Raw genomic sequence first — 113,126 nt, 5'->3', positions numbered from 1 at the left:
CCGCGCCTTCGTCCACCACGTCCGATGGCTCAAGAGCTCCTGAGCCTTCGCGACCGGCCCGCGGCACCGCTGCCCACCTGCCCCGTCGCCGGTCGCCCGCGTCTTGGAGCGGGTGCGGTGGGCGGATCCGTCGACGCCAAGCCGTATCCGGTCGCCCCTCAACCTTTGACAAAGCATCAGCACCCGCAGATTGGCGTGCACATCGCGGTGGAATGATGCCGAATGCACCTTTTGGGCAGCCGACATCCAGGAGGCCGTCCGGCACGTCCAGGCCACCACCGCGGTCCGGTAGCGGCGACGCGGTCTCACACCAAGGTCCGCACGCGAACGAGCTCCCGCCCGAGTCCCGCGTCCCGCCCGCCCGCCCGCGGTACCGGCGGGAATGGCGGCCTCCGGCGACGTCGGCGCTGCCTGCGGCCTGATCACGATCCGACCGATCACGGAGGGCTCGACGTGCGCGAGTGGAACGCGATATTCCGGGGCGGGCCGCGGGTGTTCCTGGCCGCGTGCCTGCTGCTGGCGTGCGGGGCCTGCTCCTCGGGGCGCGGTCCCGAGCAGTGGGACCGCGGGGGGCTGGTGGACGGGCAGGTCGGCATGCTGCGGCTGGTCCACGTGCACATCCTGGCCCCGCCCATGGACAAGCAGAAGGCGGGCGACGACCTCGGCCTCTACCTGACCCTGGTCAACAACGGCGACAGGGAGCAGGTGCTCGACGGAGCCAGCACGGTGCACGCCGACAAGGTCGTCTACCGGGAGGGGGCCGCGCCCGCTGATCAGGCCATCCACGTGGCGGTCCCGCCCCGCGGCACGATCAGTCTCCAACAGGGACACGACAGGCCGCACCTCGAGCTGGTCGGCATTCACCGCCCGATGGGGGCCACCCCCGTCGACGTCACCTTCCGCTCCCCGACCGCGGGCACACTGACGCTCCGCATCCCCGTCCTCCCGCTGTCGCGGGGAGCGGGCAACCCATCTCCTTCACGGTGACGACCCGGATTGGGGGCGTTGTGAGCATGAGATACGGAGTCCACTCCGAGGTGGGCACGCTTCGACAGGTGATCGTGCACCGGCCCGATCTCAGCCTGAAGCGGCTCACGCCGACGAACAAGGATGACCTGCTGTACGACGACGTGCTGTGGGTCGGCCGCGCCCAGATCGAGCACGACGCGTTCGTGGAGATGATGCGTGGCCGCGGCATCGAGGTGTTCTACCACCAGAAGTTGCTCGCGGAGGCGCTGGAGGCCGCCCCCGACGCCAAGAGGCACATCGTGGAGCGCATGGTCACCCACCTGACCGTGGGGCCGGTGCTGGTCGACGAGGTCCGTGACGAACTGGCCTCCTGGAGCGGGGACAAGCTTGCCGAGCATCTGATCGGCGGGCTGACCAAGGAGGAGTTCCTGGCCGACGTCCAGGCAGGCAGGGAAGGCTTCGACGTCCGCTCGCTGGTGACCGCGATGGCCGCCACGGGGTCGTTCATCCTGCCGCCGCTGCCGAACTCGCTGTACCAGCGCGACCCGTCGGCCTGGCTGTACGGCGGGGTGTCGCTCAACCCGCTCTTCTACCACGCCCGCCGACTGGAGACGGTCAACCAGAGCATCGTCTACCACTTCCATCCGATGTTCGCCGATGAAGGCTTCGCCTACTGGTACCCGCCGATGGGTGACGACGGCGGGTTTGACGAGGAGGACTTCGGCCGTGCTTCGCTGGAGGGCGGCGACATGATGCCCATCGGCAAGGGCACGGTGGCCATCGGGGTGAGCGAGCGCACCAGCCCGATCATGGTCGAGCATCTGGCGCTGGAGTTGTTCGCCGCCGGGGCGGCGACCAGGGTACTGGCGGTCGGCATTCCGCCGCATCGCTCCTACATGCATCTCGACACCGTGTTCACGCTGCTGGATGTCGACAAGGCCACCGGCTATCCGCCGGTGGTGGAGAACGCGGCGGTGTACTCGCTGCGGCCGGGCGACAAGGAAGGGACGCTCGACGTGCACAGGGAGCCGAACCTGGCCGCGGCCTTCGAGGACGCCCTGGGGATCGGCAAGCTCGACATCATCCCGACCGGCGGGGACGACTACCAGCGCGCCAGGGAGCAGTGGGACAGCGGCAGCAACTTCGTCGCTCTGGAGCCGGGGGTCGTGGTCGGCTACCACAAGAACGAGTTCACCAACAGGAAGCTGCGCGAGCATGGCGTGGACGTCATCGAGATCGAGGGATTCGAGCTGGGCAAGGGCCGCGGTGGAGGGCACTGCATGACCTGCCCCATCCTGCGCGACCCGATCTGACCCGGTCGTCGCCCTTTGCCTCGCCCGCCTCGACCAGTGATGGGAGGGGCCGGGCGGTCGTGCTCAGGTGAAGTAGCGCAGCCAGATGTAGATCCACGCCATGAACGTGCTCAGTACGGTCACCACGATCCCGTACTTGGTGAACTGCCAGAAGCCGATGCTGTGGCCGGTTCGCGAGGCGATGCCGATGGCGACGACGTTGGCGCTGGCCGCCACCGCGGTGCCGTTGCCGCCGAAGTCCGCCCCGAGGGCGAAGGCCCACCACAGCGCCTGGCCGGTCCGCGGATCCGGGGTCGTCGCGACCACGCCCTCCACGACGGGCGCCATGGTGGCGACGTAGGGGATGTTGTCGAAGAAGGCGCCCAGCACGCTGGAGCCGAACAGCAGCGCCGTCGCCGCGAGGAAGTAGTCATCGCCGAACGCGGCCACCGTCCACGCGCCGACCGTGGAGATGACGCCGGTGTGCACCAGTCCGGCGACCATGACGAACAGACCCATGAAGAAGACCAGAGTCGGCCACTCGACCTCGTGCAGGATCTCCGAGACGTCGGCGCGGGAGACCAGGAGCATGACACCCGCACCCACCATGGCGACGATCGAGGGCTCGACGTGCAGCACGGCGTGCAGGCCGAAGCCGGCGACGACGCAGGCGAGCACGGCCATGCACCGCGCCAGCAGCCGGGGGTCGGTGATGGCGCGCCGTTCCTGCAATGCCGTCACGGCGGCGACGTGTTCGGGCTCGTACCGGAACGAGCCGCGGAACAGGACCCGCGTGAACAGCACGAACACCGCGAAGATGACCACCACCACCGGAGCCATGTGCGCGAGGAAGTCGTTGAAGGTCAGCCCTGCGCGGCTGCCGATGATGATGTTGGGCGGGTCGCCGATGAGTGTCGCCGCCCCGCCGATGTTGGAGGCGAGGACCTCGGCGATCAGGTACGGCTGCGCGGGGATGCGCAGCCGGTTGCACACCACCACGGTGACGGGCGCGACGAGCATGATCGTGGTGACGTTGTCCAAGAACGGCGAGGCGATGGCGGTGATGACCATCAACATCACCATGAGCCGGTACGGCTCGCCCTTCGACCTCTTGGCCGCCCAGATGGCGAGATAGTCGAAGACTCCCGTCTGCTTGACCACACCGACGATGATCATCATGCCCAGCAGGAGGAAGATGACGTTCCAGTCGATGCCCTCGTGCTCGGAGAAGAACACCCGGGCGCCGGGTACCAGGCCGAGCACGGCCATGGCGCCCGCGGCGACGAGCACGACCCTGACCTTGTTCGCCTTCTCCGTGGCGATGAGCGCGATCGTCGAGGTCCCGCGCCCATGGCCGGCACCGGCCGGTCGCCGTGCCCCGGGGCGTCGACGGCCGTCCCCTGCGGGCGCCCCTTCGGCCGGATCAGGCGAGCGTCTCCACGTACGCGGCGGCCTCCTCCATGAGAGCGCGCCAGGTGTCCTCGTCGAGCTCGGGTATCTCCACCCACTCCCGCATGCGCCTGGTGCCCATCTCCACCGCGTGCGCGGTGCCGACGGCCACGAGAGCGGCGGCCCGCTCCTGCGGCAGCTTGACCACCAGCCGTTCGCGCATGGAGATGAAGGCGAACGTCCTGCCGTTGATCTTCAGGCCGTCGTTGCGCAGCATGCGCCCGATGCTCACCTCAGGCCTGGTCAGATGCTCGGCGACGAGGTCCGCGTACAGTGCCTTTCCCTCGGTCATCCGAGGCCCCTTCCTCCATCCGGAAACGCCGGCCCTCAGAGTCGCACACGGCACCGACAGTTCCTCGCCCTCCGCCTGGCCGGCGGACCACCGCGCCGAACATCGCCAAGCCGACCGGCGAGATTCGGCCGCCGGATCTCCCGGCGGCCGCGACGCGCCCCGCTCGACGTCCGGGCGAGCAGGACGCGCGGGCGCCGGTCAGAGCCGCATCATGCCGTGGAAGCCCGGAGGGCGCTCTCGCGCCTGCCTCTTGCCGCCTCCGCGCAGGGGATCGCCTGCTGGTCGAGAACGCTCGCCTCGATCCGGGTCGGGCTGCTGGAGGTCAGGTGGGACCGCCCCTTCTCGTTACGGCCAGCGCGGGTCGGTGCCGGTACACCATCTGACGCCGGGGATCGGCTCGTAGTCGCCGCCGTAGGACACCGAAGTCGCCGGGATCCAGCCCCATCCGTTGTACTCGTGCTCCGTGGTGTCCCCCTGCGTGTACAGCCAGATGTCGTTCCTGCCGCCGCCGAGTTGGTCGTTCTCGTCTCCCTTGCGCTGGCAGACCACCCAGTTGTTCCCGGGGAAGAGGTAGCCGGTCGTGTCCCCGTTTCTCGCGGGCAACTCCCTGACCCGGGTCTGCACCCAGGTGGGGCAGACACTGGTCGAGTAGGTCCTGCCGTTCGGGATGGTGACGGTGGGGCCACCCCAGCAGCTCGCGCTCCGGGCGGCGGCAGGGGCCGTTGCGACGGCTCCGAGGGCGGCCACCAGGCCGATGACGGTGAGCGGTACGCGCAGGGCGTTGCTTCCTTTGAAGATCACGTCGTGAAACGCTAGGGAGGCGTGTTGGGCCGGCGTTGGGGCGCGGTTGGCCCACGAGGGCGCGTTTCTCGTGAAGCGGCGGGCGGAGGCCGGAGAAACCGGCGCTCTGGTCTCAGGTGGGACCCAAGGCGATCCGGATCCTCGAAGAGGAGCTCGCGGCCAGGGGTCTCGCCTTCGCCGGTTCATGAAGCCCGGACACCGTGCCAAGGCCGTGACCTGGATCAGTCGAGGACTTTGATCTTCTTCATGGTCGGCTGGGAGATCACCCTGGCCACACCGGGAATGCCGATGATCTTCCCGGTCTGGAACGCCTCGTAGGCGGCGTAGTCGGCGACGAGGACGCGCAGGTGGTAGTCGGGGGTGGCGAACAGGCGGCGGAACTCGACGACCTCGTCGTAGGCGGCGATCGTCCTCTCCAACTCCTCCAAGGTCTTCAGATCGCTCACACTGACCTCGATGGAGACGATGACCTCCAGCCCGCCGCCGAGGGCCTCGTGGTCGACGGTCGCCCGGTAGCCGGTGATGATCCCCGCCTCCTCCAGACGCTTCACCCGGCGCAGGCACGGCGGCGGGGTGAGCCCCACGCGCCTGGCGAGTTCGACGTTGGTCAACCGGCCGTCCTGCTGCAGATGAAACAAAATTTCCATGTCGAGGGCATCAAGTGCATGTTCATTGCTCACCTGGCGATTCTAGCGTCAGAATTGGAAACCAAATAAGGACAATTCCGGCCTAGAATTACTCCGACTCAACCCGCGCCCCGACTCCGAGCGGCCAGCCGGAACGTGGCATCGTCCGATGAGAGGGTGAAGCTCGTGACGAACCGTGCCGCGCAGGTCGAGGCCTGGCTGGACGAACGCGCAGAGGAGATGGCGCAGCTCCTCGAACGTCTTGTGGCCGTCGACTCCGAGAACCCGCCAGGGCGCGCGCTCGGCCGCTGCGCGCAGGTCCTGCGCGAGGCGATGGACCGCCTCGGCCTGTCTCCGGAGATCATCGACATCGTCGACGCACCTGGTGAGCTCGACGACCCGTGCGTCGTCCGCGGCACCGCAGGCGACGGTGACAAGCTCGTCTACTTCCACGGTCACTTCGACGTGGTGCCCGCCCAGAACCGCGGGCAGTTCACGGCCGTTCGCCGCGACGGAAAGATCATCGGCAGGGGCGCGGCGGACATGAAGGGCGGGATCGTCAGCATGCTCTACGGAGCCGCCGCCGCCCACCAGCTCGGACTGCTCGGCGACGGACGGATCGTCGTGCACCTGGTGTGCGACGAGGAGACCGGCAGCGTCGTCGGCGCGGGGCACCTGCGCGCCGCACAGCTGATCGATCCGGCCGCGCTGGCCATGGTCACCGCGGAACCCAGCGGTGGCGGCATCTGGCACGCCGCCCGCGGCGCCGTCTCCGTCCGTGTCGACATCCGGGGCCGCGAGGCCCACGTCGGCCAGGCGAACCTCGGCGTGAACGCCTTCCAGCACATGCTGCACATCGCCCGCCCCGTCGAGCGGTACGCCGCCGAGATGGCGGAGCGGCACACCGGGTTCCCGATGGCCGCCGACGACGCCCGCGGCACCATGGTCGTCGTCGGCGGACTGTCCGGCGGCGGCTCCAACTTCAACGTCGTGCCAGGCTCGGCCTTCTTCACCGTCGACGGCCGCTACAACCCAGAAGAGGATCTCGAGGGCGAGCTCAAGCGCCTGACCGGCCTCATCGAGGACGCCGCCCGCGAGATCGGCGCCGACGTGTCGGTCCAGACGACGCAGCTGCAGCCGTCCGCCGGCACCGAGCAGGACCACCCGGCGGCCGTCGCGCTCGCCCGGGTCGTCGGCGACGTCCACGGCGCACCGGCCCGGTTCGAGATGTGCGCAGGCATTCTCGAGATCCGCTGGTACGCACAGCTCGGCATCCCTTCCTTCGGGTACGGCGCGGGCCGCCTGGACGTCTCACACGGCCCCGACGAGTACGTCGACGAGGCCGCCATGCGCCGCTGCGCCGCCGTGTACGCCCTCTACGCGAGCGACATGCTGTCGTGACCCATGTGGTCGGCGCGGCCGTACCGCCCACCCGGGGAGGACGGCCGTCCACGAACCGAATCCTTCCGGTCATGGCCGGGTCGCCGATCCGCACCGCTCCTTCCTTGACCTTCACATGGATGTGACCCCTTAGCGTCCCAGTGTCGCTGATGTCGCAAGAGAGGAGACAGCAGTGTCCGGACCATTGATCATCGGGGCGGGCGCGGTGATCCGACAGGCTGTGGCCCGCCGGTTCGGCCGAGAGGGGCTGCCGGTCGCTCTGATCGCGCGTCACATCCGGAGGTTGCGCGCTGCCGTCGAGGCGATCTCGCCCAGCGGCGTGGACGTTGTCATGGTGGCGGCCGACAGCGCCGACGAGGCCGAGTCGCATGCCGCAGACGACATGGCCGAGCACGACCGGCGGCCGCACACGGAGCCGCCCCAGCAGCGGGAGCGGGAGGCTCTGCACGCGGGCGGGCCCCGATGACCGGCCCCGACGCCACAGGCGTCCTCACCGGCTTGCTCCATGCCTGGCAGCGGGCCTTCAACGCACACCACCCGACCGAGATCGTCCTGCTGTTCAGCCAGGACGCGCTCTTCCAGGGCATCAGTCCACGGCTGCGGCGCGGCCGAGAGGAAATCTTCGAGTACTACGACAGGATCGCCCACGGCACGACCGCGGAAGCCAAGCTGTTGTCCGCCGCCCTGCTGGGCCAGGCGATCGTGCACGGGTTCGCGGAGGTGACCTTCACCGCGCCCACCGATGACATCCACCGGATACGCCTGTCCATCGTGGCCGAACAGGCAGAGGAGGCCTGGCTCATCCACCAGTACCACGCCGCCACCCACCATGACTCAGGGTCATCACCGCCTGGCGACACGGGTTCGCCCGCGAAGGTTCAGTGACGACCGGACCGCGATCATCGTCCCTGGAACCCAGGGATCCCGCCCACCCCGGCAGCGCGGACGACCACGTCGAAAGCCCCGTGGTCGCATGCCGATCGGGGCTGTGACGAGACCTCTACCGGCATCCGACTGCTCGGGCCGGAGGGGACGGGCTGCGAACCGCTGGGAGATCCGCGACGACATGACCGCCTCGTCGTCGGCGAGGTCAACCAGCAGGCGCTGTTCCGCAGGGTGGCCGCCGTCGTCCACCACGGCGGCGCGGGCACCACGACGACGGCCGCCCTGGCCGGCGCGCCGCAGGTCGTGGTCCCCCAGATGGCGGACCAGCCGTACTGGGCCTGCCGGGTGGCCGAGCTGGGCATCGGCGCGGCACACGACGGTCCGACTCCGAGCGCCGAGTCCCTGTCGGGCGCGCTCAGGACGGCCCTGACCCCCGCGACCCGCGCACGAGCGGCCGCCGTGGCCGGCACGATCCGCGTCGACGGAGCCACGGTGGCCGCGACGCTGCTGGTCGACGCGATCAGCCGCACGGGCGTCGACGTCGGCCGCGTCGCCCCGGCCGTACGGGTGCCGCCCGGCCGCGATCGTCCGGCCGCGAGCAGGAGCGGCGTTCGATCACGCCGAAATAGGCTGGGAGTATGATCGCCGACTTCTGGTTCGACCCGTCGTGCCCCTACACGTGGAACGCCTCCCGCTGGCTGCTCGAGGTGACCCAGGTCCGCCCGGTCACCGTGCGGTGGCAGATCCTCAGCCTGTCCGCCCTCAACGAGCACCTCGACGAGGATCCGGAAGGCGACACCGAGGGCTACCTGTGGTTTCCTGCCAGGGTCTGCGCGGCCGTCGAGAGTCGGTACGGCAAGGCCGCGCTCGGTGAGTTCTACAGCGCGTACGGCAGGCGGGAGGACTGGGACTTCGCCGCAGCTCTGAAGGAGGCGGGGCTGGCTCCCGAGCTGGCCGAGGTGGTGACCGGCGAAGACTACGACGACGAGTTGCGCGCTTCGACCGCTCGGGGCGTCGCGCTGGTGGGGGGCCGCGTCGGCACGCCGATCGTCGCGGCGGGCGGTATCGCGTTCTTCGGGCCGGTGATCTCGCAGGTGCCTCGTGGCGAGCGGGCCGGCTTGTTGTGGGACGGGCTGCTGGCGGTGGCCGGCACGCCGGGGTTCCACGAGGTGAAAGGACCACCCGCTCCCGAGATCGTGAACTGAACCGTCACACCGCGACCTCATCGGGGGCGAACGCCTGCACGGGGGGCTCGTCCTCGTCGAACACGATGACCTGCCGTACGGCCTTGCCGTCGGCGAGCTGGTCCATCGCCTCGTTCACCGCGGAGAGCCCGATCCTGGACGTCACCAGCGCGTCGACAGGCAGCCTGCCTTCGCGCCACATCTGGGCGAAGACGGGGATGTCACGGGCGGGGACCGCTGAACCGAGATAGCTCCCGACGATGGTTCGTCCTTCCGCCACGAGCGCGAGCGGCGAGATCGACGATCGGGCGTCGGGCGCCGGAAGGCCCACGGTGATCGTGCGGCCACCGGGAGCGGTCGCGGTGACCGCGCTCTCGAAGGCGCGAGCGTTCCCGGCGGCTTCGATGACGACCGGCGCCTTGATCTTGAGCTCGGTGACCTCGGCGGGGGTGTAGGCGGCGTGGGCGCCCAGCTCCCGCGCGGTGACGAGCTTGTCCGGGTTGCCGTCGACGCCGATGACCGTGACGCCCTTCAGGGCAAGGGCGGTGATGAGCGCGGCCATGCCGACTCCGCCGAGCCCGACGACCATCACCGTCTGGCCTGCGGCGGGTTCGCCGACGTTGATCACCGCGCCGCCGCCGGTGAGCACGGCGCAGCCGAGGACCGCGGCGACCTCGGGAGGGACATCGTCGCCCACCGGGACGACCGAGTGCCGGTCCACGACCGCGTGGGTGGCGAAGGCCGAGACCCCGAGATGGTGCAGCACCCTGACACCGTCGCGGCGCAGGCGAACGCCGCCGGTCAGCAGCGTTCCCTCGTTGTTGCTGGCGCTCCCTCGGACGCAGGGCGTCACACCGTCGGTGGCGCAGCCGTCGCACGTGCCGCAGCGGGGTAGGAAGGCCATGACGACCCGCTGCCCGACCGCGATGTCATCGACACCGACGCCGACCTGCTGCACCACGCCGGCCGCCTCGTGTCCCAGGAGCATGGGCAGGGGCCGCACCCTGTTCCCGTCGACGACCGACAGGTCGGAGTGGCACACACCGGCGGCCTCGACCCTGATGAGGAGCTCGCCCGGGCCGGGCGGGTCCAGTTCGAGCTCGCAGATCGACAGCGGACGGGATTCGGCGTACGGGCGTGCCCGGCCGATCTCATCGAGGACGGCTCCGCGGATTCTCATCACATCACCTCTCTGGATCCCAGGTTGTCTTCGCGATCGGTTCGGCGGGCGGGTACCGGTACGGCCGGAGCCGCGGCCGGACGTCGGGCGACCGGCCGCCCCACAGAGCACCGGCCGATCCGCTGCTCACGCCGTGGCGGCCCGGTGATTGGCGAGCAGGACACCGGCGCCGCCGAGGACGAGCCCGGTGACGGCGAGCGGATGCAGCGACTGGCCGATGAGGACCCAGGCCAGCACCGCCGTCACCGAGGGCGTCAGGAAGAACACCGTACTCACCCGGCTTGCTGACGAGCGGAGCAGCATCTTGTTGAGCAGGATGAACGCCGCGATGGAGTTGACCAGCACCATCCAGGCCACGGACGCGCCGAAAGCCGCCCAGTCCGACACCCGTGGGGTCTCGACCGCCAGGCAGACCAGCCCGACCGCGGGGGCGCTGACGAGAAGCTGCACCGCGGTCCCGGTACGCACGTCCATGCCGGGGACGAACCGCTTCTGGTAGAGGGTGCCGGCGCTCAACCCGAGCAACCCGACCAGGCACAGCACCACACCCCAGGCGGACAGGCTCACCCGGTCGGCCACCGCGAGGACGACACCGGTCGCGCCGAGGGCGAAGCCGAGCCCCTGCCGCCGGGTGACCGTCTCGCCGAGCAGCCGCATGGCCAGCACGATGACGACGGGGCTGAGCCCCTGGACGAGGGAGACGACCGCGGCGGGAAAGCCCATGCCGAGCGCGGTGTAGAAGCTGCCGAACTGCACGGCCTGGATCAGCAGGCCGGAGACGGCGATGTGCGCCGCCGCCCGGCCGCGCGGCCAGGGCGCGCGGGTGATCAGGGCGTAGCCGGCGAGCAGTACCCCAGCCAGGGCGAAGCGCGCGAACATCAGCAGCAGCGGGGGAGCGGCCGCGACCCCGGGGATCCCGGCGATGAAGGCGCTGCTCCACAGCACGACGAACACGGCGGGCGCGACCGGCGTCAGCCGCTCTTTCGCGCCCCTCCTGCCCGTCGGGCCGCGGCCCGACGGGCGAGCCGCAGCCGACGGTGGCCCAGACGGCCCAGACGGCCCAGACGGCTCAGATGGCCCAGAGGGCTCAGATGGCCCAGACGGCCCAGGCTGCCCAGGTGGCCCAGGCTGCCCCGCCGGTCCGGGACGCTCAGAGAGCCCAGGTGGCGCACCGGACGGCGGCCCGGGTGAAGGTCCGGACAGGCCCGGGGTGACCGGCGTCAAGGAGTCGTCCTTCCATGAGACCCACCCGTGAGGACACACGCGGCGGCTGAGGGTTGGCTGGCCGGCGCCTGGCATCCAGGCACGTCGAAGCAGACGTGTGGCGCGGTGGCACAGCGACAGATGGTTCAGGAGGCGCGCAGGGCCGACCGGCGCAACTCCCACAGGTCCTTGTCCGAGGTGCAGACCCCGGCGGCGCCGTGGCGGAGCGCCTCGACCACGTCCGCCTCACCCTGGACGAACCCTGCGGCCAGGTACGGCACCCCCAGGTCCCTGGCCTGCTGCTCCACGTAGCGCAGCACGACCGCGGGCATGAGCTGGACCAGGTCAGGACGGGATCGGGTGATGGCCTGGATGCTCCGGTGCAGGTTGGAGCGGTCGGTCACGAACACCTTCTGCATGGCGAGCAGGCCGAGGCTGCCGGCCCGCTCGATGATCGCCGCCCGGGTGGAGCAGATCCCGATCGCCCCGATCCCCTTGAGGTAGGTCAGGGCGCCGGGGTCGTGGCCCAGACCGGGGGTCGAGTCCATGTTGACGAACACGATCTTGCCCGCGGCGAGGGTCCGCTGGACGGTCGCCTCCAGATCGCCGAGCGGGACCGAGGCGAGGATGCCGAGCGGCGTGGAGGTGGAGGTGAACCTGTCCGCCATCTCCACGCCGACCAGCGACGCCATCACGGGGTGTTCCGCGAGCGAGGTCAGCAGGCGCCGGTCAACAGGACGTTTCGGACGAGAGTTCACCGGTCCACCTTATGCGTCAGCCCTGCTCGGATGTGTCGGCCTGGAATCGGCTGGGCAGCCCCAGCTTCCCCGGGTTCATGATTCCCTCGGGGTCGAGGGCCTGCTTGAGCGCCAACAGGGTGCCGAAGCCGCTGCCCAGCGAGCGTTCGACGTACGGCGAGCGCAGCAGTCCGACGCCGTGGTGGTGGCTGATCGCGGCGCCGTGCCGGATGAGCACGTCGTTGGCGGCGTCCCATGCGGCCTGGTACCACTCGCGACGGCGAGCCCGTTCCACGTCGCCGCGCAGGGAGAAGTACAGGCAGGCGCCGTCGGTGTAGGCGTGGGACTGGTGCGCGGAGGCGCGCAGCGTGCCGGGGACCGCCTCGATGGCCGTCACCACCTCGTCGTAGATCACCGGCAGCGACGACCACGGCGCGGCGATCTCGCAGGTGTCGGCGACGAAGCCGGGGCCCTTGGCGAAGCCGTCGCCGGACTTGCCCACGATCATCCGCTCGTCCAGCCAGCGGGCGAGGATCGCGTCGCCGTCGAGCGTCACCGCCGCCCGCTCCGCGCAGACCTTCTCGACCACCGCCATGGTCGCATCCACCAGCGCGGGGTCTCCCTCGTCGGCGATGAGCAGCAGGTTGGTGTCCCGCTCGCCGAAGTGGGTGCCGCTCTCGTGGGCGTCGTACAGGCGCAGCACCGCCGGGGTGGCGCCCCGCTGGAGGATCTCCCTGCAGGCGTCGAGCCCCGCGGCGAACGTGTCGAAGCCGTACGCGAGCCCCACCGCGTAGTCGGGCAGCCGGTGGGTGCGCAGCCGCAGCCTGGTGATCACGCCGAGCGTGCCCTCGGAGCCGATGAACAGCTGGCGCAGGTCCGGGCCGACGGCGGCCCGTGGGTAGGTGCCGTAGGTGGCGGTGCTCCCGTCGGGCAGCACCACGTCCAGCCCGACGACCATGTCCTCGATCTTCCCGTACCGGGTGGACAGCTGGCCGGCCCCCCGGCAGGCGGCCCAGCCGCCGACGGTCGAGATGGCGAAGGCGGACGGCCAGTGCCCGGTGGTGGCGCCGTACGTCTCCTGCAGCTCCCTTTCGAAAAGGTCGCCGAACATGCCGGCCTGCACCTCGACGATCATCGACTCGTCGTCGAAGGAGATGATCCGATTGAGCCGGCAGACGTCCAGCACGACCCCGCCGAACACCGGCAGGGCGGCGCCTAGGACGTTGCTGCGGCCGGCCGAGACCGTCAGCGGGATGCCGTGCGCGTGGCAGAGCCTGACGACCGCGGCCACCTGCTCCTCGTCCGCCGCCTCGACGATCACGGCGTCGGGGGTGGCGGGGTGGCCGTCCGTCTCGCCGATGGACGTGCCCGCCCACCAGTCGCGGGTGCGCACGATCACCTCGTCCCGCTCGGTGTGCACGGCGGCGGCGATCGCGCGCAGTTCGGCGACGACCGTCCCCGGAACCTCGACCACGGCGGTCTGCAGGCTGGCCCTCCCCGCGCCGGGCGGGCAGTCGGCGGCCCAGCGCGGAGGGGTGGGCGCGCCGACGACGTAGTCGCCCCGGTTGAACGGATGGGTGATGGTCTGCCTGCTGATCATGTAAGTGCCTCCATCAGTACGTTCTTCTCGCGGTCGATGTCAGAGAGGTACTCGTCGACCTGCCTGGCGACCTCCTCGTCGGACAGCCCGAGCTCCCTCTGGAGCAGCAGGCCGACCTCAGGGGCCGCCTTGACCGACAGGTCACGGGCGAACACCCGCATGCGGGTGCGGCGCGACAGCACGTCGTCGACGGTCCGCGCCAGCTCGCACCTGGCCGCGTAGACCACCTCGGCCCGCAGGTGGGCGGTGCCCTCGACGATCGGCTCGGCCAGCGAGGGGTCTTCGCTGAGGAGGTCGGTGACGAAGCGGGCCTCGGTTCCGTACCGCTGTCCCAGGTGGGCGCCGAGCCCTCCGGTGGCCGAGGTGGCCTCCGCGTCAAAGCCGGCGCCTCCCAGCAGGGGCAGGCGTGCCGTACGGCATCGGGCCCTGCGGCCGAGCACCTTCAGGGCCGCGTCGACGACCAGCTCGCCCATGTGACGGCTGGTGGTGAGCTTTCCGCCGGTGACGGTGACGAGCCCGTGCGCGTCGGTCGAGATGCGATGGTCGCGGCTCATGTCGAGCGTGGCCCCCTCCTTGCCGCCGACAAGGGGACGGAGCCCGGCGATCGAGCCGACCACGTCGTCGGGGCCGAGACCGGCGTCGAAGGCGGTGTTGGCCCCGTCGAGGAGGTACTGCATCTCCTCCCTGGTGCACAGCACGTCCTCCAGAGAGCCGTCGTAGTCGGTGTCGGTCGTCCCGACCACGACCACGTCCCCCCAGCGGGTGCAGGTCGCGCGGCGGGCCCGGCCGGGGATGGGCACGGTCACGGTGCCGTCGACGGGCAGCCGGGTCCACGGCACCACGATGTGCACCCCCTTGGCGGGACGGATCCGGGGCCGGTGGCCGGGATCCGACAGGGCGTCGAGCGTGTCCGACCAGACGCCGGTGGCGTTGATCACGACGCCCGCCCGCACGTCGATCTCCCTGCCGTCGACCTCGACGGTCGCGCCGCGCACCTTGCCGCCCTCGCGCACGAGGCCTCGGCAGGCGGCGCCGTTGAGGACGGTGGCCCCGAAGTGCGCCGCGGTACGGGCGATCGTCAGGGTCAGGCGCGCGTCGTCGGTGCGGCTGTCGTAGTAGAGCAGCCCGCCCTTGAGCTGCTCGGCGCGCAGCCGGGGGGCGCGGGCGAGGACTTCGGGAACGCTGAGCCGCTGGTGCAGCCTGCCGATGCGCCAGCCTCCCGCGAGGTCGTACGTCCACAGCAGGCCCTCGAAGGCCTTGGCGATGCGCGCGTCGAAGACGCCGTCCTGGGCGAGCACGGGGAAGACGAACGGCAGCCGCTGCACCAGGTGTGGCGCGTTGTGACGGAACCGCTGCCGCTCCAGCAGCGAACGCCGGACCAGTGGCAGGTTCCCCTGCTCGATGTACCGCAGGCCGCCGTGCACCATCTTCGACGACTTCGACGACGTGCCTGACGCGAAGTCGTCTCGTTCCACCAGCGCCACGGTCAGGCCGCGGGTGACGGCGTCGAGCGCGGTGTAGCAGCCGGTGATGCCACCGCCGACGACCAGCACGTCCACGGGCCGGGAGGCGAGCCGTTCGATCTGCTCCCTGCGGTCGAGTGCGAGCGCGGTACGGCGGATGGCGCTCTTCGCCTCTGACCTCGCCTTGCGTTCGGGAAGCCGGATCACGACGTTGATTCCTCCTGTGCGTCGGGTTTGGGCCCTCGCGAGCCCGGTCCTGGTGGCCGGGCGCCGGGCCCGGCGGTGATGATGTGGCGGGCCAGCAGGTCGCGCCATGCGGCGCGGGCCTCCAGGCGCTCGGCCTCGGAAAGGGTGGGTTCGAACACGGGGGCCGCCTGGAGTCCGGCGACGGCCGCCGAAACACTCGGCCACAGACCGGCCCGTACGCCACCGAGGTAGGCGACTCCGCGGAGGCTGGCGGTCTCGTGGCCGAGGGCACGCCGTACCGGCCGGCCGATCAGATCCGCCTGGGCGGACATCAGCACGTCGCTGCTGGCCAGCCCGCCTCCGCAGAACAGGTCGGTGACCTGCCTGCCCATGACCTCCTCCACGCCTTCCAGCAGGTCGCACACCGAGTGCGCGAAGCCGTCGAGGACGCCGCGGGCCAGTTCCGCCCGGGTCGTGGACAGGCTGAGCCCGGCGAGCACCCCGGTGGCCTCCGGCGACCAGGCCGGTGTCCGCAGTCCCGCCAGGGCGGGCAGGAACATCACCCGGCTCGGGCCGGTGTGCTCGCGGGCGAGTGCGGCCAGCTGAGCCGGCGAGTCGAACAGCCCGATCTCCTCGCACAGCCACCGCATCGCCGACCCGGTCGTCGAGGCGTAGCCCTCCAAGCTGAACACGGACGTGCCCCGCGATCGCCAGCCGACGAGCGTGAGCACTCCTGGCACCTGGCGCCGGTGGACGGGCGGCCGGTCGCCCGCGACGGCGTCGAGGAACGTGCCGGTCCCGTGGACGGTCGTGGCCTGGCCCGGCCGGTGAGCACCGAGCGCGATCATCGCCGCGTGCTGGTCACCCATGACGGACAGGATGGGCAGCCGCACGCCGAGAACGGCCGGGTCGGTGGCGCCGAAGTCGCCGTCGTCGTCGACGATCTCCGGCAGCACGTCGCGCGGGCAGCCGAGAAATTCGACCCACGGCTCGTGCCAGTCGCCCGTCCGCAGATCGTAGGCGCCCGCGGCCACGGCGTTCGTGGCCGACATGACATGCCGGGCACCACCGGTGAGCTTCCAGACCAGCCAGGTGTCGACCGAGCCGAAGGCCAGCCTGCCCTCGTCGCGAGCCCTGCGGGCGGCCGCGTTGCCGGCGACCTCCTCAGCCGCCCAGAGCAGCGGCGCCCGGGAGCCGACCGGCCGGCCGGTGTGCTCCACCAGGCGCGCGTCCCACTCCGGCTCCCACTCCCGCAGCCGGGCGGCGTACCGGCGGTCCTGCCACACCACGGCCTGGCTCAGGGGGCATCCGGTCACCGTGTCCCACAGCAGCACCGTCGCGCGCTGGGTGGAGATCGACACTCCGGTGATCTCCACCCGGTGCGCGGCCGCCCAGTCCAGCGCCTGACGGCAGACCTCGACGGTGTTCGCCCAGATCTCCGTAGCGTCCTGCTCGACCCGCAGATGGTCGGGCGAGCGGACGGACAGGGGCAGGTACGCGGGTGGTGCGGCGCCGCCGTCGTCGAGGACGACGGCGGCCCGGGTGCCCGTGGTGCCCTCATCGATGCTGAGTACGCCTCGGCGGCGTTCCCTTGTCATCCGCGAAGGTCCTTTCATCGTGTCCGAGCCGGACACCGTTCAGGCCGACACCATCGTGCGCCGCTGGAGGCTGATCGCCTCTTCCTCCAGGTTCACCGCGGCGCGGGTCGGGTCCCACTTGATCGCCATGCAGGTGAGCAGGCCCACCAGCGGCACCACCGACAGGACCATCAGGCTGCTGCCCACTCCGATACCCGCCTGGAGCTGCGGGAACAGGTACAGGCCCGCAACCGATCCGAGGCTGCCGAGCATGCCGGTCACGCCGGTGCCCAGCGTGCGGATGTCGCTGCGGTACGACAGCGCCGCGATCGACTTGCCGTTGGGGCCAGGGCCGGCGGAGTGGAAGAAGATGAACAGCACCGGCAGCAGCGCGGCCAGCCCGATGGGCAGCTGCTTGAACGTCGCGCCCATCACCAGCAGGGCGACGAACACCATGGCGTAGCCGGCCATCGAACTGACCCGCAGGCCCAGCCGGCGGCCCGCGTAGGCCGACAGGCAGCCGCCGACGATGCCGACCGCGTTGAAGGCCATGGAACCGACCGTCGCCTTCTCGAACTCCCTGCCGAACAACTCGAGACTGATCACCGGCAGGTACCAGCCCACGGCGAAGTACTGCATGGCCTGGGTGAGGGAGATGACGGTCGACAGCACGGTCCTGGGCAGGTAGGGCTTGCGGAACAGGACGCCCGCGTCGCGCAACCCGACCTGGTGGGTGGCGCCCTGTGCGAGCCCGGCCTCCTGCGGCCCTTCCTGCGCGGCGAAGCCGTACATCCTGCGCAGGTTCGCCGCGGACTCCCGCAGCCTGCCCTTGGCGGCCAGCCAGGTGGGGCTCTCGACGAGGAAGACCAGTTGCAGGACGAACAGCGCGAGCGCGAAGGCGGCCGAGGAGCCGACGGACCAGCGCCAGATGTCGGCGCCGACGTCGAACTTGTAGAACAGCAGGGTCAGCAGCAGGTTGGTGGTCGTCGCGGTGTACCAGACGCCCTGCCAGAAGTTGAGCCTGCCCTTGAGGGAGGCGGGGGTGTACTCGGCGAGCAGCGCCATCGCCACGGCGAAGTCGATGCCGTAGGCGATGCCCACCAGGGCCCGCCCGGCGAAGACGGTCTGGAAGTCCGAGCCGGCCGCGGTCAGCAGCGCGCCGACCGCGAAGACGACCTTCGTCATCAGCAGCGGCCTGACCCGGCCGATCCGCGCGGCGAGCCAGCCGCCGAAGGGATTGGACAGGATGGCGATCGCCGGAGCCATCGCGGTGAGCACGCCGACCTGCGTGGGTGACAGGTCCAGCTGCTTCACCATGGGGGACAGGCCGGCTCCCAGCGCCGCGTTGGAGTAGGCGTCAAGGAACAGGCCCGCCAGGGCGAGGAACCAGATCCAGTTCGCCCTGCCGTTCAGGCTCTTGAGGGTGTCGATGAGGTTGGCCGCGTCGCCGGCGTCGCGGATGACCGCTGTTCTCGTGTGAGCGGAGCCTTCGTTCATGCCCAGCCGCCTTTCGGGGGGTGAATCCCTGCCAGCGGTCCAGAACGACAAAAAGCACAGACGAAGACCACTGACAGGAATGTCTTCGTCTGTGCCTGTCGGTTGCCGGGACGTTATTAGCGAACTGTCCGATTTGTCAAGTGTCGCGGGCTGGTTGTGAGCTGCCGCGGCATCCGCCCTAAAGTCACCTGGCATGGCCTATGTCGTGCAAGCTGTGTGGACCGCCCGCGCCGGTGAGGAGAACGCCGTCGCGGACATCATCCGGATCATCACCCCGTTGTCGCGCCAGGAACCGGGCAACCTCGGCTACCAGGCTCACGTCTGCGTCGACGACCCCCGAAGGTTCATGATCTACGAGCGGTACGTCGACGCCGCGGCCTTCGAGGCGCACCGCGCCTCCGCCCACTTCCAGAAATATGTCGTCGGCGACTGCCTGGCCCGGCTCGCCTCCCGGGAGGTCGTCGCCTACGAGCCACTCGACCCCTGACCCGCCCACCGGTGGACGGTGTCACCCCCAGGGAGCGGCGCTCACTGCCTGAAACGCCAAAGAAAGGTATGCGTCTGTCCCTTCATTGGAAATCAGCGCGATGGGCGGAATGGGGAACGGGCCCGGCAGGTTGCAGCACAACATAGCCGGATTTATCACATGATTCCGGGAAGCCAGTCCAGGGTGTAACCGATTCGACGTGGAGTGATCGCAATGATCGTGTTGAAGAACGTTCTCGCGTTCGGGGCAGCGGCGGCTTTCATCTTCGTGGGGCCGGCGACCCTGCCTCCCGAGATCACCGGCGCCGACACCGTGGCCGCGGTGCACTACACCGTATCCACCGCCGATCCCGGCCCTGGGAACGGTATCGGCCTGGGCGGCACCAATGCGGGCGGTGGCGGCAGCAACAGGAACAATTAATGAAATTTGTGAAATGCCATGAAAACAAGATGAAGGGGCGCCGGAAGTCATTCTTCTGGCGCCCCTTCATCGTTGCTGAAGACCTGTCGAGGTCGTCCAGGTCGAGCCCTGGCTTGCCGAGCGTCCATCGGCTCGCCTCAAGCGAGACCGCCTCTTAAAAATCTTGCATGTCAATGTCCGTTATCATGAAAGAGGCCCATCCGAAACGCAGAACCATGGCCCAGGAAGCGAGTCCCCCTCATGTCCGACTTCCCTCCGGCGGACGAAGACTCCCGCAGCTTCACCTTCCCCGGCGACCACGCCGGCACCGTCCCGTCGCTGCACCTGCTCGCCCTGACGGGCGCCCCCGACACCTCGTACGAGACAATCCGCCCGCAGTTGCGCGACACCGACACCCTGGCCTTCTGGCCGATGGTCGTGAACGGTGCCGACGTGGTCGCGGTCGGGATGAACGAGAAGGCCTTCCCGCTCGACCGCGAGAACGTCACCTGGCTCGCCCACCTGCTGGGCCTCGCGGACGACGCCCCGCACCAGTTCGTGGTGTCGATCGACCGCGACCTCGCCAACCCGGACTTCCTGAGCGTCGAGGTCGGCCTCGGCTGGGTCGAGCTCCGGCTGTACCAGGAGCGTGTGTACACCGGCGTCCGCGTGATCATCCCCGCCGACCACTGTGACGAGGTGCGCGAGGCGCTGACCGCGCTGACCGCGCTGCTCCCGCAGGCCCCGCACACCCTGGTCGGGCAGTCGGCCCGATGAGCGAGCTTCCGCAGCTCGTCGAGCGCGCCGCTCCGGCATCCCCGCGCCTCGGTCCGCGACGCGATCGCCACGGGAGTGCTCCGCTGATCCTCGCGGTCGTCGCGGACGGCTAGATCGCTCGCGCGTCGAGGCTCGCGAAGAACTTCTGGATGTCGGCCACCAGCGGATCGGGGGCCGCCATCGCCAGCATGTGGCTGGGGTGCTCGTGGTCTTCCCAGTGCACGATGTCGTTGGCGCGTTCGGCGATCCGGCGGAAGGCCGAAGGGCCGCCGTGGGAGACGCCTGTCGGCACCACGTTCTGGTCGATCGGCATGCCCGCCGCGCCCTCGTAGTAGGTCCACGACGACGACCCGCCGGTGCCCGTCAGCCAGTACAGGCTCGCGTTGGTGAGCACCAGGTCGCGGTCGATGGGCTCCTGCGGCGCCGACCCGTCGGGCCAGCCGTCGAACTCCTTGAACCTCTCCACCAGGTAGGCCAGCTGGGCGACCGGCGAATCAGCCCAGCCGTAGCTGAGCGTCTGCGGCCGGGCGGCGAGGTAGGGCGCGTAGCCGCTTCCTCCCGCGCCGCTCAGCATGTCGGCCAGCCATTCCACGCTGGCCCGCTCCTCCTCCGACAGCCCCTCGAGGTCGGCCGGGTCGCCGGTCGGCATGCCGAGGCCGCCGGTGATGTGCACTCCGACCACGTGTTCCGGGGCCAGCGCGCCGAGCTGCGGTGAGACCAGCGCGCCTGCGTCGTTGCCGTGGACTCCGTAGCGCTGGTAGCCCAGCCGGCTCATCAGTTCCGCCCACGTGCGGGCGACCCGCTCGATGTTCCAGGGCCGCTCGTCGGCGGGCTCGGGAAACGGGGAGAACCCGAACCCGGGCAGCGAGGGGGCGACCACGTGGAAGGTCCGAGACAGTGGGCCGAGCAGATGGGTGAACTCGGCGATCGAGTTCGGCCAGCTGTGCGTGATGATCAGCGGGAGCGCGTCGGGGTCGGCGGACCGAACGTGGAAGAAGTGCACGCTCTGCCCGTCGATGTCGGTGGTGAACTGCGGGAACCTGTTCAGCCGCGCTTCCTGGGCGCGCCAGTCGTAGTCGTCCGCCCAGTACCGCACCAGCTCCTTGAGGTACGAGACGGGGACCCCGCGGCTCCACTCGGCGCCCGGCAGGCGGCTGGGCCAGCGGGTGCGGGCCAGCCGGTCGCGCAGGTCGTCCAGGTCGGCCTGAGGGATCTCGATGCGGAAGGGCCGGATGTCAGTCACGTCGTGCGTCATGAAACCCACGCTAGACAGTAATGCGGAAAGGTTCTTTCCTCATTTGCCCGGCTGGTTCGTGATCTCGATTACCCAGCTGATCAGGGACGGCCGTAAGGGCTTCGAGCCGAGACGGCCGGCCATGCGTCGCGGGTGTCAGCGGTGCTCGGGGTCGCGGATCAGAAGGCGGTCAGCTCGCCGTACCTCCGCAGGATCGTGGCGAGGTCGCCCGGCTTGTCGCGGAGCGTGCCGTCCAGGAAGGCGACCGTGGTCTCCACGGTGACGCGCGGGCCGCCGGCGCGCCCGAAAGAGCCGACGAGCGCGGGCAGGGGCGGCAGGTACAGCGGGGAGTCGGTGAAGGTGAGGTGCGCCGAGCCGGGGACGGTGAGCCGGTAGCTCGGCGCCGTGCTCAACTGGAGCACCTGCGTGAGGCGGGAGAGGTAGTCCGCCTCCTCGCCCGGCGCGATCTCGTGGGTGAGCGCGAGCACGGGCTGGTCGAACGGGCGCGGAGCGGGGTCGCGGGGGAAACCGTCCAGGACGATGACGGCGGCGAAACGCGAGTCCTGGCGCGCGGCCTGCAGGGCGGCGGCGCCGCCGAGAGAGTGGCCGGTCGCCGCGGCCCGCCGGGTGTCCAGCCGTCCGGTCAGCGGGCCCTGGATCTCGCCGCGGTGCAGCCGGCCCAGCTGGGTGAGGGCGAAGCTGAGGTCGGCGGCCCTGACCGCCGTCCACCCGGCGGCCCGCCTCGTGTCCTCCGCGTCGTCGCCGGTCGCCTTGACCCGGGTGCGGACCGTCCGGCCGTCGGCCAGGGTGACGACGGCCGAGTCGTAGGGGTGGTCGATGGCCGCGACGACGTACCCGCGGCTGGCCAGTTCCTCGGCCCAGGCGGTGTTCTGGGTGCGTACGCCGCCCAGCCCGGGGGAGAACAGCACGATGGGGAACCGTCCGCCCTTGTCGGCCACCGGGGCGTCGGGCGTCGAGCGCGCGTACGCGCGCACCGCCTCGTCCAGCATGAAGCCGGGCACACCGAGGTAGTCCGCCGTGCCGTGGGCGACGAGCCGCGCCTCCTGCTCGGTGCGGCCGAGGTATCGCGCGGGCCGGGCTCCCTCGGGATTGCCGCGCGCGGGATACCAGAGCTGCACCACGACGGTGCGCGGGTCGTCGGGCTGGGCCGTGGCGGTCTCGTCGCGATCGGGATCGGTCCACTGGACGACGGTGGTGCCGACCCCGTACGCCCCCGACGGTTCGGGGAACACGGGCAGGGGAAGCGCCCACGCCGCCCCCGCCCCGGCGACGATCAGGGCCAGGCAGGCCGCCGACCCCGGCAGTGCCACCCACCACCGGGCCCGCCACCCGGGCCGCTCGGCACGCCGTCTCAGCACAGGGAGCGCAGCCAACGCGAGCGCCATGGCCCCGCCGGCGAGGACGGGGAGAAGCTGCCAGCGGATCCCGAGCACCGCCAGGACCGCCGCGGACAGCGCGAGCGCCCCGCCGGCGACCGTTCTGACGGGCCGGCGCGCGCCGGGCGGCAGCCAGCGGGCCAGCACCAGCATGACGGCGGCCACCAGGGCCAGGAGTTCCACGAGCGACAGCCCGAGTATCGTCACATCCATGTGATCATTCTTGGCGCGCCGCCCCTGCCTGGCATCGGCTCGAAGGTCCAGACCCGCGTGCCACCCTGGTATGACCTCCGAACGGCGGGTGCGATCAGGGTCGCATGGGGTCAGGTGACACGTCCCGTGGTCGGCGTCAGGGCACGCGCCAGTACTGTCGCTTGTCCCTGTCGCGCACGACGACGCCGATTCTGGTCAGTTCCTTGCGCAACTCCCTGGCGTCGTCGCCCTTGTCCCCCTTCAGCGCCTGGGCGCGGGCGGCGAAGACGGCGTCGGCGCCGTCGGGGAGGCCGGAGGCGCCGGGCACCCAGAGCCGGTAGGCGTCGTCGTGCGGGTCCGTCTCCGCCCAGCCGTACCCGTGCTTGGTGAAGGCTCTGGACAGGCGTTTCGCGCTCAGGTCGGTCTCCTCCCTCGCGGCCTCCCGGCCGTGATGGCCGAGCAGAACGAGCTGCTTGCCGTCCTTGAACGCCAGGGCGATCTCACCCCCGTCGACGACCTGGGTCTCGTCCCTGGTGGAGAGCGTCACCTGCGCGTCGGAGACGGCGACGGTCAGGGCTTCGTGCAGGGCGGTGAGACCCAGCAGCAGGCCCGCGACGGCGCCCACGGCGACGGCGCCGATGGTGAGCCCCGGCTCGGGGAACGAGCTGAGCAGCTTGGCCGGGCCCTGGAACGGCGCCCACGGCAGGGTCACGAGCCATCGCGCCAGCAGCTTCACCAGCCAGCCGACCAGGGCGCCGCCCGCGACGCAGACCAGCATCACGAGCAGGGCGGAGTCGGCGACGACGGTGGCCTCAGGATGTCTACCGGCTTTCACGTCATTCGAACATACCGTCACCGAAGGCCGGCCGGCGGGCGCGCGCCTCGACGGCGACCAAAGTCGGAAGACCGTCGACTTTGGGAGGGGGTGGTCAGGATCAGGCGACGCACACACGCGCGGGTCCGGGCGAGCCGCCGGGGTCCCGGCGGGTCAGTGCGAGCGTTCGGTCCCGACGAGGAGGACGCGGGAGCGCGCGTCCAGCGCGAGTGCGGCGCGCGTGTCGGCGTCCATGGACAGCAGCCCCGCCGCGCCCGCCGCCCCGCACGGCGAGAGCCGTACTCCCTGGCCGGCCAGGGAGCGTGCGGCGTCCTCGGCCTGCTCGTCGGTGATGGTCACGAACGCGTCGGCCAGGCGTGCGAGCAGCCGCCAGGCCAGCAGGGACGGCTCGCGGCAGTCGAGCCGCCCCAGCGTCGTCCGCCCGCCGCCGACCCTGGAAGGCCGGCCCTCCATCGCGCTGACCATCAGGCAGGGGGCGGCCTCCGGTTCCACGACGACGATCCTGGTCTCCTCGCCCCAGCGGTCGCGCACGTAGCTGGCGGCGGCGCCGGCCAGCCCGCCCACGCCCGCCTGGACGAACACGTGGGTGGGTGCCGTGCCGATCTCGGCGAACAACGTGGTGTAGCCGCGCATGATGTCGAGCGGGACGTCGGTGTAGCCCTCCCACGAGCTGTCGGCCACCAGCGGCGCTCGGTCAGGCCATGACATTCGTCGTGGAGGTCGAGATGGAGCGCGAACGGTCGGAGGTGCTCGACTCGTTCCGCTATCAGGTGGACGCCGACCCGAACGTGCAGCAGTGCTACTACGTGACGGGCGCCTACGACTTCGTGCTGATCGTGATCGCGCGGGACATGGAGGACTTCGAGGAGTTCACGCAGCGGACGTTCTTCGACAACACCAACGTCCGCCGCTTCACCACCAGCATCGTGATGCGTCCGGTCAAGGTCGGCCTGACACTGCCCCTGCCCATGCCGCGGACGTGACCGCCCGCGGCACGAGTCCGCCGGGAACGGCCACCAGGACTCCGGCCGGGCACTCACCCGGCCACGATCGCCGGGCGGGCCAGTTCGCGGTAGCGGCCGGAGTGGAAGACCAGTGGGTCCCCTCCGGCGCGCTGGTAGCGTTCCACCTCGCCGACGAAGATGTGATGGTCACCGCCGCCGAAGGTCGAGACCGTACGGCAGGCGAAGCCGGCCAGGGCGCCGGCCAGCATCGGCAACGGGTGGTCGAGCAGCTCCACCCCGGCGAACTTGTCCGGCGCGGGCGTGGCGAAGCGCCTGGACAACTCGCCCTGCCCCGCGGCCAGCACGTTGACCGCGAAGCGCCCTGCCCGCAGGAACAGCGGCGCGCTGGGGGCCCGGTCCGACAGGCACCAGAGCACCAGCGGAGGGTCGAGCGAGACCGAGGTGAAGGAGTTGACCGTCACCCCGGCCCGCTCGCCGTCGGCCACCGTGGTGACGACCGCCACCCCGGTGGCGAACTGCCCGAAGGCGTCACGCAGCGACCTCATGCCGCGACCCGGTCGAGATAGGCCTGGGCCAGGGCGCCGTCCATGAACCATTCGGCGTAGTCGGCCGGGTCGTCGAAGCCGTTGACGAAGCGGGAGGCGATGTCCTGGAACCGGCCTGCCGCGCCCAGAAGCGCCAGATGGTGCGGTTCGGCCGGGGCGAGCAGGGCGTTGGTCCAGCTCGTGACATGCCGGGCCTGCGCCCAGAACCGGTCGAAGGTCTGCTGCATCCACACGGCGTCGAACGGCCGGCCGCCGCGCTCCAGGATCGCCTGGAGGTAGATCGCCGCGCACTTGGCGGCGTTGTTGCTGCCCTGCCCGGTGATGGGGTCGTTGAGCACCACCACGTCGGCGACGCCCAGCACGGGCGCGCCCGAGGGCAGGACGGCGACGGGGTGACGCACCGTGGGAGCGAAGCGGCCGGTCAGCACGGCGTTGGCGTCGGTGAGCTCGATCCCGGCGCAGCGTTCGGCCTCCCAGGGGAGGAAGTCCGCCAGGATCCTGCGGGCCTGATCCAGATGCGCGCCGGGGCCGTCCAGGCCGCCCCAGCAGTCCATCGGGCCGCCCGGCGTACCCTCGAACACCATGATCTCGCAGGGGCCGGTGTGGGTCAGCGCGGGGAAGACGAAGTACTCGCCGAGGCCGGGCAGGAGGTTGAAGCAGACGGCCGAGTGTTCCGGGCGCGGCCGCAGTCCGTTGACGTAGAGGAGCGCGAGCGCGCGCTGCGGGCTGCCGTACGGCGAGCGGGCCGCGTCCCGCTGGAAGAGCGAGGCGACCTGTCCCTTGCCTGCCGCGACCAGGACCAGGTCGTACCGGGCGGCGTAGCGCTCGAGATCCTCGGCCGTCGCGTCATGGATGACGACCTTGCCGCCGAGTCGTTCGACCTCGGCCAGCCAGGCCGGCATCTTCATCCGCTGGTCGACCGAGACCGCGGGGGTGTGCAGCCGGGCGGACCAGCCGATCGCCTTGCCGCCCTCGGGGCCGGGCACCGACAGTTCGATGCCCTCGATGGGCGGGCAGGCACCGGCCCACCAGTCCAGGCCGAGGGCGCGCTCGTGCGCCTGGGCGGTGCCGAACATGGCCTGGCCGGACATCACCCGGCCGTCCCTGAGGGACTCGGCGGTGCGGTTGGACACGACGGTGACGTCGTAGCCGTTCTGGAGGAGGCCGATGGCCAGGTGCAGTCCGGCCTGACCGGCGCCGACGACGAGAATGCTGCGCATGGTGGGTGTTCCTTCTGTCAGATGGTGGTGTTCGATCGGCGCCTGATTCGAAGGTATGGCAGGCCCGCCGGCCGAGCCATCCGCTGAGCGCGGATGTCATCCACCTGGCGCGAACCGCAGCGTCTCCGAAGGGCTCTGGCCGAATCGGCGGCGGTACAGCGCGGCGAACCGCCCCTGGTGCAGGAAGCCCCAGCGGGCCGCCACCGTCGTGACCGTGGCCCGTGCGGGGTCCCCGGCCGCGAGTTCCTCGTGCACGCGCGTCAGCCGTACCTGCCTGAGGTAGGCCATCGGGGTGAGCCCGAGATGCGCGCGGAAGCCCTCCTGGAGCGAGCGGCCGCTGACCGCCACGGCCCTGGCGACGTCGTCCGTGGTGAGCGGGAGATGGGCGTGTCCCTCGATGAACTCCATGGCCCGGCGCACCACCTTCGGCAGCGCGGGCGGGCGGGGCGCGCTCAGCCGCTCCAGGTAGTTGGACGGCTGCATGGTGAGCAGCGAGGTGATCAGCGCGTTCTCCAGATGCGCGACGGCCAGCGGCTGGACGGCCAGCCCGTCGTCGTGCTCGGCCTCCCGGACGATCAGGTCGACCATGCCTCGCCAGGCCCTGGCCCAGCCCGCGGCCATGTCCACACCGAGATCGAAGATGATCGGCCGGTCGAGCGGCTCGCCCAGCATCTGCTCCAGCGAGCGCTCCATCGCGGTGCGCTCGAACTTGACCAGCAGCTGGGGGCAGCCCGCCGCCCAGCGCATGTCGAGGTGGCGCTCTGGTGAGGGCAGCGCGGCCGTGGACGGCGTGGAGACGATCTCCTTGTCGCCACCCCTGATCAGGCTGCGGCCGGCGAGGGGGAGCATGAAGAGGAAGAACGTGCCCAGGTCGCCCGGCTCGATGCGGACATCGGACCCGTAGTCGAGGTAGCTGACGCGGACCGATCCGAACTGGACGGAGTTGAACCGGGCCGACAGCGGGACGTCGTCTCCTGCCAGGTCCAGCCGGTGCGGGCAGAACACCTTGGCCACCTCGTCGCGGACCTCGTCGAGGTCGGTGCTGGCGAAGATCGGTCGGTTGCTGAGAAGCACAGCAGATGATCCCCGGTCCGTGCCCCGGCGTTCCAGGTAAAACGACGCACACCGACCGGCTTCATCAGGGCCGCGCGCCTCAAGAAGGGAGCCTGCTCTTCGCTTGATCGCCATCTCGTGTCAATGGTCCGGATCTCTACCTTTGTCACGCTGTCGGCCATGTCTCATGGCCTCTCACGACGTTCCCTCCTCGCCCTCGGCGCTGGAGTGGTCGCAGGTTCGCTCCTGCCCCCCTCTGTTCACCGCGCGCTGGCGATGCCCGTCCCCCAGGGCGGACTGTCCGCCATCAAGCACGTGGTCTTCCTCATGCAGGAGAACCGCTCCTTCGACCACTACTACGGCGGCCTGCGAGGCGTGCGCGGCTTCGGCGACCGCAACGCCGTACGGCTGAAGACCGGCAAGCCGGTCTTCGAGCAGCCCAACGGGGCGGGCAGCGTGCTGCCGTTCCCCGTCCGTGAGGCCGCCGACCTGGTCGGCAAGGACCTGCAGTGGATCAACGCACTCGCCCACGGCTGGAACGACGGCCAGCGGGCCGCGGCCCAGGGCTGGCACGACGGCTGGATCCCGGCCAAGAGCCCCGCCACCATGACCTTCTACCGCCGCGAGGACATCCCGCTCCAGTACGAGCTGGCCGACACCTTCACCATCTGCGACAACTACCACTGCTCCGTGCTGTCGTCGACGAGCCCGAACCGCAACTACCACGTCTCCGGCCACACCGGCTACGAGCCAGGCACCACGAAGCGCGCCATCGACAACGCCGCCTACTCCGAGGACACCCACAAGGGCTACACCTGGGCGAACGCCGGCGAGATCCTGCAGGCGGCGGGACGCTCGTGGAAGGTCTACCACGAGTGGGACAACTACCAGGACAACAACCTGGAGTTCTTCGCCCGCTTCCGGCAGATCGCCCGCAAGGCGCTGCGGGGCGACTACAAGAGCATGGATTCCTTCTACTCCGCGGTGCTCGGCGCGCCGGAGGCCGAACGGCAGCGACTGCTCGCCCGCCTGGACGAGGGCGTGGCCACGCTGGACGCCGAGGAGCGCGTCCTGTTCGACCGGGCGCTGCGCCGCGTGCCCGCCGAGCAGCTCGCGGCCGCCTTCCGTGCCGACGTCGAGGCCGGCACGCTGCCCGAGGTCAGCTACATCGTCCCCTCGGCCGCCGACTCCGAGCACCCCAGCGCCTCCTCGCCGATCCAGAGCGCCCGCATCACCTACGACATCCTCGACGCCATCGCCTCCCACCCGGAGACCTGGCAGTCGACCGCGGTGTTCATCACCTACGACGAGAACGACGGCTTCTTCGACCACGTGCCACCGCCGCTGCCGCCCGCCGAGCAGACCGACGACTGGTACGACGGCAAGCCCATCGGCCTGGGCATCCGCGTGCCGATGACGATCGTCTCCCCGTGGACCGCGGGCGGCTATGTCGCCTCTCAGATCTTCGACCACAGCTCCACCTGCCGCTTCCTGGAGACGTGGCTGGGCGTGCGCTTCCCCGACATCACCCCCTGGCGCCGCACGGTCGCCGGCGACCTCACCTCCGCCTTCGACTTCACCGGTACGGCACAGCCGCCCGCCCCGGCCCAGCCCGCCCAGGTGCCCGCCTTCAGCGGCCGGTGGAAGCCCACGCCCCCCGCGCAGCAGGCCATGCCGGAGCAGGAACCGGGCACCAAGCCCGCGCGAGCTCTGCCGTACCAGCCGAACGCCTGGGTCCGCGCGCTCGGGAAGGAACTGGAGCTGACGCTCGGCAACGCCGGCGGGGAGAGCATGCACATGACGCTCTACCCGTACCGGGGCGAGTTCGCGCTCCCGCTCCACCTGGACGTGCTGGGGGTGACCACCCGGCGGGTGCCCGTGGACGGCGCCTATGACCTCGTGCTGACCGGGCCGAACGGGTTCCGGCGGGAGTTCGCCGGTTCCCTTGCGGGCGCGGCGGGCCGGGTCGAGGTGCGCTCGGTGATCGACATCGACCCGCGCAAGGTGCGCGTCGAGATCGCCAACCTGGGCGACGCGAAGGTCAAACTGGACGTGCGGGCACTCGCCTACGGGGACAAGGAGCAGGCCGTACCGCTCGGGCCCGGGCAGTACAAGCAGGTGGTGTGGCCGGTGGAGGACGCCCAGGGGTGGTACGACCTGGAGATCACCTGTGCGGACGATCCGTCGTTCCGCCGCCGCCTGATGGGCCACGTCGAGAACGGGAGGCCGAGCATCACCGGCTAGCCGAGCCTGCGGCGTGAAGAGAGCGGCGGCCCCGGTCATGGGGCCGCCGCATCGGCGTTTTCGCCGAGCTCAGGCGGCGGCTCCGCCCACGCGCACGCGCGGCGAAGATCTCCTTTCATATCCTCGTCCAGCCGGTGGCGTCATGGTCCGCCGCGAACGGCCGCTCATCCGTACCCGCCGGAGGCGGCGTCCGACTCCACCGGCCGTGAAAGCGGAACGCCTCATCGGTTGAGTGAGAGATGTGACTGCCAATTCGACGGTCCCGGATCTCGCCGATCCGCGGGGGACGGTCAGCGACGAGGTCCTGGTGGAGCTCTCGCGCCGGACACCCGAGCGGTTCGGCGAGATCTACGACCGGTATGTGAGCGACATCCACGCCTACCTGGGCAGGCGGCTCGGCCCGCAGGCCGCTGACGACCTCACGGCCGAGGTGTTCCTGGCCGCGTTCAGGAAGCGTGAGACGTTCGATCCCCGGCGTGGCGCGGTCCGTCCCTGGCTGTACGGCTTCGCCGGCAACGTCATCGCGCTGCACCGGCGTGCTGAGCTCCGGCGGCTGGCGGCGCTGCAGCGCAGCGCGGGCGGGGACGACGCCTGGGAGCACAGCCACGAGGACGGCGTGCTCACCCGCGTGGACGCCGTGAGCGCACAGGGGCGGCTCGCGGCCGAGCTGCTCGCGCTGTCCGACGGAGACAGGGACGTGCTGCTGCTGAGCGCGCTGGGCGAGCTGAGCCATGAAGAGGTGGCCAAGGCGCTGGACATCCCGTACGGCACCGTCGGATCCCGCCTGTCCCGGGTGCGAAGGAAGCTCCGTGCCGCCCTGGGCGGCGTCAACCCCTTGCGTGGAGGCTCTGATGAATGACTACCAGGCGGTGCGGGAACTGCTGCCCGCGCCGCCCCTGTCGCCCGAGGTCGAGCGGGCCGGACGCGAGCGGCTGGCCGGCGCGTTCGCCCAGGAGCGGGTACGGCGGGGCCGCAGAGCAGCCAGGTGGGGCGCGTTCGGGCTCGTCCTGGCCGGGGCCGCCGCGGCGGCCATCGCGATCGCGCCGACGACGCCCCCGAAAGCGCCCGCCACCTCTGGCACGGTCGCTCACGCGGACGGCAAGCGGTTCCTGCTGGTCGCGGCGGAGTCGGTGGCTGCCATGCCTGACGAGGGCGCGTGGTGGGGCCGTACGGAGGTCAACGGCCGGCAGTTCCGCGAGCCTGGCGGCCGGTACGTCCTGCGCGAGAGCGAGTCGGTCGAGACCTGGATCCCCGCGGACCCTGAAGGGCGCACCTGGTACCGCCAGACGCCTCAGGGAACCAAGCCCGCGACGCCCCAGGACGAGGCGGCCTGGCGCGCCGACGGCTCGCCGACGTCATGGACGTACGACAAGCCCTCGCAAACGGGACGCGCCGGTGTCGTCCGGGCGGAGCCCGGCGAGCAGTGGACCTGGTCGACCGAGGACTGGGACTTCCGGATCCTCACAGCGGGCAAGCCGCTGACCAAGATGAGTGAGGTGCCCGACACCCCCGAGGGGCTCAGGGCGTTCTTCGACGCCGACGACCGTACGACCATCGACACCGCGGCGCGGCTGCTGTTCTTCGCGCCGGTGACGAGTGAGACCAGGGCCGCCGCCTACCGGCTGCTCGCCTCAGCGCCCGGCGTCACCACCGTCGGGCAGGTAAGCGACGCGCTGGGCCGTGCAGGGCAGGCGATCGAGTACGAGTCCGGCGAGTTCGCCCCGCCGGACTACGCGGGGGCGACCAGGACCCGGCTGGTGATCGACCCCGTCTCCGGCAGACCACTTTCCATCGAAACCCGCGCCGTCGCAGACGGCCTGCTCCTGATGTACACCGCGATCCAGGACAGCCGCTGGGCGGACGACAACCCGTTGAAGGAGAACGAATGAGATCCACCCTGACCCTTACCGTCGCCGCTGGGCTGATCTTCGCCGGCGCGGGCGCCGCCCCGGCGTCCGCCGACGCGCCGAAGGGGGCGTACTGGCGGGTCGAGACGGTCTTCACCAGGACTCATCCCCACGCGGTCGGCAGTGGCTACCACCTGACCGAGCGCAGCGTCAGCGTCGACTGGCTGTCGCCCGAGGGCAAGAGCTGGGGCGGATACAGGGAGCTGGGGGCCAGGCCCGCGACCGAGAAGGACGAGGCGGCCTGGCGCGCCGACGGGTCGCCGACCACATGGGCTTACCGCACGGAGGGCATGAAGATCCGTCTGTCCACCGAACCGGGCAAGGGCTTCGTCGGGACGGACAAGAAGCGGCCTGACGGGTTCCGCCTGGGCGAGAAGTACGTGACCTTCCAGCAGCTCCAGTCGTTGCCCACTGACGTCGAGGCGCTCAGGAAGTACCTCGTCGCGGACGTCAACGCCTGGATCGACAAGTCCGCGGAAGAGGCCAAGACCACCGCCCCGAAGGCGACGAAGAACGACTGGCTGGTCAACCTCGACCGATACGTCGCCGGGATGGCCACCGAACTCCTGTACGTGAACCCCGCGCCCGACAAGGTCAGGGCGGCCGCCTACCAGGTACTCAAGACCACCAAGGGCGTCAGCGACCTCGGCCGGGCGAAGGACCCGCTGGGCCGCCCCGGCCAGAAGCTGGCGCTGCCGGTTCCCTCCAACAAGGACTCGGTGCTCAAGCAGCAACTCCTCGTGGACACCGAGGCCATGACGCTGCTGGCCGAGTACACCGACCTCAAGGACGGCGGCAAGGCGGTGCTCGGCAAGTCCGGCGTCAAGACGTTCGAGGCCGGGTGGACGAACGACAAGCCTGCGGTTCCCGACGCGCGCTGATCGGTTGCCGCGGTCCTGACGCCCACGTCAGGGCCGCGGCCGCTGCGGTCGCTCCACGTGTCAGGCGTCGAATCGGCGGCGTGAGGACTCGATGTGCGCGAGGTACCGGTGGGTCCAGTCACACATTCCATGGACCGTCTCTCGTAGGGCTCGGCCCGGCTCGGTGAGGGTGTACTCCACCCGCGGCGGCACGGTCGGATGCACTGTCCGCCCGACCAGGCCGTTGCGCTCCAGCATGCGCACGTTCTGGGTGAGCATCTTGTGGCTGATGCCCTCGACCTCGTTCCGCAACTCGCCGAAGCGCAGGGTGCCCTCTCCCAGAGCCTCGATGATCAGGAGCGCCCACTTGTTGGCGACGTCCGAGAAGATCTCCCGCGCCAAGGAGTCCGCGCGCGTCAGATCCGCTTCTTCGGGTGAGCCCCTGAACTTCTTGGTCACCATAAGGTTCCTCAGTCACTGAAAAGTGCGTTCTTCCATGTCAGCGGACACTCTCCTACAGTTCCCGAGTTACCACAAGAGACCACGAGGCGGTCGTGGTCCGGTGGAAGCGAGCCCACGGGCTCTGACGACAAGGAGAAGGTCAACATGGCCATCACACTGGTGAACCCCGGCGGATTGCCGGAAATCGACGCCTACCGGCAGGTGTCGATCGCGTCTGGGTCGAAGCTGGTCTTCATCGCGGGGCAGGTCGCCTGGGATGCCGATGGAGTCACGGTCGGCGAGGGCGACCTCGCCGCTCAGGTCGAACAGTGCTACCTCAACATCGGCACCGCCCTGGCCGGGGTCGGTGCCTCCTTCGACGACGTGGCGAAGCTGACCGTCTACGTGGCCGACTGGACTCCCGACAAGATGCCCCTGTTCCTGGAGGGCGTCGCCCGGGCGGCCGCGAAGCTCGGGGTCACTCCGGTACCGCCGGGCACGCTGCTGGGCGTTGCCTCACTGGCCGTACCCGGCCATCTGGTCGAGGTCGAGGCCACCGCGGTCATCGACTGACCCTCGAGCTCGTTCTTGCCTCGACGCCTCCCACCGTGAGCGGGTTCCGCCGGTCCGGCCGAACCGATCAGAGGCCTTCCGTTCGGCCTTCGTCACCCGCTGCGGCGCCCTGCCTGGGCGCTCAGGCACGAACGCGAGGGGGCCGCCTTGAGTGACTCGACTCCACGTCACAGGCGTCGGCCGATCGTGAGGACGGCCGACCAGTGGCGGGTGAGTCGTCCGTCAGGGCGTGCGGCGAGGAGGCGGCGTACCTCCTGGTAGAGGTGCTCCCGCTTGGCGGGCTCCATGGCGATATGGCCGGAGAACGTGTCGAGCAGAGCGATGTATTCGTCCGCCGTGTAGCGCAGGGCCCACACATAGCGCCGGGTTCCGACCACCGCGAACTGTCCGGAGGCGTCGAACTCGGCGGCGATGGGGTCGGGCTGGTCCTCGGGCGCCGGCCACGGGCCGGGATGGCCTTCGCCGATGTCCTCGTAGACCTTCGTGTGCTTTGGCCGAGGCGAAGACGGCGTCACAGCTCGTCGCGGTACCAGGCCTCGGCCTCGGCGTTCAGCGCGTTCTCGTCCGGCTTCGGCGGTCGCGCCTGACCGATCCAGCGGAGCAGACACCCCGCGAGCTGGGCCACGTTCTCCGGCTGCGCGGACCCATGGACGGTGAAGTACGTGACGATCGGGCCGGTGAGGGGATCGTCCACGTCACAGTGGGCGCACACCAGAAGTTCACTGGTGCCGCGAACCTGGTTGCCCGACGCGTTCGTCCAGGTGTGGGGGAGGCGCAGGACGGCGAGGACGTCGCCGGTACGGCATCGCGGGCACGCCCGGCCGCGGCTCATGCCTGACCGATCGCGCCGGCGCCGAGCAGGGCCTTGACATCGCCGTGAAACGCCGGCTGCGGTGTGACCTGGAAGGGCTGGAGGTTCAACAGCACGCTCTTGGCGCCGTGGCGGTGGACGAGCACGTGCACGGGTGCTCGGCCGGGATGGGCGGTCAGGATGTACTTCAACTCCTGGACGAGCCGCACGTTCAGCTGGGCTTCCTGGATCGAGATCACCACAGGCGGCCCGGTGTGCGCCTGGGAGACGTCGAGGAGGGTGATCTCCTCACCGTAGACGCTCATCGTCTCGTCGCGTACGTTGATCCGTCCTCGCATGGATATCACGCGGTCCTGAGCAAGCGCTTCGCCGTACAGGGTGTAGGTCTTGGGGAAGATCAGGCACTCCACGGCGGCGTCGTGGTCTTCGAGGGTGACGATCGCCCACGGGCTGCCCTGCTTGGTGACCTTGCGTTGCAAGCCGGCGATGATGCCGCTGACCCGGGCCGGGCCGTCCTGCCGCCCGGAGGCGAGCAGGTCGGCGATGGTGGTGTCGCGGTTGGCGGCCAGGGCGGGTTCGGCGCCGTCGAGTGGGTGGCTGGAGACGTACAGGCCGAGCATCTCGCGTTCGAAGGCCAGGAGGCCGGCCTTGTCCCACTCGCCCTCGGGGATCGCGATCGAGAAGGCGGTGCTCTGGCCCGGCTCCCCGAACAGCGAGTCCTGGCCGTGGGCCTCGTTTCGCTTGACGTCGGCGATCGCGTCGACGGCCTGCTCGTGGACCGCTACCAGGGCCTTACGGTGATGGCCCAGGCTGTCGAAGGCGCCGGCCTTGGCGAGTGACTCGATGACGCGCTTGTTGCAGACGACGGAGGGCACCTTGGCCAGGAAGTCGTTGAAGTCGGCGTAAGGGCCCTTGGCCTCCCGGGTGGTGACGATGGCGTCCACGACGCCGGCGCCGACGTTGCGGACGGCTCCCAGGCCGAAGCGGATGTCGGAGCCGACGGCGGCGAAGTCCAGTCGGCTGGCGTTGACGTCGGGAGGCAACACCCTGATGCCCACGCGTCGGCAGTCGGCCAGGTAGACGGCCATCTTGTCCTTGTCGTCGCCGACCGAGGTGAGCAGCGCGGCCAGGTACTCCTGCGGGTGGTTGGCCTTGAGGTAGGCGGTCCAGTAGGAGATCAGGCCGTACCCGGCGGTGTGCGACTTGTTGAAGCCGTAGCCGCTGAAGGGGACCAGGACGTCCCAGACCGCCTTGATGGCCTCCTCGGAGAAGCCGTGTCCGCGCATGCCCGCCGAGAACCTGTCCCATTCGGCGTCCAGGACCTCCTTCTTCTTCTTGCCCATGGCTCGGCGCAGCATGTCCGCAGCGCCGAGGGAGTATCCGGCGAGCCGCTGGGCGATGGCCATCACCTGCTCCTGGAAGACCACCAGATGGAAGGTGTCGCCCAGGATGGGCTCCAGAGCCTGCTCCAGCTCGGGGTGGATCGGCTCGACCGGCTGCCTGCCGGTCTTGCGCAGCGCGTAGTTGGTGTGGGCGTTCATCTCCATCGGGCCTGGCCGGTACAGCGCGTTCACCGCGGCGATGTCGGTGAACGTGGTGGGCTGCATGAGTCTCAGCAGGACCCGCATGCCGGCGCTGTCCAGTTGGAAGACCCCGAGCGTGTCACCGCGCGCCAGCAGTTCGTACGTCGTCGCGTCGTCGAGCGGGGTCTCCAGGATGTCGAGGTCGACGCCCTTGTTGGCGCGGACGTTCGCGATCGCGTCACCGATGACGGTGAGGTTGCGCAGGCCGAGGAAGTCCATCTTCAGCAGGCCCATGTCCTCGGCCTGCGTGAACGGGAAGCCGGTGATGACCGGTCCGTCGGCCTTGGGCTTGACCAGCGGGACCACGTCGACCAGAGGCTCGCTGGACAGGATCACGCCCGCGGCGTGGATGCCGGTACCCCGGGTGAGGCCCTCGAGGCCGGCCGCGGTATCGATCACCCGCTTGACGTCGGCATCCTGCTGGTAGAGCTGGCGCAGTTCGGCCGCCTCGCCGTGGCGGGCGTGGCGGGAGTCGTGGATCGCGGCCAGCGGGATCTCCTTTCCGCCGTCGGCCGCGGGGAAGCTCTTGGTGATGCGGTCGCCCAGGGCGTACGGCAGGCCCAGCACCCGGCAGGAGTCCTTGATGGCGGCCTTGGCCTTGATGGTGCCGAAGGTGACGATCTGGCAGACATGGTCCTCGCCGTACTTGCGGGTGACGTAGTCGATCACCTCGTCGCGCCGCCGGTCGTCGAAGTCGAGATCGACGTCCGGCATGGAGATGCGTTCGGGGTTGAGGAACCGCTCGAAGATCAGCTTGTGCTCGATCGGGTCGAGCTGGGTGATGCCCGTGCAGTACGCGACGATCGAGCCGGTGGCGGATCCGCGGCCGGGACCCAGGCCGATGCCGTTGTCGCGGGCGTAGCGGCAGATGTCGGCGACCACCAGGAAGTAGCCGGGAAAGCCCATGGTGTCGATGACCGACAGCTCGTAGTCGATGCGGTCGAGCACCTCCTGCTGCGGGTCGCCGCCGTAGCGGCGGCCTGCCCCCTCCAGGGTCTCCTTGCGCAGCCAGCTCGACTCGCTCTCGCCCTCGGGCACGGGGAAGCGCGGCGTCAGGTCCCGATGGGCGAACACCTCGCCGTAGTCGCCGACCCGCTCGGCGATCAGAAGCGTGTTGTCGCACGCGCCCGGCACCTCGCCGTCCCACAGGGCGCGCATCTCCTCGGCCGGTTTGATGAAGTAGCCGGTACCGCTGAAGCGGAAGCGGTCTTCGTCGGCGAGCCGCTTGCCGGTGCCGACGCACAGCAGCGCGTCATGCGCCCCGGCCTGGCTCTCGGTGACGTAGTGGGAGTCGTTGGTGGCCAGGGGCGGCAGGCCGAGCTCCCTGCCCAGCTTGAGCAGTTGCTCGCGGACCCGGCGCTCGATCGCGAGGCCGTGGTCCATCAGCTCCAGGAAGTAGTTGTCCTTGCCGAAGATGTCGCGATAGCGCGCGGCGGCCTCGACGGCCTGGGCGTACTGGCCGAGCCGCAGCCTGGTCTGCACCTCCCCGGACGGGCAGCCGGTCGTGGCGATGATCCCGTCGCCGTGTTCGGCGAGCAGCTCATCATCCATGCGCGGATATTTCTGGACGTGCCCTTCGAGCCAGGCCCTGGACTGCAGGCGGAAGAGGTTGCGCAGGCCCTGGGCGTTCGCCGCCCACATCGTCATGTGCGTGTACAGGCCGCGGCCGGAGACGTCCCCGCCCTCGCCGGTGTCGTCGTCGGACCGGCGCAACGAGAGGTTGTCGCTGTAGAACACCGGCTTGCGATGGTGCCGCGAGGCGGGAGCGACGTAGCTCTCGATGCCGATGATCGGCTTGATGCCCGTCTTGCGCGCCGTCTGGTAGAACTCGTACGCCCCATGCACGTTGCCGTGGTCGCTCATCGCCACGGCCGGCATGCCCAGCCGTGCCACCTCGTCCATCAGCAGGCCGACCTTGGCCGCCCCGTCGAGCATGCTGTACTCGGTGTGCACGTGGAGATGCACGAAGGATCCCACCGGAACCACGCCCCTCGGTTGTAGGCTCAGCCGCGAACCCGAGCATTCGACCCGAGAGCAGGCGCGGTTGTCCAACAATCGACACGCCGACGACCCACAACCAACGGTGGTTCACACGGCCGACCTGGATCTCGCTACGGTCCGCGCCTTCGTCGCCGTCACCGAGGACCGCTACTTCAGCGAGGCCGCCGCCACGCTGGGCATCACGCAGCAGGCCGTCTCCAAGCGGATAGCGAAGCTGGAGTCCGACCTCGGCGTGCGGTTGTTCTCCCGTACGCGCACAGGGGCCGAGCTCACGAAGGACGGCGGGGCGTTCCTCCACCACGCGCGCGCCCTTGTCGGCATCGCCGACCAGGCGCTCGAGATGTTGCAGGCCCGACGCCGGTCACTGCGCGTCGACGTACTGGACACCCGGCTGGCGTCCCTCGACGTGATCCGGGCATTTCACCAGACCGCCGAGGGTGTGGAGATCGACATCGTCACCTCCAACGGGCTCAGATCCGCCCGCGGCGCGCTCGCCCACGGATCCATCGACGCCGCCTTCGCCCGGGTCAGCGGGACACTGGAGGACGATCTGGTGTCCATGCCGGCCTACCTGGAGCAGGCGCACCTGCTGGTGGGGCGCGACCACCCCCTGGCGGGCCTGCCACAGGTGAAGACGGCACAGCTGTCCGGGATGACCGTGTGGATGCCCGGCAACGCCGCCGGCAGCGAGTGGGCCGAGTTCTGGGACCTCTTCGGCGCCGCCTTCGACATCCGGATCGACACCTCCGGCCCCGACTTCGGCTGGGAGTACTTCGTGGAGGAGGTCGGCGCAGGCGAACGCATCGGCCTCGCGGGCGAGTGGTGCCGCCTGCCCAGCCATCCGCGTACTGTCCAGATCCCGGTCATCGACCCCGCGCCCATGTACCCGTGTTCGCTGCTTTGGCACCGGCAGAACCATCACCCGGTGCTGGCCCCGCTCACCCGCTTCATCGAGAGTCGCTTCCGGCCTTACGACCCGCGACACCAATGGCTGCCGGCCCCCGACCGCGCCACCTTCACCATGGACCTGGACGGGGGTTTCTCGCCTCCTACTTGATGGACGTGCAGTTGACTCGGGAGGGCCGCACCGTATGCCGTGCGGGCGGCCTGGACACCGCGTGGCTATTCGCGGGGCAGCGTGCGGGCGAAGTGGGCCGCTGCGGCGTCCGCCGCCGTCGTGACCTGCGGTTCCTGGTCATAGAAGGCGAACTGGTCGCCCTCGGTCCAGACGAACTCCTTGGGACCGGCCAGCGCCGCGTGGAAGCGCCGCGCCCCGTCCGGGATGGCGGCGTTCTCGCTGTGGACGAGCAGGACGGGCTGGGTGAGGCGGGAGGCAAGGGAGATCGAGTCGTAGCCGAGCCAGCCCGGCCATGCCATCACCGCGAAGCGGTTGGGCCACTGCGGGAGCCCGCCGCGGTCGGGGTTGAGGTAGAAGTCGATGTCGAACGGCATGGCGGCGCGAGGGTCGGAGCCGCTGACGACAGGCACGTACTCGACCTCGCCCGTCGCCTCGTACTTCGCGCGTGCCCGTGCGGCATCGGCGAGCTTGCCCGCGACGCCCTCCTCGCCGCCGTACACCTCCCGGCAGATCTCGGGGTCGTGCAGCCAGGGCGCGACGAGCGCCAGCGACCGGACGCGGGGGTCGTCGACGGCGTTCCCGCTCATGTACATCGCGGCCGCGCAGACGCCGAGGGCGCCGAGACGGCCGGCGTCCACTGCAGGATGTTCGGCGAGGAAGGTAACCGCGTGGTTGATGTCGCGGACCTTCCGTTCCGGCACCTCGTAGTCGCGAGGCTCGCCCTCGGACTCGCCGTAGCCGGTGAAGTCGAAGGACAGGGCGGCGAACCCGCGGTCGGCGAGCCGTTCGGCGTACCGGTCGGCCATCAGCTCCTTGACGCTCGTCCAGGTGCCCGCCACCACGATGCCCGGCACCGGGCCGGCGCCGCTGGGCAGAAACAGGTTCCCGGTCAGCGCCACGTCGCCGGCGGAGAACTTCACCTTCTGCACGGTGGTCATGAACGTTCGCTCCTTCGATCAGTTCGCATAGGTCAGTTCGGCTTTGGTGATGGACGAGCCGTCGACGGTGAAGGCGTAGTAGGCATCGAAGCCTCCCTGGCCGCCGGGGGCGAAGCGCACCAGGAGGCGCTGGTGACCGGGCCGGTTCTCGGCGACCCTGATGACGGTCAGGCTTCCGCCGATGACCTCGGCCCGGGCCCAGTCGCGGATCGCGGCGCGGCCCTTGAAACGCCGCCCGACGTCAATGAGCTCCGCGTCGGCGGCGAACGCTCCAGCCAGCGCGTCGAGGTTGCGGCCGTTGACCGCGCTGACGTAGGTGTTCACCGGCGCGAGCAGCCCGCCCGTCCCTTCCTGCGGGGTGTCCGCGCAGGCGGCAGGCGTCTTCGCGGGGTCCTCGGCGGACAGCTCCCGGGCGACGGCCTTGATGTTCTCCTGCACGATGGTCGGAAGGTCCGCGACCGGCGGATAGCCGGGGTAGGCGCGGTCCAGCTCGGCGATGATCGACTTCTGCTCGCCGGGGCCGACCGTCCTGCCCTCGGGCGAGTCCGGGGCGACGGTCGGCCGGACCAGACCGCGGAACACCTGGAGATACCGGCGCTGCTCGTCGATCAAGGCGCGGGCCGGGCCTGCGGTACCGTGTCCCGGGTACATCGTCCTGGCCCCGGGGAAGCGCCTGCCGAGCTGATCGAGGATCTGGAGCCAGCCGCAGCTGGTCCCCTCGATCAGCGCGGGCGTGACCTTACCGGTCGCCAGGTCACCGGAGAAGAGATCGCCGGTGTCGGGACGGTAGTAGACGTCCGCGGTGTCGGACTCGCCGTGGGCGAACGTGGCGGTCTCGAAGCGGAGGCCGCCGGCCTGCAACGGTGCGCCGTCCTCGAAGGTCCGGTCGGCGTAGGTGAGCTTGGCGGGGAAGTCCGCGTTCGCCGAACGGGCCAGCGGGTAGAAGCCCCGATCGTCCTCCCGCATCGTCTTGTCGGTCGCCTTGGACGCGTAGATGGGGGCCTGGGGGAACGCTTCGTGGAAGGCGGCCGCCCCGCCCACATGGTCGGGATGGGAGTGGGTGAGCAGGATGGCGGCGACCGGCTCGCCGGTCTTCTTGATCTCCGCCACCGCTTTCCTGGCATCGGTCGGCGTGCGCAGGGTGTCGATGAGGACCAGGCCCTCCGGTGCCTGGATCCAGTAGGTGTTGACCGAACCCGGGTTGGACGAGGCGAAGCGTCCCGGCTCCGCCTTCCGCGCGGGCGGCGCCGCGGGCCTGTCGTCGTTCGAACAGCCCGCCACCGACGCGATCGCGCATGCGGCGGCGGAGCTTGCGGCGAGAAGGCGCCGCAATCTCTGGTTCATCTGGAGCCTTCGTGAAGTCGGGATGCGAGGGGTTCAGCGGAAGTCGTCCGCGTGGGCCTGTGCCCACTGCTCGAAGGTGCGGGGCTCGCGGCCGGTGACCTCGCGGACGGTCGGGCGGACGATCGACTCGTCGAGCGAGCCGTTCACGTAGAAGTCGAAGAACGCGTCCACGTACTCGACGGGCATGGTGGCGAGCAGGTCGGTGCGCGCCTCCTCGTTCGTCAGGCCCACGAACTCCAGATCGCGGCCGAGGACCTTGGCCAGCACGGCGACCTGGTCGACAGGCGGCATCGCGACCGGACCGGTCGGCCGGAGGATCTCGCCCCGGTACTCGTCCGACAGCAGCGCGCGGGCGGCGACGGCCCCGATGTCGTACGGGTCGACGCTCGCCGTGCGGACGTCCGGGAACGGGACCCGCACCCGATCGCCGGACCGGAGCTGCGGCAGCCAGCGCAGGGCATTGGACGTGAACGCGCTCGGCCGCAGGAACGTCCACGGCAGCCCGGACTCCCGCACGGCGGACTCGGACGCGGCCATGAAACGGGTCACCGCGTTGGTCATGTCGCCGCTCCCGGCCGAGCCGCCGGACAGCAGCACGACCTGTTCCACTCCCGCACGCCGGGCCTCGGCCACCAGGCCCGGCATGTCCTCGTACCCGGGGAGCAGGAACACCGCGCGGGCCCCGCCCAGCGCTCCGGTCATGCTCTCCGGCCGGTTGAGGTCGCCTGTCACCGCCTCGACGCCGTCCGGCAGCGGTACGGTGCCCGGCTTCCGCACCAGCGCCCGGACGGGTTCACCGGCCGCGGCCAGGGCCCGGACCACTTCGGAGCCGACGTTGCCCGTCGCACCCGTAACCAAGATCATTTCATTGTCCTTCACAGGGCGTGTACTAGGGGAGGGGCCTTCACAGGGCGTTCACCAGGGGAGGGGACGGCCGTCGCGGAAGAACCCGCCGGTCGGGCCGTCGTCGGGCAGCGTGGCCGCCCAGACGACACCGGCCGCGCCCTCGGAGACGGGACGGCCGCCCGGGCCTCCCATGTCCGTCGCGACCCAGCCCGGGCAGATCGCGTTCACGAGGACGCCGTCACCGCGAAGCTCCGCCGCCAGCATGCGGGTCAGGGCGTTGAGGGCCACCTTGGTGGTGCCGTACGCCGGGGTGCCGCCGCCCATGTTGGTCAGCGAGGCCGCCTCGCTGGACACGTTGACGATCCGGGGGTGTGCGCTCTCGCGCAGGAGCGGCAGCAGCACCTGGATCAGCCGCCAGGGACCGTACAGGTTCGTCTCGGCGGCCTCGCGGACGACGTTCAGGTCGGCGGACGCGCCGCCCTGCCAGGTGTCGTAGGTGATGGCGGCATTGTTGACCAGAACGTCCAGCCGCCCGTACCGCTCGGCGACGGCGGCCGCCGCCCCCGCGATGTCCTCCTCGGAGGTGACGTCGAGCCGTAGCGGGACGACGTCACCTCCGAGTTCCTTGGCCGCGGTCTCGGCCGCCTCCGGCGATCGGGCGGTGAGGAGGACGGTGTGGCCGAGTGTCGCCAGCTCGTGGCAGACCTCCCGGCCGATCCCCCGGTTGCCGCCGGTCACGAGGGCGATCATCCGTTGCCCGCCGCCAGGGACATCAGGTTCCGGTTGCCGTCGGCCCAGGTGGTGGTCATCACCACAGCGCTGATCTTCCACGCGCCGTCCGACCGGGCCAGGTCGAAGCGGTAGGTGCCGCCCAGCGTCCACAGCGGTGAGCCGAACGGATTGGCGAGGCGGTGCGTGGCCTGGAACGACGCCGTGCAGAGCGCGGTGGCGCCGTCGACGGTCACCAGGTGGTTCGTGATCAGGTGCTGCGTGGCGTCGAACGCGCCGAGCAGGCCCGACCATGCCTCGACGATCTGCGCCGGCGTCAGCACGGCAGGCTCGCCGCCGTTCAGGCTGGTGTAGTCCAGGGTCACCGAGTCCGCGAACACCTCACCCAGGCGGTCCCATTCGCGCTGGTCGGCGTGCCATGCCATGCGGGTGCAGGTCTCGATGATCGCCAGGCGATCCTCCGTGGTGCTCATGCCGCAATCGTGGCGTCGACCTTTCCCGCACGTCCAATATCTGCTGTAATAGCCGACGGTTATGGATGCTCATCTGCGTGACATGAGGTATTTCGTGGCCGTGGCGGAGGAGCTCAGCTTCACCCGCGCGGCCGAGCGCCTGTTCATCTCGCAGCCGGCGCTCAGCAAGCAGATACGCCAGCTCGAAGAGCTGATGCGGGTGAGGCTGTTCGACCGCGACCGGCGCACGGTGCGGCTCACCGCGCCGGGCGAGGCGCTGCTGCCGGCCGCCCGCGAACTGCTCCAGCGGTGGGACGAGGCCCAGCGGGCCGTCGGCGACGCCGCCGCCGCCGAAGCCTCACGGCTGACCGTGGGCATGTCGACCAGTGTCGGACGCGGCCTCTTGGGAACGCTGCGGGAACGGTTCACCGAACGCCGTCCGGGCTGCGACCTGCGGCTGCGCCAGGTCAACTGGACCGACCCCACGGCGGGCCTGGCCGAGGGCGAGGTCGACGTGGCGTTCGTCTGGCTGCCGTTCCCCGGTCAGGACGATCTCAACGTCCGGGTCGTGGCCCGAGAGCCGCGCTGGGTTGCGTTCCGGCACGACCACTGGCTGGCCGAACGGGACGAGGTCGACTTCGCCGAGCTCCTGGACGAGAATTTCCTGGCGCTCCCCGAAAGCGCCGGTCCGCTGCGCGACCACTGGCTCGCGACGGACGAGCGGGGCGGGCGGCCGCCGGTGGTCTGCACGACCGTGACGAACGCCGAGGAGACCTTCGCGGCGCTTGAGAGCGGCGACACCATCGTCCTGCTCGCCGCCGGCAACGCCGAGATCTACCGGCGGCCGGGGATCATGACCATCCCGGTCACGGGTCTGTCCCCGAGCGTGCTCGCCCTCGCGTGGCGTCCCGGCGATCATCGCAGCGTCGTCCGCGACCTGGTCGAGGCCCTGTCGCCCGAGCCGCAGCGCCCCCGGACGTGATCCCCCGTACGCTCGCCGCCGATCACTCACGCCGGCCTCGCTCGGCGCCGACGATGAGCAGGGCACCCTTCCTCGCATCGTGGCCTCCGGGATGGGCTTCCGCGTGTAACCGTCAGGGCCGCTCACGTGGTGCCTTGTCATTGGGGGAGGATCGAGAGGCCGGACTGGGAGACGATGGCCTGGAGTGCGGCCACATGGTTCCGGTAGGCCTCGCGGCCCTCGTGCGTCAGGCTGAACCACGTTCTCGGGCGCTTGCCCACATGCCCCTTGCGGATCTTCACATACCCGGCCGCCTCCAGCGCGCCGGCGTGCTTGGACAGCACGGAGTCGCTGATGTCCAGGGTGTCGCGGACGAAGGCGAACTCGGCCTCGTCCGCGGCGGCGAGCAGCGAGACGATCTGCAGTCTGGTCGGAGCGTGGATGACCGGATCGAGCTGCCGGGTCATCGGTCGCTCGTCTCCGCCCGGCGAGCGGTCCTCTCGGACATCCACCGGGTCAGGACAGGTGCGGTGAGCGCCACGATCGCGACCATGATGACGCCCATGAACGTTCGGGGGTAGGCGAAGCCCAGGGCGCCGAGGCCGAGTGTCATCGCGACGCTCACGAGGGCGGTGGCGACGATCCAGCCGGCGAGACCTGCCCATGCCCATGGATCCACCACGGAGGGGTGGGGGCGCAGGGATTGGTCCCGCAGATCGGTGACGAACCTGAAGATGGCGACCACGAGACCGATCGAGAGCACTGGTACGCCGATCCACAGCGCCCACGGCGGTGTGACCTCGGTGAAGAGCTGCAGGCCCGCGACGAAGACCCAGACCGCCACCAGATACCACGACGGGAACATCGGCGGCGCGGATCGCAGCGCTCTGCGCTGCGTCTGCTGAATCTGGGCCAGCGACTGCGCGGCGTCTTCGGGGGTGATGTGCATGGCGGCCTCCATTTGCTTTCCAGTTCGGAAACTACTTTCTACTTTCCAAACCGTCAAGTACTTTCCCTGATGCGGCCACCACGGCGCGGGGATCGCGGCATGCCGTCCCTTGTGCACGGCCGCTGGGCGGTCGGCGGTCATTCATCGGGTTCAGCCGGGACGCCGGGGAAGCCGGCCATGAGTCGATCTTGAGTGCGTTTTCGCAGGTGGAGCCCGCTGTCAGTGGTCGATCGTGATCGGAGGGCAGACTGTCGCGGCGGGTGGTTTCCAGGCGGGCGTGGCCGCGGATCTCGGCGTCACTTCCGAGTCCCCCGGGTCGAGCGTGGACTGACGATCAGTGCGTCGCGTTGTGCGGAGCTCAGGCGGTCCGGCCTCGGGGTGATGGCGTACTCGCCGCTCTCGAGCCGCTCCACGGCGAGCGGGTCGGCGAGGATCGGACGGCGGCTGATCGCGTCCAGGGCGTCAACCGCCCGCTGGACGGGCCAGTCCAGTGCCGTAGCGAGGTCGTCCACGGTGAGTGGCCGAGCGGCGTACACCAGCGCGGCCAGCACCGTCAGCGCGTCGCGCACGACGGCGTCGGTGAGACCGCTGTCGTTCATTTGCTCGCTGATCCAGGAGAAGAACTGGGCCATCTGGCCCAGCCGGGTGCCGGCGGGCGTGCCGGCGCCGAAGATCTCGATCCCATGCCGCGCGGCCGCCGCGACCTCGGCGTGTGCCCCGGTGTCGGCTTGGAACGCCCGGAGCCAGACGTCGTCGTCGATGACGTACCGCTCGCGGCGGCCGGAATCCTGTGTGCGCCTGACCAGCTCGATCTCCTCGAGGTAGCCGATGGCCTTGGACACCGACGCCGGGCTGACCCGTAGCCGGCGTACGAGCTCGGCGGACGTCAGGCTCCCGGAGTCGGAGGTGAGCAGGCAGACGAACACGCGAGCGGGCATCCGGGGAAGGCCGGTCCCGACCAGCAGCGTCGCGAACTGCTCCACGAAACCGCGCACGAACTCGGCGGGCCGCCCGTCGGCGGGCGATTCCGTGGCGTGAATCGGTCTGCGGCGGCGGGCGCGCTGCCCGGCGGCCTGCTGGGCGCGGTCGGCGAGGTAGCCGCCTGGCGCGCTGTTGCGTGCCACTTCGCGGCTGATCGTGGACGTGGGCCTGCCCAGCCGCCTGGCGATCTCGGCGTATCCCAGCCCTTCGACCATCCAGATCGCGATCTGCCGGCGATCGTCGTGGGTCAGCCTGCCTCCGGGCATCGGCTCGCCCTCCTGTCGGTTCGGTCCACGGGTGCGTTCACCAACAGTACATTGCAACGGCTGGTCGACATGGATTGCATTCATCAACAACGCTGTTGCAACGATTGGCATAAAAGCCCAGCATTTCAAGGGCATCCTTGAGGCTTTTCGTTGACGATACTTGAAATGCAACGTAGCCTTTTCTCGCTTGGAAAGAATCGTGGCGAGACGAGGAACCCCTTATGGCAAGAGCGTTGGATGTGACCCGGATACGAGCTCGCGTCGCCGAGCTGCTCGCGGAGTACGAGATCCCGAGCGCCGCGATCGGCGTCCTGCGCGACGGAGAGATCACCGACTTCGCCGTCGGCGTCAAGAACATCTCCACGCGGGAAGCCGCGACGACCGGCACCGTCTACCAGTGCGGCTCCGTATCCAAGACATGGACCGCCCTCGCCTTCATGCAGCTCGTCGACGAGGGGAAAGTCGCCCTGGACGAGCCGGTGCGGACCTACCTCCCTGATTTCCGGGTCGCCGACCCTGACGTCAGCGCCAAGGTCACGCCCCGCCATCTCCTCAACCACACCAACGGCATCGAGGAGAGCTACGGCGATCCGGGCGAGGACGACGACGTCTACGAGCGCATGGTCGAGAACATCGCCGGCGCACGTCAGGTCCACCCCTTGGGCCACACTCACGGTTACAGCGCGGCCCTGGGCTACGCGATCCTCGCCCGCATCATGGAGGTGATCGACGGCAAGCGGTGGGACGACATCATGAAGGATCGTCTGTTCGACCCCTTGGGACTGACCTCGACGAGCAGCCGGCGTGAGCACGTGGACCAGGATCGGGCCGCGACCGGATACCTGATCCGATCCCTCGAAGAGGGCCCCATCCCATCACCGCTGGGCCACCTGCCGCGTTCCTTCGGCCCCGGAGGCAACGTCAACACGACAGCCCGGGAATTGCTCACGATGGCGTACGTCTTCCTCAACGAAGGAATGGCGCCGAACGGGACCAGAGTCGTCTCACCCGGCATCATCCGCGAGATGACGGAGTCGCGGGTCCCCATTCCTGACCCGTACATGTTCGGGCCGGAATGGGCACTCGGCCTCATCGTGTGCGACTGGCACGGCCAGACCGTCTACGCCCACGACGGCAGCGCGGTCAGCCAGAGTGCCCGCCTGCGGATCCTGCCGGAATCGAACATCGCCGTCTCGATGCTGGCGAACGCCGGGCCGCGCGACAGCTTCTACCGGAAGGTGTTCAACGAAATTCTGGCCGACCTCGGCGCGGTCACGATCCCCGACCTGCCGGAGCCCGACCCGGCCCTGGCCCTCGATCTGTCCAGGTACGAAGGCTCCTATGAGCGCCCCGGCACCCGCTACGAAGTGGCGGCCGAACGCGGGAGGCTCCACCTCACATTCACCCTGAACCCCATGGAGGCGCAACTCCTCAACAAACCAGAGCAGCTCGACTACGAACTGCTCCCGATCAGCGAGACCCACTTCTTGATGCCTTCGGACGATCCGCTCGAAGACCCTCAGACCGTCGCGATCTACGACTTCAAGAATGGTGTCGCACAGTATCTCCACATCAATTGCCGAGTAAATCCAAGAGTCTATGAGGAGGATGCCACGATGCACGTCATGGCTGTTTCCACGATTTCCGACAACGACGGTTTCTGGGATTCCCTGAAGAACGCATACGGCCGGCTTCCCAGGGGGGCCAGATGGACGCTGGCGGTGGCGAGCACCGACGGGACCAAGGCGGTGAACGTCATCATTCATGACTCGATCGACGGCGTCAGGAGCTTCTTCGAGGATCAGGCCGGCGCCTACGCCACGACGGAATACTTCGAGGCCGACGCGGCCAACGCGGTCGGCCTGCCCACGAAGTAGCGCCGTCCGCCCAAGCCGCGCCGGCGGCGACCTCGCCACGGTGCTCCAGCCACGACAGGTCAACGACGGTCCGACGCGCAGCTTCAAGATGGACCCATGGCCGGTTTTCCCCGTGTCTCGGCTGGACCCGATCCATCTGTCGGCGCGGAGAGGGTGAGCGCCGTATGAAGGGCGGCGGAGATGGCCGGGTGGGACTGGTTCCCGGCGCGGATCGCGACCTCGATCGTGCGGCCCTTGCCGGGCAGCGGGATCAGCGCGACGCCGGGGCGCGGCGCCCCCTGCTCGATACGCACCACGTCCGGCGGGCTGTGGCTCGAACGCGGGCCGGGCTTGGGACCGCTGGCCTCCTGGGTCCCATGACCGGCTATGGCTTCTCGATCCGTCCGCCGGCCCGCCAGCCGCTGTAGGTGGTGGTGAACTCGGACTTGTAGATGCCGCTGTTCCCGGTGGGGACGCACCAGGCAAGCAGGAACCGCCTCGGCCGGCCGTCGGAGTCGATGGAGAGGCTGTAGGTCAGGTACGAACGCGGGCTCGTCTCCGTGACGTCTCCGCCCATCCAGGAGTTGAGGAGGTCCCGGAGGAGCCCGCTCGTCTTGTCGATGGCCAGGGTTCCCGCGTAGGTGTGTCCCCGCCGTTTCAACCGCGTGGAGTTGGCCACGACCTCGCGGATGATCGACGGTCCGGCGGTGCCCGCGATCATCAGCGCGGTCCACTCGGGGTCGGCCGGTCGCAGGTTCGACAGCTGCTCGCCGCCCGGGTAGAGGCCGGCGCCGGATAGGACGACGTAGCGGGCCCTCGACTCCTCGCCGGCCACCACGCGCATGTCGAGGTCGTCCACGTGGGCGTTGTTCACCGTACGGCCGGTCGCCCTCGCGGCGGCATTGCTCTGGGTGAAGCCGCCCTCGTACGAGAAGTTCGCCGCCGGCGTGGCATCCAGCGCGAGGTCGAGGGCGGCGGCGAGCTCGGCGGTCGTCCGCGGCGGCTCAGGTCGCGCCGGAGCGGACGGCGACGACGATGAGGTGGAGGCGGATGACGATGCACGGGCGGGCGACGGGGTGGCGGGCGACGGGGTGAAGGATTGGCCCGGAGACCTCGGCGGGCTGGACGACGGGCCGGAGGACATCGCGGTGGCGCCGGAGGCGGAGCGCGCGGATGGCTCGGCCCCCTCCGGCAGGAACCGGAGGGCGGCGGCGGCCCCCACACCCAGGACGACCACGGCCGCGACGTACGCCATCGCGGTGCGGCGACCGCGGCCGCGGCTCGGCCAGGGGGCCTCCTGCACGGGAAGCACCCACGTGCGGTCCAGGCGGGCCGTCAGCTCGTCGACCCCGCCGATCCGCCACGCCTGCGACACGGCTGCGAGGACCTCCTGCGTGGAGGGCCGGGATAACGGATCCTTGGCCAGCGCCCTGTCGACCAGATCACGCAGAGGTTCCGGAACCGCCGAGGTGTCCACCGGGTCGTTGAGGACCCTGAGTGCCAGGACCTCGGGGCGGCCCGTGCCGTAGGGAGGCCGGCCCGTCGCCGCGTACGCGGCGAGCATCCCCCAGCCGTAGACGTCGGCGGGCAGCCCCGCCGGCGTGCTGCGATACTCCTCCGGGCTCACCCACCCGGGGGTCCCGATCAGGGTCCCCGACCGGGTCACCGACGTCCCGTCGAGCGCTCGGGCGATCCCGAAGTCCACGAGTTTGGGGCCGCTCCGCGAAAGGATCACGTTGGAGGGCTTGATGTCGCGGTGGACGACGCCCACGGCGTGAACGGAGACCAGCGCCTCCGCCAGTCCCGCCACCAGGCCGAACCACTGGTCCGCCACGAGGGCGCCGTTCGCCTGGACGTGGTCCTCGAGCGTCGGCCCTGGCACGTATTCGGCGGCCAGCCACGGGCGCGCCGCGTTCGCGTCGGACCCGAGGATCCGCGCGGTGCACACGCCCCGCACCCGCCCGAGAACGGAGATCTCACGCGCGAACCTCGCCCGGAACTCCGGATCCCCTGCCAGGGCGGCGTGGACCAGCTTGAGGGCGACCTGAACGCCATCGGGGCCGAGCCCGGCGTACACCACCCCCATGCCGCCCGCTCCCAGCCGGCCCACGATGCGGTACGGACCGATCTGCCGGGGATCATCGTTATCGATCGGGATCACTCGGAAGTTTTTATCCCATACTCGCGGCCGGTGCGAACAGGTGGCCGGCGACGACAACCGGACGAATGATCGGCTGACGGGCACGTCTGGTCGTAACCCGGCTGCCCCGACCGGTGCGATCTTGCGAGTCGCGGCACAGCCCCGAATGATGGTCCCCAACACATCGGACAAAGGCGGCATGGTGGACTTCACGCTCAGCTATCAACCCACTCCCGACGAGGTGTCGCGAGCTCTCTACCAAGGCGTGAGACGCCAGCTCAAGCGCGTGTATCTGGCGCTGCCTGCGGTCCTGGCGGCGTCGGGTCTGGTCTGCATCGTGGTCGGCGGGGTCAGCATCGGGATCGGGATGCTGGCAGGAGCCGTCGTCTTCCCCTTCGTCCTCAGCCTGTCGATCCGCCGGATCGCGAAACGACAGCTCACCTATCTCTGCGTGCCGACGACGCTGCAGGTGACCGACGACGGCTACGAGACTCGAACCGACCAGTCCACGGTCACGGCGCGGTGGTCCCTGTTCGGACGGATCGAGTCCACTCCCGAGTTCTGGCTGCTCTTCGTGAACAACCAGTGCACGGGCTTCCTCCCCAGACGCGCCTTCACCGGCGAGCAACAGGCCGAACTCGACGAGCTCTTCGCGAAGAAGACGAGAATCGGTTCGTGACGGCACGCGGGCGCGCGGACCTTGTCGGTGGTCCGCGCGCCGTAACAGCGGTTGAGGGGCCGTCCCGGCGGGGCCGAGGACCTTCCTGATCGGTGACGGCCCGCGGCCCCTGGTTCACGGCGCGCGAACGGCCGCCGGCCGGACGTGACCGCGCCACCGACCTGTCGGGACGGCAGGTCTAGTTCAGCCGGGTGATACGGCCCAGTGCCGGTGGCTGCAGGGGGCTGCCGGCACGGATGTGGGACTCGAAGGCCTCGATGTCGCGGACCTTCTCCACCCGCTCCGTGCCCTCGGTCAGCACGCTGAAGCCGTCTCCGCCGGTCGCGATGAAGGAGTTGGCCGTCAGGCGGTACTCGCCGGCCGGATCGATGACGGTGCCGTTGAGCTTGATGCTCCCCGGGTCGACCTTGTCGCACGCGGGCCTGGCGTTGTCGTAGGTGTAGGTGAACCCCGTGGAGATGCCGAGGACCCGGGCGGTGCCCTGGCCGCACCACTGCTGCTCCAGCAGCCGCTCCACCTGGGCTCCGGTCAGGGTCATGGTGACCAGCATGTTGCCGAACGGCTGCACGCGCAGCGCCTGGCCGTGTGTGACCAGGTTGGGCATGTTGTTGCCGATCGGGGATACCCACATGTCGCCCGCGATGCCGCCGCCGTACGGGGGCTGGATCGCGATCTGGGCGCCGCCGGTCTCCGGCGAGGAGGTGGCGGCCAGGCGGCCGTCGGCCAGGGCGTGGCCCATCGTGGACTCGCCGGCGGCGTTCCTGACGGTGGTGAGATCGCGGTGGAGCAGGCCGACGGGCCGGTCCAGCAGGCGCTGGGCGTGCTCATCGGACTTGCGGCGCAGCGCGGCGATCTGCCCGTCCGGCTTGACGTCGTGCGTGACGGCGATGTTCTCGGCTTTCGCCGCGACCGGGTTGCCCGTGGAACGGTCGACGGTGAGGTTGATCCGGGTGAGCTCGCGCGTGTGTCCGGAGGTCTGGGTGACGGGGATGCCGTTGATCACGCAGTTGTAGGGGTTGTGGGTGTGCCCGGAGATCACCGCGTCGACCTCGGGGTCGAACCTCTGCACGATGTCCTTGATCGGCCCTGCGAGGTTGTTGCACTGGTTGGGCAGACCGCCACCTGTCTGCCCGCCGCCCTGGTGGATCAGGACGACGATGGTGCGCACGCCCTTGGCCTTGAGTTCGGTCGTGTAGGCGTTGACCGCCTCCGCCTCGTCACGGGCCTCCAACGGCACGGTGGGTCCAGGGGCCTCCTTCAGCGTGTTCTTGTAGGAAACCCCGATGATTCCGACCTTGACACCCTTCAGCTCCTTGACGATGTAGGGAGCGAAAGCGGGCTTGCCAGTCGTGGTGTCGACGATGTTGGCGCCCAGGTAGGGGAAGGCCGCCCCCTTGAAGCCGGGGACGCCGCAGCCGTCGATGGGGTGGCAGCCGCCGTTCTCGATTCTGCGCAGCTCGGTCAGGCCCTCGTCGAACTCGTGGTTGCCGACGCTGGAGGCGTCGAGGCGCATCATGTTCAGCGCCTGGATGCCGGGTTCGTCGTGTAACGCGGTGGCGTTCAGCGTGGTGGAGGAGATGTTGTCGCCCGCGGCGAGCCGCAGGGTGCCGTCGGGGTTGTCCCGCTGGAGCCGGTCGAAGTGGGCGGCGAGGTACTCGGCGCCGCCGGCCGCGACGGGACCGTCCGGTGTCATGGCGAAGCTCGAGGGCAGCGCGGAGTGGAAGTCGTTGATGCCGAGCAGCTGGATGTCGACCGTGTCGGCGTGGGCGGGCAGCAGGGCCGTACCGCCCAGCACCAGCGCGGCGAGCAGGTTGCGCATGTGCGTCCCTTCGGGGGGTTTCGTCGGGGGTGAGCGTAGGCAGGAGGTCCTCGAAAAGTAAAGACTCCCGAGTGGATGAAAGATCGAGGGGAATTATTCACATCTCGTCGCGACGAGCCCCAGACCGAGAGGTGAACTCTTGACATGGCCGAGGTAAATAGGGGAAATTTCCTCACATGGTCGAGTCCGCAGAGAATAATTCACCCACTGCCACGGGCATCCTGGCCCGGATTCGCGGGCTCGAGCCCACGCTGACCGCCGCGCACCGGCGCATCGCCGAGACGATCCTCGCCGAGCCCGCCGCCGTCGCCGCCTCCACCATCACCGAGTTGGCTGAACGCTGCGCCACCTCGCTGACCACGATCACCCGCTTCTGCCGCGAGCTGGGTCTGACCGGCTATCCCGAGCTCAGGCTGGCGCTCGCGACCGAGCTCGGCCGTACCAACGCCAGCACGCGTGACACCGCGCTCATCGCCTTCTCACCCGATGACCCCATGAGCACGGTGCTGCGCAGCCTGCTGGCCAGCGACATACGCGCCATGGAGGAGACCGCGGCACAGCTCGACGCGGCGGCCGTGGACCGGGCGGTCTCAGCCCTGGTGCGGGCCAGGTTCATCGACTTCTTCGCCGTCTCCGGCAGCGCCGGCGTCGCCATGGACCTGCACCTCAGGCTGCACGCCATCGGCAGACCGTGCGTCCTGTGGGCCGACGTCCACAGCGCGGTCTGCAGCGCCAGCGCGCGCGACCACCGTGACGTGGCGATCGGCATCTCCCACTCGGGCACCACCTCCGAGGTCGTCGAGCCGCTGGCCATCGCCAGAAAACGCGGCGCCACCACCATCGCGGTGACGAACTTTCCGCGTAGCCCGCTCGCCGAGGCCGCCGACATCGTGCTGACCACCGCCGCGCAGGACACCCCCTTCCGCGCCGGCGGATTGGCCGCTCGCCACACCCAGATGCTCGTCCTGGACTGCCTCTACATCGGCGTCGTCCAGCGCACTCATGAGACCAGCAACCAACTGCTGACCGCCGCCACGGAGGCGGTCGCCAAGCACCGCCTGCCCCAACGCTGACCAGGGAGTCCCCCCATGCGTCTGGCCCCCCTCGCGGCCGCCGTCCTCCTGTCCGCCACCGCCTGCGCTCCCAGCTCGCCCTCGACCACATCCCCTGCTCAGGCCAAGGTCACCCTGTCTGTCTGGGGATGGGGGCCCGAGGAGAACTACGACAAGATGTTCGCCGAGTACGAGAAGCTCAACCCTGGCGTCGACGTCGATGCCCGCTCCTTCACCACTGCCACCGAATACGACACCATCCTCGCCACAGGACTGGCCGGCGACAGCGGCCCCGACCTGGCCTGGCTGCGCGCCGGCGCCAAGCTGCAACCGCTCGTCGAGGCGGGCAGGCTGCTGCCGCTCGAGACGGCCGACGTCCCCGGGCTCAAGGACTACGACGACGGCGTGCTGCGCGCCGCCAAGGGCGACAAGGACGGCAAGGTCTACGGCGTCCCGTTCGCCGTACAGACCCTCCAAGTGATCTACAACAAGAAACTCTTCGCGGACAACGGCATCACCCCGCCCCAGACCTGGGCCGACATGATCGCGGCCGCCGAGAAGCTGAAGGCCGCGAACATCGTCCCGTTCGCCTTCGGGGGTAAGGACGACTGGATGCTGCCCGTCGTGGCCAGCATCTTCGGCACCGCCCACTGGGGCGGCGACGCCTTCCTCGACGCCGTCAAGGCCAAGAAGAAGAAGTTCACCGACCCGGCGTTCGTCGAGGGCATCGACCAGCTCAACAAGCTCAAGCCGTACTTCCCCGACGACGTGGCAGGGGTCTCCTACACCGACGCTCAGATCTTGTTCTCCTCAGGCAGGGCGGCCATGTTCCCCGGCGGCCTGTGGGAGCTGAACTTCTTCGGCGAGAACGCCAAAGACATCGAGCTCGGCGTCTTCACCCCACCCGCGCCGAAGGGTCAGGGCCTCATGCCGGGATTCACCGACGGTTCGTACGGCATCAGCGCCAAGACCAAGCACAAGGCCGAGGCACTGAAGTTCGCCGCATGGCTCGCCTCCAAGGACTACGGCAGGCTCTACACCGAGACCCTGCGCACCTTCTCCGCCGTCCCAGGCGTCAAGCCGACGGACGCCCTGCTCAACGAGGTCGCCACCACCTTCGACCAGCACGGCGCCACGTACTTCATGAACGAGTTCTCCTACGGCAACCCCTCCTCGCAGACCGTCTTCTCCAAGTCGCTGCAGGAGATGCTGCTCGACCGCATCACGGCCCAGGAGGCGGCCGCGCAGCTCGACAAGAGCGTGTCCACATGGCTCTAGGTCAGCGGCGGGGATCGTGGTACCTGTTCCTGATCCCCGCGTTCCTGCTCTACTCCGTCTTCGTCATCTACCCGCTGTTCACCGGACTGACCTACAGCGTGTTCTCCTGGAAGGGCACGCTGCGCGACACCTTCGTCGGCATGGCCAACTACGCGGGGCTGCTCACAGAGTCCTTCCGCGATCAGCTTCTGCCCGCGCTCGGCCACAACTTCCTGTTGTTCGCCGGGACCATGCTCGTGCAGAACACGCTGGGCCTGGCCTTCGCGCTGGCCCTGTCCCGGGTACGGCGGGGCAAGCGCGCGCTGCAGACCATGTTCGCCCTGCCGTACCTGGTCAACCCGCTCGTGATCGGCTACCTCTGGACGCTGCTGCTGAGCCCGACCTTCGGGCCCGTCAACGAGCTGCTGCGCCCGGCAGGCCTGGCCATGCCGTGGCTCGGCGACCCGGCCACGGCGCTGCCGACCGTCATCCTGATCACCACCTGGCAATGGGTCGGCTTCCCGATGTTGCTGTTCAGCGCCGCGCTCGGCGGCATCCCCCAGGAGTACGGCGAGGCGGCCAGGACCGACGGGGCGACCTCGTGGCAGGTGTTCCGGCGCATCACGTTGCCGCTGCTGCGCCCGGCGATGGCCACCATCACGATTCTGAGCTTCATCGGCAGCATGAACACCTTCGCCCTGATCTACGCCCTCGGCGGCTCCAACGGTGCTCCCGCCGGCGCGACCGACGTGCTGGGCCTGCTGTTCTACCGCGCGGCGTTCGCCTCGGGCGACGTCAACGCCCTGGGCACCTCCTCGGCGCTGGCGGTCTTCATGTTCACATTCGTCTTCGGTTCGACCCTCCTGCTCGAACGCGTCCTGAGGAGGAAAGCATGAGCAGGGCCCACGCGTTGTGGATCAGGCTCCTGCTGTGGGGCTACGCCGTCTTCTCCATGGCGCCCCTGGTCGTGATGGTGCTGAGCTCCTTCCGCCCTACCAGCGAGATCTTCGACGACCCGCTCGGCCTGCCCGGCGCGCCGGGTTTCGGCAACTACGTCAAAGCGTGGACCGAGGCCTCCTTCTCCACCTACGTCGTCAACTCGGTGGTCGTCGTGGTCTGCGCGGTGCTGCTCGGCGCCGTGGTGTCGCTGCTGGCGGCCTACCCGCTCGGGCGCGGGCGCTTCGGCGGACGCGGCTTCTTCACCGCGTACTTCATCTCCGGCATGACCCTGCCCGCGCACCTCGGCGTGCTGCCGCTGTTCTATCTGATGGAGAGCCTTGGGCTGGTCGACTCGCTGCTGGGTCTGATCCTCGTCTACGCGGCCGGTTCGATCCCGTTCAACGTGTTCGTGCTCACCGCGTTCTTCCGGCAGCTGCCGCACGAGCTCGACGAGGCCGCCTCGCTGGACGGCGCAGGGCCGCTGGCCACGTTCTGGCACGTGATGCTGCCCCTGGTACGGCCGGCTGTCGCGACCGTGGTCGTCTTCCAGTTCGTGCCGTTATGGAATGACTTCTTCTACCCGCTGGTCCTGATGCGCGACGAGAGCAAGCTGACCCTGCCCGTCGGGCTCACCCACTTCTTCGGCGAGTTCCAGAACGACTGGGGGACGCTCTTCGCCGGGCTGGTGATGACGACGCTCCCCCTGGTCGTGCTGTTCGTCCTCGCCACGCGCCAGATCGTCGCCGGCCTCACCGCCGGCATGAACCGTTGAGGAGCACCCTATGGATCTTGTGACAGCCTTCGCCGGTGAGGCACGCAGACGCTCGGACGAGCTGGTGGCGACCCAGCTGCCCGCCATCAGGCAGGCGGGAGCGCTGATCGCCGAGGCGGTGCGGGCCGGAGGGGTGATCCACGCCTACGGCACCGGCCATTCCGAGGCGGCGGCGCTGGAGGTGGCGGGCCGGGCCGGTGGGCTCATCCCGACCAACCGGCTGGCCTTGCGCGACCCGGTCGTGCTGGGCGGGGCCGCTCCCGGTGATTTCGACCCCTTGGCCGAGCGGGACCCGAGCACCGCGCACGCGGTGCTCGCCCTCCACGCGATCGAGCCCGCCGACGTCTTCGTGATCGCCTCCAACTCCGGCGGCAACGGCTCGACCGTGGAGATGGCCAGGCTGGTCAAGCAGCGCTCGCTGCCGCTCATCGCGATAACGTCCATGGCGCACACCAGCGACATCATCTCGCGCCATCCGTCGGGCGAACGGCTGTTCGAACTGGCCGACGTCGTGATCGACAACCTCGCGCCGTACGGCGACGCCGTGCTGGACACCGAGCACGGCCCGGTGTGCGGCATCTCCTCGATCACCTCCGCGCTGGCCGTCCAGCTGATGGTGGCCGAGGCGATCGGCCTGCTCATCGCGGCCGGAACGATCCCGCCCACCTACCTGTCCGCCAACATCCCGGGTGGCGACGCCCGCAACAACGCGCTCCAGGAGCGGTACGCCGGCCGGATCAGGACCGGTGCGCTGTGACCCTGACGATCGCGGCCTTCTGGCCGCCGCCTCCGCACGAGACCACCGTGGCGCGCTACCGCGAGATCGCCGACGCGGGCATCGACCTGGTCATCACCGGCAACTACCTCAACGACGCGGCCATCCTCCGGCACGCGCTGGCCTGCGCCGACGAGACCGGCGTCGGGATGCTCGTCGCCTCCGACCCGCGCGTCGAGGTGCTCATGCGGGACCTGGACGTGGGTGAGGAGCAGACCCGGGCGCTGATCGGCAAGGTGATCGACGACTATCAGGGGTATCGCTCGTTCCGTGGCGTCAGCCTCATGGACGAGCCGTCGCCCGACCGCTTCCCGCACCTCGCCGTGGGCGTCTCCGCCGTACGATCGCTCGGCCACCTGGCCTACGTCAACCTCTTCCCCAGCCATGTCACCGGGTCCTACGACTCCTACGTGGGCGACTTCGTCTCGGCCGTCCGACCGTCCCTTCTCTCCTTCGACCGCTACCCCTTCCTGTCCTCCGGCGAGGACGAAGGCTACTTCGCCGACCTGGCGGTGATCCGAGACCATGCCGCCCGCGCGGGCCTGCCCGCGTGGATGTACGTCCAGACGCTCGCCTACGACGGGCACCGCACGCCCACCGCCGCCGAGATCGCCTGGCAGGTCAACACGGCGCTGGCCTACGGCTACACCGGCATCCAGTACTTCACCTATTGGACGCCGGATCCGGCGCGAGGCGAGGGTTTCCAGCCTGCCCTGATCGACGGCGGGCTGCCCACCGAGCGCTACGACATCGTGCGTGACCTCAACGTTCGCTGGCTGCGCCCGGTGGGGGACGAACTGGCCCGGCTGGAGTGGATCTCGGCCGGCCACAGCGGACCGCCGCCCGCGGGCGCGCGCCCGCTGGAGGACGGGGTGGTCGTGTCGGGTCAGGTCGTCGTGGGCAGGTACGGCGAGAAGCATCTCCTCGTATGCAACGCCGGCTACGACGCGGCCACCGACGTGATCCTCGCCGGCCCGGTCACCGCCTTCGATCCCGCCACCGGCTCGTACCGGTCCAGCGCCGCCACATTCACGCTCGCCCCCGGCGCCGCGCGCCTGCTGCGCATGGCCTCCTGATGCTCTTCGCCGGTGTCGACGCGGGCGGCACCGCCACCCGCATCGCCGTGCACACCGCCTCCGGCACCAGGATCGGATACGGCACCGCCGGCGGTGGCAACCCCACCGCCCACGGGAGCGCCGCGGCGGCCGCGGCCGTCACGGCGGCCCTGCGGCAGGCGATCCACGGCCTCGACCCCGCCTCGGTGACCGCGTCCGTGGCCGGCGTGGCGGGCGCGGACGACGGATTCGACGCGGCGCTCGATCGGATCTGGGCCGAGCACGGCCTGCTCCACCGTCCCCAGCTGGTCAGCGACGTGGAGGTCGCCTACGCCGCGGGCACGGATGCGCCGACGGGCACGCTGCTGCTGGCAGGGACCGGAGCCGCCGCGGCCCGGTTCACCGGTCGCGAACTCGACGCCGTCGCCGACGGGCTCGGGTGGCTGCTGGGCGACGAAGGAGGCGGCTTCTGGATCGGACGGGCCGGGGTGATGGCCGCCGTGCGCGCCCTCGACGCGGGCGAGCGGCTCGGACCGCTCGCGGATCTCGTCGCGCGGCACTTCGGTGCGGACGGCACGCCGAGGCGGCGGGCCGAGCGCATCGTCAGGCTCGCCCAGGCCACAAGGATGACGCTGGCCGCCGCCGCCCCGCTGGTGGGCGAGGCGGCCACGCTGGGCGATCCGCTCGCCTCGCGGATCGTCCACGAGGCCGCGGAGCGCCTGGTGGCCTCGGTTGCCCGAGTACACCGCACCGGGCCGATCGTTCTGGCGGGCAGCGTTCTGACCAGCGATGGCCCGGTCCGCGAGGCCGTACTGGCCCAGCTGGCCGCCGAGGGACCGGCCGGGGTGGATGGCCTCGTCACCGCCCGGGACGGGGCCGGAGCGGCGAGCTGGCTGGCCGCGCTCGGCCGGCTGGGGGAGGGCGGGGCGGCGAGCGTACACCCACGGTTCACCGGACGGTGATGCCTGACCCTCCGGGATGCGGGCGCTACACGCCCTTGCCGAACTCCGCCTTGACGGCCTCGAACATGATGTCCCAGGTCTTCCACTCGGTGTTGGTGTGGAGGGCCATGGTGTGCTCCCCGTCGGGGGTGCCCACCACGCAGAGGTAGGACCCCCACAGGCTGCCGCCCACGCCGCGCAGCGTGGTGCCGCCGGTCACCTGCCTGTCCAACTCGAAGACGCCGAGGCCATAGCGCGTGTGGGGCATCCAGTGACCACCCTCGGTGGAGATCGTCGTCCACATCTCGCGGTGCTGTTCCGGCGGCAGCAGGCTGCCGCCGGCCATCGCGCCGACGAAACGGATCATGTCGCCGGTGGTGGAGACGACGTCGCCGGCCGACCAGCCGCCCGAGGTGTTGAACACGGTGACGTCCATGGGGTCCAGGCCCGGGTCCTCCATCATCGACTGCCAGTTCTCCGGGGTGACCTTCGCCGGGTCCGCGCCGTCCTTGAGGAACAACGCCGAGTAGAACCTCGGGTGCGGGTCGGGGTAGTCCGTCTCGTCCGGGCGGCGCACGTGGGTGCCGGTCAGGCCGAGCGGCTTGATGACCGTACGGTCGACCTCGTCGGCGTAGCTGTTGCCGGTGACCTCCTCGATGATCGCACCGGCGACGTGGAAGCCGCCGTTGGAGTAGGCGAAGGCGGCGCCCGGCTCGGAGACCGGCGGCTGGGACACCGCGATGTTCAGCAGGTCGTCCTTCGTCCACACGTCGAGGCGATGCCGGGCGAACCCGGCACGGGTGGCGTAGCGGTACGAGACCTCCGGGGCCAGGCCGGTCACGAACAGGCCGCTGCTGTTGCTGAGCAGGTGCCTGATGGTGATCTTGCTACCGTCGTAGCCGTTGACGTTCAGCACGCCGGGCAGCCACGTGTCCACCGTGTCGTCGATGCTCAGCCTGCCCTCGGCCTCCAGCTGCAGCATCGCGGCGGCGGTGAAGGCCTTGCCGGAGCTTCCGGTGTGCACGTGCTCGCCGGGCCTGCGCTTGCCGCCGGTCGTGATGTCGGCCACGCCGGCCGTACCGAACCAGGTCTTATCCGCATGCCGGATCTCGGCGACGATGCCCGGCACGCCGTGCTCGTCCACCGCTCGGTCGAGCACCTGCTGAATCTCGGTGTACGTCATATCGGTCGTCCTTGCCTCGAGAACATTTGCGACATGGCAAAAATTACGTTGCATACACGGATTCGTCAAACAAGTCTGCGTGAAGCAACAAGTATTATCCCAGCTCAGATGGTATATTTCGTTGCATGAGCGCTGTCCGCTAATGCAATAGCCATGTTGCATTAAGCTGTTCTCCACCCCGACAGATCGAGCGAGGACGCCGATGCCTGGAGAAAGGCTCACCCAGCAGGACCGCCGGCAGATCGCCGCGGGGCTGCGCGACGGGCTGACCTACGCCGCGATAGCCCGCGGCCTCGGGCGGCCGACCTCGACCGTCACCCGCGAGGTCATGCGCAACGGCGGGCCAGGTGGCTATCACGCCGATCAGGCCCACAGGGCCGGCACCCGGCACGCACGCCGGCGCGACACCGCTCCGCCGACTCCGGCGGCTGCGGGTGCCGGCCTCGGCGGGCGCGATCCGCGCATCGTCGAGGAGGTGGCCGCGCACCTCACGGAACTGCTCATGCAGACAGGCGTGCCACAGATGATGGCCAAGGTGCTCGCCACGCTGTTCACCACCGACAGCGGCAGCCTCACCTCCGCGGAACTCGTGCAACGCCTGCACGTCAGCCCCGCCTCCATCTCCAAGGCCGTCGGCTACCTGGAGGACATCAAGATCATCAAACGCGAACGCGACCCCCGCCGCCGCGCTGAACGCTACGTCATCGATGACGACCTATGGGTCCAGGCCTTGCTGGCCAGCGCGCGCACCAACACCAGGATCGCCGACGCCTCCGCGCGCGGCGCCCAAGCCCTCGGCGTCACCACGCCCGCCGGCGCCCGGCTGGAGAACATGAGCCGGTTCCTCTCCCGCGTCAGCGACGACCTGGTCCGCTCGGCCGAGCACTGGCGACAGGTCTACTCCACCCGCCCGGCGACAGAGACCGGCGTCGACCCCACGGCCACCTGAGGGATCGCGTGCCACCCAGCCGGGCCCGGACCTTCCGCAGGCAGCGTGAGGACGCAGGTCGCCGGCGGTGCTTTCGCACAGTCGTGAAACAGCCCCGCGCTATCATTTCCGGATGACACGTGATGACCGTGGTGTGACCCCTCAGGGAGAGGACTTCTCGGCCTGGTACAACGAGCTCGTCACCAAGGCGCAGCTCGTGGACCGTGGCCCAGCGAAGGGCACCATGGTCATCCGACCGTACGGCTACCGCCTGTGGGAGCTGCTCCAGAGCGAGCTCGACCGTCGCATCAAGGACACCGGCCACGACAACGCCTACTTCCCGCTGCTGATCCCCGAGAGCTACCTGAGCCGCGAGGCGGAGCACGTCGAAGGTTTCTCGCCCGAACTCGCCGTCGTCACGCACGCCGGCGGCAAGGAACTGGAGGAGCCGCTGATCGTCCGCCCCACCTCCGAGACGGTGGTCGGCGAGATGATGGCGAAGTGGATCTCCTCGCACCGCGACCTGCCGCTCCTGCTCAACCAGTGGGCGAACGTGGTGCGCTGGGAGCTGCGCCCCCGCATGTTCCTGCGGACAACGGAGTTCCTGTGGCAGGAAGGCCACACGGCGCACGCCGATGAGGCCGATGCGATGCGCGAGACCATGCTGGCCCTCGACATGTACACCGAGGTCGCCCGCGACATCGCGGCCATCCCTGTCGTGCCCGGTGAGAAGACGCCGGGCGAGCGGTTCGCGGGCGCGAAGGGGACCTTCACCATCGAAGGCATGATGCGCGACGGCAAGGCGCTGCAGGCCGGCACGTCCCACTACATGGGCACGAACTTCGCCAAGGCCTTCGACATCCGCTACACCTCCGCGGCCGGCCGCCTGGAGCTGTGCCACACCACGTCGTGGGGGATGTCGACCCGCATGATCGGCGGGGTCATCATGACCCACGGCGACGACAAGGGGCTGGTACTGCCGCCGAGGCTCGCCCCGTACCAGGTGGTCATCGTGCCGATCGGGCGCGGAGAGCAGGGCGCACGCACGTCGGAGGCCGCGCGCGAACTCGCCGGGCGTCTGCGGTCCGCGGGCGTGCGCGCCCACGTCGACGATCGGGACCAGCTCTCGCCGGGCTTCCGCTTCAACGACTGGGAGCTGCGCGGGGTCCCCATCAGGCTCGAACTCGGCCCCCGCGAGCTCGAGACGGGCAGCGCGCTCATGGCGAGGCGGCTCGGCGAGGAAGGCAAGCAGGCGATCACGCTCGCTGACGCGCCGCGACTGCTGCCGGGCATCCTGGACGACTTCCAGGATTTCCTCCTGCGGCGCGCCACGGAGTTCCGCGACGCGCACACGACGGTGACCGACTCGTGGGACGCTTTCGCGACCGCGGTGGCCTCGGGTTGGGCGCTCGCCTCGCATTGCGGTGATCCGGCCTGCGAGGCCGACATCAAGGCCAAGACCGCGGCGACGCCGCGCTGCGTGCCGCTCGACGGCCCTCCCGCGACCAGCACGTGCGTGCACTGTGATGGCGGCGCCGCCTACGGCAAGCGCGTCATCTTCGGCCGTGCCTACTGAAGTGCCCGCCGGCCGCTGAAGGGGGTCGCGGACGTACATGGCCGCCGGCCCCCTCGCGGTTCGCTGATCACCCCGGCCAGGCCGCCGTGCGGCCTGTGGCTGAACGCGCAGGTCAAGCCCGGCTCCTGGCGGCACGCAGCACCATGACGGCGGGGACCCAGAGGAGGATGAACCCCGACGGTTCGAAAGCGAGGGCGCCGACGGTGCACCAGCCGCCGAGCAGCCATGCCACGAACGCCGGAGGGATCACGGCACGGCGGCCGAGCCAGGCGATCAGGAGGCCCAGCACGAGCAGCGGCAGGAAGAAGGACCCGATCGTCAGCCAGAAGGCGCCGAGGGACGGCATCGGGTCGGCCAGTCCGTCGGCGGGGAACCACAGCCCGCCCGAGAACCAGGCGGGGAGGTGCCGGACGTTGAAGGCCATGGTCACGACGAGGTGCAGCATGCTGAGGAGGACGGTGATCCGGCCCGCGAGGATGACCGTGCGGTGCTGGGAGGTGACGGCGCCATCCATGTGTACTCCTTGGGGAAAGTGTTTCGGAACAGGTGCGGACGGCATCCGCCGCACGATGACCGGCAGCTCGCTCGCGACCGCCCCGCCCGGTCGCTGAAGCCCGCCGTCACTCAGGAGATCCGGCAGCCGACCTGCCGGAGAATCGCCAGGAAGTAGCCCCTGACAGAGTCCGCGCCCTCGGTGTCGGCATAGGCGCCGAGATGGTGGAGGACCGCACCGCTGAGCATCTCCTGCACGACGTTCAGATCCCTGTCGCGCGGGAGTCGCCCGTGCTCGCGAGATCGTCTCAAGGTGGCGTGCTCGGCGACCGCGCGCCGCCCTCCGTGGGAGTCCCGGTACGCTCGCAGCAACTCCGGATAGTCGTCCACCGCCCCGTACAGGCGGCGAAGCATGCGGCGGTTGCGGGGGTCGCTCAGGTAGGTCGCCCAGTGGTCGAGCATGTGGTCGAGGTCGGGCCATTCCAGAGCGTCCGGAGCGTGGTCTTGGTGCACCGACTCGATCGCCTGGATCAGCAGGGCGGTCTTGTCGGGGAACCTGCGGTAGACGGTGGCCCGTGTCACGCCGGCACGCTGGGCGACCTGCTCGATGCTGGTCTCGCTGGCGCCGCGCTCGATCAGGAGGTCGAGCGCGGCGCCGAGGATCGCCACGTCGACCTCCTGGCTGCGCGGCCGCCCGGGCAGTCGCGGGGGGTGCGCGGTGCCGGTCACGTTCCGACACTCGCCGTGCCTGAGCGGAGGGCATCCATCACCTGCCGACGGGCCGCCATGACCGCGCGTGGATGATTCCAGCCGATCGCGGCGACGGGAGTGCCGTCGGGCTCGGCGACGGCGGCGAATCGCATGGCGCCCGGCCGCCCCTCGATCGGGCGAATACGCGACCCCGGCGCGATGGTGCGGTGGATCTGGATCTTCACGTCGTACTGGTCGCTCCAGAAAGAGGGGAGCGGCGTGTACGGCGAGCCCGTCCCCATGATGTCGGCCGCGACGGCGATCGCCTGCTGGGTGGCATTGGTGCGGCTTTCCAGGCGGATGCTCCTTCCGAGGGCCTGGTGATGCCAGCGGGCCACGTCCCCCACGGCGTAGATCCCGGGCGCCGCTCGGCAACGCGAGTCGCACTCGACACCGTCCGACAGGGACAGGCCGCTGCCGTCCAGCCACCCGGTGGCGGGGGTGGATCCGATCGCCACGACGACCAGGTCGGCGGGAACGCGCTCGCCGTCCGCTCGTTCGACGGCGCTGACGCGGCCGGCCGTACCGATCAAGGAGGCGACTCCGACGCCGGTCCGCACGCGGACCCCGCGCCTGCGGTGGAGTGCGGCCACGCGGGCGCCGAGCTCGTCGCCGAGCCGGCCGGCCATGACCACTGGTGCGGGATCGATGAGGGTGACCGGCAATCCCATGCCACGTGCTGTGGCGGCGATCTCGCACCCGAGCACGCCCGCCCCGATGACGGCGACGCGTCGTGCCGACCGCAGGCCCCGCCGCAGGTCATCGGCCTCGTCCAGGGTGCGCAGGGTGTGCACGCCTGCCATGTCACGCTGGAAGGAGAGCCGGCGCGGGGTCAGCCCGGTGGCCACGACGAGGACGTCGTAGGAGAGGGTGCGCCCGTCGTCGAGGTCGACGGTGCGGGCCTCGGCGTCGAGCCGTTCCGCGCGGCGCCCGAGGACGAACTGCACGTCGGCGGGCGTCCTCACCTCTGCCCACTGACATGGATGACCCCGGCAGGGCAGAGCATGGCGGCCTCGTGGACCACCTCGTGCCCACCGACTCGCCTGCCTTGATGAGCCGCCCGCCCACCTCCACGTCCGCCAGGGCACTGCGCACCGTGAAGGGGAGGCCCGGCGCTCAGCAGCATGAAGCCGATGTTGGTCAGCTCCTCCTGCGTGAGATCGCCGCCGGTGAGCCCGCTGAGCAGATCGTCGCCGGGCTTGGCGCGCTTGGCCGCCACCAGCGCCTGTACCAGGTCCACGGGCGGCCCCTGCCGTTCCATGACGTCCAGGGACGCGCTGGTGATCTCGCTGATCCGCGGGCTGAGCGCGCGCATGCGGCGGACCGTGAACCGGCCGGTGAGGAGGTGCCGGTAGCGCGTGTGTTCAGGCGGATCCGTCGAGACGAAGAACCCCGGCGGGGCCGGTCGTGGCTCCTCCGTGACGCTGGGGCGAGGGATCGGGGTATGTGTCAGCTCCGCCCGGGAGCTGAAGCGCGGATCGGACAGGACGGCCCGGACCAGCTCATGGCCGGTCACCAGCCATCCGACGTGCCCATCCGGGTACGCCAGTCGGCTGGCACCCCCTTCCATCCGGTGGCGAGCCAGCTCGGCGGGCGGGTCGAAGGGAGTGGGGCGGGACAGAGGGAACGACGCGGCTTCGGTCGGGGAATCCGTCATGGGGCTCCTCAGCTGGATGGCGCCGGCTCCGGGGTGGAGCGCCGCAGGGCGGGCGGCCTTCGGCGCAGCGTTCGCGGCGCCGGTGCATGGGGTAGGCCGGTGCGGGGCGTGCGAGAGATAAGATACAGCACTGCCCTGTATTTGAACTACCGTTGGGGGACTATTTAAATTCAGAGCAGATCTGTATTGTAATTACGCCAACGGCGGCCCTGCCACCGACGATCTCCGCGCTTGATGAGGCCGCCACTGCCGGGATCAGGCAGGTCAGTCCACACATGAGAGACGGGAAGCGACCATGGGTGCCTACGTACTCGGGTTCCACGACATCGACAAGACGCAGCTCGGCCTGGTCGGCGGGAAGGGCGCCAACCTCGGCGAGCTGTCCGCGATCCACGGAGTCCGCGTGCCCTACGGATTCTGCGTCACCACCGACGCCTACCGGGATGTCGTCGAGCATGATGCGGCTGTCAGCGTGCTCATCGACGAGTTGTCCGGGCTGCGGGCCGACGACCGGGCGCGGATCGCCACCGCCGGCGCACGCCTGCGCACCGCCATCGAAGGCCTGACCGTGCCTGAGGAGATCCGGCGCGACATCGTCCGGCACCTCCACGAGGCAGGCGGTGATCACGTGCCGTGCGCGGTGCGCTCCAGCGCCACAGCCGAGGACCTGCCGTCCAGTTCCTTCGCCGGACAGCAGGACACCTACCTCAACATCCAAGGCGCGACGGCGGTCATCGACAGCGTACGGCGGTGCTGGGCATCGCTGTTCACCGACCGCGCGGTGGCCTATCGCATCCAGAACGGCTTCGACCACCGTGCGGTCCGCCTGTCGGTGGTCGTCCAGCAGATGGTCTTCCCGGACGCGGCGGGCATCATGTTCACCGCCGACCCGGTCTCCTCCAACCGGACGGTGGTCTCCATCGACGCGGGATTCGGACTGGGAGAGGCCTTCGTCTCCGGACTGGTCAACGCTGACAACTACCGGGTCAGGGCGGGGCGGATCATCGACAAGAAGATCGCCACGCAGACCAAGGAACTTCGCGCCTCGCCGTCCGGCGGCACCCATGAGCTGCCGATCGAGCCCGCACGGCAGCACGCCCAGAAACTCGGCGACGAGCAGATCCTCCAGCTCGAAGAGCTGGGGCGGCGGATCGAGACGCACTTCGGCAAGCCGCAGGACATCGAGTGGGCGCTGTACGACGGCATGTTCCACGTGCTGCAGAGCCGCCCCATCACCACGCTCTACCCCGTGCCACCCGCGCACGACGGCAAGAACCACGTGTACATCTCCTACGGACACCGGCAGATGATGACCGACGCCTTCGCGCCTCTGGGGCTGTCGTTCTTCACCCTGCTCCACGACAAGCTCGGCCGTACGGCGGGCGTCGTGGCCGGCGACCGCTTCTACAAGGACGTCTCGGCCGAGCTCACCTCGTCCTGGGCCAGGCCCGCCACCCTCAAGAGCCTCGACCAGGTCGACGTCCTGATGGCCAACGCCCTGCGCACCGTCCTGAAGCGGAAGGACTTCGTCGCCTCGCTGGCCCACGGCAGGACCTCGATGCTGGACTTCGGCGAGGGCGGCCCCCTGCCGATCGCCCGCCAGTACCTCAAGCTCTCCCGCGCGGACGACCCACGTGTGGTGCCCGACCTCATCGAGCACACCGAGGCGACGGTCGACCTGCTCAGGCGCGACATCGCAGGGAAGACAGGCGACGAGCTGTTCGCGCGCATCATCGACGACCACGCCGTGCTGGCCGAACTCACCTTCGACCCGCGCAGCGTCGCGGCGGCCTTCCTCGGCATCCAGTCGGTGAACTGGGTCAACAAGCACATGGAGGCCTGGCTGGGCGAGAAGAACGCCGCCGACGCCATCGCCCAGTCCGCCGACCACAACGTCGTGGCCGCCATGGGGCTCGACCTGCTGGACGTCGCCGACGTGGTCCGCCGGCACCCTGACGTCATGCGCTATCTGGAGACGGCCGACCGCGCCACCTTCTTCGCCGGCCTCGCGGAACTCGAGGGAGGCGATGCCGTACGGGACGCCATCCAGGGCTACCTGCGCGCCTACGGCATGCACTGCGCCGGCGACATCGACATCACCAGGACGCGCTGGAGCGAGGACCCGACGCTGCTCGTCCCTCTTCTCCTCAGCAACATCAAGAACTTCCCGCCGGGGGAGCGCCGCCGGAAGGCGGAGCAGGGACGCGCCGAGGCCGAACGCACCATGAACGACCTCCTCGAGCGTCTCAGGAAACTGCCCGGCGGCACGGGCAAGGCCAAGAAGGCGGCCAGGAAGATGAGCCTGATCCGCCACTTCATCGGCTACCGCGAATACTCCAAGCACTCCCTCCTCCTGCGGTACGAGATCTACAAGCGGGCGCTCATGGAGGAGGCCGCCAAGCTGGTGGAGCGGGGGGTCATCAAGAAGCCCGAGGACGTGTACTTCCTGTCCATCGACGAGTTCAGGGCGGTGGTCAACACCGGCGAGCTGGATGAGGCGCTCATCGCCCAGCGCAGGGAGGCGCACGAGACGTACCAGAAGCTCACGCCGCCACGCGTGATCACCTCCGAGGGCGAGGTCGTCTCCGGCGCATACGACGCGGGCAGCCTGCCGCGCGGGGCGCTGGCGGGGATCGCCGTCTCGTCCGGCGTCGTGGAGGGCAGGGCGCGGGTCATCCGCAGCATGGCCGAGGCGGACGTGGAGGAGGGCGACATCCTCGTCACCGTCTTCACCGACCCGAGCTGGTCTCCGCTGTTCGTGTCGGTCAAGGGCGTCGTCATGGAGGTCGGAGGGGTGATGACGCACGGCGCCGTCGTGGCCCGCGAGTACGGTCTTCCCGCCGTCGTCGGAGTGGAGGCGGCCACCAGGCTCATCAAGGACGGGCAGCTCATCCGGGTCAACGGCACCGACGGATACGTCGAGCTGCTGCCGAATCCCTGACCGCTCCACGACCACCCCTGGGAGGTGGGCCGCAGGTCCAGCGCGGAGCACAGGAGGCGGGCTGTCCGTGACCAGGGGCAAGAGTGGCAATCGGGACGTCAGGGGCCTCTGTGGGGAGTATCTTGCGACCGAGAGGAGTATCACTATCGGCGATTGGCAAGATTCATGCCGTTACGCCCTCGGCTGTTGTCACGTCTCAACGGCGGTCGCCCGCCGCCCGGAGTCCGGACAGGCGGCGACGCCCCGGCATGAGGACCGGTAGGAGTGGTGTCGTGGACGACCCTGCGCAGGATGGGCACGCGGGCCCGGTGCCGAACCGTCCACCCCACAGGACGCCGCCTCATGGCGTGGATCCCCGGGTGGCGGCCCTGATTCGTGGCGTGGTGGTGTGCTGCGGGCTGGGAGCCGTGCTGGCCGCGCTGTTGACGCCGATCGGCCGGCTGGTGGGTGTCCCGGCGCTGCGGAGCCTGGCCACAGGGCAGGCGGCGATGAAGGCGAACACCGTCGTGTCGCTGCTGGCGCTCGGTGCGGCGCTGCTCCTCCTGGCCGCGCCTGGCGACGGGCGCCGAGGCGGCCGGCACTGGCGCCGCTGGGGCGCGTGGGCGGGGGCGGGCCTGGCCGCCCTGCTCGGCGCGTTCACGCTGGTCGAATACATGGCGGGCATCGACCTCGGCATCGACAGGATGGTGGCGGTCGGCCCGCCCGGCACGGCGGCCGATCCCGCGGCGCCACTCGGGGTGCCGGTCTGGCGGATGGCCCCCAGCACCGCCCTGGCGCTCCTTCTGGCCGGTGCGGCCCAACTCCTGCTGGCCGGGCGGCGGCTCGTCGCGGCCGGCCAGGCGATCGCGCTCGTGATCGTCGTGATCGGGATGCTGGGACTGTGCGGGCAGGTGTATCAGGTGCCGGCGTTGGTGCGCTTCGCCGGCTACACCGGGATGGCGGCGCACACGGCGCTGGCGTTGATACTGCTCGGACTTGGAACGTTCCTGCGGCGCAACGATGCCGGGATGGCCGCGCTGGTGTGCGGCGGCGGCAGCGCCGCCCTGCTGGGCCGCTGCCTGCTCGGCGCCACGCTGGTCGTGCCGCCGACGCTGGGCTGGATGCAGCTGCTGGGTCAGCGCGCCGGCTATTACGACAGCCGACTGGGTACCGCACTGCTGGTCATGGCCAACGTCAGCGCGTTCCTCGTGATCGGGCTGGCCGTACTGGCGGTGGCAGCCCGCATCGAACGCGAGCGCACCCATGCCCAACTCTCGGTGCGTGAGCTCAGATGGTGGCGCGTCCTGATGGACCACACACCGGCCGCCATCTACCTCAAGGACTTGAGCGGCCGCTATCTGGCGGTGAACGCCACCTTCGCGCGCATCTTCGGCCTGCGCCCTGAACAGGTGCGCGGCCTGACCGCTCACGATCTGCTCCCAGGACCTACCGCCGACCAGCTGCGCGCCAACGACCGGCGCGCCCAGGACGCGGGACACGCCATCCAGGTCGACGCTCAGGTCACCCTGCCCGGCGGCGTTCGCGACCATCTGAGTGTGCTGGTGCCGCTGCTCGACCATGCCGGCCGCGTGGAAGGCGTGTGCGGGATCGCCACCGACGTCACCGACCGAGCCCATGCCCAGCGTGAACACGACCGGCTCCAGCAGCGCTTCGCCGACCTGCTCGAGTCCGCCCCCGACGCCATGGTGATCGTCGACGGTCGCGGCGTCATCCAGCTGGTCAACGCTCAGACCGAGGCCCTCTTCGAGTACGGCAGGACCGAGCTGATCGGCGCGGCCGTGGAGATGCTCATACCCGAGGAGTCGCGCCAGGCTCATCGCGCGCACCGCGCCGCCTACACCGCCGACCCCAAGGTGCGGCCCATGGGAGCCGGCCGCCGCCTGGTCGGCCGGCGTCAGGACGCCAGCACCTTCCCCGTGGAGATCAGCCTGGCACCCCTGCACATCGAGGACGGCATGCTGATCTGCGCGGTGATCCGTGACGTCAGCCAGCGCGATCGCCAGGAGCGGCAACGCGCCGAGCTGGCAGCCATCGTGCAGACCAGCCAGGACGCCGTCCTGGCCCTGACCCCCGCCGGTGTCATCACCTTCGCCAACCCCGCCGGCGCCCGCCTGTACCGGTACCCGCTGCCGGACCTGCTCGGCTGGCACCTGACCCGGCTGATCCCACCCGGTCACGCGGAAGACGTGCACACCGCCCTGGCTCGCCTACGCCAGGGACATCCGGCCAGCGTGGAGACACTCGCCGCGTGCCGTGACGGAGAATGCGTGGACATCGAGCTGACCCTGTGGCCCGTCCACGACGCCAGCGGGCACCTGGTCAGCATCACCGCCGCGGCCCGCGACATCACCGCCCGCAAGCTCGCCGACCTGGAACTGCGCCGCCTGTACGAGCAGCACCGTCACGTGGCCTCCACCCTGCGCCGCAGCCTCATGACCCTGCCGCCCGACCTGCCCGACCTCCCGTGTGCCCGCCGGTACCTGCCTGCCATCGAGGGCGCAGGCATCGGCGGCGACTGGTTCGACCTCATCGCCCTGGCAGACGGCCGGATCGGCGTTCTCATCGCCGATGTCATGGGCCGCGGGGTCGAGGCCGCCGCGGTCATGGGACACCTGCGCCCGGCCGCACACGCCCTCGCCAAGACCGGGATGCCTCCTGGCGACCTCCTGCACGCGCTCGACGACCTCGTCTGCGACCTGCCCGACCAGCTCGTCACCTGCTGCTACCTCATCCTCGACCCCGCCGCTCACGAGATGCGCGTCGGTCTGGCCGGACACCTGCCTCCCCTTCTGGCGCGGCCTGACGCCCCGGTGAGCACGCTGCCCCTGGTCGTCGGCCTTCCCCTCGGCGTCGGCGACTCCGAGCCCTACACCCACACCCGCCTGTACCTGCCCCACGACGCCACCCTCGCCCTGTACACCGACGGGCTCATCGAGACCCCCGGCACCGACCTCGACGCCCGCCTGACGCTGCTGCGGACCGAACTGCGGGCCGCCCTCGCCACGACCGGGAGCCTCGAAGCGGCCGCTGACCACGTCCTGGCCCGCCTCCTGCCCGACCCGGCCAATCCCGCTGACGACGTCACCCTTCTACTCGTGCAACCACCCGCCCCGCCGCGTACCCTCGGCGCCGCCCGCTGAGGGGGAGGTCGTGCCGTAGCGGGGGACGGCGCCGCAGATGCTCACCGGGTGCTCGGCTCCGGCGCTGACCGACGAGGCAGAAACGCTGCCCGCCCTTGAGCCCGCCGCCCTCGGAGACCCGCCACCAGAAGCCAATCGGACGTTTGAAACGTCTGTTTGCGGCGCTGGTAAGATCGCCTACGTGGGAGTCCCTGAGGATTTGCTGGCCGCCGCCAAGCAGTGCCTGTCCGAGCGCGGGTACGCACGCACAACGGTCCGAGACATCGTCGCCGTCTCCGGCAGCAACCTCGCCGCGATCAACTACCACTTCCGCTCCAAAGACGCCCTGCTCGCCCAAGCGATGATCGAGACGACCGGGGATGCGGTAGCAGAGGTCCTCAAGGCGTTCCCAGACGACTCCCAGGAGTGGTTCGAGACGTTCTGGGCGCAACTGATCGAGTCCTTCCGAGCCAACCCGATGGTGTGGCGAGCCAACGTCGAGACCCTGGCGCAGGCGCCCCATCTCCCCGACATACGAGCCCGCCTGGCTGAGGGGCAGGCGCTTGCCCAGCGCGAGTTGGGCAGGCGCCTGCCGCATCAGGACGAGGCGGGTGCGCAGGTGTTGCTGACGCTGCTCATCGGTCTGCTGGTCCGATGGCAGATCGATCCGGACAACGCCCCGACGGCCCACGACCTGGCAGCCGGTATCCGGTCGGTGGCTGACGCGGCCGCCGGCTAACGCATGACGTGCCGTCCGGAGCGGTCCGGGCGAGGTTGTGGCCGGCCCGCGCGCCGTACCGAACGCAACATGACCGGCGCGAGGAGCGCCATCAGGGACAGACCCACAGCAGCGGCGATCATGGCGTAGTGCTGGCCATGGGTGAAGGCCCCGCGGGCCGCGGCGGCCAGGGTGATCCCAGCCGGTTCGGGCAGGTGCCGCGCCGCCTCAAGGGCGCCGCCGAGGGTGTCCAGCGCCGATTCGGGAGCGCCGGAGTCGGCGAGGTGTCCCCGGTAGACGGCGGTGCCGATACTGCCGAGCAGGGAGATGCCGAGCGCGCCGCCGAACTCGGTGGCCACCTGCGACAGCCCTGCCACCGAGCCCGCCCGCTCCGGCGGGGCGGTGGCGATGATCAGGTCGGAGGAGACGGTCAGCACGAGGGTGACGCCGCCGGCCATCAGCATGATTCCGGCGATCAGCAGGCCTGTCTGGCCGGTCACGTCCAGCTGGGACAGCAACGCGAACCCACCGGCGCCGACGAGGAGCCCGGCGCAGACCACCAGCCCGGGACGGACCCTCCGCACCAGGACGGGAGCCAGGCCCGCGGCGAGCATCGCCATGCCGGCCGAGGGCAGCGCGTACAGGCCGGCGATGAGCGGCCGGGCGCCCATGACCATCTGCAGGTACTGGGTGGTGAAGAGGCTGGAGCCGACCATGGCGAAGACGCCGAGGGTGTTGGTGCTGATGGCGGCGGTGAACGCACGGCTGCTGAACAGGCGCACGTCCAGCATCGGTTCGGCCGTCGAGCGCTGGCGGCGCACGAAGACGACGCCCAGCGCCAGGCCGGTCGCGATGGCCAGCACCGGCAGCCATCCGATGCCGTCCTGGGCGATGTGCTGGACGCCGTAGATCGTAGGCAGGATCGCCGCCAGCGACAGGCCCGCGCTGAGCAGGTCGAACCGGCTCGGGTGCGGGTCACGCGACTCGGGGAGCAGCAGCGGCGCCAGGATCAGCAGCAGTGCCATCACCGGCAGGTTGACCAGGAACACCGAGCCCCACCAGAAGTGCTCCAGCAGCGCGCCGCCCATCAGCGGCCCCAGCATGGCGCCGCCGGCGAACGCGCCGGTCCAGATGGAGATGGCGATCCGGCGCTGGCCGTCGTCGTGGAACATGTTGCGGATCAGTGACAGTGTCGAGGGCATCAGCGTGGCTCCACCCACCCCGAGCAGTGCCCGGGTGACGATGAGCAGGTCTGCGCTGGGCGAGAAGGCGGCGACTGCGGAGGCGGCGCCGAATGCCGCAGCCCCGGCCATCAGCAGCCGTCGTCGTCCGACCCGGTCGCCCAGCGTGCCCATCGGCAGCAGCAGCCCGGCGAGCATGAACGGGTAGATGTCGATGATCCACAGCAGCTGGGAGCCGCTCGGCGCCAGGCTGGCGCTGATGAACGGCAGCGCGTAGGACAGCACGTGCAGGTCGACGGAGATCAGGAGCACGGGCAGGACCAGGACGGCCAGCCCGATCCACTGCTTGCGTCCGGTTTTCATGAGCGGCCTTTCTCACGGAGGGGGGCACCGGCGTGGTGCAGGTGGTGGAGCGCCTCGCCGTGCGAGGCCGCGAAACCGACCTCGTGGTACGGCAGGCCGAGCCGGCGGCAGTAGGCCCGCACGATGGGTTGCGCCAGGCGCAGGTTGGGGGTGGGCATGCTGGGAAACAGGTGGTGTTCGATCTGGTAGTTGAGCCCGCCCATGGCGATGTCGATGAACCGGCCGCCGCGCACGTTTCGGGTGGTGAGCACCTGCTTGCGCAGGAAGTCCACGGAGGCCTGCCCGGTCAGCGTCGGCATGCCCTTGTGGCCGGGGGCGAAGACGCAGCCCATGTAGACCCCGAACAGCCCCTGGTGCACGGCGAAGAAGACCAGCGCCTTGCCCGGTGACAGCACCCAGGCCAGCGCGCCCAGGTAGAGGGCGATATGGGCGAGCAGCAGCGAACCTTCCAGTGCGCGGTGCTTCATCCAGGGTTGCCGCAGCGCGCGCAGACCGCCCAGGTGCAGGTTGAGCCCCTCCAGCAGGAGCAGCGGATAGAACAGGAACGCCTGCCGGCCGCCGATGAGCCGGGCCAGGCCGCGGCTGTCGCGTGCCTGCTCCTGTGACCACACCAGGACGTCGGGCACGACGTCCGGATCGAGGTCCTCGTGGTTGGGGTTGGCGTGGTGGCGGGTGTGCTTGTTCATCCACCAGCCGTAGCCGAGGCCGATCCCGAGGTTGCCGCCGAGGCGCCCGAGGATCTCGCTCGGCGTTCGGCTGGTGAAGATCTGCCGGTGCGCCAGATCGTGCAGCACGAGGGCGACCTGGGCGAAGACGATCGCGAAGAAGGCGGCCAGCGGCACCTGAAGCCAGGAGTCGCCGAGCCGGAAGAACGCCGCCATACCCGCCAGGTAAAGACCTGCCACCGCACTGAGCCGTACCAGGTAGTGGAGGGGGCGGCGGTCGAGGAGGCCGGCCTGCCTGATGCGTCTGGACAGGTGGCTGAAGTCGCTCGTGGCCGTGGCCGTGGCCGTTGCGGTTGCGTGTGCCATGCCGCCGACCATACACACGTTTGGGACAGTCGTCCAAAACATATGTTTGTGACAAATGTTTGGATAGGGTGGCGGCATGAAAGAACGAGACAAGCTGATCGAGGGCGCCAAACGCTGCCTGCAGGAACGCGGCTACGCGCACACCACGGCGCGCGACATCGCCCAGACCTCCGGCGCCAACCTGGCCTCCATCGGCTACCACTTCGGATCGAAGGACGCGCTGCTGGTCGAGGCCATGCTCGAGGCGACCGCCGACTGGGCCGACAAACTTCGCCAAGCTCTGGCCGACGACGCGCCACGCGAGGGGCAGGAGACCCTGTGGCGGCGGGCGATCGAACTGCTCGACCTGCACCGCCCCGTCTTCGTGGCCAACATCGAGGCCTTCGCCCAGGCCGAGCGCCGGCCACGGCTGCGACAAGCGCTGGCCGACGCCCAGGAGACCGCTCGGCTGGAACTGGCCCACTGGCTCGCCGAGGCGACATTGCCTCCCACGAAGCAGCGGGCAGTCGGTGCCTTCTATCTGACCCTGCTGACGGGGTTGATCCTGCAGCACCTCATCGATCCGGAACGGGCTCCCACCGCTGAAATGCTGACCGAGGCGCTGCCTGCCGTCCGGGTGCGTGGCGCCGGGTGACGGCGATGCCTCCGCTCACCCTGCGTCAGGCCCTGCTGATCGTGGATGCCGTGAACGGGCTGTACGTCACCGACCGGCTGGCCAAGACGCAGCTGCTGGCGCAGGAAGTGGCGGCCGTGATCGCGTTGGGCACGCCAGAAATATGGGCGGCTGACGGGCGGGCCCTGCTGTGCATGATCGACGCGTGGACGACGTGTCAACGTCTGGCCGTCATCGATGCCGCCGAGCGATTCTGGTCATGTTCCGAGGGCGGCTACGAGGAGGGCCTGCGGGCGGCAGGGCTGTTGCCCGAGCCATGAGTTCGATGGCAATCGCGCGCACCGGCCTCGCGGATGTGCGCGCGCACTGCAGTGCCCTCGATTTGGACGTGATCGGCGGCGTCATCAACGCCGAACCACGCGAGGACCAGATGCCGATCGTGGCCGGTCTTCCGAGCCCTTGCCGTGTCGGACGTCGAGCTTGCCGAACCGGCCCAGGTCCCCGCGCACACCTTCCAGGTCCAGCATCCGGGCTTCGTTGATCCGCAGTCCGCAGTCCGCAGTCCGCAGTCCGCCGTCAGCCGCGAGTCGGACGACGGCGCAGTCGCGGGCGGCCGGGGCGAACATGCGGCAGGTCGCCAGTTACTCGCGCCATCCGGCGAACAGCTGCTCGCGTGGACGGCACGCGCAACTGCGCACAGGAACGAAGGAAGACCCCCGTAACTCAACTCAAGAGCTGTTGCTCACCCGAATGGCGAAACCTTGCTGATGGGGCTCAAAGAGGAGTTGCTCGGGCGTCAAGGAAGGCCCACAGCATCGCCCTCGGATTCGCTGTCGTCGTCAACCGGCTGGGAGTTGACTTGCAGCACAGGCTGTGGCGGCAGGCGTAGCCCGGGCGCCTGGTCGGGAAGGCATGTAGGGGGGCTGGACCAGTCGGCAGCGTCGGCGAAGTCGACCTCGCCGCCGGAGAACGCCGCGTCCTGGAACCAGACCATGCCGCCGGAGAACAGCGCGCCGCAGAAGGAGATCTTGCCTCCGGAGAAGTCCGCGCGCTCGAACGAGACCTGGCCGCCGGAGAAGACCGCGTTGGTGAACGCTATCTCGCCGCCGGAGAACTTCGCGTCGCGGAACACGACCAGGCCGGAAAACCTCGCGTCGTCGAACGTGACCTTGCCGCCGGAGAACTTCGCGTCGTCGAACGGGACCCAGCAATTGGAAAACTCTGCGCCGTTGAAGCCGATCTGGCCGCCGGAGAACACCGCGCTGAAGAACGGGACCTGGCCGCTGGAGAACACCGCGTTGGTGAACGAAACCTCACCACTGGAAAGCTCCGCACGGTTGAACGAGACCTCACCGCCGGAGAACTTCGCGTCGTCGAACGCGACCTCGCTGCCGGAGAACACCGCGTCGACGAACCAGACCGAGCCGCCGCAGAACACCGCGTCGACGAACAAGGCCGAGCCGCCGGAGAACACCGCGCTGGAGAACCCGACCTGGCCGCCGGAGAACACCGCGCCGCCGAACGAGACCAGGCTGCCGGAGAACACCGCATCGCCGAACGAGACCAGGCTGCCGGAGAACTTCGCATCGCCGAACGAGACCTGGCCGCCGGAGAACTTCGCGCCGTCGAACAGGACGTGGCCGCCGGAGAACACCGCCTCGCGAAAGTCGGCGCCGTTGTCGAAGACGACGCCGGTGAAGTCGAGGTCATGGCCGTACCAGGGGGTGGCCGCGTCGCGGCGGAGATGGGTGGCGATGAGGCGGAGGATGGTCGAGCGAGCCTCGCGCATGGCACGCCAGGTGCCGTGTGCGCTGGGGTCGTCTTCGGCGTCGGGTTCGGGGTCGGGGGGCATGCGCAAGTACGCGCACAGCACGTCGATGCACATCTGACGGCCGCCAGGCCAGTCATCGGCGAGGGCGGCCAAGGCGTGGACGCCGGCCAGGCGGACCGAGGGGGCCTCAGAGCCGAGTTTGTCGGTGGCCTTGTCGAAACGTTCGGCGTACAGCTTGGTGTGCTCGCGGGCCTCCCCGACTTCGGCGAGGCGCTGTTTGCGGTAGGCGACGACCAGGGCGACGACGCCGCCGACACCAGCGACCACGGCAAGGGAGATCTTGATGACCTCCAGCATGTTGGTGACGTCGAGCTTGCCGCGGGGGAGGTCGGGCGAGCCAAGTCCGACCAGGGCAAGCATGATCAGCCCGACGGCCGCGGCGGCGGCCAGGACGAGGGTGAGCACTATGGCGAGGCTGATCGGGGCCAGGGGCACGGACCGGTGCCGGGATGCGGAGCGGCGGCGCTGGGGGAGCAGGCGCTTCAGGGGCGGAAGTCGGCGGGGGAGGCGCGGCATGTCTGCCACGATGCCGGGCCTATGCCCTGGCCGTGAAGAAGATCGGGGAGCCGTTGGCGGATCGTGTTGGGCAGGGCTGTCCTGTCAATCCCACAGCTCGGCACACGTAAGTGCTGAGCCGAATCGCTACCGGTCGTCCGTTCCCAAGGCACGAGCCCGGCAGTGACAGCGCGCGAACAAGGACATGCCGCACCAGATCGAGAGCTTCCACCCGTTTCGACAGCATCCCGCTGACGTCCGTCACGCTGCGCGACACCGGTGACCGCCCGATCAGGATCACATCCGGCCACTCCAAGAACCTCTGGTGATCGTCCACCTGGGTCACGCTGGCTGCCTGCCAGGAAACATCGTGCCCGTTCGCAGTCGGGATCGAGCTGGTGCGGAACGCAGGCACAGCGGGCCCGGCTCCCCGTCCAACGGACGCACGTCGTGGCCTGGCTGCGCGTCGAGACGCACGAAGGCCGGCCGGTGGGGCCTTTCCAGCAGCGCCGACTGCTGGCCGCACTGGAGCCGGCGGCGCTGCAGGCCCTGGACCGCCGACCAGGGATGTGGCACGTGGCCGGCTTCAGCGACGACCTGATCGTGGTGTTCACCGACCCTGTCGCGGGCGCGCACCTCTACAGCCTGGTCAGGCAGGAGACGCAGGCACTGCTGGCGACGCTGACCGAACGCGGCGACGCGCTCGTCACAGTCGGGATGGGCACCCCGCAGGCGGGCCCCGACGGCATCAGACAGTCGGCGGCGGAGGCCAGGGCGCCGACCTCGACGACCCCGACGTCAGGTTCGCCATGTACCCCTGCTCCCCCCGAGATCAGTACGTGCTGGAGACCGCCCGCTGGACGACAGCCGGCTTCGACGTGGACTGAGCCCAGGTCCGACCTCAAGAAAGCGTATGGATCGGCACCGTGCCCGTCAGAGTCGCGTTGAGTTCGTCGAATTCGCCCACGGTGTCGGCCGATAGTGGGGATGCCGTCTACAGGAGGAATCGTGGCAGCGCGTACTCAGCAGCGCAGTATCCCGCCCGACAAGCATCATCTCGGGCGGGGTATGGAGCAGTTCCACCACCCGCGCCCGGTGTGCGTCGGGGGCAGGCCGACGCCACAGAGGGAGCGGTTGCTCGGCGGGTTGACCGGCCGGGTGTTGGAGATCGGCGCGGGTGACGGCGTGAAGCTCACCTGCTATCCGACGGCCGTGCAGGAGATCGTCCTGGTCGAGGGCGACCCTTTTCTCCGGGCGGCCGCTCAACTGACCGCCGGTGAGGTGGACATCCCTGTGCGGGTCATCGATGGCGGGCTCAGCAGGCTGCCGGTCCCCGACGCCTCCTGCCACGCCGTCGTGACGTCCCTGGTCCTCTGCTGCTCCCCGTCGGCGACGGAGACCTTGCACGAGGTGCGCCGCGTCCTGCGGCCGGGCGGTGAGCTGCGTTTCTACGAGCACCAGCGATCCGGCAACCACATGATCGCGATGTGCGAGAGCCTGGTCTCCCCGCTGTGGTCACGCGCGCTCGGCGGTTGCCATCCCGCCCGCGACACGCTGGCGGCGCTCCAGCACGCGGGCTTCACCGTCGACGGAGCGGAGCGGTTCGCGTTCCATCACATGCGTCACGTCCTGGGTACGGCCCGGCCGCGCTGACGCGAGTGCCGAGCCAGGACCGTCCTGGCCCTCACCCACCCGAGCCCGCGCGACCCGTGGAGACGGCCGCCTGGCCGTTTTGACGTTTTCCCTACGCGTTCCCTACGCGCGAGGCGGTGGGCCGAGACCTAGCCTTGATCTCGGAAGGGACACCGCCATGGACACCACCATCCTGTTAGGCGTCGTCGCGTTCGTCGTCGTCGTGCTCATGCTCACCGGCTTCAGAGTCGTCAACCAGGTGGAGCGTGGCATCGTCTTCCGGCTCGGCCGGGCGCAGCGGCGAATCAGGCAGCCGGGGTTGCGGCTGCTCGTCCCGTTCGTCGACCAGATGAAGAAGGTCAACGTCCAGATCGTCACCATGCCCATCCCCACCCAGGAGGGCATCACCCGCGACAACGTCTCCGTTCGGGTGGACGCGGTCGTGTACTTCAGGGTGCAGGACCCGATGCGGGCGGCGATCGAGGTGCAGGACTACCTGTTCGCCATCGAGCAGGTCGCACAGACCTCGCTGCGGTCGATCATCGGCAAGAGCGAGCTGGACGACCTGCTCACCAATCGCGAGGAGCTGCACAAGGGCCTCGCCCTGATGATCGACAGCCCGGCGCTCGGCTGGGGCATCCACATCGACCGGGTGGAGATCAAGGACGTGCAGCTGCCCGAGACGATGAAGCGGTCGATCGCCCGCCAGGCGGAGGCCGAGCGAGAGCGCCGCGCCCGCGTCATCGTGGCCGACGGCGAGCTGCTGGCCGCCCAGAAGCTCGCCGACGCCTCCGGCATCATGGCCGAGGCACCTGCCGCGATGCAGCTGCGGCTGCTTCAGACCGTGGTGGAGGTCGCCGCGGAGAAGAACTCCACGCTCATCATGCCGCTGCCAGTGGAGTTGCTGCGATTCTTCGACCGCGCCACGCAGGCCGCCACGAACCCCGAGCCCGTGCAAGTCGCGCCGCCCGTGCAAGCCGCGCCGCCCGTGCAAGCCGCGCCGGCCGTGCAAGCCGCGCCGCCCGAGCGCCAGGCCGAACTCGGCGAGGGCAAGCTCGCCGAACTGTCGCCGACGAGCCCGGACGAGGAGCCCACCAGGGCGCTGCGCCCGCCGGCGGCAGCGGCGCCAACGACCGACTGACGAGCAGCGTCGACACCGCGGCCACCAGCGCGCCGCCCGAGCAGGCCGGCACGGAGAGGCCGGGAGTGCGTTCACTCCTGGCGGACGTCGGCCTGCGGTGGTTCCACGGCAGGGAACAGGATCGCGCTCATCAGGTGAGGGGCGCGACCTGATGCGGGCTTGTTGCCCCACCTGGCCGCGAGGACCGCGCGCATTTCCTCGATCATGTCCTCGAGTTCGTCGCGGCTGAGCCAGAGCACCATTTGCCGATAGCCGACCAGGTCGGCGGTCGGGTCGGCTCCGTCCTGGTCGAGGTAGGCGTTGAACTCGGCATGCAACGCGGCCATGGCCGCGGTGAACCCTCGGCGGTGCTCTTCCAGGGACATCGACGCGGCCGCGTCGGCGTCGATCATCGTCCGGTCCCGGCGCAACCGGTAGTGGCGCTCGACGGCGCCGTGCACGCGCTCCTCCCCGGCCACCTCCAGAACCCCCGCCTCAGCCAGCAGGCCGACGTGCCGGTACACGGTGGTCTTCGGAACGTCGGGCAGGTGAGCGCACAGGTCGGAGGTGGTGCGGGTGGGCTCGCCGGACATGGCGTGCACGATGCGCAGCCGTACCGGGTGGAGGAGTAGTTCAAGGGTGTCCACTCCCAAACGTTCCCACATCTGATACCGTTCCCAAAATTGGGAAAGGGGCATTGGAATGACCATGAACACTACGGCGGCTCGGCTTACCGACGAGGCGATCGTTCCGCTGCGCACGCTCGATCCGACCGGGCCACTGGACGACCTCGCGTGGCTGGACGAGGCGATCGGCGATGCGCGGGTCGTGGCGATCGGTGAGAGCGCGCACTACAACCGCGAGTTCTATGAGCTGCGGCACCGCCTGCTGCGCTACCTGGTCGAACGGCACGGATTCAGTGCGTACGCGATGGAGACCGGTTTCGTCGAAGGGCGGCAGGCCGACGCCTGGATCCGAGGCGGCGAGGGCCGGCTCGACCAGGTCATGGCGAACGGCCTGACGTCACTGATGGGGGTGTGGACGCAGATGGGCGCACACCTGCAGTGGATGCGCGACCACAACGGCACCACCGGGCGCCCCGTCGGCTTCTACGGCATCGACCTGCCAGGCTCGATGGTCTCGATGGAGCCCGGATTGGACGCCGTGCTCTCCTACCTCGAGCAGGCCGATCCGGAGTTCCGGCTCGACCCGCAGGTCCGGGAGACGGCCTGCGGGCTCGCGGCACCCTCCGCGTTCTCCGCGCCCGCGGCCCTCGCCGCGTACGGGGCTCTCGCGGTCGAGACCAGGGACGCGCTCACGGCGGCACTCGCCGACCTCGCCGCACGCATGAAGGGCCGGCGGCTGGACTACCTACGGCGGACCACCGTCGACGCCTACGAACGCGCACTCCGCTCGCTACGCGTCACGCTCACCCTCGACACCGTCGTTCGCGCGCTGGCCCGCGGCGACCAGCAGGCGGCGATGTGCGACCGTGACGCCGCGATCGCGGACACGGTCGAGTGGATCCTGCGCAGGGAGGACCGGATCATCCTCGCCGCCCACAACGGCCACGTCCAACGCCGCCCGCTCACCCTGCCGGGGATGCCGCCGATGACCCCGATGGGCATGCGCCTCGCCGAACGGCTGGGAACCGGCTATCTCGCCATCGGCGCGACCTCGGGGACCGGCCAGACCCTCAACACCGGCGCCGACTTCTACACCGGCACTCTCTTCACGGATCTGGAGGCCCCCGAACCCGGCAGCCTCGACGCGCTCATGGCCGCGAGCCACGACGGGCCCTTCGCGACCGACCTGCGACGGCTGTCACCGGCCGACACCGACGCCGTCCGGGCCGCCACCCGGCAGCGTGCCGTCGGCGCCTTCTACGCCGACCAGAGCCCGCTGGACGCCTTCGACCTCGTCGTCCACCTCCCATACGTCACGGCCGCCGAACCCGACCAGGCCGCGCTCGCCCAGGCTCCCTCCGATGTCCAGCAGGCATTCTCCCGATGGAAGCCGGCATGACACCGAGATGAGTCTCATGACACGCGGAAGCGCATGCGGCACACCACGGCCTCCGTACGGCGGCGCAGCGCCCCGGCCAGCACCGCGCCGCGCTGGTTCTGCAGCATGCGCTGCCAGGCGTGCTCCGGCTCGACCTCCGCGATGAGCACGAAAACGTGCGCCTCCGGCACCCGCCCCAGGTAGCCGACCAGCGGTTCGTCCAGCCGCCGGTGGGCATCGAAGAGCTGCACGAGCTCCACCCCGGGATTCCACCGTTCCCAGTCGTTCACGAACCGGCGGGCCTGGGCCTCGTCCTCGGGGTGGGTGATGTTGACGGCCACCACCCGGTCGCCCAGCGACAGGGCCGCCGCGAGCGCATCACGCGTAAGCCGGGTGACCGCGTGCACAGGCACGACCACGAGGGAACGCCGAGGGCGGGGCGGCGCAGGGACGGCGCCGAGCTCGAGCCGGGTGCCGATGCGCGTGTAGCTGCGGTTCACCCATTCCATGCCCGCCACCATGAGCGGCAGGGCGATCACGACCAGCCAGCCGCCCTCGGTGAACTTCGAGACCGACACCACGACCGCGGCCACACCGGTCAGCAGCGCGCCGAAGCCGTTCAGCAGGGCCCGCCACCGCCAGCCCGTGGGCCGCTCCATCATCCAGTGCCTGACCATGCCGGCCTGCGACAGCGTGAACCCGACGAACACCCCGACGGCGAACAGCGGCACCAGCATGTTCATGTCGCCGGCCGCGACGACGATCAGTGCGCCGCTGGTGACGGCCAGGAAGGCGATGCCGTACCGGTGGACCTGCCGGTCGGCGCGCAGCGCGAAGAAGTGCGGCAGGTTGTTGTCCGAGGCGAGCAGCTGGGCCAGCACGGGCAGCCCGCCGAAGGAGGTGTTGGCGGCCAGCGCCAGCAGGACCACGGTGGAGAACTGCACCAGGTAGAACAACCACCCGTCACCCAGCGACGCCTGCGTCACCTGGGCCAGCACGGTCACACCGTCGGCCGGGACGATGGCGAACTTCTCGATGAGCGCGGCGATGCCGATCAGCATGACCGCCAGCAGTCCGCCCAGCGCCACTTCGGCGTGCTGGGCCCGCCGTACCCGCGGCTGTTTGAAGGAGGGCACCGCGTTGGCGATGGCCTCGACACCGGTCAACGACGCGCACCCGTTGGCGAACGCCTTGAGCAGCAGCAGAACGCCGACCGTCTCCAGGCTCTGCGCCTGGTGGTGCACGTCGATCGCGGGCTCGCTCCTGATCAGGCCGGCGATGACGACCAGTATGATCGCGGCCACGTAGATCGCGGTGGGCGCGATGAACGCGTGGGCGCTGTGCGCGATGCCCTTCAGGTTGATCGCGGTCACCAGCACCAGCACGCCCAGGCAGATCCACACCGTGTGGGGCAGCAGCCCGGGGAAGGCCGAGGTGAGCGCGGCGGTGCCGGCGGCGACGGAGACGGCGACGTTGAGCACGTAGTCGATGGTCAGCGAGGCGCCTGCGATCAGGCCGGCCCGGCGGCCGAGGTAGGTCTTGGCCACACCGTACGCCCCGCCGCCCTCGGGGAAGGCGGCGATGACCTGCCGGTAGGAGAACGTCAGCACGGCCAGCAGCGCCGCGATGGTGAGCGTGACCGGGATGGTGAACCCGAGCCCTGCCCCGCCCGCCAGCGCCAGGACCAGCACGATGGCCTCCGGCCCGTAGGCCACGGAGGCCATCGCGTCCAGCGAGAGCGCGGCCAGGCCACCGGCGACTGACAGCCGGTGTTTGTCGCCGCTATCGACAGGCTCCTTGGGCTTGGCCTGAACAGCAGTCATGAGGAACTCCTGAATGAGGGATGTCGCCACTCATCGTGCTCCTGCAAAAAACGACATATTTCCATCAATACGGACCATTGACGCTCGACTGGGGGATAACCACGCGCTCCATACGGTGGCGTCACTGTCTTCAGAGGATGCGCGTCACACCGTCACCGCTCCCGAGGAGATGGGCATGGTCAGGATCATGGTGAGACCTCCTCCTGGCGTCTCATCGGGTGCGAGGGTGCCGCCCATCGCCTCCACGAGCCCTCTGGACAGCGCGAGGCCGAGGCCGACACCCGCGTGGCTGTCTCTGTCGCCCAGCCGCTGGAACGGCATGAACACCCGCTCGTGCGCCTCGGGTGGGATGCCCGGCCCGCGGTCGATCACCCGGATCTCCACGTGCTCCCGGTGCCGGCTGGCGGTGATCAGCACGCGTTCACCCGGCGGGCTGTAGCGCACAGCGTTGGCCATCAGGTTGGCAAGCACCCGCTCGAGCAGGGCGGGATCGGCCACGATCTCGGGCAGCTTGATGGAGATGTCGCCGTCCACCCGCTCTCGCAACGGTCCGAGATCGTCGATCGCGCGCGGCACCACCTCCTCCAGCGCCACAGGTTGCAGCGCCACACCGAGCACCCCGGCCTGCAGACGGCTCATGTCCAGCAGGTTCGCCACCAGCCGGTCCAGCCGGCCCAGCGACTCGTCGGCGGTGGCCAGCAGTTCCTCGCGGTCCTCCGGCGACCAGTCGATCTCCGTGCTGCGCAGCGAGTCCACCGCCGCCTTCGCCGACGCGAGCGGCGTGCGCAGGTCGTGGCTGACCGCGGCGAGCAGCGCGGTGCGCATCCTGTCGGCCTCGGCCAGCGGCCTGGCCTGCTCTGCCTCCTCTTGCAGGCGTTTCTGACGAAGCGCGACCGCGATCTCGGCGGCGAACGCCTCCAGCACCCGCCGGTCGGCCGCGGCCAGCAGCCGGCCGCGGGCGGCCAGCACCAGGTTCTCGTCGATCATCACGTCGGTGTCGGCGGCCGACGGGGACGTGCAGGGCGTGCCGCCGGTGGTGGCGATGATCCGCCAGGCGTCCGGGTCCGTCTGGTCGTCCGGCATGCTGCCGGTGCCGGGCCGCCGCTCCAGCAGCGTGACCGAGGCCAGCCCGAACGTCTCACGCATCCGGCCCAGCAACGACGGGAGTGCGGCATCGCCGCGCAGCATGTGCCCGGCCAGCGTGGCGAGCACCTCGGCGTCCGCACTGGCGTGCGCGGCCTCCCTGGTACGGCGGGCGGCCAGGTCGACGATCCAGCTCACCGCGACGGCGACCAGCACGAAGACGACGAGCGCGAACAGGTTCTGCGGATCGGAGATGGTGAATTCCCCGATCGGCGGCGTGAAGTACCAGTTGAGCAGCAGCGATCCGCCGACCGCCGCGGTGATCGCCGGCCCCGTGCCGCCGATGAGCGCCACCCCGATGACCAGGCACAGGAAGAACAGGATCTCGCTGGGCAGCGAAATGACGTCACGGAACGGAGACAGCGCGGCGGTCAGCGATGGCATGCCGAGCACCGCGACGGCCCAGCCGATCAGTCGGCGCTTCCTGGTGAGCGCGGCCCGCGAGCGCTGGGACCGCGTGCGGCCCTTCTTGGCCTCCTCGTGTGTGATCATGTGCACGTCGATGCTGCCGGAGTGCGCGGTGGTCTCCACGCCGACGCCGCGGGAGAAGATCTGCGCGAACCTGCCCCGCCTGGACGCGCCGAGCACGAGCTGGGTGGCGTTGACCCCGCGGGCGAAGTCGAGCAACGCGCGCGGGATGTCGTCGCCGATCACCTGGTGGTAGGTGCCGCCCATGCTCTCCACCAGCGTGCGCTGGCGGGCCAGGTTGGCCGGGTCGCCGCCGGTCAGGCCGTCGCTGTTGGTCACGTGGACGGCCAGCAGGTCGGCGCCCGTGGTGCGGGCGGCGATGCGGGCGGCGCGCCGTACCAGGGTGTCGCCCTCGGGGCCGCCGGTGAGGGCGACCACGACGCGCTCGCGCGCCTCCCAGGTGCCTTCGATGCCGTGGTCGGCGCGGTAGCGGTCGAGCTGCTCGTCGACCTTGCCGGCTGCCCACAGCAGGGCCAGCTCGCGCAGCGCGGTCAGGTTGCCGACCCTGAAGTAGTTCGACAGCGCGGCGTCCACCTTCTCCGGCGCGTAGACGTTGCCGTGCGCCATCCGGCGGCGCAGCGCCTCCGGCGACATGTCGACCAGCTCGATCTGGTCGGCGCGGCGCACCACCTCATCCGGTACGGTCTCCCGCTGCGGGATGCCGGTGATCTGCTGCACCACGTCGTTGAGCGACTCCAAATGCTGGATGTTGACCGTGGAGATGACGTCGATGCCCGCGTCGAGGATCTCCTCGATGTCCTCCCACCGCTTGACGTTGCGCGAGCCCGGCACGTTGGTGTGGGCCAGCTCGTCGATCAGCGCGATCTTCGGCCTGCGCGCGATGACCGCGTCCACGTCGAGCTCGGTGAAGGTGGCCCCCCGGTAGACCAGCGTCCGCCGGGGGACGATCTCCATGCCCTCGAGCAGGGTGGCGGTGCGGGCGCGTCCGTGGGTCTCGACGAATCCCACGACAACGTCCCTGCCACGCTCCTGGCCCCGGCGGCCCTCGCAGAGCATCGCGTAGGTCTTGCCGACCCCGGGCGCGGCGCCCAGGTAGATCCTCAGCCGGCCGCGTGGCATCGTGCTACCCCTTGTCGAGCGCCAGGCTGCGTTCCCGCGGACAGGCACGGTACGGCCGGCCGCGTGGTCCTCTGGTTCCGGATGCTTGCTACAGGCCAAGCAAAACCCGAATGTGTCCGTTTTCGTTGATCTTGACGGATTGCCTACGCCGATGGCGCGAGATTTGACGCCGTCACTACACCCCGCCACGTGGCGGGACCCTGTGCGCGGCCGCCCGTCCCCAGCGAGTCGGCCGACGTGCTGGTCGGCTCGCTCACGCTGTGGCCCGCCTGGAGGTCGCGCTCGCGGAGATCATGCGGCGAATGATCACATGCGTCCGAACCTGTTCAGGTCGTCGGCGTGCCCGGCGAGTGAGCCGGCGAAGGCGTCCCTGGCCGCGTCCAGTCGGTCGCGGAAGGCGTCCAGGTCGAAGGGGGCGGGGGTGGCGTCGCCGAGCAGCGAGGTCAGCAGCTCCTGGCAGCGACGGGCGGCGTCGTCCTGCGCTGCCTGTACGGCACGCGTGATCGACTCCGCGAGCGTCCCGCTGTCCTGACGCATCGCGCGCGGATCCATGGCGAGGTCGAGGAGGCGTCCAGCGTGGGTGACAGTGGCCCTGACGAGTCCGTCGGGAGTCTGTCCCGAGCCGGTGATCGATGGTAGTTCGGTGGTGGCCTCGCCCAGCCGCCGCAGGGCCTGCTCGCTCTCGCCGACCATCCGGTCGAGGTGGTCGGGATCGAATGCCGTCATGGAGGCAGATCTAGCAGCCGGCACGTGAGGTGATCGGCCCATTGACGCCCTGGATACGAAATTTCGTCCCGCCCTGATGGGGAACATACGCATCTTCGGCGGAACGGCGTCTGCGCCCTGCAGCAGGATGGAGTTGTCGATCACCATCAAGGAGAGGCCCATGGCGTACGGCGATATCCATATCAGCTCCACCGCGATCGGGAAGACCGCGGCCGCGGTCGACCTCTACCTGACCACCCCTTTCAGGGCCTATCACGCCAACGTCAGGCCGCAGACCGACCTGCCGCCCGACACGTTCGGCATGGTCGGCGATCTCATCCTGGGCCGGGTCTACCAGGACATCCAGGACACTGTGGAGAAGCTGATCGGGGACGCCATCGAGGTCACCGCGGAGTGGGAGCGCGACCTGGAGTACGCGCGCAAGAACTGGCGGACGGCCGAGGACCTGAACACCGCGGATGCCCTCGCCATCGGGACGGCCTGGTGACTCCCGGCTTCGGCCCGCCCGTGCCGCCTGGCCATCCCCTGTCTCCCTTCCCGCAGCCGCCCGGCGGTTTCGGCCCGCCCGTTCCTCCCGGGCGTCCGCTGTCTCCGTTCCCGCCGCAGATCCGTCCGCCCATGGGGCGGTTCGGGCCGCCGCCGTCGTCGGTACCCAAGGCACCGTCGGCGGCCGTGCGGACCTGGCGGATCGCATCCGGCATGAGCCTCTTGGCCGTGGCCACCTATCTCCTGGTGGAGGGGGCGCAGGGCAACGAGGAGGCGATCCGGCAGGCGAAGACCAGCTGGATCAACGCCCTCGGCGGCACGCTCGGTGTGGAGGGGCAGATGATGCCCGGCGTGGAGACCGTGCGCAGGGCGATGACCGGCTGGGACGCCGGCGACCAGGACGCCTTCGAGGCCGCGCTCAACGCCTTCAACAGCCAGGTGGGGTCGCTCAAGACCGCGATGGAGTACATGGGGGAGAACCTCGGACACCTCGCCGGCGCCTACGCCGACTTCGACATGGCGTTGCGGCTGACAGGCGTCTCGCTCATCACCGCGCTCACCGGACTGTTGACCGCACGGATGTTCCCCGCCACCGCGGCGGCGGCCGCTTTCAGCGAGGCCATGGCCGTCAGGACCGCGAACATCACCGTGATCGCACTGCTCGGCCAGCTCGGCGCCTTCGTCGCCAACGCCGCGACCAACCTGGCTCAGCTGCGCAGCGCCCTGCTGAACATCAAGACCGTTCTCCCCGGCGGGCCGGGAACGATCAACTTCGACTCCGCGAAGATCAACAAAGCGGGTCTGCCGCCCTTCCAACCGCCACCGGAACGCCAACCCGGCATACCCCAACGACTTCCGCCCGGTAGCGGGGACTTCGACTGGAATCTTCGCTAGCCGACATGGACGTGAGGGCGCCGTTCGATGTCCGGCTCGGCCTTGCGCAGCACCTCGCGAGTCAGCGGAGGCACGTCCCCGCCGCCGAAGACCAGGTAGCGCAGCATGGCCACGACCGGGTTGCCCTCGGCCCAGTGGAAGTAGATGTGCGGCACACCGCCGGTACGATCACGCAGGTACAGCAGCAGCGCGGCCAGCGTGTTGGGCACGGCCGAGCTCTCGATGCGCAGGATCTGGTGGCCGTGGCGTTCCTCGCCCTTGACGTGCAGTTCGGTCTCGAACTCCGAGGCGTCGGGAACCGTGACCTCGACGAACAGGACCGGCTCCGAACTGCGCAGCCGGTGGTTCAGCCAGGTCTCGCGCAGCTTGTCGTTGTACTCTCTCTGGTCGCGTTCGTGGGGTTCGTTGGCGATCACATGGATGTCGCCGCAGGTCTCGTTGATGAACTGCTCGGCCAGCGGATCCAGGTGTACATCGGTGACGCGCAGCTCGGTGGAGCGGGTCGCTCGGGAGATCAGCGAGGTGATGATGATCGCGGCGATGAAGAACGAGGCGATCTTGACGCCGTCGGGCCGCTCGATCACGTTGTCGACCAGCGTGTAGGCGAGCACGGCGGTGATCAGCCCGAAACCGCCGCGGGCCAACCGCTGGCCCAGCTTGTGCGCCGACAGCGTCACCGCCACCGCGGCCGACAGCATGAGCACCAGCACGCCGGTGGCGTACGCGCCGCCCTGGGCTTCCACATCGGCGTCGAAGATGATCGTGATGACGAACGCGATCGCGGAGAAGATGAGGACGAGAGGGCGTACCGCACCGGTCCACTCCGGCGCCATGCCGTACCGGGGAAGATAGCGCGGCACCAGGTTGATCAGCCCGGCCATCGCCGAGGCGCCGGCGAACCACAGGATGGCGATGGTGCTGACGTCGTAGGCGGTGCCGAACCAGTCGCCGAGGAAACCGTGGGCGAGGTAGGCGAGCGCGCGTCCGTTGGCCTCACCGCCCGGCTCGAACTCCTCGGCGGGGATCAGCACGGTGGTGACGAAGCTGCTCAGGATGAGGAAGACGCTCATGATCAACGCGGCCGTGGTGAGCAACCGTTTGGTGCCCTTGATCCGCTGCTGGATGTCGCCCTTGACCACGGGCATCACCGCGACGCCGGTTTCGAAGCCGGACATGCCCAGCGCGAGCTTCGGCATCACCAGCAGCGACAGGCCGATCATGGCCAGGGGGCTGCTGTAGTTGGCGTTCAGCAGGTTCTGCCAGCTCACCACGACATCCGGGTTGTCCAGCACATGCAGGATCGCCACGGTCACGACGACCGCGTTGAGCCCTAGATAGACGAAGACCAGCAGGACGGCGATGCCGATCGCCTCGGTGAAGCCCATGAGGAACACCCCGCCGAGCAGGGCCAGGAGGAAAAGCGTGACCGGCACGCGCTGCCCCTCAAGCCAGTGCGGGGCGAACGGGTTCTCCAGGATGTGCGCGGTCGCGTCGGCGGCTGACAGCGTCATCGTGATGACGAAGTCGGTGGCCGCGAAGCCGAGCAGGGCGAGGACGAACAGCTTGCCCCACCACTGGGGGGCGAGCTTTTCCAGCATCGCGATCGAGCCCTGCCCGTAGGGGCTCTCCTCGGCCACCCGTCGGTAGACCGGCAGCGCCCCCAGCAGGGTCAGGCCGACCAGGAACAGCGTGGCCAGCGGCGACAGCAGGCCGGCCGCGAGCGCGGCGATGCCGGGCTGGTAGCCCAGAGTGGAGAAGTAGTCCACGCCGGTCAGGCACATCACCCGCCACCAGGGATGCTTGGCGTGCGGGCCGTGCTCGATCTGCTTGCGATCGGTCTGCAGCCCCTCGAGCAGCCAGGTCCGTAGCGGCGTTCCCGGCGTGGAGGCGGGTTGCCTCATCCTGACCATTTTCGGGCACCCCAGACATCGCGCTCTCAGCTGACGAACGCACACTACTTGCCGTTTCGTGCCTGATTGTCATGCCGAGGTGTCAAGAACGCGTCAATGACCGAAGTCATCCCATGACGGAGAGTGAGCGCTGTCTCCAGGAGGCAGCGGTATTGCCGGGAAACGGAAACGAAGGGGTCGCGAGCCTGCCGGAGTTCTCACATGACGCCGGGCGCCGCACACGGGACCATTCGCGTCATGACTGCAGTGGTGGAGGCCGAGGGGCTGACCAAGTACTACGGCGACCGCCGCGGGCTCGAGGACCTGACGCTCGACATCCGGCCCGGCGAGGTCTTCGGCTACCTGGGGCCCAACGGCGCAGGCAAGACCACGACGATCAGGCTGCTGCTCGACGTGATCAGGCCGACCAGAGGGTCGGTGCGGGTCCTGGGCGCGAACTCCCGCGAGCACGGGATCCGGAGCCGGATCGGCTACCTGCCCGGCGAACTGGTGCTGGAAGGTCGTGAGAAGGCTCGCGACTACCTGCGCTTCCTGGGCCGAATCCGGGGCGGCGTGCCCAGCGGGCGCATCGCGGAACTGGCCGAGCGGCTGGACGCCGACCTGTCGGTGCAGATGCGCAAGCTCTCCAAGGGCAACAAGCAGAAGGTCGGGCTGATCCAGGCGTTCATGCACGAACCGGAGTTCCTCATCCTGGACGAGCCGACCAGCGGGCTGGACCCGTTACTGCAGCGGGAGTTCCTGGCCATGGTGCGCGAGGTGCGCATGTCCGGCCGGACCGTGCTGATGTCCTCCCACATGCTGGCCGAGGTCGAGCAGGTCTCCGACCGGGTCGGCATCGTGCGCGAGGGCCGCCTGGTGGCCGTGGAGGACGTGGCCGCGCTACGGGAGAAGGCGGTGCGGCGCGTGGAGTTCCACTTCGACGCGCCGGTGCCGCCCGAGGCGTTCGCCGACCTGCCGGGCGTGCGCGACCTGAAGGTCGAGGGCGCGGCGCTGTCGTGCACGATCGACGGTCGTCCCGACGCGCTGATCAAGGCGGTCGCCCGGTTCACCGTGGTGCACATGGTCAGCGCGGAGCCGGACCTCGAAGAGATCTTCCTGACGTACTACAGCGAGGTGCCATGATCACCAAGACGCTCGGCGAGTACCGCCGGGCACTGATCGGCTGGACCGTCGGCATCAGCCTGTTCCTGACGATGTACGTCAGCATCTACGCCAGCATGCGCGAGGATCCCGAGACCCTCAGCAAACAGGCGCTGGCCAAGGCCCCCGGAGCGCTCAGGGACATCCTGGGCGGAATGGAGGACATCGCCACCGCGACCGGCTACCTGCAGACGGTCGTCTACCAGCTCCTCGTCCCGCTCATGTTCATCGTCTGCGCGATGATCCTGGGCAACCGGGCGATCGCGCAGCCGGAGGAGTCCGGCACGCTGGAGCTGACCGTCACGCTGCCCATCGACCGCAAGCGGCTGGTGCTCGACCGCTTCGCCGGGCTGCTGATCGCCCTGCTCACGCTCGCCGCGATCACCTTCCTGGTCGTCGTCGGCGTCGCCCAGTCCATCGACCTCGGTGTCGGGGTCGACCGGATCCTCGCCGCGCACACCGGCGTCTTCCTCCTCGCCCTGTTCTTCGGCACGCTCACGCTGGCCGTGGGCGCGATGACCGGACGCAAGGCGCTGGCCATGACGGTGGTCGGCGTGTGGGGAATCGCCGGCTACATGGTCATCACCGTCGGCAGGAACGTCGACGCCATCTCCTGGCTCAAGTGGGTCTCGCCGTTCCACTACTACGCCGAGGGCAGGCCGCTGTACCAGGGTTTCCCGCTGGGTGATTATCTTGTGCTGGCGGGAGCGGCGCTCGTCCTGGCGCTCACCGCGATCCTCGCCTTCGACAGGCGTGACGTAGGAGTCTGATGGAGGACCCGCTCCCGCGGCTGCTCGCCGAGCACGCCGCGACGGGACGGCTGCCCGGCCGCGCGACGCTCGAGGAGTGTCGCGCGGCAGGCGAGCGCGCCGCCGAGCAGGGCGTCCCGCTCCGGGCGTTGATCGACGAGGCGTTGCGTGCGCTCGACGGCACGGCCGCGCTGCGCAGGGCGGTCGCGGCCCTCATGGATGGGTACGAGGGCGCGCAGCAGGCCGCCTGGCGTGGCGAGGAACTGGCCCGGCGGGAGTTCGTCGACGACCTGCTCCAGGGCAGGGCGGAACGGCTGGCCGAGCGGGCGGAGCGCTTCGGGCTCCGGCTGGCCGAGGCGTACATGGTGGCGGTCGCCCGCGGCATGTCGGACGGCGACCCGGATCGTATCGAGCGCGACCTGATCGCCAGGTTCGGTTCGCACAACGTGCTGGTGGCCGTGCGTGACGGGCTGCTGGTGTGCGTGGTCCCCGCGACGCTTCCCGCGGCGGTGGGGGAGTTCACCCACCACGTGCGGGCGCGGTTCGCCGACGGCTGGCGGCTCGGGGTGGGCCGTCCGCAGCGTGGCCCCGGCGGGGTGGTCTCGTCCTTTCGCGAGGCGGCGGGAGCACTGGAACTGGCCGACAAGCTGGGCATCCGGGCGCAGGTGGTCAGGGCCGCCGACCTGCTGGTCTTCCCCGTGCTGCTCCGCGACCGGGCGGCGATCGAGGACCTGGTGACCAGCGTGCTCAGCCCCCTGCTGCGGGCGCGCGGAGGCCACGAGCCGCTCCTGGAGACGCTGGAGGCGATCTTCGCCGCGCACGGCAACCAGGCGGCGGCCGCGCGCCGGCTGGGCATCAGCACCAGGACCGTCACCTACCGGCTGGAACGAATCCGCCGCCTGACCGGCTTCTCGCCTGACGAGCCCACCCAGCGCTTCACCCTGGAAACCGCCGTACTCGGCGCCCGCCTCCTGGAATGGCCCTCGGGATGCGGTTAGGTCCGGCCCCGGCGGCGCAGGCGACTCTCTAGCGGTTTCCCGCAGTGTCGAGCGCTGCACCGACCTGGTCGGCGAGGATGACCGCGACAAGGCGTGCCTGCAGGGATGGGATGTTGCCGGGCGTGGGATCAAGCATGAACCGGCCGTAGAAGTGGCCGTTCCCGATGGTGCGCAGCTCGATCTCCCGGTCCGGTAGCCCCACTCTGTCGACGTCCAGGCGTTTGCGGTCCCACACCACGCTGCCGTCCTGTTCGAGGCGAGGCGGATGGCCGATCAAGGTCCCGTACTCGAAGCGGCACCCGCGCAGCCCCAGCAGGCCGGTGAGCTGGTTCGTCACGAGAGCGATCACCGGATCGGCCGACTTCGAGGACTCGGCCAGTTCGGCGGTGGCGTGGATCTGGGCAAGATAGTTCGCATCGGTGATGGCGATCAAGCGCAGACGTCGAGCGCGGGCCGCCAGCTGCGAAACCGCCACGCCCACCACGAGCAGCAGAAGGGCGGTCTGGATGTCGGCTGCCTTGCTGATGGCGAACCGTTGGTAGGGCTGGGTGAAGAAGAAGTCGAACCAGACCGCGGCGGACACGGCCGTGAGGGCGCCGGCGAGGCGGTGTCCGTTGGCGGCGACCGCGACCACGATCACGACCATGATGAGCGCCACGTTCGTGTTCTGATGGCTGGCGCGGAACGGCACGAACGCCAGAGAGACGGCCAGTGGAAGTATCAGGGCCGCCAGGATCGCGATGCGGTCCCTGTCCAAGTACCGAGGCATCGCCGTGCCCCCGTCCTATCCGCTCTATCCGATGTCCTACACCTACCCAACCAGGCCTGACCGACCGGAAGGCTGATGTGCCGTGCCGGCCGTGTCCGCACGGCGACGCCCGATATCAGAGCGGTCGGCGATCGTGGATGCGCGGCACTCGCGGCCGCGTTCGTGGTCGCCGGCGCTACCGCGGCGGCGAACCACCGGCCGACCCGCGTACGGCTAGGCGATCACGGTGTGGCCGCGCGATCAGGGTGTCGGCTGAAACGCTCGGTCACCAGGCCGTGCTCCTGAATCAGGGCCGAGGCGAGGGCCGCGTCGAGCGCGCCGACGCCGGTGAGGTCGGCGACCGTGACAGCCGTGGCCGACCGTCGTGCCGGCCCCGCCAGTACGGCTCCCGCGGCGGTGTCGGCGTGTTCCGCCACCGCCCCCGCCCGTACCGCGTGGCCGAAGTCCCCGTGGTGCAGGCACTGGCTGTGGTCGTCGGTCACGATCGTCTCCGCGCGGCGGAACAGGTCGGCCGGCAGCTCGTTCTTGTGCGGCATGTCCGCGCCGATGCCGGTGACGTGCGCACCCGGCCTGATCGCCGCGGCCGCCAGTACCGGCGCGGTGGCGGGCGTCGTGGTGATGACGATGTCGGCCGCGGCGGTCTCGTCGGCGGCGGCGGGCCTGGCCTCGTACCCGAGCGCGCCGAGCCGGTCGCACAACGCGGCCGCCTTGCGCGCGTCGCGGCCGTGGACCAGGACCCGGGCGAGCGGGCGCAGCATCCCCAGCCACTCCACCTGCAGCCCGGCCTGCTCGCCGGTGCCGAACACCCCCACCGTGCCCGCGTCGGCCCTGGACATCGCGTGGGTGACCAGGGCACCGGCGGCGGCGGTGCGCCAGGCGGTCAGCCGTCCCCTGTCGTCGAGGACGGCCCGCACCTGGCCGGTGAGCGCGCTGACCACGCAGACCAGCCCGTGGTTCGTAGGAAGGCCCCGGTCGGGATTCCGGTAGAAGCCTGAGACGATCTTGACGACGAAGTCGTCGTCGCCGGTGATCCATCCCGCCTTGACGTGGCAGTCTCCCCCGGCCTGCGGGAAGTCCAGGTGGAGGGGCGCAGGCACCGTGGTGCGGTCTTCGGCGTGGGCGATGAGCGCGGCGCGGACGGTCTCGAAGACGGTCTCCGGGCGGGCCGCCGCCTCCAGCGCCTCGAGCCCCAGGACGGGAACGGTCATCGGCGGGCTCGCAACCACGCGGCGAAGGCGTCGAGAGCCGGTTCGGGATCGAGGCGCCCGACCCCGATGCGGAAGCGGTCGGCGGGCGAATCGGTGAGCTCGGAGCGGTAGATGCCCGCCGGCAACAGCAGGACCCCTGCCTGCTCGACGAGGTCGGCGCAGAAAGCCTCCACGCCGTCGGGGCCCAGGTAGCGGGGGTAGGCCACGCAGCCGCCGTCCGGCGCCCGCCACTGGAACAGCTCGCCGAAATCGGCGAAGAAAGCGTCGAAGACCGGGAGGTTGGCGGCGATGATGGCGCGGTTGCGGTCCAGGATCCGCTCGCGGGCCTTGATGGCGATCCGGGCGAGCACCTCGCTCGGCGCCGCGTTGCAGATGGTGGTGTAGTGCTTGGCGCGCTCAAGCCGCGAGCGCAACTCCCGGTCGCGGCAGGCGATCCAGCCGATCCGCAGTCCGGGCAGACCCAGCGACTTCGAGGTGACGTTCAGCGACAGGGCGCGCTCGGACAGGTCGGCGGCCTGCGGCAGGGTGCGGGAGGGGTCGAGTTCGAGGCCGCGGTAGACCTCGTCGCTGAACAGGTGGATGCCGCGCTCGTCGCACAGCCGGACCAGGCGCGCGAAGTCCGCCGCGTCGATGAGCGTCCCCGTCGGGTTGTTGGGGAAGTTGACGGACACCACCCGGGTGTTCGGGCGGAGTGCCGCGACGACCTGGTCAATGTCCAGCGCCCAGTCGCGCTCCGGGTCCAGGGCGACGCCGGTCACCTTGCACAGCGAGAGCGGCACGGTCTCGGCCGACTGGTAGTTGGGTGTGACGACGACCGCGTGGTCGTCGGGCCCGAGCAGCACCTGCATGGCCACGTACAGAGCCTCTTGGGCCCCTGCGAAGCAGATCACGTCGTCGGCGTCGGCGTGGGTGTAGGTGCCGGCGATCGCCTGCCGCAGGGCCGGGTCGCCGAAGGTCTCGGTGTAGCCGAACGACAGCGTCTCCCAGGCGTGGCGGTCCTGGTCGTCGGCCAGCGCGAGCAACTCGGCCATGGTCATCGTCTGCGCGTCGGAGGCGGTCAGATGGTGGCGGGCGGTGAACTCCCATCGGGAGAAGTAGGTCTCCAGCCGGAAGTCGGGCAGTCGGGTCACGAGTCGTTCCTTTGCACCTTGAGCTCGGCGAGTAGGGCGTAGAGGGTGGAGCGCGACACCTTGAGCGCGCCGGCGACGACCGGGACCGCCCGCCGCATGGCGAACACTCCCGCCTGGTCGAGTGCGGTGAGGACGGCGAGGCGGTCCTCGCGTCCGAGGCGCTCGACGGGGCGGCTGCGCTCGCGGACGAACGAGCCGACGATGTGGTGCACCCGCTCGACCCAGTCCTGGTCGAACAGCGCCTGGGGGCGGGGCTGCACGGGCGCGGCGAACCCGGCCAGCAGCGCGGCCGCCTGGTCCAGCGGGGTGCGGTCGAGGTTGACGCACAGCACGGCCGACGGCTGCCCGTCGGGGTCCCTCAGCACGGCGCTGATCGATGACAGCCGGCGGCCGTCGGCGAGCAACTTCTGGTACGGGCCGTAGACGTCGCGGGCTGACGGGTCGAGGCCGTCCAGTTCGCCCAGCAGCGAGGGGTCGCCGGCCGTGCGGTTGCTCATCGGGTTCCAGATGCCCAGCACCCGGTCGTGCTCCACGTCGTGCAGGACCACTTCGGCGTAGGGGCCCAGCAGCAGGGCGATCGCCTGGCACACCGGCGCCCACGCCCGCACGCGCGGGTCCGCGCCGTCCGTCGCCATCTCCATGTTTGGACTTTACGTCCAGACTGGACAATTAGTCCACAGCGCATGGGCTTTCTCTCGCGCCCGTCGGCCTGGCCGCCTCCTGTATCGGCGGGGGCCGGCGGGTAGGGCATCCGGGATGGCGCGTCGCCGGCCCGGCGGACGGTGCCCGGCGAGCCCGCGGACAGGCCGGGGCCTTCGGCGCAGGAGAGGCTCGGGGCGGAATCGCCACCTCGACCCCGGAGACCGGCTCACCGGACGCTCCGACCCGCCTCGGCCCCTGTGGCGGTCCTCGTCGGCTGGGGAGCAGGAGGCGGATCGCGCAACGTCGCCGCCCGCCCCGTGGGTACAGTGACAAGATCTTTCACATTTTTCGGCAATGGGTGATAGAAAGATCCGCAACTTGTGAGGTTTGTGAGGTCGATGGGATGAGCGAGGACGCGTTCCGGCTCGCCATGGAGGACATGGCTCGGGAGTACAACCGGCAGGCGGCGCAGCTCAAGCAGGCCTACACCCGGTTGCGTGAGATGAACGCGGTAGGGAAATCTGACGACGGCATGGTGACGGTGACGGTCGGCCCGCGAGGGCAGGTCCAGAACATCGAGCTCAACCCGCGCGTCTACGGGAAGCTGTCGCCCTCCCAGCTGGCGCACTCGATCCTCGAGCAGATCTCAGCGGCCTCGGGCGAGGTGGCCGAGCGCACCAAGGAGCTCATGTCGCCGTTCGTGCCCGAAGGCCTGCCGTACGAGGAGTTCTTCGGCGACGAGTCCTCGCTCGACGCGCTCCTTCCCCAGCCGATCAATCTCGAGGGCCGCGAATGACCGCCAATCCGTCTGGCTTCACCGTGAGGACGTCAGGGCTTCGCGCGCGTGCGAGCTACGCCGACGGAGAGGCGGACACCCTGTGGTGGGAGAAGCGCGCGCTGCTGGACGTGTTCATGATCGAGGGCAATCCGCTGGGCAAGGACCAGTACGGCATCGAACTGGAAAGGAAGCTGCCCACGATCCAGGACGGGATCATGGACGCCTTCGATGCGTGCGTCACCGAGGCCGAAGGGATCCGCGACAAGCTCGCCGACACCGGCTCGACATACGACTCGGTCGAACCCGGATGGGAGCGGACAGCCCTCGAGCGGGGATCTGCCTCTTCCGTCCATCCCTCCGGCTTCGGAGTGGTCGGGCCAGTCGTCCAGGGCGTATCCGGCTGAGCAGTACCCGCCGGAGTTCTACCCGTCGGATCAGTCTTCAGGTGATCGTCCGTTGCTGCCCTAGCGGAGAGCTGGCATGGGATTTGATGGGTTTCTGGTGCCGGACTGGGCCAAGCCGTATGTGGGCTGGGTGGTCGGGACGGAGTGGCCGGAGGGTGATGAGTCGGGGTGCTTCCGGCTGGCTGACGCATGTGCGGCCACGGCAAAGAACGTCATGGCCGGAGAGGGGCTGACGCAGGCGGCGCGTCCTGGTGAGGACTGGGATGGCGAGGCGCTGGAGGCGTTTCTGACGTTCGTGCGCCAGGTGTGGGGGGACAGGCGGGTCGAACTGGTTGAGCGGTTGGTGGCGGCGGCGCTGGAGTTCAACCGGGTTGGTGTGCAGGTCGAGTACACCAAGCGGATGATCGAGGTGGCGGTCTGGTTTCTGATCTTTCAGATCGGGTGGTTGCTCGCGGCGGCGGTGGGGCCTTGGGGTGGCGTTTCGCTGGCGATGATCGGGCCGCGTTTGCAGTTGACCCGGCTGGCGATCGCGCAGTTGGGCAAGCGGCTGCTGATCAATGTGGGGTTTTTCGGCGTGCTGCTGGGCGGTATGGATCTGGCGGTGCAGGCTTCGCAGAGTCGTCGTGACAACATCGATTGGCAGCAGGTGCTGACGTCGGCGGGTTCTGGCGCGTTGACAGGCGCGTTCTTGACGGCGTTCACGGGGTTTTTCCCCACGCGGTCGATGTGGGGTTTGATGACGCGGTCGGGGTTGGCCGGGGGTGCCACCGCGGCGACGATGGAGTTGTTCAGTGGCCGGCCGTTGGATGAGAAGACGTTGCGGACCGTCTTGATGAATGTGACGGCGGGTTTCCTGGGGGGTGCGGATGCCCATTGGGCTAGCTGGAATCCCTCGACCGGATCGATAGCGGGGACCGGGCCTGGGTTGAAGACGGGTGGAGACCTTTCTCCGACCTCGCACGACGGTCCCCACCCGCCCTCGAGCGGATCGGGGAACAGCGGCCTGCCGCCGTCGTGGCTGCAGAGCTCGACGCCCGGCGCCGTGGGCGGGCCGCACCCGACGATGGGCGCCCAGGCGTCTGGCGTAGCGCAGCACGGTACCCCAGGGGGCTACGACTTCCACTACACCTACGCCGAATCCCCCGTGCACGGCACATTGGACCTCAGCACGAGCTTGTCGCAGGCCACATACGTCACGAAGGGACCCGCCGACAGCACGTTAGGGCCCACCCCTCATCACGTGGACATCGACGCCGCGACGAGCGCCTCCCAACACCACGGCGGTGTCGTCAAGCCTGAGCCGGGCAAGCCGGGACCGGTCTTCCACGCGTTGGGGCAGTCGGACACCACTACCGGGCCGAAGCCCAAGCCGAGCATCGATTCGCTGATCAACGGTGCGGGCACGCCGCACGCCCCTGCGCCTGCGTCGAAGGGCCCCGCCGGCGGGGCACCTCCTCTGCCGACGCATCCCGGCGGCTCCGGCACCACATCACCGGCCGGTGGGCAGCACACTGCCCCGTCGGTGGCTCCTCACCCTGTCTCCTCGACCAACGTCCACCCGTCGACCGTCTCTCCGGGCGCTCACCCGTCTTCCGCTTCCCCGTCTGTTGTCTCGCCGGTGGCCGACGGGCATGCCGGCGCCGCAGGCCCGTCGGCGGCCTCTCACACCGACGGCGGTGCCACGGTCGCCGGGCATGCCGACAGTGGCGGCGACACTTCGGTGGCCTGGCATGGCGACAGCGGCGGGCCGGTCGGCGGGGTCAAGGACGCCTCCTCCAGCCCGTTCAAGATCTTGGATGACACCGGCAGGTCCGGTGACGGGTGGGCCGGTCCCGGGCTGTGGGGCAAGTACGGCGCCGCCGGGGTGCTGATCAGGAACACCGACGCCACGGGTGTGGAGCGCTACCTGCTGGTGCAATGCGGTCCGGGTGTCAGCTCGAACGTGGGCAAGTGGCAGTTGCCCGGCGGGGCGTTGGACAGCAAGGAAACACCCGCGCAGGGCGCGGCGCGGGAGATCAGCGAAGAACTGGGCGTGAACCAGGGCTACCTCGACACGCTGGAGCTCACGGGAACCCATGTGGTGGAAGCCGCCAACGGCTGGAAATACACCAGTATCGCCGCCGAAGGCGAAATATTCACCCCCAAAGTCGACAAGATCGAGACTGCCGACGCCAAATGGGTGACGCTGTTCGAACTGCGTGACATGGCCTCCCAGGGCGAGCTGCACCCCGCTCTGGCCAAGTCTTTGAACGATGTGCTGTCGCTGTTCCACGCCGCCAAACACGGCAGTGACCCGGCCGGGCCGGCGGCGTTGTCCTCGACCGACACCTCCCCGAATCCCACACACACCGGCGCGGACGCAGGCCCGGCCGGCACACACCCCTCCTCCGCCGATCTGGCCGACGGCCCACCGGCCATCAGGGACGCGCCTCCGAGCAAGGGCGAGCAGTACGTGACTGTGGTCAGATGGGAGGACAGGTTCAACCGCTACGCCCTTGTACCCAAGCTCTCGATGTTGTCCCCGCAAGAGCAGGCGACGGTGCGGGCGAAGCTGCAGGACCCGTCCTGGGTGCGGATGCGGGCCGAGCAGCACATGAAAGGTGACACTAACCACACGCCGTTCATCTCGGTGGCCGTCAGCCAGCAGAGGGCCCTGGCCTCCACGGATGGGTGGCTCAGGGGGATCACCCGGGAAACACCTGACATCGCCCTGCTCAGGATCCCCGCCAGCAAGCTCTTCGCGCCGGACCCAAGCAACTCGCTGTCCGTCAGGGAGACGGAGATGGTCTTCCTTGGCGAGGACCTGAACGAGCTCAAGAAGTACGTCGTCGGCTGGATACCGAACCCCTACAAGGGTCTCCCATGACCGTCCCGGATGACGTCGGCGAAAGCGCGTAGGCCAAGAAACAGATCACCGAGCTGACGCCTCCGCCGCGCCCGCGGCCTTTTGCGGGAACTGTCCGGCATTGCGCCTGCAGATAATGACGTCCGCCCAGGTCATGACCAGGGGGCGTTACTCCGTCGGTGCACAACACCGCCTGGGCCAGCGCGAACAGCTCATCACGCCGCGCGCGCGGTCTCCCAGTCAGGGTAAGGAGCGGCGGGTGTCACACCCGCCTGATCATCGGCCTTCATCCGTGTTCCAACGCCCGCAACGCGCCCAGATCGCCATCCAAGGCGTGCGAGTCCTGCCCGAAGCACTCTGGGCCGCCGGGCGACGAGACCTGTTGCACCGAGGTGACGAGAACCCCGTCGGCGGCATAGAAGAGCTCGTCAGCCTGGCGGGACGGGCTCGAGCGCCTTCGACGGCGCACGCGGTGCGCCCCGCCACCGACCGATGCGGGTGGAGGCGGCGGGGCGCGGTGATCGCGGAGCGGTCAGGTGCCGGTGTTGCCGGACGAGCCCGGTCGATCACGGTGGCTCGACCGGGCTCGTCGGGTGGAGACAGGTCAGGCGAGGTCGAACCGGTCGAGTTCCATGACCTTGGTCCAGGCTGCAACGAAGTCGGTCACGAACTTGTCGCGGGCGTCCTGGCTGGCGTAGACCTCCGCGAGGGCTCGTAGCTGGGAGTTGGAGCCGAAGATGAGGTCGACCGCGGTGGCGGTCCACTTCACCTCATCGGTGGCCACGTCGCGAATCTCGTACACGTGCTCCTCGGACTCCGATGCCTTCCACCGGGTGCCCGGGGAGAGCAGGTTGGTGAAGAAGTCGTTGGTGAGCGCGCCGGGCCGGTCGGTGAGGACGCCGTGCTGGATACCGCCGAAGTTGGCTCCGAGCGAACGCAGGCCGCCGATGAGGACGGTCATCTCGGGCGGGGTCAAGTTGAGCATGTAGGCGCGATCGACGAGCAGCACCTCCGGTTGGGTCTTCTCACCGGAACGCAGGTAGTTGCGGAACCCGTCGGCCCGCGGCTCGAGGACCCGGAAGGACTCGACGTCGGTCTGCTCCTGCGTGGCGTCGGTGCGGCCCGGACGGAACGGCACCGTCACCGCCAGGCCGGCCTCCTCTGCTGCCTTCTCGACGGCGGCCGAACCGGCCAGCACGATCAGGTCGGCGAGCGAGATCTTCGCGCCGCCGGCCTCGTTGAACTCACGCTGGATGCCCTCAAGGGCGTCCAAGACCGTCGCGAGTCGCTCGGGCTGGTTGGCCTCCCAACTGCGCTGCGGCTCGAGACGAAGCCGGGCGCCGTTGGCGCCGCCGCGCTTGTCGGTGGACCGGAAGCTCGCGGCGGCGGCCCAGGCGGTGGAGACCAGTTGAGCGGTCGTGAGGCCGGACTCCAGGACCTTCGCCTTGAGAGCAGCGACGTCGGCGTCATTCACGAGTTCGTGGTCGACGGCCGGCACCGGGTCCTGCCACAGCTGGGGCTCGGCGACCCACGGTCCGAGGAAGCGGCTCACCGGACCCATGTCCCGGTGCAGCAGCTTGTACCAGGCCTTGGCGAAGGCCAACGCGAACTCGTCGGGGTTCTCCAGGAAGCGGAGGGCGATCTTCTGGTACGTCGGGTCGACACGCAGCGACAGATCGGTCGTGAGCATGGTCGGCTTGTGCTTCTTCGACGGGTCGTGGGCGTCCGGGATGATCGCCTCGGCGTCCTTCGCGACCCACTGCTTCGCGCCTCCGGGGCTCGTGGTGCGCTCCCACTCGTAGCCGAAGAGGATCTCGAAGAAACGGTTGCTCCACTGCGTCGGCCGGTCGCTCCACGTCACCTCGAGACCGCTGGTGATCGTGTCACCGCCCTTGCCGGTGCCGTAGCTGCTCAGCCAGCCCAGGCCCTGCGCCTCCAGCGGCGCGCCCTCTGGCTCCGGCCCCACGTGGTCGTCGGCGATGCCGGCGCCATGGGTCTTGCCGAACGTGTGGCCGCCGGCGATGAGAGCGACAGTCTCCTCGTCGTTCATCGCCATCCGGCCGAAGGTCTCGCGGATGAAATGCGCCGCCGCAGCCGGGTCCGCGTTGCCGCGGGGACCCTCCGGATTGACGTAGATGAGACCCATCTCGGTCGCGCCGAAGTTCGGCACCATCTCGGTACCGGTGACGTAGCGCTCGTCACCGAGCCAGGCGTCCTCCGGCCCCCAGAAGATCTCCTCTGGCTCCCAGACGTCCTCGCGGCCGAAGCCGAAGCCGAAGGTCTTGAAACCCATCGACTCCAGGGCGACGTTGCCGGCGAGCACGAGCAGGTCGGCCCACGAGATCTTCTGGCCGTACTTCTGCTTGACCGGCCACAGCAGCCGGCGGGCCTTGTCGAGGTTGGCGTTGTCGGGCCAGCTGTTGAGCGGGGCGAAACGCTGAGCGCCATCGCCGGCCCCGCCGCGACCGTCGTGGATGCGGTAGGTGCCCGCGGCGTGCCAGCTCATCCGGATCATGAGACCGCCGTAGTGGGCGAAGTCGGCCGGCCACCAGTCCTGCGAGGTGGTGAGCACCTCGATGATGTCCTGCTTGAGGGCCTCGACGTCGAGCTTCTCGAACTCCTTGGTGTAGCTGAACCCCTCTGCCAGTGGGTTGCCCTTGGACGAGTGCGCGCGCAGCACCGAGAGGTCGAGCTGGTTGGGCCACCAGTCCCTGTTCGTGCGCGGACGACCGCCGGTCTTCGGAGTCGGCGAGTCGATTGCGGGGTTCTCGCTCTCGCTGCCATGCGCGGTCACGGAGTCCTGCGCGACCGGGTATCCGGCCGCCGCCTTCTGGTCCACGCCCTGCGCGCTGGAGGGGGCGTTGTCCTGGATGTCGCTCATCTGCTTCCTCCGAACTGCCGGATCACTGGGCAATGCGTCTGGTCGCACAGCCGCGATAGGTGTCCCAATAGACGACCTCCGCCTCGTCGACCACGAAGCCCCGGCCATGCGAGGCGGTGAGACAAGGGGTGTGGCCGACGGCGCAGCCGACGTCCGCGATCGCAGCGCAGGAGCGGCACACGACATGGTGGTCGTTGTCCCCCACCCGTGACTCGTGGCGGGCGGTCGTACCGGCGGGCTCGATGCGCCGCACCAAACCGGCGTCGGTCAGCGCACACAGCACGTCGTACACCGCCTGGCGGGAGACCTTCCGCCCGTACCAGGGCGATCACCGTGTCGGTGTCGACGTGCGCGTGATCGCGCAGCGCGGCGGGCATTGCCAACCGCGGCCGGGTCACGCGCAACGGAACCGCTCTCAATTGCGCCTCGAAGTCAGACGCCATATGGCCAACATAGTCGCCCCCTTCGAAGAGCAGATACGCGGCCGTGCCCTGTCGTCTGACTCGCAGCTTCGGCCAGGGGTCGGGCAAGCGAGCACGTGCTCGCGCCTGTGGCTGCAGGCCAGGCGGCCGTAGACAGCGCAGGCGTCCAGGGCGCGGCGAAGTGCAGGCTCGGCCACGACAGCAGCCACGAGGTCAGCGCGACACCTGCACCGGATCGATGGCGAATGCCTTGTAGAGCTGGGTGATGTCCAGTACCCGCCGAAGCACACCCTGGACATGGGCCAGGCGCAGTCTGGATCCCGCTTGCACAGCAGCTCGAGCATCGCGGGCAGAACGAACGCATACGAGCCGATGGATTTCAGGTGGGCGGGGTCCAGGCCAGGAGGTCGTCCAGCGGACCGGTCAGGAGGCGCGGAGCGAATCGCCAGGTCGTCGCCACGCCGAGATCGCGCAGCCGTACGGCCAGCGGGTTGCGCAGCCGTACGACGCGGCAGATCGCGGCGGACTGGGCCACCACCTTGGCGGTGCGTGCCAACCGGGCGGCGGTGTAGGCGGCCAGGCCGTGCTCTTCGCCTGCGACATGGGCCAGCACGACGGCGTCCTCGATCGCCTGGCAGGCGCCCTGGCCCATGTTGGGCGTCATGGCGTGGGCGGCGTCGCCGAGCATCGCGATTCTGCCCCGGTGCATGGCGGGCAGCGGGGCAGGCAGGTAGTAGACGTCGTTCCTGATGATGTTCGCCGGCGGAGTGGCGGCCACAAGGGCGGGGATGGGCGCATGCCAGTCGCCGAACAACTGTAGCAGTTCCGCCCGCTGGTCGCCCCCGCCCCCGCCGGCAGGAACGGCGTTGGTGCCGTAGCAGTAGGCCAGCTCGTCGGCGAGCGCCATGTAGCCGAAGACCTTGCCGTCGCCCCATGTCTCGAAGGTTTGGCCCGGCACGCCGTGGCCGGGGACGAGCATTCGCCAGGCGGTGATGCCGGCGTAGCGAGGTCCCGGGTGACTGGGGAACAGGGCTGCCCGGATAGGGGAGTGGATCCCGTCGGCGGCCACCACGAGATCGCCTGTCACCTCGCCCGTCCCGCCCGGCCGTACGTCCTGTCCTTCCTGGCCGGTCCGGAAGGTCACGCGGCCGGTGTCGGGATCGGCGCCGGTGACCGTGGTGTTCAGCCGGATCGTGCCCGGCTTGAGGCGTGCCGCCAGCGCTTCCACCAGGTCGGCGCGGCGGAGGAGCACCACCGGGTCGCCGTGCCGGGCGGCGGCCTCCTCGGTCATGTGCACCAGCCAGCGCCCGCTGCCGGCGCGCCGTACACCTCCGACACCGCGGATCGCCGACAGCGCCCGTACCTGATCGCCGACGCCGAGCACATTCAGTGCCTTGAGCGCGTTGGCGAAGACGGACAGTCCCGAGCCCACGGGTTCGATGGACGGCGCGCGCTCAAAGGATGTCACCTCCCATCCTCGCTGCTGGAGCGCCACCGCAGCCGCCAGCCCGCCGATCCCCGCTCCGATCACCACAGCGTGTCCCATGGCAATCTCCTTACTACGATCGTAGTTGGATTTACTATGATCGTAGTATCACATCGAAGGAGGCGCCATGAAATCGCAACGTGCCGAACTGGTCGCCGATACGGCCATCACCGTGCTGGCCGAGCGAGGCGTCCACGGCCTGACCCACCGCACGGTGGACGAGACGGCCGGACTCGCTCCAGGCTCGGCCTCCAACGTGGCCCGCACCCGACTGGCGTTGCTGGAACTGGTCTTGGAACGGCTCGCCGAACTCGACACGGTGGCGTTCGGGTTCGGCGCGGAGCCGGTGGTGCCGGAGGGGACGGCCACGGCGGCGGTGCTCGACATGTTCGCCGCGATGACCGCCAGGACGCTTCACGTCCGGCTCACGTCGGAGCGCCGCCAGAGTATCGCCCGCTATGAGTTGGCGATGGAGGCCACGCGGCACCCGGGACTGCGCGAACTCTACGACGCGGTGGGCCGTCGGCTTCGCGATCCGGTGGTGGCGATGTTCACCGCGCTCGGCTCACCGGATCCGGCACGGCACGGCCAGCAGGCGGTGGCGTTCCTGGAAGGTGTGATGTTCGACGCCCTGGTCGGGGCCGGGCCCGAGCCGGCCGAGGAGGGCATCAGGCTGGGAGTCCGGGAACTGTTCAGGGGCATGCTGGGCCAGTAGCCCGCAGACGCGAGGGCCGGCCCCGCTGAGCAGCCTGGATCTGGCCGGCGTGGTGGTCACCGCCGATGCCCTGCGTACCCAGCACGAACATGCCCGGCAGATCGTCGCCGCGCGCGGCCATCCTCCCGACGGCCTTCAGCTACTCGGTCTCGGCGCACGAGAACGCTTCGGACCTGGGCATGCGACGTCGAGAAAGAGTTTCTGGGCTGGCCGCTCGGCGCTGACCCACATGGGCATGTCAGTTGGCGGACGAGACTGACACGAGCTCGTTCAGTTGCAGTCATCCCGCATTTGCTCGACAAGACTTGCGGGTCGTAGATCGGTCCAATGTTCGCGGATGTAGTCCAGGCAGCGGGCACGACCTCCCGGCCCATATATCACGGTCCAGCCAGCCGGTAAATCGACGAATTCCGGCCAAAGAGAGTAGTGCTTCTCGTCGTTGACGAGCACGAGGAAGCCACCCTCGAGATCATCGAATGGATTGCTCATGGAATCTCTTTCAATGGGAAATGGAGCGAGGCTGTAGTTTCTGGAGTGAATAGGAGAGGTGATACTTGACCAGCGCCCCCGCGACGGAAGCTCGCCGGTGATCTATGTGTCGGAGAGCCTTCGGTGACCGGGCGGGGCACCTCCACTCCCATTCGGTCAGTATGTTGAGCGCCGATGGGCCCTGCGGCAACCGACCGTTCGCGACCAGGGGACGGCCAGGCGGCCCGCTGTGCCCCTGCCTGTGCGCAATGCGTATCGGGCCGACTCCTGTCCGGCGTTCATGGGCTGCGGTTGAACCGCTGGACAGTCGCCAGGATCGTCCCCGCCGGCGAGCAGGCCGTCTGGCGCGACCGCCGGCCTGATGTCGCGTCGCGGGCGACCGCCTCATTCACGGTGACGGTCCGGTCACGCTCCGGAATGTTTCGGATTCTTTGACGGAACAACATGTGTTCGACGGAGGAGAAAGCTGATTGTGGCGACGAAAGACCTGCTGGCCGCCTTGTGATCAATGTCAAGTGGTGGAATTGGCGTACATTTCAACTAAGTCCATCTTCTTGAGGCTTAACGCTAATCGTTTACCGCGCCTTGACGAATCTTCCGTTTGTGGGATGCTCGACCGTGTTGAGCGATCATCGTCGCCGGGGCGGATTGGCCCTGATCCGGAAACGTGCACCCGGTGTTTTGAACACAACCTGCTTTGATAGGGGGATACGTTGGTACATTCCAACGGACAAGCCCGTTCTGTGCTCGCTATCGCCCACCTATCGGCGCAGCCACCCGGTCACCACGAAAGCCTGCCGATCGAGAGTGTGCTGCCGGCTGATTCTCCGCGGCTCGACGGTGAGGACGTGGAACATATCTGCCTGCTTGCAGAGGCGGAGGACCTCCCGCCGATTCTCGTCCATCGCGCGACGATGCGTGTCATCGATGGCATGCACCGCCTCAAGGCCGCGGTCTTACGCGGTGACGACACGATCAGGGTCATCTTCCACGACTGCAACGACGCCGACGCGTTCGTGATGTCGGTCAAGGCGAACATCCAGCACGGCCTGCCGCTCTCGCTCTCGGATCGGAGAGCGGCGGCGGCGCGGATAGTCATGCTCTACCCGCGTTGGTCCGATCGTGCCATCGCGGAGGTGGCGGGACTGTCGGCGAAAACGGTGGGGGCCATCCGCCGAGACTCGCCCGCCGCGCTGACCGAGGTTCGCGAACGGGTCGGCCGGGACGGGCGGGTCCGCCCGCTCAACACGGTCGACGGCCGGCGGTACGCCAGCGAGCTGATCACCCTGTATCCGGAGTCCTCGTCGCGAGAGATCGCACGGAAGGCCGGTATCTCTCCCAGTACTGTGCGAGACGTCCGTGATCGGCTTCGCAGGGGAGAGAACCCCGTGCCCGAACGCCGGCGCCCGGGTAACCCCAACGAGCAGCTCACGCCGGAGTGCAAACTCCAGGAGCGGATCAAGAGCCTGCAGTCGTTCGACTGCCGTGACGAGATCCTGCAGAAGCTGAGCAAGGATCCCACGGTCCGCATGACCGATAAGGGGCGTGCCATGTTGCGCTGGCTGAGTTCGCAGTGCCAGCAGGTCGAAAAGGGCAGGGAGTTTCTGGCCGACAACGTCCCTGATCACTGTTCGAGCCTCATCGCCGACCTTGCCTGCTCCTTCGCCAACTCATGGCTCAGCATCGCCGGTGAGATGCGAAGTCGCAGCCAGGCCCAGCCATGACGGCCCATCAGCCGCCAAGGTGCGAACCGGCCACGGCCGCGGCCCTGTTCGAGCAGTGCGTCCGCCGTCATGCGGCTCGGGCCGCAGTCGAAGACGACGGCCACTCGCTGACCTACCGTGAGCTCAATGCCCGGGCGAACCAGCTCGCCCGCCGACTGGTCGCTTCGGGGGTCGGTGCGGAACAGGTCGTCGCGGTCGCGCTGCCGCGCTCGCGGGACTGCGTCGTCGCCGTGCTGGCGGTGCTCAAGTCCGGCGCCGCCTACCTTCCGCTTGACGTGACCTACCCTCGGGAACGCCTCGCCTTCATGATCCGTGATGCGCGGCCCGCGCTGGCCATCACCACCACGTCGGCCGGCCGGCTTCTCGAAGATGCCGCCGACGAGGTCATCTGCCTCGAACTCGATCGGCCCGAGACCGTGGCGGCCCTGGCCGAGCTGAGCGCCGGCGACCTCACCGACGCCGAGCGAACCACACCGGCGCACCCGGCTCACGCGATGTACGTGATCTACACCTCCGGGTCCACCGGCACCCCGAAGGGCGTCGTGATCACCGGCCAAGGAATGGCGGGGCTGGCCGACACCCAGCGCCGCACGCTGTGCGTCGGCCCGGGCAGCAGAGTCCTCCAGTGGGCCTCGATCAGCTTCGACGCGGCGTTCTGGGACTACTCGTCCGCCTTGTTCTCCGGCGCGACACTGGTGCTCGCACCGGCACAGGGCGACAGGTCCGTCCCCGATTCGCGGCTGCATGATCTGCTCCGCGATGGCCGGATAACCCACGCCACCCTCCCGCCCGCGGTGCTCGCCGCTCTCGACGACGATGTGCTGATCGGCGCGACGATCGTGTCCACCGGTGACTCCTGCACGGAGGCGATCGCGAAGAGGTGGGCGCGCGGCCGCCGGCTGCTCAACGGATACGGCCCGACGGAGACCACCGTCGGCGCGACCATCAGCGAGCCGTACGGCGGAGCCGGCGTTCCGATCGGCAGGCCGTTCACCGACACCGTCGTGCACCTGCTCGACGACGCTCTCCGCCCGGTCGGCGCCGGGGAGATCGGCGAGATCTATGTGGGCGGCCCAGGGCTCGCGCGATGCTATCTCGGGCAGCCCGAGCTGACGGCCCAGCGGTTCGTCGCCAGCCCCTTCGAGGCCGGCCAACGGCTGTATCGCACGGGCGATCTGGCCTCGGCGGCCGAGGACGGGCAACTCGTGTTCCACGGACGCGCCGACGACCAGGTCAAGATTCGGGGCTTCCGGGTCGAACCCGGTGAGGTCCAGTCGGTCCTTGCCCGGCACCCTGGCGTACGGCAGGCCGCCGTGATCGCCAGAGACGACGAGCACCTGGGCAAGCATCTGGTGGCCTATGTCGTCACCGACGGTGGCGATCCGGAGGGGTTACGCGAGTACCTGGCGCGCAATGTTCCCGACTACCTGACACCCGCCGCGATCATCGAGGTACCGGACCTTCCCCTCACGCCCAACGGAAAGGTCGACCGCCAGGCTCTGCCGGAGCCGGAGCGGCGCGCCGTCTCCGGCCGTCAGGCGCGGTCGGCCCATGAGCGCTACCTGTGCACCGTCGTCGCCGAGCTGCTCGGCGTCGACCAGGTCGGCCCCGCAGACGATCTCTTCGTCCTCGGCGGGCACTCGCTGCTCGCCGCGAAGCTGATCGGGCGGATCAGGAAAGACCTCGGCGTACGGCTGCCGTTGCGGACGCTCTACCGATCCGGCCGGATCAGCGACATCGCCGCCAACCTGGCCGAGGTGGCGCCGGACTCGCGCGGGGTGCCTGACTGAGCGTCATCCGCACTCGCGCGCCAAGGTTCCACCGTTGTGTTTCACAAGGCTCTGCGGCCATGGTGGAGCAATCCGAACGTACGAAAGCGCATCCAAGGCACCACGAGAAGCAGCGAGCCGGCCGTTGAGGAGATCATGAACTCTCGAGCGCTAGTGATCGCACGCCATGAGGCACGCCTGATGAGGACCCAGCCCTGGATCGTGGTGATTCTCATCATCATCCCCGGCCTGCTGCTGGCCTTCTTCGCCAACGGCATCGTCGGTGGCCCGGCGCGGGCCATTCCGGGCCTGGCCGCGCTGTTCGGCTTCTTCGGGCTCTCTGCCATCGGCCTCGCGTTCTACCGCGACCACGGCTGGATGACGTGGGACCGCCTGCGGGCCAGCGGAACCCGGCCGTTCGCCGTCATCGTGGGGAAGCTCACGCCGCTGGCCGTGATGTTCCTGCTGCAGTACCTCGTGCTGTTCCCGCTGGGCTGGGCGGCGTTCGGGCTGCAGATCCGCGGGAGCGTCCTCGGGCTCGCCCTGGTGACGATCGGCCTGGTCGCCGCCGAGCTCGGCATCGGGCTGCTGCTGGCCGTGGTCTGCACCAGCATCGCCCAGCTCAACTCGCTGGTGAGCATCGGGACGCTGCTGCTGGTGGGGGGCGCGGGCGCGTTGGCGCCGATCGAGACCTTCCCCGGCTGGGTCCAGGCGATCGCACCCGTTTCCCCGGTCTACTGGTCGTTCCAGGGCTTTCAGAGTGTCATAGCCGAGGGCCGCGGCCTGGCCGACGTGCTCGGCCCGGCGGCCGTCCTGTTCGGGATGGCCGCCGTCTGCTTCGTGTTGTCCGGGATCTTCTACAAGCACGAGCAGCGCAAGACCTTCTTCTCCTGACGGCTACGGCAGGTCCGACGGTCCAGTTCCCCAACGCCATGCGAAAGGACGGAAGAAGTGGGAAACCTCGCCGATGACATGGTCGTCAAAGGGGCTGATGGTCGATACCAAGCCGAGCTCTCGGCGGACTGGGACTTCTGGGGGCCCAACGGAGGTTATGTCGCGGCTCTCGGGCTGCGCGCGGTCCAGGCGCACAGTGCGCTGCCGCGGCTGGCGTCGATGTC

103 protein-coding genes and 1 pseudogene (1 of these 104 cut by a window edge) are annotated in these 113,126 nt (G+C 69.6%); 51 read left to right on the top strand and 53 right to left on the bottom strand.

Going from position 1 to position 113,126, the window contains the following annotated elements:
• Window positions 1–453 precede the first annotated feature (453 nt).
• Both AC3EO4_RS32370 and AC3EO4_RS32365 read left to right on the top strand, forming a co-directional pair.
• A complete protein-coding gene (locus AC3EO4_RS32370; RefSeq protein WP_431899150.1) occupies window positions 454–987 on the top strand; it encodes a copper chaperone PCu(A)C domain-containing protein in 534 nt (177 codons plus the stop codon).
• Window positions 988–1,013: 26 nt separating this feature from the next.
• Entirely contained in the window at window positions 1,014–2,282 is a 1,269-nt protein-coding gene (locus tag AC3EO4_RS32365) for an arginine deiminase (protein WP_431899148.1), read from the top strand.
• A 63-nt stretch (window positions 2,283–2,345) separates the two neighbouring features.
• Here the strand turns inward: AC3EO4_RS32365 and AC3EO4_RS32360 are convergent, their stop codons facing one another.
• The 4 genes from AC3EO4_RS32360 to AC3EO4_RS32345 form a co-directional block, all read right to left on the bottom strand.
• Complete coding sequence (locus AC3EO4_RS32360; protein WP_431899166.1) at window positions 2,346–3,593, bottom strand: ArsB/NhaD family transporter; 1,248 nt, start codon at window positions 3,591–3,593, stop codon at window positions 2,346–2,348.
• A gap of 91 nt (window positions 3,594–3,684) precedes the next feature.
• Window positions 3,685–4,002: a hypothetical protein gene (locus AC3EO4_RS32355; protein ID WP_379567914.1), complete on the bottom strand. Its 318-nt coding sequence runs from the start codon at window positions 4,000–4,002 to the stop codon at window positions 3,685–3,687.
• Window positions 4,003–4,347: 345 nt separating this feature from the next.
• The gene (locus AC3EO4_RS32350) at window positions 4,348–4,803 is read right to left on the bottom strand and encodes a hypothetical protein (protein ID WP_431899146.1); all 456 of its coding nucleotides are present in this window, start codon (window positions 4,801–4,803) and stop codon (window positions 4,348–4,350) included.
• A gap of 221 nt (window positions 4,804–5,024) precedes the next feature.
• A complete protein-coding gene (locus AC3EO4_RS32345) occupies window positions 5,025–5,483 on the bottom strand; it encodes an Lrp/AsnC family transcriptional regulator (RefSeq protein ID WP_431899144.1) in 459 nt (152 codons plus the stop codon).
• A 132-nt stretch (window positions 5,484–5,615) separates the two neighbouring features.
• On the opposite strand from AC3EO4_RS32345, the gene AC3EO4_RS32340 reads away from it, so the two are divergent.
• The 5 genes from AC3EO4_RS32340 to AC3EO4_RS32320 all read left to right on the top strand — a co-directional run bounded on the left by AC3EO4_RS32340 (window position 5,616) and on the right by AC3EO4_RS32320 (window position 8,920).
• The gene (locus AC3EO4_RS32340) at window positions 5,616–6,830 is read left to right on the top strand and encodes a M20/M25/M40 family metallo-hydrolase (protein WP_431899142.1); all 1,215 of its coding nucleotides are present in this window, start codon (window positions 5,616–5,618) and stop codon (window positions 6,828–6,830) included.
• Window positions 6,831–7,002: 172 nt separating this feature from the next.
• The gene (locus tag AC3EO4_RS32335) at window positions 7,003–7,296 is read left to right on the top strand and encodes an SDR family oxidoreductase (RefSeq protein ID WP_431899141.1); all 294 of its coding nucleotides are present in this window, start codon (window positions 7,003–7,005) and stop codon (window positions 7,294–7,296) included.
• On the top strand, window positions 7,293–7,715 hold the full coding sequence (locus AC3EO4_RS32330; RefSeq protein ID WP_431899140.1) for an SgcJ/EcaC family oxidoreductase: 423 nt from the start codon (window positions 7,293–7,295) through the stop codon (window positions 7,713–7,715). The genes AC3EO4_RS32335 and AC3EO4_RS32330 overlap by 4 nt, the downstream gene beginning before the upstream one ends.
• Window positions 7,716–7,751: 36 nt before the next feature.
• A complete protein-coding gene (locus AC3EO4_RS32325; RefSeq protein WP_431899164.1) occupies window positions 7,752–8,357 on the top strand; it encodes a glycosyltransferase in 606 nt (201 codons plus the stop codon).
• Window positions 8,354–8,920, top strand: coding sequence for a mycothiol-dependent nitroreductase Rv2466c family protein (locus AC3EO4_RS32320; protein ID WP_431899138.1), 567 nt, complete (start codon window positions 8,354–8,356; stop codon window positions 8,918–8,920). Before AC3EO4_RS32325 ends, AC3EO4_RS32320 begins: the two co-directional genes overlap by 4 nt.
• A gap of 4 nt (window positions 8,921–8,924) precedes the next feature.
• Here the strand turns inward: AC3EO4_RS32320 and AC3EO4_RS32315 are convergent, their stop codons facing one another.
• The 7 genes from AC3EO4_RS32315 to AC3EO4_RS32285 form a co-directional block, all read right to left on the bottom strand.
• The gene (locus AC3EO4_RS32315) at window positions 8,925–10,079 is read right to left on the bottom strand and encodes an alcohol dehydrogenase catalytic domain-containing protein (RefSeq protein WP_379567900.1); all 1,155 of its coding nucleotides are present in this window, start codon (window positions 10,077–10,079) and stop codon (window positions 8,925–8,927) included.
• Window positions 10,080–10,205: 126 nt separating this feature from the next.
• Window positions 10,206–11,033, bottom strand: coding sequence for a DMT family transporter (locus tag AC3EO4_RS32310; RefSeq protein WP_379567898.1), 828 nt, complete (start codon window positions 11,031–11,033; stop codon window positions 10,206–10,208).
• Between the two features lie 395 nt (window positions 11,034–11,428).
• Window positions 11,429–12,040, bottom strand: a complete 612-nt coding sequence (locus AC3EO4_RS32305; RefSeq protein ID WP_379567896.1) for a glycerol-3-phosphate responsive antiterminator — start codon at window positions 12,038–12,040, stop codon at window positions 11,429–11,431.
• Window positions 12,041–12,056: 16 nt separating this feature from the next.
• Window positions 12,057–13,619, bottom strand: coding sequence for an FAD-binding oxidoreductase (locus AC3EO4_RS32300; protein WP_379567894.1), 1,563 nt, complete (start codon window positions 13,617–13,619; stop codon window positions 12,057–12,059).
• On the bottom strand, window positions 13,616–15,289 hold the full coding sequence (locus tag AC3EO4_RS32295) for a glycerol-3-phosphate dehydrogenase/oxidase (protein ID WP_379567892.1): 1,674 nt from the start codon (window positions 15,287–15,289) through the stop codon (window positions 13,616–13,618). Before AC3EO4_RS32295 ends, AC3EO4_RS32300 begins: the two co-directional genes overlap by 4 nt.
• Entirely contained in the window at window positions 15,286–16,866 is a 1,581-nt protein-coding gene (locus AC3EO4_RS32290) for an FGGY family carbohydrate kinase (RefSeq protein WP_379567890.1), read from the bottom strand. Before AC3EO4_RS32290 ends, AC3EO4_RS32295 begins: the two co-directional genes overlap by 4 nt.
• 39 nt (window positions 16,867–16,905) lie before the next feature.
• Window positions 16,906–18,342: an MFS transporter gene (locus AC3EO4_RS32285; RefSeq protein ID WP_379567888.1), complete on the bottom strand. Its 1,437-nt coding sequence runs from the start codon at window positions 18,340–18,342 to the stop codon at window positions 16,906–16,908.
• 193 nt (window positions 18,343–18,535) lie between these two features.
• Here AC3EO4_RS32285 and AC3EO4_RS32280 point away from each other — a divergent pair, with 193 nt between their 5' ends.
• From AC3EO4_RS32280 to AC3EO4_RS32270, 3 genes are all read left to right on the top strand, one after another.
• Entirely contained in the window at window positions 18,536–18,829 is a 294-nt protein-coding gene (locus tag AC3EO4_RS32280; RefSeq protein WP_379567886.1) for a putative quinol monooxygenase, read from the top strand.
• Between the two features lie 213 nt (window positions 18,830–19,042).
• The gene (locus AC3EO4_RS32275) at window positions 19,043–19,249 is read left to right on the top strand and encodes a hypothetical protein (protein ID WP_431899133.1); all 207 of its coding nucleotides are present in this window, start codon (window positions 19,043–19,045) and stop codon (window positions 19,247–19,249) included.
• 240 nt (window positions 19,250–19,489) lie between these two features.
• On the top strand, window positions 19,490–20,005 hold the full coding sequence (locus AC3EO4_RS32270) for a hypothetical protein (RefSeq protein WP_431899132.1): 516 nt from the start codon (window positions 19,490–19,492) through the stop codon (window positions 20,003–20,005).
• A 109-nt stretch (window positions 20,006–20,114) separates the two neighbouring features.
• Here the strand turns inward: AC3EO4_RS32270 and AC3EO4_RS32265 are convergent, their stop codons facing one another.
• The 4 genes from AC3EO4_RS32265 to AC3EO4_RS32250 all read right to left on the bottom strand — a co-directional run bounded on the left by AC3EO4_RS32265 (window position 20,115) and on the right by AC3EO4_RS32250 (window position 24,371).
• Window positions 20,115–21,260, bottom strand: a complete 1,146-nt coding sequence (locus AC3EO4_RS32265) for an epoxide hydrolase family protein (RefSeq protein WP_431899130.1) — start codon at window positions 21,258–21,260, stop codon at window positions 20,115–20,117.
• A gap of 158 nt (window positions 21,261–21,418) precedes the next feature.
• Window positions 21,419–22,849 (bottom strand): alpha/beta hydrolase family protein, encoded by a 1,431-nt coding sequence (locus AC3EO4_RS32260; RefSeq protein WP_431899128.1) that lies wholly within the window; start codon window positions 22,847–22,849, stop codon window positions 21,419–21,421.
• A gap of 136 nt (window positions 22,850–22,985) precedes the next feature.
• A complete protein-coding gene (locus tag AC3EO4_RS32255) occupies window positions 22,986–23,663 on the bottom strand; it encodes a YqeB family protein (protein WP_431899126.1) in 678 nt (225 codons plus the stop codon).
• Between the two features lie 153 nt (window positions 23,664–23,816).
• Entirely contained in the window at window positions 23,817–24,371 is a 555-nt protein-coding gene (locus tag AC3EO4_RS32250) for a pyridoxal-phosphate dependent enzyme (protein ID WP_431899124.1), read from the bottom strand.
• Between AC3EO4_RS32250 and AC3EO4_RS32245 the strand changes: the two genes are divergently transcribed.
• Window positions 24,365–24,646, top strand: a complete 282-nt coding sequence (locus tag AC3EO4_RS32245; RefSeq protein ID WP_431899123.1) for an Lrp/AsnC ligand binding domain-containing protein — start codon at window positions 24,365–24,367, stop codon at window positions 24,644–24,646. The two genes, AC3EO4_RS32250 and AC3EO4_RS32245, sit on opposite strands and share 7 nt — an antisense overlap.
• Before the next feature lie 53 nt (window positions 24,647–24,699).
• On the opposite strand, the gene AC3EO4_RS32240 is transcribed toward AC3EO4_RS32245, so the two are convergent.
• The 3 genes from AC3EO4_RS32240 to AC3EO4_RS32230 form a co-directional block, all read right to left on the bottom strand.
• Window positions 24,700–25,173, bottom strand: a complete 474-nt coding sequence (locus tag AC3EO4_RS32240) for a flavin reductase family protein (RefSeq protein ID WP_379567872.1) — start codon at window positions 25,171–25,173, stop codon at window positions 24,700–24,702.
• The gene (locus AC3EO4_RS32235) at window positions 25,170–26,393 is read right to left on the bottom strand and encodes a styrene monooxygenase/indole monooxygenase family protein (RefSeq protein ID WP_431899122.1); all 1,224 of its coding nucleotides are present in this window, start codon (window positions 26,391–26,393) and stop codon (window positions 25,170–25,172) included. The genes AC3EO4_RS32240 and AC3EO4_RS32235 overlap by 4 nt, the downstream gene beginning before the upstream one ends.
• A 96-nt stretch (window positions 26,394–26,489) precedes the next feature.
• A complete protein-coding gene (locus tag AC3EO4_RS32230) occupies window positions 26,490–27,467 on the bottom strand; it encodes an AraC family transcriptional regulator (protein ID WP_431899120.1) in 978 nt (325 codons plus the stop codon).
• A gap of 159 nt (window positions 27,468–27,626) precedes the next feature.
• Here AC3EO4_RS32230 and AC3EO4_RS32225 point away from each other — a divergent pair, with 159 nt between their 5' ends.
• The 4 genes from AC3EO4_RS32225 (at window position 27,627) to AC3EO4_RS32210 (ending at window position 32,478) form a co-directional block, all read left to right on the top strand.
• The gene (locus tag AC3EO4_RS32225; protein ID WP_379567866.1) at window positions 27,627–29,690 is read left to right on the top strand and encodes a phosphocholine-specific phospholipase C; all 2,064 of its coding nucleotides are present in this window, start codon (window positions 27,627–27,629) and stop codon (window positions 29,688–29,690) included.
• A gap of 241 nt (window positions 29,691–29,931) precedes the next feature.
• Window positions 29,932–30,549 (top strand): RNA polymerase sigma factor, encoded by a 618-nt coding sequence (locus AC3EO4_RS32220; protein WP_431899118.1) that lies wholly within the window; start codon window positions 29,932–29,934, stop codon window positions 30,547–30,549.
• Entirely contained in the window at window positions 30,542–31,579 is a 1,038-nt protein-coding gene (locus AC3EO4_RS32215) for a hypothetical protein (RefSeq protein ID WP_379567862.1), read from the top strand. Before AC3EO4_RS32220 ends, AC3EO4_RS32215 begins: the two co-directional genes overlap by 8 nt.
• On the top strand, window positions 31,576–32,478 hold the full coding sequence (locus tag AC3EO4_RS32210) for a hypothetical protein (RefSeq protein ID WP_431899116.1): 903 nt from the start codon (window positions 31,576–31,578) through the stop codon (window positions 32,476–32,478). Before AC3EO4_RS32215 ends, AC3EO4_RS32210 begins: the two co-directional genes overlap by 4 nt.
• A 60-nt stretch (window positions 32,479–32,538) precedes the next feature.
• Here AC3EO4_RS32210 and AC3EO4_RS32205 read toward each other — a convergent pair whose 3' ends face one another.
• Window positions 32,539–32,919 carry a winged helix-turn-helix transcriptional regulator gene (locus AC3EO4_RS32205; RefSeq protein ID WP_431899114.1) on the bottom strand — a complete coding sequence of 127 codons (381 nt, stop codon included), beginning with the start codon at window positions 32,917–32,919 and terminating at the stop codon, window positions 32,539–32,541.
• A gap of 144 nt (window positions 32,920–33,063) precedes the next feature.
• Here AC3EO4_RS32205 and AC3EO4_RS32200 point away from each other — a divergent pair, with 144 nt between their 5' ends.
• Window positions 33,064–33,471 (top strand): RidA family protein, encoded by a 408-nt coding sequence (locus AC3EO4_RS32200; protein WP_431899112.1) that lies wholly within the window; start codon window positions 33,064–33,066, stop codon window positions 33,469–33,471.
• 167 nt (window positions 33,472–33,638) lie between these two features.
• On the opposite strand, the gene AC3EO4_RS32195 is transcribed toward AC3EO4_RS32200, so the two are convergent.
• Genes AC3EO4_RS32195 through dnaE form a run of 3 tightly spaced genes read right to left on the bottom strand, consistent with a single transcriptional unit; the run spans window position 33,639 to window position 37,830 of the window.
• Complete coding sequence (locus tag AC3EO4_RS32195; protein ID WP_431899111.1) at window positions 33,639–33,986, bottom strand: hypothetical protein; 348 nt, start codon at window positions 33,984–33,986, stop codon at window positions 33,639–33,641.
• Window positions 33,983–34,303 (bottom strand): DUF6300 family protein, encoded by a 321-nt coding sequence (locus AC3EO4_RS32190; protein ID WP_431899109.1) that lies wholly within the window; start codon window positions 34,301–34,303, stop codon window positions 33,983–33,985. Before AC3EO4_RS32190 ends, AC3EO4_RS32195 begins: the two co-directional genes overlap by 4 nt.
• The gene (gene dnaE, locus AC3EO4_RS32185) at window positions 34,300–37,830 is read right to left on the bottom strand and encodes a DNA polymerase III subunit alpha (protein ID WP_431899107.1); all 3,531 of its coding nucleotides are present in this window, start codon (window positions 37,828–37,830) and stop codon (window positions 34,300–34,302) included. The genes AC3EO4_RS32190 and dnaE overlap by 4 nt, the downstream gene beginning before the upstream one ends.
• A gap of 79 nt (window positions 37,831–37,909) precedes the next feature.
• Here dnaE and AC3EO4_RS32180 point away from each other — a divergent pair, with 79 nt between their 5' ends.
• Window positions 37,910–38,923, top strand: a complete 1,014-nt coding sequence (locus AC3EO4_RS32180; protein ID WP_431899106.1) for a LysR family transcriptional regulator — start codon at window positions 37,910–37,912, stop codon at window positions 38,921–38,923.
• 65 nt (window positions 38,924–38,988) lie between these two features.
• Here the strand turns inward: AC3EO4_RS32180 and AC3EO4_RS32175 are convergent, their stop codons facing one another.
• The 5 genes from AC3EO4_RS32175 to AC3EO4_RS32155 are packed head-to-tail and all read right to left on the bottom strand — an operon-like array spanning window position 38,989 to window position 43,274.
• A complete protein-coding gene (locus AC3EO4_RS32175) occupies window positions 38,989–39,882 on the bottom strand; it encodes an alpha/beta hydrolase (protein WP_379567846.1) in 894 nt (297 codons plus the stop codon).
• Window positions 39,883–39,900: 18 nt separating this feature from the next.
• A complete protein-coding gene (locus tag AC3EO4_RS32170) occupies window positions 39,901–41,226 on the bottom strand; it encodes an MBL fold metallo-hydrolase (protein WP_431899103.1) in 1,326 nt (441 codons plus the stop codon).
• Window positions 41,227–41,259: 33 nt separating this feature from the next.
• Window positions 41,260–42,090: an NAD(P)H-binding protein gene (locus AC3EO4_RS32165; protein ID WP_379567842.1), complete on the bottom strand. Its 831-nt coding sequence runs from the start codon at window positions 42,088–42,090 to the stop codon at window positions 41,260–41,262.
• Window positions 42,091–42,141: 51 nt separating this feature from the next.
• On the bottom strand, window positions 42,142–42,810 hold the full coding sequence (locus tag AC3EO4_RS32160; RefSeq protein WP_431899101.1) for an SDR family oxidoreductase: 669 nt from the start codon (window positions 42,808–42,810) through the stop codon (window positions 42,142–42,144).
• An 8-nt stretch (window positions 42,811–42,818) separates the two neighbouring features.
• Window positions 42,819–43,274 (bottom strand): nuclear transport factor 2 family protein, encoded by a 456-nt coding sequence (locus AC3EO4_RS32155; protein ID WP_379567838.1) that lies wholly within the window; start codon window positions 43,272–43,274, stop codon window positions 42,819–42,821.
• Between the two features lie 82 nt (window positions 43,275–43,356).
• On the opposite strand from AC3EO4_RS32155, the gene AC3EO4_RS32150 reads away from it, so the two are divergent.
• Window positions 43,357–44,235 (top strand): LysR family transcriptional regulator, encoded by an 879-nt coding sequence (locus tag AC3EO4_RS32150; protein ID WP_431899099.1) that lies wholly within the window; start codon window positions 43,357–43,359, stop codon window positions 44,233–44,235.
• A 137-nt stretch (window positions 44,236–44,372) separates the two neighbouring features.
• Here AC3EO4_RS32150 and AC3EO4_RS32145 read toward each other — a convergent pair whose 3' ends face one another.
• The 3 genes from AC3EO4_RS32145 to AC3EO4_RS32135 all read right to left on the bottom strand — a co-directional run bounded on the left by AC3EO4_RS32145 (window position 44,373) and on the right by AC3EO4_RS32135 (window position 46,410).
• On the bottom strand, window positions 44,373–44,681 hold the full coding sequence (locus tag AC3EO4_RS32145) for a winged helix-turn-helix domain-containing protein (RefSeq protein ID WP_431899098.1): 309 nt from the start codon (window positions 44,679–44,681) through the stop codon (window positions 44,373–44,375).
• Window positions 44,678–45,163 carry a hypothetical protein gene (locus AC3EO4_RS32140; protein ID WP_379567832.1) on the bottom strand — a complete coding sequence of 162 codons (486 nt, stop codon included), beginning with the start codon at window positions 45,161–45,163 and terminating at the stop codon, window positions 44,678–44,680. The genes AC3EO4_RS32145 and AC3EO4_RS32140 overlap by 4 nt, the downstream gene beginning before the upstream one ends.
• A 296-nt stretch (window positions 45,164–45,459) precedes the next feature.
• Window positions 45,460–46,410 carry a GbsR/MarR family transcriptional regulator gene (locus AC3EO4_RS32135; protein WP_431899096.1) on the bottom strand — a complete coding sequence of 317 codons (951 nt, stop codon included), beginning with the start codon at window positions 46,408–46,410 and terminating at the stop codon, window positions 45,460–45,462.
• Between the two features lie 221 nt (window positions 46,411–46,631).
• On the opposite strand from AC3EO4_RS32135, the gene AC3EO4_RS32130 reads away from it, so the two are divergent.
• On the top strand, window positions 46,632–48,287 hold the full coding sequence (locus AC3EO4_RS32130) for a serine hydrolase (protein WP_431899095.1): 1,656 nt from the start codon (window positions 46,632–46,634) through the stop codon (window positions 48,285–48,287).
• A 364-nt stretch (window positions 48,288–48,651) separates the two neighbouring features.
• Here the strand turns inward: AC3EO4_RS32130 and AC3EO4_RS32125 are convergent, their stop codons facing one another.
• Window positions 48,652–50,427, bottom strand: a complete 1,776-nt coding sequence (locus AC3EO4_RS32125; RefSeq protein ID WP_431899093.1) for a serine/threonine protein kinase — start codon at window positions 50,425–50,427, stop codon at window positions 48,652–48,654.
• 40 nt (window positions 50,428–50,467) lie between these two features.
• Between AC3EO4_RS32125 and AC3EO4_RS32120 the strand changes: the two genes are divergently transcribed.
• Entirely contained in the window at window positions 50,468–51,085 is a 618-nt protein-coding gene (locus AC3EO4_RS32120; protein WP_431899091.1) for a YcxB family protein, read from the top strand.
• A gap of 178 nt (window positions 51,086–51,263) precedes the next feature.
• Here AC3EO4_RS32120 and AC3EO4_RS32115 read toward each other — a convergent pair whose 3' ends face one another.
• On the bottom strand, window positions 51,264–52,904 hold the full coding sequence (locus AC3EO4_RS32115) for a bifunctional metallophosphatase/5'-nucleotidase (RefSeq protein ID WP_431899089.1): 1,641 nt from the start codon (window positions 52,902–52,904) through the stop codon (window positions 51,264–51,266).
• Window positions 52,905–53,080: 176 nt separating this feature from the next.
• Here AC3EO4_RS32115 and AC3EO4_RS32110 point away from each other — a divergent pair, with 176 nt between their 5' ends.
• Genes AC3EO4_RS32110 through AC3EO4_RS32080 form a run of 7 tightly spaced genes read left to right on the top strand, consistent with a single transcriptional unit; the run spans window position 53,081 to window position 59,716 of the window.
• Window positions 53,081–53,977, top strand: coding sequence for a MurR/RpiR family transcriptional regulator (locus AC3EO4_RS32110; RefSeq protein WP_379567818.1), 897 nt, complete (start codon window positions 53,081–53,083; stop codon window positions 53,975–53,977).
• A gap of 15 nt (window positions 53,978–53,992) precedes the next feature.
• On the top strand, window positions 53,993–55,234 hold the full coding sequence (locus tag AC3EO4_RS32105; protein WP_431899087.1) for an ABC transporter substrate-binding protein: 1,242 nt from the start codon (window positions 53,993–53,995) through the stop codon (window positions 55,232–55,234).
• Window positions 55,225–56,109 (top strand): carbohydrate ABC transporter permease, encoded by an 885-nt coding sequence (locus AC3EO4_RS32100; RefSeq protein WP_431899085.1) that lies wholly within the window; start codon window positions 55,225–55,227, stop codon window positions 56,107–56,109. Before AC3EO4_RS32105 ends, AC3EO4_RS32100 begins: the two co-directional genes overlap by 10 nt.
• Complete coding sequence (locus AC3EO4_RS32095; RefSeq protein WP_379567812.1) at window positions 56,106–56,924, top strand: carbohydrate ABC transporter permease; 819 nt, start codon at window positions 56,106–56,108, stop codon at window positions 56,922–56,924. Before AC3EO4_RS32100 ends, AC3EO4_RS32095 begins: the two co-directional genes overlap by 4 nt.
• A gap of 10 nt (window positions 56,925–56,934) precedes the next feature.
• Window positions 56,935–57,681: a sugar isomerase domain-containing protein gene (locus AC3EO4_RS32090; protein ID WP_379567810.1), complete on the top strand. Its 747-nt coding sequence runs from the start codon at window positions 56,935–56,937 to the stop codon at window positions 57,679–57,681.
• Window positions 57,678–58,775, top strand: coding sequence for a hypothetical protein (locus AC3EO4_RS32085; protein WP_379567808.1), 1,098 nt, complete (start codon window positions 57,678–57,680; stop codon window positions 58,773–58,775). Before AC3EO4_RS32090 ends, AC3EO4_RS32085 begins: the two co-directional genes overlap by 4 nt.
• Entirely contained in the window at window positions 58,775–59,716 is a 942-nt protein-coding gene (locus AC3EO4_RS32080) for an N-acetylglucosamine kinase (RefSeq protein WP_431899083.1), read from the top strand. Before AC3EO4_RS32085 ends, AC3EO4_RS32080 begins: the two co-directional genes overlap by 1 nt.
• A 25-nt stretch (window positions 59,717–59,741) precedes the next feature.
• Here AC3EO4_RS32080 and AC3EO4_RS32075 read toward each other — a convergent pair whose 3' ends face one another.
• Window positions 59,742–60,878, bottom strand: a complete 1,137-nt coding sequence (locus AC3EO4_RS32075) for a serine hydrolase domain-containing protein (protein WP_431899081.1) — start codon at window positions 60,876–60,878, stop codon at window positions 59,742–59,744.
• A gap of 202 nt (window positions 60,879–61,080) precedes the next feature.
• On the opposite strand from AC3EO4_RS32075, the gene AC3EO4_RS32070 reads away from it, so the two are divergent.
• Both AC3EO4_RS32070 and proS read left to right on the top strand, forming a co-directional pair.
• A complete protein-coding gene (locus AC3EO4_RS32070) occupies window positions 61,081–61,827 on the top strand; it encodes a GbsR/MarR family transcriptional regulator (RefSeq protein ID WP_431899080.1) in 747 nt (248 codons plus the stop codon).
• Between the two features lie 112 nt (window positions 61,828–61,939).
• Window positions 61,940–63,382 carry a proline--tRNA ligase gene (gene proS / locus AC3EO4_RS32065; RefSeq protein ID WP_379567801.1) on the top strand — a complete coding sequence of 481 codons (1,443 nt, stop codon included), beginning with the start codon at window positions 61,940–61,942 and terminating at the stop codon, window positions 63,380–63,382.
• A gap of 112 nt (window positions 63,383–63,494) precedes the next feature.
• Here the strand turns inward: proS and AC3EO4_RS32060 are convergent, their stop codons facing one another.
• The 4 genes from AC3EO4_RS32060 to AC3EO4_RS32045 all read right to left on the bottom strand — a co-directional run bounded on the left by AC3EO4_RS32060 (window position 63,495) and on the right by AC3EO4_RS32045 (window position 66,281).
• Window positions 63,495–63,896 carry a DUF6463 family protein gene (locus AC3EO4_RS32060; RefSeq protein ID WP_431899077.1) on the bottom strand — a complete coding sequence of 134 codons (402 nt, stop codon included), beginning with the start codon at window positions 63,894–63,896 and terminating at the stop codon, window positions 63,495–63,497.
• 110 nt (window positions 63,897–64,006) lie between these two features.
• Entirely contained in the window at window positions 64,007–64,603 is a 597-nt protein-coding gene (locus tag AC3EO4_RS32055) for a TetR/AcrR family transcriptional regulator (protein WP_379567797.1), read from the bottom strand.
• The gene (locus AC3EO4_RS32050) at window positions 64,600–65,589 is read right to left on the bottom strand and encodes an NAD(P)/FAD-dependent oxidoreductase (protein WP_431899075.1); all 990 of its coding nucleotides are present in this window, start codon (window positions 65,587–65,589) and stop codon (window positions 64,600–64,602) included. Before AC3EO4_RS32050 ends, AC3EO4_RS32055 begins: the two co-directional genes overlap by 4 nt.
• A complete protein-coding gene (locus AC3EO4_RS32045; protein ID WP_431899073.1) occupies window positions 65,586–66,281 on the bottom strand; it encodes a cytochrome P450 family protein in 696 nt (231 codons plus the stop codon). The genes AC3EO4_RS32050 and AC3EO4_RS32045 overlap by 4 nt, the downstream gene beginning before the upstream one ends.
• 295 nt (window positions 66,282–66,576) lie before the next feature.
• Between AC3EO4_RS32045 and rph the strand changes: the two genes are divergently transcribed.
• The 3 genes from rph to AC3EO4_RS32030 all read left to right on the top strand — a co-directional run bounded on the left by rph (window position 66,577) and on the right by AC3EO4_RS32030 (window position 73,080).
• Window positions 66,577–69,222 carry a rifamycin-inactivating phosphotransferase gene (rph, locus tag AC3EO4_RS32040; protein ID WP_431899071.1) on the top strand — a complete coding sequence of 882 codons (2,646 nt, stop codon included), beginning with the start codon at window positions 66,577–66,579 and terminating at the stop codon, window positions 69,220–69,222.
• A 359-nt stretch (window positions 69,223–69,581) separates the two neighbouring features.
• Window positions 69,582–72,362 (top strand): SpoIIE family protein phosphatase, encoded by a 2,781-nt coding sequence (locus AC3EO4_RS32035; protein ID WP_431899069.1) that lies wholly within the window; start codon window positions 69,582–69,584, stop codon window positions 72,360–72,362.
• Between the two features lie 37 nt (window positions 72,363–72,399).
• Entirely contained in the window at window positions 72,400–73,080 is a 681-nt protein-coding gene (locus tag AC3EO4_RS32030; protein WP_431899068.1) for a TetR/AcrR family transcriptional regulator, read from the top strand.
• Here the strand turns inward: AC3EO4_RS32030 and AC3EO4_RS32025 are convergent.
• Complete coding sequence (locus tag AC3EO4_RS32025) at window positions 73,077–74,603, bottom strand: MFS transporter (RefSeq protein ID WP_431899067.1); 1,527 nt, start codon at window positions 74,601–74,603, stop codon at window positions 73,077–73,079. The genes AC3EO4_RS32030 and AC3EO4_RS32025 overlap by 4 nt on opposite strands.
• On the bottom strand, window positions 74,600–75,634 hold the full coding sequence (locus AC3EO4_RS32020) for a fatty acid desaturase family protein (RefSeq protein ID WP_431899066.1): 1,035 nt from the start codon (window positions 75,632–75,634) through the stop codon (window positions 74,600–74,602). Before AC3EO4_RS32020 ends, AC3EO4_RS32025 begins: the two co-directional genes overlap by 4 nt.
• 76 nt (window positions 75,635–75,710) lie before the next feature.
• Between AC3EO4_RS32020 and AC3EO4_RS32015 the strand changes: the two genes are divergently transcribed.
• Both AC3EO4_RS32015 and AC3EO4_RS32010 read left to right on the top strand, forming a co-directional pair.
• Window positions 75,711–76,268: a TetR/AcrR family transcriptional regulator gene (locus AC3EO4_RS32015; RefSeq protein ID WP_379567781.1), complete on the top strand. Its 558-nt coding sequence runs from the start codon at window positions 75,711–75,713 to the stop codon at window positions 76,266–76,268.
• 5 nt (window positions 76,269–76,273) lie between these two features.
• Complete coding sequence (locus tag AC3EO4_RS32010) at window positions 76,274–76,567, top strand: hypothetical protein (RefSeq protein ID WP_431899064.1); 294 nt, start codon at window positions 76,274–76,276, stop codon at window positions 76,565–76,567.
• A gap of 476 nt (window positions 76,568–77,043) precedes the next feature.
• Here the strand turns inward: AC3EO4_RS32010 and AC3EO4_RS32005 are convergent, their stop codons facing one another.
• Window positions 77,044–78,438, bottom strand: coding sequence for a pentapeptide repeat-containing protein (locus tag AC3EO4_RS32005; protein WP_488186364.1), 1,395 nt, complete (start codon window positions 78,436–78,438; stop codon window positions 77,044–77,046).
• A gap of 414 nt (window positions 78,439–78,852) precedes the next feature.
• Between AC3EO4_RS32005 and AC3EO4_RS32000 the strand changes: the two genes are divergently transcribed.
• The 3 genes from AC3EO4_RS32000 (at window position 78,853) to AC3EO4_RS31990 (ending at window position 81,346) form a co-directional block, all read left to right on the top strand.
• Window positions 78,853–79,521 carry a hypothetical protein gene (locus AC3EO4_RS32000; protein WP_431899061.1) on the top strand — a complete coding sequence of 223 codons (669 nt, stop codon included), beginning with the start codon at window positions 78,853–78,855 and terminating at the stop codon, window positions 79,519–79,521.
• Between the two features lie 60 nt (window positions 79,522–79,581).
• Window positions 79,582–80,226 (top strand): class I SAM-dependent methyltransferase, encoded by a 645-nt coding sequence (locus AC3EO4_RS31995; RefSeq protein WP_431899059.1) that lies wholly within the window; start codon window positions 79,582–79,584, stop codon window positions 80,224–80,226.
• Window positions 80,227–80,383: 157 nt separating this feature from the next.
• Window positions 80,384–81,346, top strand: coding sequence for an SPFH domain-containing protein (locus AC3EO4_RS31990; RefSeq protein WP_431899057.1), 963 nt, complete (start codon window positions 80,384–80,386; stop codon window positions 81,344–81,346).
• A 71-nt stretch (window positions 81,347–81,417) separates the two neighbouring features.
• Here the strand turns inward: AC3EO4_RS31990 and AC3EO4_RS31985 are convergent, their stop codons facing one another.
• Window positions 81,418–81,972, bottom strand: a complete 555-nt coding sequence (locus AC3EO4_RS31985; RefSeq protein WP_379567771.1) for a helix-turn-helix domain-containing protein — start codon at window positions 81,970–81,972, stop codon at window positions 81,418–81,420.
• A gap of 55 nt (window positions 81,973–82,027) precedes the next feature.
• Between AC3EO4_RS31985 and AC3EO4_RS31980 the strand changes: the two genes are divergently transcribed.
• On the top strand, window positions 82,028–83,350 hold the full coding sequence (locus AC3EO4_RS31980) for an erythromycin esterase family protein (protein WP_431899055.1): 1,323 nt from the start codon (window positions 82,028–82,030) through the stop codon (window positions 83,348–83,350).
• A 14-nt stretch (window positions 83,351–83,364) separates the two neighbouring features.
• Here the strand turns inward: AC3EO4_RS31980 and AC3EO4_RS31975 are convergent, their stop codons facing one another.
• The 3 genes from AC3EO4_RS31975 to AC3EO4_RS31965 form a co-directional block, all read right to left on the bottom strand.
• Window positions 83,365–85,152, bottom strand: a complete 1,788-nt coding sequence (locus tag AC3EO4_RS31975) for an APC family permease (protein WP_431899054.1) — start codon at window positions 85,150–85,152, stop codon at window positions 83,365–83,367.
• Between the two features lie 144 nt (window positions 85,153–85,296).
• A complete protein-coding gene (locus AC3EO4_RS31970) occupies window positions 85,297–87,843 on the bottom strand; it encodes a DUF4118 domain-containing protein (protein ID WP_431899052.1) in 2,547 nt (848 codons plus the stop codon).
• A gap of 306 nt (window positions 87,844–88,149) precedes the next feature.
• The gene (locus tag AC3EO4_RS31965) at window positions 88,150–88,569 is read right to left on the bottom strand and encodes a YbaB/EbfC family nucleoid-associated protein (RefSeq protein WP_379567763.1); all 420 of its coding nucleotides are present in this window, start codon (window positions 88,567–88,569) and stop codon (window positions 88,150–88,152) included.
• 160 nt (window positions 88,570–88,729) lie between these two features.
• Between AC3EO4_RS31965 and AC3EO4_RS31960 the strand changes: the two genes are divergently transcribed.
• Window positions 88,730–89,056, top strand: coding sequence for a hypothetical protein (locus AC3EO4_RS31960; RefSeq protein WP_431899050.1), 327 nt, complete (start codon window positions 88,730–88,732; stop codon window positions 89,054–89,056).
• A 212-nt stretch (window positions 89,057–89,268) separates the two neighbouring features.
• A complete protein-coding gene (locus AC3EO4_RS31955; RefSeq protein WP_379567759.1) occupies window positions 89,269–89,949 on the top strand; it encodes a hypothetical protein in 681 nt (226 codons plus the stop codon).
• Here AC3EO4_RS31955 and AC3EO4_RS31950 read toward each other — a convergent pair.
• Complete coding sequence (locus AC3EO4_RS31950) at window positions 89,946–91,850, bottom strand: APC family permease (RefSeq protein WP_379567757.1); 1,905 nt, start codon at window positions 91,848–91,850, stop codon at window positions 89,946–89,948. The two genes, AC3EO4_RS31955 and AC3EO4_RS31950, sit on opposite strands and share 4 nt — an antisense overlap.
• A gap of 246 nt (window positions 91,851–92,096) precedes the next feature.
• On the opposite strand from AC3EO4_RS31950, the gene AC3EO4_RS31945 reads away from it, so the two are divergent.
• The 3 genes from AC3EO4_RS31945 to AC3EO4_RS31935 are packed head-to-tail and all read left to right on the top strand — an operon-like array spanning window position 92,097 to window position 94,746.
• The gene (locus tag AC3EO4_RS31945; RefSeq protein WP_379567755.1) at window positions 92,097–92,981 is read left to right on the top strand and encodes an ABC transporter ATP-binding protein; all 885 of its coding nucleotides are present in this window, start codon (window positions 92,097–92,099) and stop codon (window positions 92,979–92,981) included.
• Complete coding sequence (locus tag AC3EO4_RS31940) at window positions 92,978–93,769, top strand: ABC transporter permease (protein WP_379567753.1); 792 nt, start codon at window positions 92,978–92,980, stop codon at window positions 93,767–93,769. The genes AC3EO4_RS31945 and AC3EO4_RS31940 overlap by 4 nt, the downstream gene beginning before the upstream one ends.
• The gene (locus AC3EO4_RS31935; protein ID WP_431899046.1) at window positions 93,769–94,746 is read left to right on the top strand and encodes a PucR family transcriptional regulator; all 978 of its coding nucleotides are present in this window, start codon (window positions 93,769–93,771) and stop codon (window positions 94,744–94,746) included. The genes AC3EO4_RS31940 and AC3EO4_RS31935 overlap by 1 nt, the downstream gene beginning before the upstream one ends.
• Before the next feature lie 28 nt (window positions 94,747–94,774).
• Here AC3EO4_RS31935 and AC3EO4_RS31930 read toward each other — a convergent pair whose 3' ends face one another.
• From AC3EO4_RS31930 to AC3EO4_RS31915, 4 genes are all read right to left on the bottom strand, one after another.
• Window positions 94,775–95,515 carry a DUF4118 domain-containing protein gene (locus AC3EO4_RS31930; RefSeq protein WP_431899045.1) on the bottom strand — a complete coding sequence of 247 codons (741 nt, stop codon included), beginning with the start codon at window positions 95,513–95,515 and terminating at the stop codon, window positions 94,775–94,777.
• 221 nt (window positions 95,516–95,736) lie between these two features.
• Window positions 95,737–96,723: an ornithine cyclodeaminase family protein gene (locus AC3EO4_RS31925; protein WP_431899043.1), complete on the bottom strand. Its 987-nt coding sequence runs from the start codon at window positions 96,721–96,723 to the stop codon at window positions 95,737–95,739.
• Complete coding sequence (locus tag AC3EO4_RS31920) at window positions 96,720–97,853, bottom strand: aminotransferase class I/II-fold pyridoxal phosphate-dependent enzyme (protein WP_431899041.1); 1,134 nt, start codon at window positions 97,851–97,853, stop codon at window positions 96,720–96,722. Before AC3EO4_RS31920 ends, AC3EO4_RS31925 begins: the two co-directional genes overlap by 4 nt.
• Complete coding sequence (locus AC3EO4_RS31915; protein WP_379582450.1) at window positions 97,850–98,494, bottom strand: helix-turn-helix transcriptional regulator; 645 nt, start codon at window positions 98,492–98,494, stop codon at window positions 97,850–97,852. The genes AC3EO4_RS31920 and AC3EO4_RS31915 overlap by 4 nt, the downstream gene beginning before the upstream one ends.
• Window positions 98,495–98,898: 404 nt before the next feature.
• Between AC3EO4_RS31915 and AC3EO4_RS31910 the strand changes: the two genes are divergently transcribed.
• The 3 genes from AC3EO4_RS31910 to AC3EO4_RS31900 all read left to right on the top strand — a co-directional run bounded on the left by AC3EO4_RS31910 (window position 98,899) and on the right by AC3EO4_RS31900 (window position 102,543).
• On the top strand, window positions 98,899–99,291 hold the full coding sequence (locus tag AC3EO4_RS31910) for a YbaB/EbfC family nucleoid-associated protein (RefSeq protein WP_379582446.1): 393 nt from the start codon (window positions 98,899–98,901) through the stop codon (window positions 99,289–99,291).
• Window positions 99,288–99,677, top strand: a complete 390-nt coding sequence (locus AC3EO4_RS31905) for a hypothetical protein (RefSeq protein WP_431899038.1) — start codon at window positions 99,288–99,290, stop codon at window positions 99,675–99,677. The genes AC3EO4_RS31910 and AC3EO4_RS31905 overlap by 4 nt, the downstream gene beginning before the upstream one ends.
• Window positions 99,678–99,753: 76 nt before the next feature.
• A complete protein-coding gene (locus AC3EO4_RS31900; RefSeq protein ID WP_431899036.1) occupies window positions 99,754–102,543 on the top strand; it encodes an NUDIX domain-containing protein in 2,790 nt (929 codons plus the stop codon).
• A 583-nt stretch (window positions 102,544–103,126) separates the two neighbouring features.
• On the opposite strand, the gene katG is transcribed toward AC3EO4_RS31900, so the two are convergent.
• The 3 genes and pseudogenes from katG to AC3EO4_RS31885 all read right to left on the bottom strand — a co-directional run bounded on the left by katG (window position 103,127) and on the right by AC3EO4_RS31885 (window position 107,371).
• Entirely contained in the window at window positions 103,127–105,403 is a 2,277-nt protein-coding gene (gene katG / locus AC3EO4_RS31895) for a catalase/peroxidase HPI (RefSeq protein ID WP_431899034.1), read from the bottom strand.
• Window positions 105,404–105,425: 22 nt separating this feature from the next.
• A pseudogene (locus AC3EO4_RS31890) lies at window positions 105,426–105,846 on the bottom strand (Fur family transcriptional regulator).
• A gap of 358 nt (window positions 105,847–106,204) precedes the next feature.
• Window positions 106,205–107,371, bottom strand: coding sequence for an FAD-dependent monooxygenase (locus AC3EO4_RS31885; RefSeq protein WP_379582437.1), 1,167 nt, complete (start codon window positions 107,369–107,371; stop codon window positions 106,205–106,207).
• A gap of 67 nt (window positions 107,372–107,438) precedes the next feature.
• Here AC3EO4_RS31885 and AC3EO4_RS31880 point away from each other — a divergent pair, with 67 nt between their 5' ends.
• Window positions 107,439–108,026: a TetR/AcrR family transcriptional regulator gene (locus AC3EO4_RS31880; RefSeq protein ID WP_379582435.1), complete on the top strand. Its 588-nt coding sequence runs from the start codon at window positions 107,439–107,441 to the stop codon at window positions 108,024–108,026.
• Between the two features lie 270 nt (window positions 108,027–108,296).
• Here AC3EO4_RS31880 and AC3EO4_RS31875 read toward each other — a convergent pair whose 3' ends face one another.
• Complete coding sequence (locus AC3EO4_RS31875) at window positions 108,297–108,515, bottom strand: MbtH family protein (protein WP_431899031.1); 219 nt, start codon at window positions 108,513–108,515, stop codon at window positions 108,297–108,299.
• A gap of 743 nt (window positions 108,516–109,258) precedes the next feature.
• On the opposite strand from AC3EO4_RS31875, the gene AC3EO4_RS31870 reads away from it, so the two are divergent.
• The 4 genes from AC3EO4_RS31870 to AC3EO4_RS31855 form a co-directional block, all read left to right on the top strand.
• Window positions 109,259–110,239, top strand: coding sequence for a ParB/RepB/Spo0J family partition protein (locus AC3EO4_RS31870; RefSeq protein ID WP_431899029.1), 981 nt, complete (start codon window positions 109,259–109,261; stop codon window positions 110,237–110,239).
• Complete coding sequence (locus AC3EO4_RS31865) at window positions 110,236–112,029, top strand: non-ribosomal peptide synthetase (RefSeq protein ID WP_431899027.1); 1,794 nt, start codon at window positions 110,236–110,238, stop codon at window positions 112,027–112,029. The genes AC3EO4_RS31870 and AC3EO4_RS31865 overlap by 4 nt, the downstream gene beginning before the upstream one ends.
• 135 nt (window positions 112,030–112,164) lie before the next feature.
• Entirely contained in the window at window positions 112,165–112,902 is a 738-nt protein-coding gene (locus AC3EO4_RS31860; RefSeq protein WP_379582426.1) for an ABC transporter permease, read from the top strand.
• 57 nt (window positions 112,903–112,959) lie between these two features.
• Window positions 112,960–113,126, top strand: partial view of a thioesterase family protein gene (locus tag AC3EO4_RS31855; RefSeq protein ID WP_379582424.1) — the 5' end (the start) only. 664 nt of this gene lie beyond the right edge of the window; only the first 167 of its 831 coding nucleotides appear in the window; the start codon lies at window positions 112,960–112,962; its stop codon lies off the right edge, out of view.

The organism is Nonomuraea sp. bgisy101 (genome assembly GCF_057708945.1).
Note: the sequence above shows the minus strand (reverse complement) of the source record. Positions and strands in the feature narration are given on the sequence as shown.

Coding starts and splice junctions, on each gene's coding strand:
- AC3EO4_RS32090 (WP_379567810.1), top strand. CDS start 56,935: ATGGATCTTGTGACAGCCTTCGCCGGTGAGGCACGCAGACGCTCGGAC.
- AC3EO4_RS31945 (WP_379567755.1), top strand. CDS start 92,097: ATGACTGCAGTGGTGGAGGCCGAGGGGCTGACCAAGTACTACGGCGAC.
- AC3EO4_RS32020 (WP_431899066.1), bottom strand. CDS start 75,634: ATGGCACACGCAACCGCAACGGCCACGGCCACGGCCACGAGCGACTTC.
- AC3EO4_RS31940 (WP_379567753.1), top strand. CDS start 92,978: ATGATCACCAAGACGCTCGGCGAGTACCGCCGGGCACTGATCGGCTGG.
- AC3EO4_RS32005 (WP_488186364.1), bottom strand. CDS start 78,438: ATGCTTGCCCTGGTCGGACTTGGCTCGCCCGACCTCCCCCGCGGCAAG.
- AC3EO4_RS32285 (WP_379567888.1), bottom strand. CDS start 18,342: ATGAACGAAGGCTCCGCTCACACGAGAACAGCGGTCATCCGCGACGCC.
- AC3EO4_RS32010 (WP_431899064.1), top strand. CDS start 76,274: ATGCCTCCGCTCACCCTGCGTCAGGCCCTGCTGATCGTGGATGCCGTG.
- AC3EO4_RS32245 (WP_431899123.1), top strand. CDS start 24,365: ATGACATTCGTCGTGGAGGTCGAGATGGAGCGCGAACGGTCGGAGGTG.
- AC3EO4_RS32165 (WP_379567842.1), bottom strand. CDS start 42,090: ATGATCTTGGTTACGGGTGCGACGGGCAACGTCGGCTCCGAAGTGGTC.
- AC3EO4_RS32300 (WP_379567894.1), bottom strand. CDS start 13,619: ATGATCAGCAGGCAGACCATCACCCATCCGTTCAACCGGGGCGACTAC.
- AC3EO4_RS31865 (WP_431899027.1), top strand. CDS start 110,236: ATGACGGCCCATCAGCCGCCAAGGTGCGAACCGGCCACGGCCGCGGCC.
- AC3EO4_RS32145 (WP_431899098.1), bottom strand. CDS start 44,681: ATGACCCGGCAGCTCGATCCGGTCATCCACGCTCCGACCAGACTGCAG.
- AC3EO4_RS32070 (WP_431899080.1), top strand. CDS start 61,081: ATGCCTGGAGAAAGGCTCACCCAGCAGGACCGCCGGCAGATCGCCGCG.
- AC3EO4_RS32060 (WP_431899077.1), bottom strand. CDS start 63,896: ATGGATGGCGCCGTCACCTCCCAGCACCGCACGGTCATCCTCGCGGGC.
- AC3EO4_RS31910 (WP_379582446.1), top strand. CDS start 98,899: ATGAGCGAGGACGCGTTCCGGCTCGCCATGGAGGACATGGCTCGGGAG.
- AC3EO4_RS32095 (WP_379567812.1), top strand. CDS start 56,106: ATGAGCAGGGCCCACGCGTTGTGGATCAGGCTCCTGCTGTGGGGCTAC.
- AC3EO4_RS31950 (WP_379567757.1), bottom strand. CDS start 91,850: ATGAGGCAACCCGCCTCCACGCCGGGAACGCCGCTACGGACCTGGCTG.
- AC3EO4_RS31885 (WP_379582437.1), bottom strand. CDS start 107,371: ATGGGACACGCTGTGGTGATCGGAGCGGGGATCGGCGGGCTGGCGGCT.
- AC3EO4_RS31975 (WP_431899054.1), bottom strand. CDS start 85,152: ATGACTGCTGTTCAGGCCAAGCCCAAGGAGCCTGTCGATAGCGGCGAC.
- AC3EO4_RS32270 (WP_431899132.1), top strand. CDS start 19,490: ATGTCCGACTTCCCTCCGGCGGACGAAGACTCCCGCAGCTTCACCTTC.
- AC3EO4_RS32075 (WP_431899081.1), bottom strand. CDS start 60,878: ATGACGTACACCGAGATTCAGCAGGTGCTCGACCGAGCGGTGGACGAG.
- katG (WP_431899034.1), bottom strand. CDS start 105,403: ATGAGCGACATCCAGGACAACGCCCCCTCCAGCGCGCAGGGCGTGGAC.
- AC3EO4_RS32280 (WP_379567886.1), top strand. CDS start 18,536: ATGGCCTATGTCGTGCAAGCTGTGTGGACCGCCCGCGCCGGTGAGGAG.
- AC3EO4_RS32355 (WP_379567914.1), bottom strand. CDS start 4,002: ATGACCGAGGGAAAGGCACTGTACGCGGACCTCGTCGCCGAGCATCTG.
- AC3EO4_RS32290 (WP_379567890.1), bottom strand. CDS start 16,866: ATGACAAGGGAACGCCGCCGAGGCGTACTCAGCATCGATGAGGGCACC.
- proS (WP_379567801.1), top strand. CDS start 61,940: ATGACACGTGATGACCGTGGTGTGACCCCTCAGGGAGAGGACTTCTCG.
- AC3EO4_RS32225 (WP_379567866.1), top strand. CDS start 27,627: ATGTCTCATGGCCTCTCACGACGTTCCCTCCTCGCCCTCGGCGCTGGA.
- AC3EO4_RS32235 (WP_431899122.1), bottom strand. CDS start 26,393: ATGCGCAGCATTCTCGTCGTCGGCGCCGGTCAGGCCGGACTGCACCTG.
- AC3EO4_RS32240 (WP_379567872.1), bottom strand. CDS start 25,173: ATGAGGTCGCTGCGTGACGCCTTCGGGCAGTTCGCCACCGGGGTGGCG.
- AC3EO4_RS32140 (WP_379567832.1), bottom strand. CDS start 45,163: ATGCACATCACCCCCGAAGACGCCGCGCAGTCGCTGGCCCAGATTCAG.
- AC3EO4_RS32110 (WP_379567818.1), top strand. CDS start 53,081: ATGGTCGAGTCCGCAGAGAATAATTCACCCACTGCCACGGGCATCCTG.
- AC3EO4_RS31970 (WP_431899052.1), bottom strand. CDS start 87,843: ATGCCACGCGGCCGGCTGAGGATCTACCTGGGCGCCGCGCCCGGGGTC.
- AC3EO4_RS32275 (WP_431899133.1), top strand. CDS start 19,043: ATGATCGTGTTGAAGAACGTTCTCGCGTTCGGGGCAGCGGCGGCTTTC.
- AC3EO4_RS31875 (WP_431899031.1), bottom strand. CDS start 108,515: ATGAGCAATCCATTCGATGATCTCGAGGGTGGCTTCCTCGTGCTCGTC.
- AC3EO4_RS32170 (WP_431899103.1), bottom strand. CDS start 41,226: ATGAACCAGAGATTGCGGCGCCTTCTCGCCGCAAGCTCCGCCGCCGCA.
- AC3EO4_RS32200 (WP_431899112.1), top strand. CDS start 33,064: ATGGCCATCACACTGGTGAACCCCGGCGGATTGCCGGAAATCGACGCC.
- AC3EO4_RS31955 (WP_379567759.1), top strand. CDS start 89,269: ATGAGCCTCTTGGCCGTGGCCACCTATCTCCTGGTGGAGGGGGCGCAG.
- AC3EO4_RS32015 (WP_379567781.1), top strand. CDS start 75,711: ATGAAAGAACGAGACAAGCTGATCGAGGGCGCCAAACGCTGCCTGCAG.
- AC3EO4_RS32115 (WP_431899089.1), bottom strand. CDS start 52,904: ATGCGCAACCTGCTCGCCGCGCTGGTGCTGGGCGGTACGGCCCTGCTG.
- AC3EO4_RS32320 (WP_431899138.1), top strand. CDS start 8,354: ATGATCGCCGACTTCTGGTTCGACCCGTCGTGCCCCTACACGTGGAAC.
- AC3EO4_RS32045 (WP_431899073.1), bottom strand. CDS start 66,281: ATGACGGATTCCCCGACCGAAGCCGCGTCGTTCCCTCTGTCCCGCCCC.
- rph (WP_431899071.1), top strand. CDS start 66,577: ATGGGTGCCTACGTACTCGGGTTCCACGACATCGACAAGACGCAGCTC.
- AC3EO4_RS31965 (WP_379567763.1), bottom strand. CDS start 88,569: ATGACGGCATTCGATCCCGACCACCTCGACCGGATGGTCGGCGAGAGC.
- AC3EO4_RS31905 (WP_431899038.1), top strand. CDS start 99,288: ATGACCGCCAATCCGTCTGGCTTCACCGTGAGGACGTCAGGGCTTCGC.
- AC3EO4_RS32150 (WP_431899099.1), top strand. CDS start 43,357: ATGAGGTATTTCGTGGCCGTGGCGGAGGAGCTCAGCTTCACCCGCGCG.
- AC3EO4_RS32130 (WP_431899095.1), top strand. CDS start 46,632: ATGGCAAGAGCGTTGGATGTGACCCGGATACGAGCTCGCGTCGCCGAG.
- AC3EO4_RS31930 (WP_431899045.1), bottom strand. CDS start 95,515: ATGCCTCGGTACTTGGACAGGGACCGCATCGCGATCCTGGCGGCCCTG.
- AC3EO4_RS31915 (WP_379582450.1), bottom strand. CDS start 98,494: ATGGAGATGGCGACGGACGGCGCGGACCCGCGCGTGCGGGCGTGGGCG.
- AC3EO4_RS32100 (WP_431899085.1), top strand. CDS start 55,225: ATGGCTCTAGGTCAGCGGCGGGGATCGTGGTACCTGTTCCTGATCCCC.
- AC3EO4_RS32190 (WP_431899109.1), bottom strand. CDS start 34,303: ATGAGCCGCGGCCGGGCGTGCCCGCGATGCCGTACCGGCGACGTCCTC.
- AC3EO4_RS31980 (WP_431899055.1), top strand. CDS start 82,028: ATGACCATGAACACTACGGCGGCTCGGCTTACCGACGAGGCGATCGTT.
- AC3EO4_RS31860 (WP_379582426.1), top strand. CDS start 112,165: ATGAACTCTCGAGCGCTAGTGATCGCACGCCATGAGGCACGCCTGATG.
- AC3EO4_RS32250 (WP_431899124.1), bottom strand. CDS start 24,371: ATGTCATGGCCTGACCGAGCGCCGCTGGTGGCCGACAGCTCGTGGGAG.
- AC3EO4_RS32330 (WP_431899140.1), top strand. CDS start 7,293: ATGACCGGCCCCGACGCCACAGGCGTCCTCACCGGCTTGCTCCATGCC.
- AC3EO4_RS31900 (WP_431899036.1), top strand. CDS start 99,754: ATGGGATTTGATGGGTTTCTGGTGCCGGACTGGGCCAAGCCGTATGTG.
- AC3EO4_RS32205 (WP_431899114.1), bottom strand. CDS start 32,919: ATGGTGACCAAGAAGTTCAGGGGCTCACCCGAAGAAGCGGATCTGACG.
- AC3EO4_RS32105 (WP_431899087.1), top strand. CDS start 53,993: ATGCGTCTGGCCCCCCTCGCGGCCGCCGTCCTCCTGTCCGCCACCGCC.
- AC3EO4_RS31935 (WP_431899046.1), top strand. CDS start 93,769: ATGGAGGACCCGCTCCCGCGGCTGCTCGCCGAGCACGCCGCGACGGGA.
- AC3EO4_RS32215 (WP_379567862.1), top strand. CDS start 30,542: ATGAATGACTACCAGGCGGTGCGGGAACTGCTGCCCGCGCCGCCCCTG.
- AC3EO4_RS32025 (WP_431899067.1), bottom strand. CDS start 74,603: ATGAAAACCGGACGCAAGCAGTGGATCGGGCTGGCCGTCCTGGTCCTG.
- AC3EO4_RS32155 (WP_379567838.1), bottom strand. CDS start 43,274: ATGAGCACCACGGAGGATCGCCTGGCGATCATCGAGACCTGCACCCGC.
- AC3EO4_RS32030 (WP_431899068.1), top strand. CDS start 72,400: ATGCTCACCGGGTGCTCGGCTCCGGCGCTGACCGACGAGGCAGAAACG.
- AC3EO4_RS31960 (WP_431899050.1), top strand. CDS start 88,730: ATGGCGTACGGCGATATCCATATCAGCTCCACCGCGATCGGGAAGACC.
- AC3EO4_RS32210 (WP_431899116.1), top strand. CDS start 31,576: ATGAGATCCACCCTGACCCTTACCGTCGCCGCTGGGCTGATCTTCGCC.
- AC3EO4_RS32080 (WP_431899083.1), top strand. CDS start 58,775: ATGCTCTTCGCCGGTGTCGACGCGGGCGGCACCGCCACCCGCATCGCC.
- AC3EO4_RS32265 (WP_431899130.1), bottom strand. CDS start 21,260: ATGACGCACGACGTGACTGACATCCGGCCCTTCCGCATCGAGATCCCT.
- AC3EO4_RS31925 (WP_431899043.1), bottom strand. CDS start 96,723: ATGACCGTTCCCGTCCTGGGGCTCGAGGCGCTGGAGGCGGCGGCCCGC.
- AC3EO4_RS32315 (WP_379567900.1), bottom strand. CDS start 10,079: ATGAGAATCCGCGGAGCCGTCCTCGATGAGATCGGCCGGGCACGCCCG.
- AC3EO4_RS32135 (WP_431899096.1), bottom strand. CDS start 46,410: ATGCCCGGAGGCAGGCTGACCCACGACGATCGCCGGCAGATCGCGATC.
- AC3EO4_RS32175 (WP_379567846.1), bottom strand. CDS start 39,882: ATGACCACCGTGCAGAAGGTGAAGTTCTCCGCCGGCGACGTGGCGCTG.
- AC3EO4_RS31990 (WP_431899057.1), top strand. CDS start 80,384: ATGGACACCACCATCCTGTTAGGCGTCGTCGCGTTCGTCGTCGTCGTG.
- AC3EO4_RS32365 (WP_431899148.1), top strand. CDS start 1,014: ATGAGATACGGAGTCCACTCCGAGGTGGGCACGCTTCGACAGGTGATC.
- AC3EO4_RS31880 (WP_379582435.1), top strand. CDS start 107,439: ATGAAATCGCAACGTGCCGAACTGGTCGCCGATACGGCCATCACCGTG.
- AC3EO4_RS32260 (WP_431899128.1), bottom strand. CDS start 22,849: ATGGATGTGACGATACTCGGGCTGTCGCTCGTGGAACTCCTGGCCCTG.